Here is a 114,535-nt window from a genome sequence, read left to right as displayed (position 1 = left end):
AAGTGTCTTCGTTGAGGTGGCCCCAGCGGGTTTGCACCATCCCGATGTCGGGGCTGTCGAAATACGGGATGACGCGCCGCAGAAAATCCGGCGCGGGCAGAAAGTCGGCATCGAAAATGGCGATAAGCTCGCCGTCGGTTTCGGCCAGGCCGTGGGCCAGGGCCCCGGCCTTGTAGCCGTGGCGGGTGGGGCGGCGCACGTGGGTAATAGCCGTTCCGAGCGCCCGGTGGTGCGCCACGCGGGCGGCGGCCAGGGCCACGCTCTCATCGGTCGAGTCGTCGAGCACCTGAATGCGCAGGCGACCGGGCGGGTAGTCGAGGGCGGCGGCGGCCTCGATGAGGCGCGCAACCACATTCAGCTCGTTGTACACGGGGAGCTGCACCGTCACCAGCGGCCACGTGGCGGGCGCGGGCGGCGCGGGCACGGGGCGGGCCCGGCGCGCCAGCCGGGTAAGCTGCCACTGCGTGAGGCTAAAGCCAAGCATAAACACCAGGCACAGCAGGTAAACAACGACCAGCCCGGTTTCGAGAAAAAGCATTATTGAACAGGAAACGGAAATACCCGGCGGCTAGCGGCGGCCGACGACGTGCTTTTTGCTTCGCGGGAGCAGCCTGCGCTACAAAATTCGCAGCGAATCGGCGTGGATAAAGGCGGAGCCGGCCAGCCGGCCTGCCCGCGGGCCATTCTCCAGGTTGAGCACGCCGCGGGGGCAAGCCGTGGCGCAGAGGCCGCAACCCACGCAGGCCGCCCGCACAATGGGCGCGCCGCACTGGGCATACTGCTTCACGTCGATGCCCATCTCGCAGGCGTTGGAGCAGTTGCCGCACGAGATGCACTGCCCGCCGTTGGTGCTGATGCGAAAGCGCGAGAAGTGCTTCTGCAACAAACCCAGGTAAGCAGCCATGGGGCAGCCAAAGCGGCACCACACCCGCGAGCCCAGCAAGGGGTAAAACCCTACCCCGACCACGCCCGAAAACACGCTCCCAATCATGAAGCCGTAGAACTGCCCCAGCGGGCCCGTGACCACGCCCAGCGCCGGCACTGCCCCCGACGCCCCCAGCCACAGCAGCGCCGTGAGCAGCACAATCAGCCCCAGAATGGGGTAGATGAGGCGCACCTCCCAGCGCCAGGCCTGGCGGCTTTTGTCGGAGAGCTGGCGGTAGGCATCGCCGGCGGTTTCGGCCAGCCCACCGCAGCCGCACACCCAGGCGCAGTACCAGCGCTTACCCAGGAAGTAGGTCAGGACCGGCGTGGCTACGAAGGCCATCACCACGCCCCAGAAGACCATAAACACCCCTAGCCCACCGCCGTGCAGCAGCTGCGCTACCGTGCCGGGAAAAAGATAGTCGTACTTCAGCGGCCAGAAATAGGTGAAGTAGTACTCGGGCTGCTGCAGGGCCAGCAGCAGGCCCGGCAGCAGAAAGCTAAAGCCCAGTTGAAAGAACATCACCGAGGCCGTGCGCGCCAAGTGATAGCGCGAAAAGCGGTATTTCCACAGCGCCCGGCCGCCCAGCACCAGCACCGCCAGGGTGTAGAAGGTGCCGTAGAGAAACCACTGGTCGGCCACCCGGTGGCGCAGGCTCTGGCTGAAGGGGTCGAGGGCGCGGATAAGGTTGGTGAGCAGCCACGGAAACCAGTACAACACCACGTAGAAGCCGGTGAGGGCTAGCCCGCTAGCCCAGGCCACCGCGCCCCGGCTGGTACTGGCGCGCCGCCAGAGGTCGTGCGGGTGCCAGCCAGCCTCGGCGCGCCCAAACGCCAGCCACGCCCAGGCCAGCGCGCCGCCGCTGAGCAGGGCCAGAGCAATGCCCAGGCTCAGCTGCGCGCGGGCGGCATCGGCATCGGCCGCGGCGGCCAGCAGCGCCAGCAGGCCCAGGGCTACGGCCGCCAGAGCTGGTTTTTCGCCGGGCGGGGTAGCCGCCGCCGGCGGCGGCGCCAGGGCCAGCGAAGGAGCAGGAAAGTCTTGCATGAGTTGGTCTTATGAAAAAATAACTACCCTGGCCAGGCACCGAAAAGCCCCCGGCGGCGCGGGCGCCCCGCCAGCGGAATGGCCGGAAACTGCCGGGCAAACGCGCGCCGGATGGCCGGCTCGTGCTGGCGCGAAAACTCCGCGTCGAAATTGGCCGCGGCCAGCTGGGCCACGACGGTGCCGATGGGCGTCTGCTCGCCCAGCCAGCGCTCCCATACGGCCTGGCGCTGGCGCAGGCCCAGGGCGTTGACGCCCGTCACGGCGTGGTCGGAAAGTCGAAAATTGAGGCGCAGCAGGTGCCGGCCGCTGGGGTGCTGCCAGCAGAAGCTGGCGGTATCGGCCCCAGCCTGGGCGGGCACGCGGCCGTAGGTCTGGTATTCGAGGCTGAAAAACTTGGCCGAGTTGAACCACTGCCCGCGCCGGTAGGGCGTGGGCTGCCCGCACAGGGTGTGGGCCACGGTTTCGCCCTGCATCCGGCCGGTGTACCAGAGCTGCTCGACGGCCACCTCGCCGGGGGCCGGCTGGCGGTGCTGGGCGCAGTCGCCGGCCGCGTACACGCCGGGCACGCTGGCTTCGAGCAGCTCATTTACCAGAATGCCCCGGTCGGTGGCCAGGCCGGCGGCCTGGGCCAGCGCGAGATTAGGCGTTACGCCGGTGGCCAGGCCCACCCACCCGGCGGGCAGCTCCTGGCCGGTGGTCGTCAGCACGGCCCGCACCCGGCCCTGCGCGTCGCCCAGCACTTCGCGCAGCTCGGTGGCTAGCCTGAGGTCAATGCCGTGGCGGCGAATATGCGCCGTTAGCAGGGCCGCTTCTTCGGGGGGCAGCACCGACTGCCAGTAGCGCTGCTCGCGCACCAGCCACGTCACGCGGATGCCCCGCGAGTGCAGCATCTCGGCCAGCTCCACGCCAATCAGGCCCCCGCCCACCACCACGGCGTGGCCGATGCCCTGGGTAGCGCGGGCCATGCGCTCCAAGTCGGGCAGGCCGTAGAAGCCCTGCACGCCGCGCAGCTGCTGCCCCGGCCAGTCGGCCGTGCGCACCACCGAGCCGGTGGCCAGCAGCAGGCGGTCGTAGGCCAGCACCTGGCCCGTGGCCAGCTGCACGGTGCGGGCGGCGGTATCGACGCCGGTAGCCTCGGCGTGCACCAGCTCCAGGCGGTTTTCGGCCCAGAACCAGTCTTCGTAGGGCTTCACATCGGCGTAGCGTAAGTGACCCAGGTAGAGGTACATGAGGGCCGGGCGCGAATAGTGGTGCGCGCTCTCGGCCGAAACCAGCGTGATGCGGGCACTGGCATTCAGCCGCCGCGCCGTGCAGGCCGCCGTGACGCCCGTGATGCCGTTGCCAATGATAACGAGGTGCATAAGTCGCAAATGAACGCTAGAATACGGCGGCAATCAGTCCGGCCGGCCCGGCACCTACGTAACTGCCCCCGCCAACCGATTGCGGAACCCCGGTTGTTCTTTTGTGCCTGCCCTTTGCCCAGCTGCTTGTGTTGACTACCCACCCACGCATTGGCGTGCTTATTCCGGCCCACAACGAAGCGCTAGCCATTGGGCTGGTACTGCGTGAAATTCCGGCTGGCCTGGCTCAAGAAGTAGTGGTAGTTGATAATGCTTCGACCGACGCCACGGCCGCCGCGGCCCGCGCCGCCGGGGCCACGGTGGTAGCCGAGCCCCGCCCCGGCTACGGGCAGGCCTGCCTCACCGGGCTAGCTTACTACGCCGCCCAGCCGGCCGGCCGGGCCCCGGAAATCATCGTATTTCTCGACGGCGACCACTCCGATTTTCCCGAAGAGATGCCCGCCCTCCTCGCTCCCATTCTGCGCGGCGCGGCAGAGCTGGTAATTGGCTCACGGGCGCTGGGCCAGCGCGAGCGCAGGGCGTTGCTGCCGCAGCAGCGCGTGGGCAACTGGCTGGCCGCGCGGCTGCTGCGCCTGCGCTACGGCGGCTCCCACACCGACCTGGGACCGTTCCGGGCCATCCGGGCCGACGCGCTGGCCCGCCTGGGCATGGTTGACACAAACTACGGCTGGACGGTGGAGATGCAGGTTAAAGCCGCCCGCCTGGGCCTGCGCGTGGCAGAAGTGCCCGTGCGCTACCGCCGGCGCATCGGCGTGAGCAAGGTCTCGGGCACGGTGCGGGGCACGCTGGGCGCGGGCTACAAAATTTTGTGGACGATTTTTAAATACTGGTAATTTCAGCCCCTTGCCGTAGTGCCTACCTCGCCCACCCCAGCTAGTTACTGCCCCAGCCCCTGGCGGCGGGGCGGCCAGCTACTGGCCCTGCTGCTGGCGGGGGCCGCCTACTGGGCGCTGGCTTACGCCACCCCACGCCCGCACTTTGGGCAGCTGCTCGGGCTGTTTGCGGTGGCCGGCGCGGCCTACGCGTGGCTGCTGCACACGCGGCTGCCGCTGCGCTGGGGGCTGGGGGCCGCGCTGCTGTTTCGGCTGCTCTGGCTGCCGGCTACCCCCGCGCTAAGCGACGACTTCTACCGCTTTCGCTGGGATGGCCTGCTGGTTAGCCACGGCTATAATCCGTTTGCCGCAACGCCCCGCCAGCTCCTGCGCTCCCCGCCCCCCGACTCCGCCGCCCTGCCAATGGCCGAGCTGCGCCGCCTGCTGCCGCAGCTCAATTCGGCGGCCTACTTTTCGGTGTACCCGCCCGTGTGCCAGGCCCTGTACGGCGGGGCGGCAAGGGCTTTTCCTACTTCCCAAGCCGGGTTTCTGGTGGTGGTGCGCCTGGCGCTGCTGCTGGCCGATGCCGGCGCGGCGGCGCTGCTGCTGTGGCTGCTGCCGCGGGCCGGCTGGCCCGCCCGCCGCGCCCTGGCCTACCTGCTGCATCCACTGGTGATAGTAGAAGTAGCGGGCAACGTGCACATGGAGGGCGTGGTCGTGTGCTTTTTGCTGCTGGCGGGCGCGCTGCTGGCTCAGCGCCGACTGCGCCCGGCGGCGGGCGCGCTGGCCCTGGCCGTGGGCACCAAGCTATTGCCTCTGCTGGCGCTGCCCCTGCTGGCCCGGCACCTGGGCCGGCCTCAGCTCGGGCGCTTCGGGCTGGTGCTGGCGGGCAGCCTGCTAGTGCTATTTCTGCCGTTTTTGTCGGGGCAGCTGCCGGAGCATTTCGGCCAAAGCCTTGACCTTTATTTTCAGCGCTTTGAGTTCAATGCCAGCGTATTTTACGTGCTGCTGGCCCTGGGGAAGTGGCTCACGGGCTATGACCTGGTCGGCGGCCTGGGGCCGCTGCTGGGGCTAGGCGCGGCCGGCCTCACCTTGTGGCTGGCGCGGCGGGCCGGGCGGGCCGCCCTGGTAGTACTGCCGCACTGGCTGCTGCTCACGCTCAGCGGCTACTTTGCGCTGGCCACCACCGTGCATCCCTGGTACCTGGTGCCGTTGGTGGCGTTGAGCTGCTTTTCGCCGCTGCGCTACGCGCGCGGGTGGGCCGGGCTAGCGGTGCTCTCCTACGCAGCCTACCGCACCCCAGCCTACGCCGAAAGCGGCCTGCTGCTAGCCCTCGAATACGGCGGTGTGCTGGCCTGGGCAGCCGGCGAATACTACGTGGGGCGCGGGCAGCCCCCGCGCCGCATCGGCCCAGGGCCGGGGGCTAGCGCCCGCGCCAGGTAGCCAGGTCCTGGGCCGAGTCGACGTCCTGAAGGCTGGGCAGTTGGGCCACGCGCAGGCCCAGGCGGGCCGCATCGGCCAGGGTTTCGGGCAGCACGGTGGCCGTGCTCCAGGCTTTGTTGTCGAATAGCTCCTGGTGCAGCTGCCTCATGCCCAGCAAGTAGTAACCGCCGTCGTTGGCTGGCCCCACCACTACTTCGTGCCGTAGCAGCTGGTCGAAGGCCTGCCGCAGCAGCTCGGCGCTCAGGCCGGGGCAGTCGGTGCCAATAATGACTACCCGGCCAGCCCCCGCCCGAAAGGCTTCGCGAAACGCCTCCGCCATGCGCCCCCCGAGCGAGCTCACGGTGGGCTGCACGCGCCAGGGCAGGCCGGGCCATTCGGGCAGGCACTGGCGCGGGTCGGCGCGGGCCGGCGCCTCAGCCAGCCAGACCGTGGCCGGCACCCGGGCCGCCGCGACGGCGGCGGCGGTCAGGGCCAGCAGCTCGCGGTACACGGCCAGCGCTGTTTCCGCCCCGATGCCGGCCGCCAGCCGGGTTTTGACTCGTCCTAACGCTGGCTCGCGGGCAAAAATCAGCAGGTGCGGGGAAGCGGGAGCAGCAGGATTCATACGGCCTTCTCAACTTGAAAAATTCAAGGGACCAAGCTACGGCCAACTACTTAAACTTGGCCCGGCCGGGGCGCCCGCACCCCTAGCCGGCTGTACTTTATGCTATTGCACGAGCCCGGTCAGTTGGTGCTGCGCAACGCCTGGCCACGACCAGGATTCCAACTGATAACTGAATGACATGATGCTTTGCGGACAAAAAGCCACTGCCCCGGCATTTGCGAACCAAAACAGCCCCTGTACCCGGAGGAGTGACTTACTTACCCCTCGAGTTCAGCAGCAGAAAAAGGCCCCGCCGGAAAATCCGAGCGGGGCCCTTGCCTTGTTCTGGTCAATTCCTGGCCGCACGAGCCCCCGGTACGAAGGCGCGGAGTACTACCTGTTAGAAGCCGTACATCCCCCCCGAAACGGAAAGTTGCTCGCCCGTAATCCACGCGGCCTCATCGGAAGCCAGAAATACAACCGCTTTGGCAATATCGGCGGGCTGCCCCCGGCGACCAAGCGGGGTGTTGGCAATAAACATTTTTTCATACTCGCTGCCCGCCGTAACGCCCGCGCTCGCGGCCCCTTCAGTTTCCGTGGCACCCGGCAAAACAGAATTGATGCGCACGTTCTTGGCCCCCAGCTCTTTCGACAACGAAACCGTGATGGCATCCAAGGCCGCCTTCGTGGCCGAATACAACGAAACGCCCGCCATCGGCGATTTGCTGGCTCCCGAACTAATGTTGATGATAGTGCCGCCTTTCTCGCCAAACAGGCCCAGCGCGGCCCGAATAGTCAGGACGGGCCCCAACACGTTGACGTTGAAATGCTGATGAAACGCTGCTACCGATGCCTGGTCAATCGGTAGAAATTGCTGAAAGACCGCGTTGTTGACCAGAATATCCAGGGTGCCGAATGCCGCTTTGGTTTCGGCAAACAGCCGGCTGACATCGGCTTCGCTCGACACATCGGCCTGCACCGAAATAGCCGTGCCGCCGTTATCGGTGATGCCTTGCACTACGCGGTCCGCCCCTTCTTTGCTGGAGGCATAATTCACCACTACTTTGGCCCCTTCGGCGGCAAAATAGGTGGCAATTGCTGCGCCGATTCCTTTCGAGGCTCCAGTTACGATGGCTACTTTATTTTTGAGCTTGCTCATTTTCTAGTTCAGTTGAAATTGTGAGCTGCAAAGCTAGAATCACAAGGTTACTTTTGGTAACTTTGTAGGCAAAAGTAACAGTAACCACGAGGTAACCAAGTAACATTATGGAATGCATCCCCCAGCAGTTCACAGAAAATAAACGGACCATGCGGGCCGTCCAGGATTCCATGGACGTGCTGAACGGCAAGTGGAAAATCGTCATCATCTCCTCGATTTGCTGCTACAGCAAGCGGCGGTTTTCGGATATGCTGGCTGATATAGAGGGAATTTCCAATAAAATGCTGAGCAAGGAATTGAAAGAGCTGGAAATCAATCAGCTGGTCAAGCGCACGGTGCTGGACACCCAGCCCATAACAGTACAGTATGAGCTGACGGAGCACGGCAAAACGCTCAAGACCATCATTGATAACCTGACGGAGTGGGGCATCGCGCATCGCCAACAGATATTCGGAAACTAGCTTTTGGGGGCATTTATACCGCCACGTAACTTCCCCCCGGCCGACCCAGCCTCACGCGTAGCGCATGGAGGAACCGCCGTCGGCCAGCACCTCACTGCCCAGCATGAAAGAGGAATCGTCTGACGCTAAAAACACCGCGACCCGGCCCATCTCGCGGGGCTGCCCGATGCGCTTGAGCGGAATCGACTCGACGAAGCCGGCCTTGACCTGGGCGGCGACCTCGGCCGGCAGCCCAAATTTGCCGAACACCGGCGTGTCGGTAGAGCCAGGGCTGAGCACGTTGACGCGGATGTTGCGCTCGAGCAAATCCAGGGAAAACGAACGAGCGAAGGAGATAACGCCGGCCTTGGCCGCCGAGTAGGCCGCTAGCCCCGCCGACCCCTGGTGCGCCGAATTGGACGCCACCAGCACGATGGACGCGCCATCTTTGAGGTGCGGCAAGGCCTTCTGCACCGTGAAGAAGACGCTTTTCAGGTTCAGGTCCACCGCCCGCTGAAAGTCGTCTTCCGAGGAGCTAGCCACCGAGGCAGCCGTGCCCACGCCGATTGCCCCGCCCGCGCTCACGACCAGCGTGTCGAGCTTGCCAAACCGGTCGGCCACGGCCCGGAACACGCGCTCTAAATCTGCGAGCTGGGTCACGTCGCCCTGGAGAGCGATGAAATCGTCGCCCAATTCCTGAGCTGCGGCATCCAGCGTTTCCCGGTTGCGGCCGACGATGGCCCCTTTGGCCCCTTCTTTTTTAAATTCTTGGGCAATGCCGAAGCCAATGCCACTGTTGCCGCCGGTGATGACGGCTACCTTGCCTTGTAGTTTCATGGGGTAAAAATGAATGAGTGGGGCGGTGGATAACGCCCCCTCGGGTAAAGCGCCTGGCCTCAAGGCTAGGTTGCACGGACAATTAGCGAAGCCACAAGAGTGCTGAGATGAAATGCACCATTCCTAAGAAGCTGCTGGCCGTTTTATCATAGCGCGTGGCCAGCCGGCGAAACTGCTTGAGGCGACTAAAAAAGCGCTCGACTTTGTTGCGGTCGCGGTACAGATTTCGGTCAATCACGCGTTGGACGAGGCGGTTCTTTTTGCTGGGAATCACCGCTTGGGCACCGAGGGCGGCCACGCTGGCGAGTACGGCGTCCGTATCGTAGGCTTTGTCTGCCAGCACGTTGCTGGTACCCTCAGCGGCCGGCAGCAGTTCCGCTACGCGTCGACAATCGGCTTGCTGGCCGGGACCGAGCACCACGCGCAACGGGTTACCCAGCGCGTCGACGAGGGCGTGGATTTTGGTCGTCAGCCCGCCGCGGCTGCGGCCGAGGGCTTCGTCGCCGACGCGGCTTTTTTTCGGCTGCCCGCCGCCTGCGCGTGGGCCCGCACCACGGTCGAATCAAGCATCACCCAATCCAGGTCTGGTTCCTGCACGGCTTCGAACAAGCGTTGCCAAATGCCTTTTTGGGCCCAGCGCCGGCTGCGTTTGCGCAACGTGTCGTGTTTGCCAAAGCGGGCCGGCAGTGCACGCCAGGCGCAGCCGTGGCGCGCCACCCAGAACACGGCGTTGAGAAAGAGTCGGTTATCGACGCCTGTTCGGCCCACGTCGCCCGCTTTGCCCGATAAATGTGGGGCCAAAGCGGTCCAAGCACGGTCACTGATTTCATCCAGATTGCTCACGAACGCAAAGATAATTGTCCGTACAACCTAGCGCGGGATGCGAGAGTAAGCAGTGCGTATATTTACTTGCTTTTTGCAAGTGCAAAGGTAGACTATTAAACTTGCAAATTGCAAGTAAATTTATTTTCGCGTGATGAAATCGCCCAAACAGCGCTCGGCCTGCGCCCTAAGCTCTTCGCTCGACATTCTGGGCGACAAGTGGACCCTTCTGATTATGAGGGACTTGCTATTCATTGGCAAGTCTTCTTACGGGGAGTTTGCCCAATCCGAAGAAAAAATGGCTACCAACATTCTGGCCGACCGGCTAGCCTTGCTGGAGTGCCAGGGTATTGTGACCAAGGCCGTGGCGGCCGATAAAAAATCGAAGTTTATCTACCGCCTTACCGAGAAAGGGCTGGACCTGGCCCCGCTGCTGGGAGAATTTATTCTGTGGGGCCATAAGCACTGCGCCCACGTCGCTGATACGGCCTTGATGCTGGAATTGCGCCAGGACCAGGCCGGCACCATCCGCAAGTACCAAGAGTTGGCCCGTGCCGCTGCGCTGCCCGCGCCGCTATAAACCCGGCACTGCGTACGCTTCACCCGGCGCAAACTGGCTAGGTTTATTCACGGGCGCCGCTGGAATAGCCAGCTAGTCCACTTGGTGCGGAGAGAGGGTACGCCTACTGGTTCGACATGCTGCTGCCGCTGCGGGGCCGAGCCCGGATAACCAGGTTCAACGAGCGCCGCATCCGCACATTTTGCGCCTCTTGGAGCCGCTACGGGGTCAGCGGGTGGTACGGGCTACCGGCTTTTCGCCGGCTATCCGCTTGTTATCGCTCGCTGTCCCACTTCTCATACAGCTTCAAGGTCTGTTTATCAACCAAGCGCCGCCAACCAGAGCACTGCTCCGATTAGTTTAGAAAGGGACCAGCCGTTGCGGGTGAGCCCTAGCCACCCGCAACGGCTGGTCGAGGAGCAAGGCCATCAGCAGCTGCCCGGCGCCGACCAGGGCTAACAGGCTGGCAGCCTTCACGCGCTTAGGCGACTACGTGATACTCAACACGTGCCCCACGCCCAAGAGGCCGCCGACACAACCAGACCACGGCAAATTCTGCTTGCAACCATCTTACCCCAGCGCCAGGCGGGCCACGTTGTGGGCGGCAAAGCCGCAGGCCGATGTCATGCCTTTGCCCCCAATGCCGGTGATAAGGTGAATGCGCGGGTCGGGCGAATGCTGAAATATTTCCCCCGATTTAGACTGCGTATAATAACCGTTCCAGGTGCGCTGAATGCGCCAGTCGGGTAGGTCAAGTATGCGCCGGGCTTCGCCGAGCATCAGCTGATTAAGCTCGTCCGAATTATTGAAATCCAGGGTAGCCGCGTCGGCCAGGCTAGCGTATTCGTGCGTGTCGCCGATGATAATGGAGCCATCCAGCGCTTGCTTGAAAAGCAGGTGAATACCCCACTGCTGCAAGGCAGCCGGCACGGGCTCGGTTAGTAGCTGGGCAAACGAGGGGCAGTCGCGAAACGCGGGGTAGCGCCGGATGCTCAGGCCCGTAAGCACCGAGCCCGGTAGCTGCACCTGGGGCAGCGGGTAGGTGGCCAGCATCTGGAGCTTACAAAGTTGCAGGTCGCTCTGCGCGAAGATTTCTGGGAATAAAAACTGGCAGTCGCGGCCGGTGCACACAAGCACCTGGGCCGCCCGGTAGCGCTGGCCGCGCGCATCCACTACCTCGCAGCCGGCCGAGTTGGCCGTGACGGCCAGCACCGGCGTGGCCGGGCGGTAGTCGAGGTGCCAGCGCTCGGTGAGGTAGGCTAGCAGACGGTGAATCAGCAGGTCGGGCTCGGCCGTGACCTCCTGCTCAAACAGCAGGCCGCCCACGCAGTAGCTGGCCCGCACCGCCGGCAGGCGCTGTTGGCACTCGGCCGCCGTGAGCAGCCGCGACGGATACCCCAGGGCCGCGTAGCGGGCGTGCTTTTCGGCCAGTACCTGGAGTTCCAGCTCGGTCGAGGCCAGGTAGAGGGAGCCGTTGCGCCGGATGGAAATGTCGCACTCGGCCTGAATCTTCTGGTACGTTTCGAGGCTCACGCGGGCGTAGTCGAACCATTCGCCCTCGGCCATGCCGGAGGTAATAATCTGGCCAAAATTGCGCACGGTTGCCTCCACGGGGCGGGCGTCTTTCTCCAGCACCAGCACGTTCAGGCCGCGCTGCAGAGCAAAATAGGCGTGAAAAGCTCCCAGGGCCCCGGCCCCCACTACAATCAAGTCGAACGCGTTTTCCATGACGAACGCCGGCTGCTTGCCCCGGCCCGGCAAATCTACCCATTGTTGCCTAATAGGAAACTCGGCTCCTTGTTATTAGTTCATTATTTCTGTCCGCTCGGCGCCGGCTGCCTAATGCCTAGGCCGGCCCTGCCGGCTACTCGGCCTGGCGCAGCAGGTACACTTTGAAGAGCCGGACGCGCCCGGCCGTATCGTTGCGCACCGAGTGCGCCAGCAGGCCGTCGAAGTACAGCGTGTCGCCCTTCCCCAGCGTCACCTCCTCGTCCTTAAAGCCGTAGCGCACGGTGCCTTCCAGCACGTGCACCAGCTCCAAGGCATTGGTTGAAAGCGGCTTGCGATAGGTGTCGGGATTAATAATGACCTCGTTGACGCGCAGGGTATAGCTGGCCAGGTCCTGCGAGAGCAGGTAGTTATAAAGCAAACCTTTGGAGTCGTCGCGCTTTTCGGGGCGGCCCGCCTCAGCGCGCACCAGCAGGTAGGGCGCGGCCGCTTCGCCGTTGATGTTCTTGACCAGCGTCGAAACATCTACCTCCAGTGAGTTGGCGATTTCAACCAGCACCGACAGCGACGGAACCGTGCGAAAATTCTCGATTTTAGAGAGCAAGCCCGCCGAGAGGCCGCTGCGCTTGGCTAGCTCGCGCAGGCTCATCTTTTTTGCTTTGCGCATTTCCAGGATGCGGAGGCCGATTAAACTCAGCTTGTCGTGCTTCATGCGGGCAAGTTGGGGACGAAAAACGTAACGTAAAGTTGAGGTATCTGCTGAACGAACTAGGGAAGGCGGCTTCTATTTTTGTTGCATATTAGTTAACACTATAAGTTCCTTACTCATGCTCCCTTTGCAACTCCTGGTATTCGACATGGCCGGCACCACCGTGCGCGACCAGCACGAGGTAGAAGCCTGCTTTGCCCAGGCCGCCGCCGCCACGGGCCTGCGGGCCTCCGCGGCACGCATTCTGGCCGTGCAGGGCCAGGCCAAGCGCTTCGTCTTTGACCTACTCTGGCGAGAGCAGCTGGGGCCTGGCGCCCCCGAAACCGAGCTAATTGCCCAGGTAGACCACTCGTACCGGGTGTTTCGAGCTATTCTGGAAAGCCACTACCGCACGGCCGACGTGCTGCCCACCGAGGGCTGCCTCGACTTGTTTACTTTTCTCAAAAGCCAGGGTATCCGCATTGCCCTCACTACGGGCTTTTACCGCGAGGTGACCGACCTGATTTTGCGCCGGCTGGGCTGGCACGTAGGTCTCGATGCGCAGCGCCGGGGCAGCAACCAGTCACTTATTGACTTCTCCATTGCTAGCGACGAAGTAGCCGAGGGCCGCCCCGCCCCGCTCATGATTCACCAGGCCATGCAAATCTTAGGAATCACCGACCCGCGGCGAGTCTGGAATATTGGCGATACGCCCTCAGACCTGGAATCGGGCCGGCGCGCGGGCTGCGCCCGCAGCCTGGGCCTCACCAACGGCACCCACTCGGCGCAGCAACTGGCGGCCTACCCCAATGACGGTCTGTTTTCGTCGCTCACCGAGTTCCACCGACAACTGCAAGCCGAGCTGGTGCCGGCCTAGTCGGTGCCGCCGGGCGGGGGCGGGCCGGCGGGCATTAGCCAAGTGTTGACGGTGTTGTGGGCGCCTTCGAGCACGATTTTGTAAAACGCAGCGGGGTAGGCCGCCCGGCTCAGGGCCAAGCGCTGCCGGGCTAGCGGCAAAGTGCCCAGCAGCTCGTAGTCATCCGTACCGCCGGTTTTGAAGTTGTTAGTTTTAGTGGCCCACACCTTTACGTTTTCCGGCTGGCTGGCCAGGGCCGTCCACGTTATGCGCAGGCTGTCGCTGGCCGCGGCTACGTGCGGTGCGACCAGCGATACGGGCCCGATGAGCGGCACTCCGTCCAGCTCGCGCTGGGTGGCAGGGGGTAGGGGCAACTGCATAAAGCTAGCGATAGTGGGCAGCACGTCCACTATCGCTACCGGCGCGCGACGGGCGTAGGTATTCACGTTTTTATCGTTGAGGACCAGCCAGGTAGTGCGCTCGCGGTCTGACTGGCCGCCGTGGTTGCGGCCGGTCTGGGCATCGCGGCCGTGGTCGGTGGTGAGCACCAGCAGCCAGTCTTCAGGCTGGGTTTTCATGCGCTCGCGCAGCGTGGCCCAGATGCGGCCTACCTGGGCATCGACGTAGCCCACGGCGCGCCGCTGCTCCTCGCTGTCGCCGTGGCGGTGGCCCATGTCATCGGTATGCTCCAAGTAAATCCACGACAGGTCAGGGCCATGTTCGCGCAGGCAGGCAGCGGCTTCGGCCACTACCTTGTCATCGATGGCGTGGGTGTAGAGGCTTTGCTTATCGTGCGGAAACGCGACGGTATCCAGCTCGTAGCCATCGGCCTGGTAGTCAAAGCGCAAATTACCGGCGGCCGGCAATCCCTCGCCCACGAGCTTAGTACGGTTGTCGCGCCAGGTCGAAAAGATGGCGATTTTGCTGGCGGGCCGGGCGTCTTTGAGTAGACGAAAAATGGTGGGGTAGTGATAGTTAGGGGCCTTAATGGCGTTGTCCCACACGTTGTGCTTGTAGCCCCAGGTACCGGTGAGCAGGTCGTTGTAGCCGGGCGCCGAGATGGTGGGCGTCTGGGTATAGGTGCCTTTCGCGCCGCCCACGTGGGCGCGCAGGTAGGTGCCGCTTGCTATCAGCTTTTTGATGGTCGGGGTATTGGCTTTTTCCAGCACGTCGGCCGGAATGCCATCGGCAATGATAAACACCACCTTGCGGGCCCGGCCCGGCGGCTGGGCCAGGGTCAGGTGCCACCCTAGCAGGCTGAGCAGCAAGAATATTTGGTTTTTCATGGGGGGGGGGGTAGGGCGGGTTACTTGGTCTTCTTTTGCTGGCGGTAGTGAGCTTCGCGGGCCTCATCCTCGTCGTCCATTTCGGGGCCTTTTTCCACCTTGCGCCAGTCGATGGCTTTGCCGTAGCGGCGCATGGCCACCTGCGGGTCGAAAATGCGCACATCGCTCTTTTCCAGCGAGTAGGGCCGGAAATCGGGCTGGCTGGTAAAGAAGTCCTGCAGGAGCGTACCCGTGGCGTCGTACTGGTTCACGTAGGGCACGTTGAGGAGGTTGTAAATCGTCTTCAGCACGGCGCCGAAGTTGGCGTGGGTGTGGCTCACGTAGCCTTTTTTGACGTAGGGCCCGGCCAGCAGGAGCAGCGAGCGGTGGGCATCGACGTGGTCGACGCCGCCCTGCGGGTCATCCTCGGTCACGATGACGAGCATGTTTTTCCAGTAGGGCGTGCGCGACAAAAAGTGCAGCATCCGGCCCAGGGCCAGGTCGTTATCGGCCATGAACGACTGCGGGTACGGGTAGCCGTCGGCGGGGCGCACCCCGGCGCCGTGGTCGTTGGGCAGCTGCACGGTCACGAGCGCGGGCATCTTGGCCTGCCCCGTGAGCCACTTTTTGGTGAACTCGCGCTCGAACTGCATGGCCCGGAACTGGTCGGGAATGTTGGTATTGAAGCCCGCGTAATCGTGGCTGGTGCGCGTGTACAGCGCCTGCTGCATGGGCACCATCACCAGGTGGCCCGAGCCGGTGGCCGTGTCGCGCCAGGCCTCGCGGTTGTGAGCCGTTTCGTTGCCCTGCCCGAAGTTATAGAAGGGTACGTGCCGCCGCGCCAACGCCTCCCACAGGCCGCCGATTTCGGCGTAGTCCTCGGGGTCCATGCTGCCCGTCGAGCCGGGAAAGCGCCGGCCGGGGGCGGGTGAGAAGATTTTGGCCGTTTTACTCACGTTGGAATTAGCCTCGACCCATTCGTTGGGAATCACGCCCAGCATCCAGTGGTGGCCATGGATGGAAGCGTCGGAATCGCAGTAGTAGTTATCCGAAAACGCGAACTGCCGGGCCACCCGGCGGTGATTGGGCGCCACCCGCAGGTGCGGAAACTGGCCGCGCTGCCCGGCGGGCAGGGTGTACTCGCAGTTGACCCCTAACCGGGCCAGGGCACTGTCGCCCCGGGCTTCGCGCAGCTGGCCCAGCACCTCGTCGTAAGTGCGATTTTCCTTGGTAATGTAGACGATGTACTTAATCGGGGTAGGCGTGCGGCCGGGCAGGGCCGGCAGCGGGTTGGGGGCAGTTTTGGCCTTGGATGAGGTAGGGGTGGCTAGCGGCGTGGCCACGAAGGTGTTAGCCAGCACCTGCCTCGTATAAGTAGCCAGCTGCGCGGCGTCGGGCACCGGCACTTTCTGGAAGCTACCGAGCTGAATATCGCCGATGTAGGTGCCCTGGGGCGGCGCCACGAAACCCGCCCCGCCGTTGGGACCCGCACCCAGGCCTCGGCACGAAGTGATGTAGAGCGTCCGTTCATCAGCCGCGAGGCGCACCCGCGCCGGGCCCCAGCCGGTCGGAATCAGCCCCCGCGTGGTGCGGCTGGCCACGTCTACCACGGCCACGGCATTGAAGCCCAGCAGGGCCACGTAAAGCGTTTTTTCGTCGGCGCTCAGCGTCAGGCCGAAGGGCAGCAGGCCCCGGTAGTGGTCCAGGCGCGGGTCTACTCTAATCGGAATGTCGCCCAGCAGCTTATGGTGTTGGTAGTCAATGACCGTGATGTTGTCGTTGGTGGCATTGGTGACGTAGGCGTACTGGCGGCCCACGGCCAGCGAGTTGGGGCTAGCCCCGCCTACCACCTCGGCATCCTCCATCATCTCGCCCAGCAAGTGGCCGGTTTTGAATTTATCAACCACCTTATTGGTGGCTAAATCCACGGCAAAGACGCTCATGGCGTCGGGCGCATTGGGGCTGCCCAGGCCCGGAATCGGCCGGCCTTCCACCGTGGTGCCGTTGATGGATTCGGGCGTGTTATTGCCGTAGGGATGCCGCGTAATCATCAACGAATCGGCATTTTTAGGCGTTGCCCCTGGGATGAGGGGGTAGGCGTACATGCCCACGTTGGCCACCAGGGCCGTGCGGTGGTCGGGGCTCAGCGCCAGGCCGAAGGGCTGCCGGCCCACCGGAATGCTGGCCGTCACCTGGCGGGTAGTCAGGTCGAGGCGCACTAGGCGAAAGTTGCCCCGGTCGAGCACCAGCAGCTCGTGGCCGGCCTCGTTTAGCACTAGGTCCGAGGTAAAGCTATCGACGAAGGTCTGCCCGCTTACCGGCCCGTTCAAGGAGATGGAATCGAGGCGCTGCATCCGCTCCAGGTCGTAGACGATAACCGCGCCGTTGTCGCCGCCGCTTAGGTATACCCGCTTGGAGTCGGCCGCAAAGGCGACGCCCAGAAACGAGCCTTTCGAAAGCGGTGATTTGAGCTGCTTGTCGTAGCTCGGCACGCGCACCGCCGCCAGGCTAGCCAGGTCGAGGCGCGTGAATACGCCGTTGTGCAGCGTCACGGCCGTCTTGCCGTCGGGGCTCAGGGCCAAGCCCATCGGGTCGTGGGTAATGCGTACTAGTTGCCCGGCCGGCGTCACGTAGCGCCCACTGGGCAGCACCGAGCGGCCCTTTTCGTCGATTTTACAAAACTCCTGCGTGCCGGGCACTTGCAGCAGCATGGCCGCCCCGGCCGGAGTACCGGGGCGGGCCGGGGCCTTAGTTTGGGCCCCGGCCCGCAGGCTAAGCCCGAGCATGACCAAAAGAAATAAACAGAAGTGACGGGGCATGAGCGTGGCTAAAAAAACCAGCCACCACGGAGTACGCGGTGGCCGGGTGAAAGAGTAGTAGTGTGTAGTAGTGCCTGGCCGGCGGCGGCTGGCCACCCCTAGCCGCCGGCCGGCCAGGGCTTATTTCAGCACGTACATCACGCCGTTGATGTCGTCGTTGCCGCCGTACTGGCTAGCCAGCGCGGCCTGGTAGTTGGCCGTGTTGGCCGTGCGCTCCGAGGTGGGGTATTTGAAGCGCAGCGCGATGCGGCCACCGTTGCCGGTGCCGGGGCCGGTGGTAAAGTTCGGCACGCCGGTGCGGCGGTAGTTGTAGTACGCCTCCAGGCCCGAGTGGCGGAACAACGCCAAGTATTTCTGCTGCAAAATCTGGGTCAGACCGGTGCTGCCGCCGGCATATTTCACGCCGGGCTGCGCGTAGTACGTGGCGTAATTTACGGGGATGTTGTAGGTGTCGTAGTTCGAGCTGGCTGTCACGTCCGTGGAGCCGGGGCGGTAGAAATACGCCGTGTACGTGCCGCTGGTGGGCAGGCCGTAGAAGGCCATCGAGGCCTGAATCCCGGCCGTGTAGTACGTTTCGGCGCTGGCACCCGTTAGCCAGCCGCGGTTGATGCCCTCGGCGATGTTGAAGGCCAACTCGGGGTAGCCAATCTGAATGGTGGGCTCGCCGGTGAGGGTCGAGAAGTAGCGCTTGCGGTTCAGAAAGGAATACTGCTGCAGGCCGGCATTCACGTACATTACGCCCAGGTCGAGGCCGGGGTCGGCGCCCACGAAGGAGGCGAAGTCGGTCGGGCTCTGCTTCTTGTTATCAACCAAGTCGCGGGCCGGCTCACTGGTGGCAAACACGCGCGGGTCCTGCAGGCTGGTGAGCAGCCCCACGTAAGTGGCCGACATATTTTTGCGCGAGCCGTCCTGGCCGAAGTTGCGGCTGTTGTTGGGGTAGAAGTTGTTGGTGGCCGCCACGTAGGTATACTGCATGTTGTCGGCGCTGCTGGTCATGAGCGGGTACTTGGTGGGATTGCCCACGATGCTGGCAAACTGCCCGGCGATGTTCAGGTCCGCATCACCGTTTTTCTTGCTCAAATTCAGCAGCAGGCGCACGCGCAGGGTGTTCACCACCTTTTGCCACTTGCGCAGGTCGCCGCCAAAGTAGATATCGCCGCTAAGCGTGGTGGTGCCGCCGGCAATGAGGGTCGTCAGGTCGGCGTTGGCGCTTTCCAGCCACTTGAACGCCTGCACAAACACCGCCTTCTGCGGGTCGTAGGCCGGCGTGAGGGCAGCGAGCCCCTGCAAAGCCTGGCTCTGCGGAATGTCGCCCATTTCCAGGCTCATGCGGGTGTAGAGGTAGGCCCGGAAGAAGTTGCCCAGCGCCTCGTAAGGGTTCACGGCGGGCGAGCCGGCGGCCAGCGCCTGCTGCTCCATCAGGCCCACATTTTTGAGGGTGGTGTAGTACACGGTGCCGCTGCCAAAGTCGTAGCGGTTGTTGCCGTAGTAGTCGTAGTTGTTGAGGTAGTACTGGTCCCAGGCCTCGTACTGGCCGTTGGGCGCTTCGTAGGCGTCATTGAGAATGCCGGTGAAGAGCAGGGCGGCCGGTACATTATTGGGCTTGTTCTCGTTGAGGGTCAACTCGTCGAGCGTCTTATTGCAGCTGGTGGTGGCCAAGGCTAGCCCGATGAGCAGCCCGCCGGTTTTGACGATATTTTTCATGCTAAAAAGCGGCTGGGCGGTTAGAAGGTAGCGTTCAGGTTCAGGCCGTAGCTGCGCACGGTGGGCGACTGCAGGCCCGTCACGCTGACGGCGGAGTTGTACTGGTCCAGGTCCACGTCCTTGAAGCGCTTGTCGCCGTAGAAGTAGAGCAGGTTGCGCCCAATCAGCGATACCGATACCCGCTGAATAAAGGAGTTGGCAAGCAGCGTGCGGGGCAGGTCGTAAGTGATGGTGACTTCGCGCAGCTTGGCATATGTCTTACTCATCAGGTTAGATTCCTGGATGCCGTAGTATTTACTTGCATAGTCCTGCACGAACGCCACCTGCGTGTTGGGCGCGTACTGCAAGGCCTCCGGGTTTAGAATGGCGCCCGTCTGCGAGTCGTAGTTAATCTTGCCGCCGTTGGAGATTACTACCCCCTCACCTACATAGGAGCCTTTGTAGCCGGTCACGCCGTAGTTCTGCCAGTCCTTGTAGCGGGCATCGCCCAGGGCCCCTTCGGCCGTGAGGGCGTTGCGGCCGCCGCGCATGGTTTTGTTGAACATGTAGTCGGTAGTCACGCCGCCCACCGCACCGTCAAACTGAAAGCCCAGGCTCACGGTCTTGTAATGGAACTTGTTGTAGATGCTCCACTGGTAGTCGTTGTTGAGGTTGCCCAGGTACTGCGGCACGGGGTTGGCGAGGGGCTTGCCGGCCGCGTCGTTGACAATTTGCCCGGCGGCGTTGCGCACGAAGGCCGTGCCGTAGAACTTATCGGTGCGGTCGCCTACACGGAAAAAAGTCCGATAAAACTCCTGGTCAGGCGGTAGTTCTTTATAAATCTCCTTAAACGTTGACCAATTCACTAATATATCCCATCCGAAGCCGTTAGCATTCTGCACCGGCGTGCCCGTGAGACTCAGCTCGTAGCCCGTTTTCTTGGTTTTCAGCGCATTAATATACTCTATAGTGTAACCTGTGGCAGCTGATAGAGGATTGCGTAGAATTTGTGGTCCATCAATGTACTGAAAAGCAGTAGCACTCAGGCCTAGCCGGTTTTGCAGAAATTTGATGTCGAGCCCTTCCTCATAATTGACGCGAGTACTAGTTTTTAAATTGGCTGCGAACAAGTTATTTGTCCCATAGCCTGCCGTCTGGTTGTTGTAGGGCTTGCTTGTAGAATAAAATGATTGCAGCGAATAACTAGGTCCGTTATAGGGAGAAGCGTAGGTATTACCGTAACCGAGAGGATTATAAAATAGAGGGTCCGAATCAGGGCTGTTAGCCAAAGTGCTGCCCCCGAAGGCGGTGATGGAGTTGAACGGTGCAGGCCCGATGGTGGGCGACGTGGCGTCGGTGCGAATGTTGGCGTACGAGCCGCGCAGCTTCAGGAAAGAAATAGCGCGCGGTAGCGTCACGTAATCAGATACCACCGTGGCCAGCGACAGGCTAGGGTAGTAGTAAGTGGTCGGCGTCTGGAAGGCCGACGAGCGGTCAATGCGGCCCGTGGTAGAAAGGGTCGCGAAGCGGCCCAGCGAGGCATCGAGCGAGTAGTAGGCGCTCAGCACCCGCATCTGCGAGTTGAAGCTCGTGCTCTGCACCGGGTTTTGCGAGTTGCTGAAGGCGTACACTTCCGGCACGTTCAGGTAGTCGGTCGAGGTCCAGTTCGAGTTGTAGGTGAAGTTGCGCACGTTGCCGCCCACTAGGCCGCTCAGGTTCAGAAATTTCTGCGCTCCAATATCATAGTTGAAGTTCAGGAAGCCTTCCGCGTTGTTGTCGAACAGGTTGCGGCGGTCTTCGCGGTAGTCGCCCTGGTTGCCCTCGCGGCCGTAGGGGTGCGCCGAGAACGGCATTTTCTCAGTACGCAGCAGGTTGTAGGTGCTGATTTGGGTGCGCAGGGTGGCATTCAGATGCTCGTCAATCTTGAAGTTGCCGGTGAGGTAGCCGTAGGTGTCGTTCTTGTAGTGGCCGCGGGTCCACTTCTCCACCATCAGCCAGGGGTTGTGGTAGCGCTGGTACTCGGCAAATACCGACTGCGTACCCACCTTGCCCGGCTGCCAGATACCCCGGATGTCGGGCGCGTTCACGTCCCAGTCGGCCCCGGTCCACACCACTGAGCTGTAAATTAGGCTGTTGGGCCCGTAGTCCACGTCCGGAAAGTTGTCCGTGAACTGGCGGTTGAAGTTCAGGTTCGCCTCAATCTTAAAGCGCGGGCTCGGGTTGAACGAGCCGTACATGTTGAAGTTGACGATGTTGACGCCGTTGTTCGGGATGTAGCTGTTCTGCTTCTGCTGCGACACCGAGAAGCGCGTGGTGTAGTTGTCGCCGTTGGCGCTGAGCGAGACGTTGTTGTTCGTCTGGAAGCCCGTGCGCAGGAAATGCTGGAGGTTGTTGGCGCCGCGCGCCACCCAGGGCGTACCCTGGCGCACGCCGTTCACCACCGGCGAGTCGTACTGCGGAATGAGCTGGCCGTTGAAGTACGGCCCCCACACGTCGTAGTCACCGTCTACGCCGCCGGGCGCGCCGCCCTTGCCATCCACGAAGGTGTAGAAGGTATTTTCGCCCGGCCCGTACGAGTCCTGCACGCGCGGAAATGCCAGAAAACCCGACTGAATCACGTTGCTGCTGTTGAGCTCCACCGTGAAGCCCTTCTTGTTCTTATTTCCCTTTTTGGTGGTGATGAGAATGGCGCCGAACTGCGCCCGGTTGCCGTAGAGGGCGGCGGCGGCCGGCCCCTTCAGTACGGTATAGGTTTCGATGTCATCGGGGCTGATGTTCCAGGTATCGGTGTCGATGGGAAAGCCGTCGACCACGTAGAGCGACACCGTATTGCCGCGCAGCGACACGTTAGGCGCGCGCAGCAGCTCGGCCGAGGGGCCGACCGAGAGGCCCGCCACCTTGCCCACGAGGCCGGTGATGGGGTTGGGGTCGCGGGCCCGCACCAAGTCCTCGCCGTTTACCTGCTGCACCGCGTAGCCGATTTTGCGGGTTTCCTTGCTCACGCCCAAGGCCGTCACGACTACTTCATCGAGCGACTTGAGGTCGGTGTGCAGGGCTACCGTCAGCGCGCGCTGCTCGCCCACCGGCACGTCCTGCGTGGTCGAGCCAATCATGCGGAATTCGAGTACCTCGCCCGGTTTGGCCTCGATGGTAAAGCGGCCGTCGCTGCCGGTAGTAGTGCCTCGGGTGGTGCCTTTTACCAGCACCGTCACGCCGGGCAGGGGCTGCTTGGCGTCGTCCGTCACCACCCCACCCAGCAGCGCACTTTGGGCCAGGCTTAGCCGGGGCGCCAGCCCCAGCAGTGCCAGCACGGCCAACTGTTTGTAACTGTTTTTCATAATTTAAAAAGAAGGGGAAGGAGAGAAAGATTAAAAGGCCGGGGCTAGGCAGGCAGCGGCTCCTGGCTCAGCAAGTGCCGCAGGGCCAGCGCTTTTAGGTGGGTGAGGCTACCCACGGGCCGCTGCGCCTCCTTGGCCTGCTCGTCCCACTGCCGCAGCTGCAGTATCTGGTCGCTGTCGGGGTCCTGCTCAAAAGCTGCCGCTTCGGCCGCGCTCATCACGCCGCCCTGAAAAATGAGCGTGGCCTGGCTAGCTTCCGAGAGTTGCTGCCGGTAGCTGGGGTACTTATAGGTGAGGTAGCGCTTGGCCTGCACGTGGCTTTCAACCAGCCGGGCCACCCGCTCCGAAAAGCCCCGCTCCCGCAAGTATTCAGCCCCCAGTTTTTCATGATTGATAGCCCCGAAGCCATCCATCGAGGGCAGCTCGGTATCTACTGCGCACAGGTGGCCGAGGTCGTGAAAAAAGGCCGCCAGCACTACCTCGTCGTCGGCGCCCGCCGCTTCGGCCAGCGCGGCGGCCTGCCACATATGTTCCAGCTGCGACACCGGCTCGCCGATGTAGTCGGCGTGGCCCCGGCTTTGGTAGAGGGCGAAAATTTCCGCCACAACTGCCTGCTGGTTTTTAACTGATAATGCCATTTTCAAAGGATTTAAAAAAGACAAGGCCGAGCCAGCTGCTGGCCACGCCATGAAAGGTGGCAAGGGCTAGCATTGTGCTAAAACCTGTCTTCGGGCAGTGCTGGCCAGCGTGCGGACATCCCCAGGCGTGGGCAACAGCCGCTGGGCGAGGTCGAAGAAGGATAGACGAACGGCTGATAACCAACCAGGGGCTTGGAAATAGTCCTACTTTATGTTGACAAAGTTCCGGGCTGGCTGGCACACAGCAAGCCCCGCTGATTCATCAAATTGTTACCTAATCGCTACCTAATTTTTCATATGAGTAAACAGCCCGCTACTAGCCTTACTCCTCGGCCGGCACCCCGGCCGCAAATGCCGGCCGGCGCTCCTGGGTGCGGTAAAAAACCAGCGCTGCCCCGGCCGTGGCCCCGGCTAGCCCGGCCAGCGCCCAAAAGGCGTGGCCCCACCCCTGGCGCTGGGCCAGCACCCCGGTAAGCCACAGAGCGCCCGTGCCCCCCACGTAGCCCACGGCATCGACGAAGCCCGAGGCCGTGGCGGCGCCCTGCTGCCCGCCAAAATCGAGCGACATGGCCCCGGCCAGGAAAGAATACGGCCCCAGCAGCAGCAGCCCCACCAGCGAGATGAGCAGCAAAGGCCCCAGGCTACCCGTGGCGGGCCGGGTCATGGCCAGCAGCACGGGCACCAGTCCCAGGCAGGCGGCCACAATGAGCGGCCCGCGCTGCCCCCGCAGCCAGGCATCGGACAGGTAGCCCGCCCCCAGAATGGATACCATCCCGAATACCGAGTAGAGGGCACTATACTGCGAGGCGGCGCTCTCCGACAGGTGAGCGGCCTCCACCAGGTAGGTGGGCACCCAGAAGCTGAATGCCTCGCGCAGCGCCGTGAGGCCAAACGAGAGCACCAGCATCAATAAAAAAGCCGGGCTGCGGAAGTAGGGCCGCAGCAGGCTGCCCAGCGAAGCAGGCGGGCCGGCCACCGCCTCGGGGCTGGCAAACAGGCTGACCGGGCTGGCCGCCGGCACCGGCAGTCCTACCTCGGCCGGACTGCCGCGCAGGCTCAGCCAGTTGGCCAGCGCTACGCCGGCCAGCAGGGCCGCCGCCGTCATAAATAAGCCCCGCCAGCCCACGCCCAGCGCCAGCAGGTGCCCCAGCACCAGCTTGGCCGCAATATCGCCCACCAGGTAGCTCAAACTCAGCAGCCCCATGATGCGACCGTAGGCGCGGTACGAAAACCAGTTGGCCGTCGTCTTCACTAGCCCGGCCCAGCCCATCGACTGCACCAGTCGGTTGGCGGCCCACGCGGCAAAAAACACCCCGGCCCCCTGGCCCAGGCCGAAGACTACGGTGGCGGCCACCGCCCCCACCATGCCCAGCAGAAAAGCCTTCTTCCCCCCCAGAAAGTCGCCCAGTACGCCGTTAACCACCTTGCCCGCCGCGTAAAACAGCACGCCCACGGAGGCAATCTGCCCCAGCACTTCCTTGTTCAGGCCCCGGCTCCCAAACTCGCGGATGAGCAGCGGAGCGACCACAGCCAGGTTGGAGCGGCACAGGTAATACGCGCTGTAGCCCACAAATAAGCTGGCCGCCGTGCGCAGTTGCCAGCGTTGCAAGGTGGTCCGGGGCTGGGTAGCGAGCATGTTTAAAGCAGTAAGGAGTCATTCCCGAGCCAGTGCTATTCGACTGCTGGTCACAACCGGTACTGGCCGGCCAGCGCTTGTTGCGCTAGGGTTAATGAGCTACAAAGGTGCCCGCCGGATAAAAAGCCAGTATTGCGGCTAGGTTACTTATTTGTTGACAAAGGTGAATACTTTGTTTAATTACAGGCAACAAAATCCTGCGGTAACCACCGTTGCAATAAGGGCCTTTGGGGGTGTAAATAATTGCCACCGCCAATCAAGAGCGGCTGGGAAGCCGGCCACCGCCGGAACAGAAGTCGCCGTTTCGATTACTAGGGTGATGGCCATAGTTGGGCCGATGCCGAGCGCCAGTCCTGTCAAGCTATACCGCTCGTGGGAGAGGGCAGCTATTGCATCTTCCTGCCGCAGTTGCGCAGGCGCAGCCGTGCAGTGCGTGTGCCGTAGCTTCTTGACTTTCACCCAATTACGGTCCGGCCAGAAGTAGCGCACTAGGCGTCAATAGCGCAGCCTCCCCAGCTAGCCAGGCTTGTAATCGCGGTCGCCGCCAGCCCAGCCAGCAGCGGCGCTTTGTTTTTTCTTTTCGCAAAACAGCTTTCCATTTTGAAAAAATATCAATTCATTCGGCTTGGTACTGAGCAGTAATTTTTTGTTTATAATTTTGATAATAAGGCGTTTACAAAAATAATTTTTCTCCTTCACCGAATCGGCACTGGTCTTGGCAATAGGTAGGCATCCCTCACCTACTAGCCCCTACCGACATGGCCATTCTGGATAACCTGGCGAAAGCCGCCAAAGACTTTTTCGTCGAGCCCGACGGCGAAGCCCCGGCCGGCGCGGCCCCGGCGCCCGCCGTGCCGGTAGCCCCGGCCCAGCCGCTGGCTAGCCTGCCGCCCGGCGTGAGCCAGCCCGAGCAGCGCCACCTCGACCACATTGCCCAGCTGCTGGCCGGCGACGGCCGCGACTTCGGCGCCTTCACCAAGATGGTGAAGAGCCTGGCGGCCAGCGGCCTCAGCGGCCCGCTGCTCTACCAAACGGCCTTCAACGCCTTCGCGGCCGTGACCGGCACCGACCTGGCTAGCCTGCTCACCTCGGCCGACGACCTGACCCGGAAGCTGACCGACGACCGGGCCAAGGTGCAGGCCCGCCACCGCGAGAAAATGGGCGAGGCCGTGCCGCTACAAGGCCCACCCGGCGCGCTGGCCCAGCTCCGCGAGCAGGAGGCCCGGCTGCAGCAGGCCGTGGCTAGCCTCACCCAGCAGCTCACCGACAAGAGCCAACAGCTCAGCGACACCCAGCAGCAGCTGCAGCAGGAAAGCACCAAAACTCAGGCCGCGCTAGCCTCCTACGAGCTGGCCCACGCGGCGGCCATGGCCGAGCTGCAAGCCCATCAGCAAGCTACCAAGTCCTTCTTAATCAAGTAACCAACAACCCTTTCTGAGACATGAAAACCTTGCTTTCTCCCGAACTCAACTCCACCCTGCCCAAGTGGCAGCAGCCCGAAAAAGTAGCCGGCTGGGTGGTGCTGGGCGGTGCCGTGGGTGCCGGCGTGTACTACTGGGGCAAAATCGTGCCCTACCTCGTTGACATTGTGTTCAATAGCGTGAAGCTGGGCATCGGGCTGGGGACGCTGTTCGTGCTCTTTTTGCTGATGACTAATAAGCGCATTCAGGCCGGGCTGTGGTACGCCGGGCAGCGCATTCTGCGCACGGCGGCGGGCATTTTCGTAAACACCGACCCCATCGGCATCATGGAGGATTATATCTCGAACACCGAGAAGGAAGCCCGCCAGATGGAAGGCGAAATCGGCCACATCGAGGGTGCCCACGAGTTGGTGAAGCGCAAGCTCGCCGCCAACGACACCCAGATGAAGGAATACCTGGCCCTGGCCGACTCGGCCACCCGCCAGGGCGAGAAAGACGCCGCCGAAGCCTACGCCAGCCGCGCCGCCCAGATTCTGGACTACAACCAGCGCCTGCAGCCGATGGCGACGACGACAGCCAACGTGAGCGTGGTGATGCGCCAGATTCTCAAAGCCGCCCTACGCCAGATTGACGGCAGCAAGTTCAAAGTCGGCCTGCTGAAAGACGAGTATGAGCTCGTGAAACGCACCAGCTCGGGCATGCGCGCCGCCATGAACATCCTGCGCGGCGACCCCGACAAGAAGTACTTCTTCGACCTCGCCACCGACCGCGTGGCCCAGGATATGGCCCAACAACTCGGCCAAATCAAGCAGGCCATGCGCTACTCGCAGGAGTTCGTGAAGGAGATGGACATCCAGAACGGCGTGATGAGCGAGAAAGGCCAGCGCCTGCTCGACCGCTACCAGAAGGGCGATTTCAACGCCTTGCTAACCAACGATAAAACCCCGGTTGCTACGTCGGTAGCCGCCACTAAAAAACGCTCCGATGATGCCTATTCTAGCCTGCTTGATTAGTGGCTGCCTGGCGCTGCTGCTGATTGTGGTGTTGCTGTAAGCACCCCTGATACGATGATACGATGGCGCGGGGCCCTGCCCCGTGCCGACTATCCGCGGGCCTCTGGCCCGCACACTAGGGCCCGCTGACGGAGCAAAGTCCCGCAACGGTAGCCCACGCCGCCGGCCAGAGGCCGGCAAATAACCGACACGGGGCAGAGCCCCGCGCCATCATTCCTACTAACTCAACTTCCCAATGACAACTCGTGGTAAAATTGTACTCGGTGCCCTCATTTTCGCACTCCTGTACTTTGGCATCAACAAGCTGATTGCCAGCAATAAATTCTTTCAAAAGGCCGATACGCAATCGGTGCTGCTCAGCTCGATTGAGCTGCCGGCGGCCCCTAGCGGCAGCCGCGCCAACCTGGTGGTGCCGCTAGCCCCGCTGCCCGGCACCGCCCCCGCCGAAAACGGCACGCCCGTGGTATGGGAAGTAATGGCCTGGAACTCGCAGATGGCCGGCATGCTCGCTAATGGCGGTCCGCGCACCACCATGGGCTCGGCCCTGGCCGCCAATAAGGTTGATATGCAGATTACCCGCCAGGACGACGTAGCGAAAATGCAGGCCGACCTGGTGAAAAACGCCCTCGACCTGCAAAGCAACCCTAGCACACCGGGCCTGATTGTCAGCATTATGGGCGATGGCCTGCCAGCTTTCTCGGCCGTGCAAAGGCAGCTCGAAAAAGCCGGCACCAGCCTGCAAATCATCCCCTACTCAGTAGGTAAATCCTTCGGCGAAGACAAGCTGATGGGTCCCAAGGAATGGCTCGACAACCCCAAGGCGGCCCTGGGTAAAACGGTGGCCTGCTACCTGCGCGACGGCGACCACAACATTGCCCTGAAGTGGTGCGCCGACAATGGCCTGAAAGTGAATCCCGACGAAACCACCTACGACCCCGAAGCCGTGAACTTCATGGCCGCCAGCGACTTCCTGGTGGCCGCCGAGAAGTACATCACCGGCAAGCCCGAAAGCCGCACCAAAGTGGTGAGTGGCCACAGCACCGGCGTGCAAGTAGACGTGGTGGCCGACGCCGTAGCTACCTGGACGCCCGGCGACGTGAACATCGCCAAGCAGAAAGGCGGCCTCGTTAACATCGTCAGCACCAAGGACTACAGCAACCAGATGCCCAACATCATGGTGACGACCAAGCGGTGGTACGATGCCCACCAGCCCGCCGTGCTGAGTTTGATGACCGCCTTCGCCGTGGCCGGCGACCAGGTGAAAAGCCACCCCGAAGCCCTGAGCCGCGCCGCCGACATCTCGGCCCAGGTCTACGGCGACCAGGACAAGCCCGGCGCCTACTGGCTGAAGTACTACAAGGGCACCAGCGAGGCCGACCGCACCGGCCAAGTGGTGGAGCTAGGCGGCAGCAAGGCCTTCAACTTCAACGACAACCTGACCTTATTCGGCCTCGACAACGGCGGCACCAACATCTACGCCGCCGTGTACAAGACCTTTGGCGACGTGCAGAGTAAGCTCTACCCCAAGGAACTGCCCAGCTACGTGCCGCTGGCCAACATGCTCGACCTGAGTTTGCTGCGCAAGCTGCAAGCCCAGTACAAAGGCAAGAACCTGGCCCCGGCCGAAACCCAATCTTTTGCGGCCGACGATGAAATCCGCCGCAGCGTGAGCAAGCGCGCCTGGAACATCGAGTTCAACACTGGTCAGAGCACGTTTACCCCCGCCGCCCAGCGCGAGTTGAGCCAGCTCTTCGACGACCTCGTGGTGGCCGGCCGCCTCAAAGTGGCCGTGCACGGCTACACCGACAACACCGGCAACCCGGATAAGAACCAGCAGCTTAGCCAGGCCCGCGCCGAGGCCGTGGCCCACTGGCTCGAAGCCAAAAGCGCCAGCGCCTTCCCCAAGGCCGCGTGCAGGTGTACGCCCACGGCGCCGCCGACCCGGTAGCCTCCAACGCCACCGAGGCCGGCAAGGCCGCCAACCGCCGCGTGGAAGTGGTACTGGGCAACTAAGCGCTTGGTTTCAAAAGGATAAAACAGAACGTCATGCTGAACGCAGTGAAGCATCTTGGTCGCTTCACCCGTGCCTGCCCACCGATGCGGTAGAGATGCTTCGACAAGCTCAGCAGGACGTTCAAATTTTTCAATTTCGATACTCACCATGAGCCCCCTTTTCACTCCCAATGCCCACCCGCGCCGCGCCACCCTGGCCGCGCTCGTGGCCGGCCAGGTGCTGGCGTTGCTGGCGCTGTGGCTCTTCTTTCCACTCCGAATTTTCCCAAGCCTGGGCGATGTTTTCCGCGCTTTTCGCGACTTGCTCACTACGCAGGGCCTGCTGCCCGAGCTGTGGGCCAGCCTACTTACCGCCTTCCAGGCGCTGGGCATCGCTACCGTTTTGGCGCTATTTATTTCCTACCTCACGGCGCTACCGTTTTTCCGGCCGCTAGCCTTTGCGGCCAGCAAGCTGCGCTACCTCACCCTCACCGGGCTCACGTTTTTTATGGCGCTGCTGCTCAGCTCGGGGCACCAGGTGAAGCTCTCGGTGCTGGTGTTTGGGGCCACGGTGTACCTGGTGACGGGCATGACGCGCGTCATCGGCAGCACCACGCAGGAGGAGCTGGACCACGCTCGCACCCTGGGCCTGGGTGAGTGGGGTAGCTTTTGGCAAGTGGTGGTGCGCGGCAAGCTGGCCGATATGCTCGAAGTAGTGCGCCAGAATTTCGCCATCATCTGGACCTTGATAACGCTCGTGGAAACTCTTTACCAAAGCGAAGGCGGCATCGGCCTGCTGCTCTACAAGCAAAACCGCTACCTGCACCTCGATGGCGTGGTAGCTATTCAGCTGGTTATTCTGGTCGTGGGCGTGGCCCAGGACTATGGGTTTGAGGCTTTAAGGAAGACGTTTTTTCCTTATGCAGGGCTGGGGGCGGCTGGTTAGGCTAGCCGTTCTACCGAGGCGCCTCACGAAACCCCTTTGGGGCCGGCCCCCTCTCCAAAAAAGAGAGGGGGAGCCTCACGATGACTCAGGCGCATTAATCAACTCAGTAATTAAATCTAAAACTGCCTGACGCACAACGCGCGCCGCCGTGGCTCTCCCTCTCCTTTTCGGAGAAGGGGCCGGGAGGTGAGACGCCACGCGGAGGGCGAAACCTGAAAACCATGACCGCCCTCCCCCACTCCTACAAAGACCCGCTGCTGACGCTGCAAGACGTTTCGATGCGCTTCGGCAGCGAGGTGATTCTGCGCGACCTCAACGTGCAGGTGCTCGACGTAATCCGCCCTGGCCTGAGCCAGGGGCAGGTGGTGGGCATCTACGGGCGCTCGGGCATCGGCAAGTCGGTGCTGTGCCGGCTGCTGGCGGGGCTAGCCACCCCCAGCACCGGCACCGTGCGCGTGGGCGAAGCCCAGCAGCCCGTGCAGCCCGGCGCCGTGGGCTACGTGCAGCAGCGCTACCCGCTGTTCAACCACCTCACGCTGCTCGACAACCTGCTGCTGGCCGCCCGCCGCAAGCACGCCCCCGCCGAGGCCCAGGCCCGCACCACCGACTACCTCGCCCGCTTCGGGCTCACGGCCCACGCCCGCAAATACCCGGCGCACCTCTCGGGCGGGCAGCGCCAGCGGGCGGCCATCGCGCAGCAGCTCCTGTGCTCCGACCACCTCATTCTGCTCGATGAGCCGTTTTCGGGCCTCGACGTGGCGATGATTGACGAGGTGAAGAAGATTATCGTGGAAGTAACGACGATGGACGAGCTAAATACCGTGCTCATTGTGAGCCACGACATTGCCACCACCACCGCGCTGGCCGACCGCCTCTGGCTGCTAGCCCCCGAGCGCGACCCCAGCACCGGCCAGTTGCTGCCCGGCGCCACCATCAGCCCCCGCCACCAGTACAACTTGGCCCAGCTCGGCCTGGCCTGGCACCCCGACGTGGAGGCCGAGCCCGAGTTTGCCCAGTTTGTGGAGGGCATCAAGACCGAGATACGGGGCAGCTAGGCCAGCAGCCGCGCCTGCTGCGCCACGCTGATGAGCCCCGGCGCATTCTTGAGCGTGGCCAGGGCTAGCTCGCGGGCGGCGCGCTGCCACTCTTTGGGGCTGATGTCGCGGGCTTCGTCGCGCAGTAGGTCGGCCAGCCCTTGGAGGGCATGGGCCAGGGCCCGGTGGCGCGGATGCTCGGCTTGCAGCGCGGCGTAGGCGGCATCCCAGTGCGCCCGCACCTTTTTGCGCCGGGTGCGAAACACCGATTCCTGGATGGGCGGGGCTTGCAGGGTGTCGAGCAGGACCACCAGCGGCAGCAGCCGCGCCGCCGACTCCACCACGGCCCCGTCGAGGCGCTGCCGCCGCTGGCGCACGGCCGCCCTGAACCGCTGGGTGCGCGGCAGCTCGCCCGCGCGGCTAGCCCCCGCTAGCTTCTGAAAACCTACTTGCATAGTCCTGGCATTGAGAGTGACAAGGTAGGGGCAATTGGCCGGTGGGACAAATCAGCGTCGAGCGCGACCATAACACTGGACAGCACCTGTCCAGTGTTATGCTATCATCAGCCCCCGCCAGTAGTAAAACTTGGCCTAACACGGCTTGGTCCAGCATCCTGACGTGAAAGACGAGCCGGAGTTTGCCTAGTTTGTGCAAAGTATTGAAGGTGAAATTCGGGAGAGTTAGGCACAGCAGTTACTGTATTCAGACAAGCTCAGTCGGAAAGTATGTATCATTGCTTACACGTTATAATTTGCCTCACGCAATGAAACTGCAAGAAGAATCTTACCGCTGGTCAATCAAACATCTTTTTAAAGAAAGCGATACCGATTTATTTCCTAAGCCTTTCGAGCTGAATGTTGTGAAGGACTGTGAGGAAGAAATCTTAAAATTTTGCATCAACCTTGACATAACAAATTATAAGTGGAAAGCTGCTCGCAGATTCATTGTACCAAAAGACAATACCTCTTATAGAGTCGCAACTCAACTCGATATTTTTGACAGCATTTTACTTGGCGCTATAGTTTATGAATTTGGAAAACTCATAGAAAACAATAGAATACCTGAAACTAGCGACACCGTTTTTAGCTATAGATTCAACCCTACAGAAGAAGGGACGTTATATGGCAATAAAAAAGCTTGGAACAAATTCTGGAGCAGTTGCAGAGTCAAAGCTGAGAACTATGAGTACGTAGTAATGTGCGACATAGCTGATTTTTACAATCAAATTTATCATCACACAATAGAGAATCAGCTACTAGTTTGTGGATTCGATAAGCCTTTAATAAAAGTACTAAAGAACCTAATCACATCTATTACACAGCGCAATTCAAGAGGAATACCAGTTGGGCCACATGCATTTCATATTTTTGCTGAAATGTCACTTACTCCAATTGACAAGAGCTTATCTCTTAAAAACATTCCTTTTAAGAGATACGTCGATGATATTGTTTTATTTTGTCGCAGCGAAAAAGAAGCGCGAATACGTATCAACCAAATTGCAGAGATTTTGGATAAACAACAGCGCCTAATACTCCAAAACCATAAGACAATAATTTTCAACAAAGAATCATTTATAGCAAAGTGCAGCGCTATGCTAACAGAGGAAGCTGGTGCTCAAACTGAAAAGGAGCTTATTGACATTATCAATAGCTATGCAGAAGGCGACGCTTACACAAAAATCAGAATTACAGACATCAGTAATCCCGACCTATTAAGACTTCCCAAAGGAGATATTGTAAGTTTATTAGACTCTTACCTGAGACCAGAAAAACCTAACTATGAAAAAATCAGGTGGCTATATAGACGTCTATCGCAAATTGGTCTAGGACACGCTGTTGATTTCTCTATTCAAAATTTCGAAAAGTTAATTCCTGCACTAAACGACGTATGTCTATATATAAGTTCATGCGCCGATAATTATAACTCAAACTGGCAATCAGTTGCAGAGGTAGTATTAACTTTAATGCAAGACGAAATAATTACTTCTAATGAATTTTATAAAATATCCTTATTAAGCTTATTTGTTTACAATCCAAATTTGAATCATTTTTCAAATTTAATTGAAATGTATTCAAACTCAAGTAGCTCAGTCAAGAGAGAGATTTTATTAGCTAGCTTAAATTACGATTCGAGTTCTTGGATTACGGAACTCAAAGAGCAATTCGGCATGGCTGACGACTGGACAAAAAGAGCTTACCTTATAGCTGCTACAAAAATGCCTGAAGACGAAAAAGAATTCTTTTTTAAGGGTGTTAAAATCAACCTAACGCCTAATGATATCATAGAACATACAATATTAAAGTGGAATTCTATTTAACAACGTAAACTCATTGAATATAGTTATCAAAACTCAAATTATAAATTACACTAAATGCCCACCGGAACCCTGCTCCTCATCGACGACGAAGCGCGCTTGCGCCAGCTGCTGGCCCAGGTGCTGGAGCTGGAAGGCTACACCGTGCTGCAAGCCCCCGATGCCTACCGGGGCCTCGCGCTGCTGGCCGAGCACGCCGCCGAGGTGCTGGTGGTGCTCTCCGACGTGAAGCTGCCCGACGGCCACGGCGTGGAGCTGCTACCGCGCTACCGGGCCGCCGCGCCGCTGGCCGAGGTGGTGCTGCTCACGGCCTTCGGCACCATCCCCGACGGGGTGCAGGCCATGAAGCTCGGCGCCTTCGACTACCTCACCAAGGGCGATTTTGAGCAGCAGCTGGTGGTGGTGGTGGAGCGCGCCGCCGAAAAGGCCCGCCTCCAGCGCCGCGTGGCCGAGCTGGAAAAGCGCGTGGGCCAGCGCCACCGCTTCGAGAGCATGATTGGCGAGGCACCGGCCCTGCGCCGCGCCCAGCACCTGGCCCGGCAGGTGGCCCCCACCGATAGCACCGTGCTGCTCGAAGGCCCCACCGGCGCGGGCAAGGAGCTGTTTGCCCAGGCCCTGCACGAGGCTAGCGGGCGCAAGAGCAAGCCCTTCGTGGCCGTTAATTGCAGCGCCTTCCCGAAAGACTTACTTGAAAGCGAGTTATTTGGCTACAAGAAAGGGGCTTTTACCGGAGCGCTGACCGATAAGAAGGGCCTGCTGGAAGAAGCCACGGGCGGCACGCTGTTTCTGGACGAAATCGGGGAGCTGGAGCTGAACGTGCAGGCCAAGTTCCTGCGGGTGCTGGAGATGCAGCAGTTCACCAAGCTCGGCGACACCAAGCCCACAAGCGTAAACATCAGGCTGGTGGCCGCCACCAACCGCAACCTCAAGCAGGAGGCCGCCGAGGGGCGCTTCCGGCCCGACTTGTACTACCGGCTCTCGGTGTTTACCATTCTGGTGCCCTCGCTCAGGGAGCGGGCTAGCGACGTGCCGGTGCTGGCCGGGTTTTTCCTGCAGCACTTCGCCGCCCGGCTGGCCAAGCGCCTGCCCGGCCTGGCCCCCGATGCCGTGGCCGCGCTGCAAGCCTACGCCTGGCCCGGCAATGTGCGCGAGCTGAAAAACGTGCTCGAGCGCGCTGCCATTCTGGCCCCGGCCGGCGAGCCGCTAGCCCTCGACTACCTGCCCGAAGAGTTTCAGGGCAGCGCCCGCCCGGTTTTTTCGACCGAGGATGAAAGCCTGCGGGCCCTGGAAGCCAAGCACATCCGGCGGTTGATGGGCGACTTGCGGGGCAGCAAGCCCGAGGTAGCCAGGAAACTCGGCATCGGGCTGACCACTCTGTACCGGAAATTGCAGGAATACGGGCTGGAGGAGTAGGCGCTGGCTTTCTAGTGGCGGGCAATACTGTTCCATCACTATCCGTCATGCCAAGCTTGCGAAGCCTGGTAGATGGAAAAATATTTGCTAATCCATGAAAATTCTGGCACTTTTCACCCTGCTTCTCACTGGCAGCACTGCGGCCTTCGCCCAAGCCCAGAAGCTCATTGTGCTGGGCGTGGCGCAGGATGCGGGCTACCCGCAAATCGGCGCAACCCAAGAATTTGCGGCCGTGGAGCTGGGTCAGCGGCAGCGGCAAAACGTGGTTTCGCTAGGGGTAGTGGACGAGCAGGCGGGGCAAAAATTTCTCTTCGAGGCCACGCCCGACATGCCGGCGCAGCTCTTTGTGCTCAATGAATTTTGGCCCACGCCGGGCACGCTGCCCACGGGTATCTTCCTCACGCACGGGCACATCGGGCATTATACCGGCCTGATGTACCTGGGGCGCGAGGCGAGCGGCGCTGGCGCGGTGCCCGTGTACGCACTGCCGCGCATGGCCAATTTCTTGACTACCAACGCGCCGTGGAGCCAGCTCGTGGCGCTGAAAAACATGGCGTTGCGGCCACTGGCGGCGGGCCAGCCGGCTAGCCTCAATGCGAGGCTGCGCGTGACGCCCTTCCTGGTGCCGCACCGCGATGAATTTACCGAAACCGTGGGCTTTGAGATTCAGGGCGCGCGCAAAAAAGCCGTCTTCATTCCCGATATCGACAAGTGGAGCAAGTGGTCGCAGAGCTTGCCCGACGTGGTGCAGCACGCCGACTACGTGCTGCTCGACGCCACCTTTTACCGCAATGGCGAGATTGCGCGCGACATGGCCGAGGTGCCGCATCCGTTTGTGGAAGAGACCATTAAGCTGCTGCAAGCCTTACCCCCTGCCGAGCGCGCCAAGGTGTATTTCATTCACTTCAACCACACCAATCCGCTGCTGAACCCAGCGAGCCCGAGCGCGCCGCGGTGCTGCGCCAGGGTTTCCGGGTGGCCGAAGAAGGCTTGGTGCTGGGCCTGTGAGGCCGCCGCGCCAGGCTAGCCACGCCAGGCGTAATTACTTTGCCACCCGCGCTATTCATGCCGCGCTATGTCGTTAAAAACCCAAATTCGCCTGGGCGTCTTCATTATGCTGGGGCTGCTGCTGAGCCTGGGCAGCTACGTACTCGTCACCATTCACCGGCTCGAAACGGAAGCGCCCAGCGTGCAGCAAACCAACGCGCTGGCGGCCCAGCGGGCAGTGTATTTGTTTTTGCTAATCAGCACCCTGCTCGGCATTGTGCTGATGGTGCGGCTGCCGCGGCTCGTCACGCGCCCGCTCACGCGCCTCACCGCCGACGTGGAGCGCGTGGCCGCGCCCGGCCCCGTCACGCGCGTGGCCGTGACCCGCAACAACGAGGTGGGCCACGTGGCGGCGGCCGTGAACCGCGTGCTGCGCCAGGCCGAAGATGAGCGCCGCGCCACTCTGGCCGAGCTCATTACCCAGCGCAACCGCACCGACAGCCTCGTGCGCGGGCTCGATGAGGGCCTGCTGCTCATTGACCAGCACGGCCTTATCGTGCTGGCCAACCCCGTGGCCTGCCTGCTGCTGGGCCAGCCCGCCAAGGCCCTGCTCGACCAGCCGGCCGCCGAGGTGGCTCGCCACAACGAGATGCTGCGCGAGTGGCTGCGCACCCTCGACGCACCCGCGGCTAGCCCTACCCCTACCGACCAAAGCGAGGCTAGCCGGCCGGCCGGGCCCGTGTTTATGGTGCGGCCCCACGGCGAAAATTTACACTACCAACTCACGGTGAGCGAGGTGACGGAGCTGAACGAGGAATTGCAAAAGGCGGTGCCGGCCGGCCACGTCTTTTGCCTGCGCGACGTATCGGCGTTTAAAAACCTCGACCAGGTGAAATCAGAGTTTCTGGCCACGATTTCGCACGAGCTGAAAACGCCGCTGGCCAGCATCAACCTCAGCCTGATGCTGTTGCAGGATGAGCGCCTCACCGCCGAGCGGCGCCAGGAAATTGCGGGCGGCATCCGGAGCGAAACCCAGCGGCTGCTGGGGATGGTGGGCCAGCTCATCGAGATTTCGCGCCTCGACGCGGGCAAGGAAATTCGCCTTAACCTGGCGCCGGTGCCGCTGCCCGAGGTGGTGCGCTACGCCACCGACATTGTGCGCGCCCAGCTCACCGACAAAGACTTGCGCCTGGCCGTGCACCTGGCCGAGCCGCTGCCCTGCGCCCAGGCCGACGTGGAGAAAACGACTTGGGTGCTCATCAATTTGCTTTCCAACGCCATTCGCTACTCGCCGCACGGCGCGGCGCTCACCATCAGGGTGGTGCCCTGGGGCGAAATGGTGCAGCTGAGCGTGGAAGACCAGGGGCCAGGTATTGCGAAGGAGTATCACCAGCGCATTTTTCAGCGCTTTGGCGGGGTGCTGGGGCCGGCCGGGCAGCAGCGCGGCAGCTCGGGGCTGGGGCTGAGTATTTCCAGGGAATTCATCACGGCGCAGGGCGGGCAGCTGTGGGTCGAAAGCCAGCCGGGCGCGGGCAGCTGCTTCACGTTTACGCTGCCGGCGGCGGGGTAAGCGGAACCAGGAATTAACAATGAAGCACCGACTGGCCGCTCGGCTACTTTTTACTACTGCCCTCTTCATTAGCCATTCCTACCTCGCATTGGCACTGCATGAGCCAGGCCGTGAGTGGACCTTCTTCGGAGAAAAAAGCCACTCGGTTGGGACCATCGCTAGGGGAGCCATCTGGCCTAGCAAACTGGGCGTGAGTAGGTAGCCCAGGCACACGGGGCTGTCGAGGCGCTGGGCGGCGCGGGTCAGAAACTCGGCCGTGACCCAGCGACGGTCGGCCTCATCGGGCGCATTACGACTGCGCAAATCAATTTTCCAACAGGTGCAGTTCACCTCCCGCGCCAGGCGCAGAATGGCGTAGTAGCCCTGCCGCAGCTCGGCCCCTGACACCGGCCGGTGCCAGCGCGCCACCAGGTAGTGCACATCGGGGCGGTAGCGCAGCTCGAGAAAGTCAGCTTCAGCATGCAAAAGGGAGGAGGTGGGCACGGCAGTCATGGCAACGGGGGTAAGACTACTTGCGAGAGGTGAATTGGACGGCGAAGGTTGCCCGGGGTTTAGTTAATAGGGTACTTTGTTCGGCCGGTGGCGCGGCTTTCTAGACCAGCAGGGCGTTTTCTTCGAATGATGATGGCACCAAACTAGCTACCCAAACTGTAGCCTGCATGAGGGGCTTCGCATGTGCGCCAGCCCCGCTTACTTTGCCCGCATGATTCGTCGCTTTTTGCCCCTGCTATTCGTTTTCTCCGGTATTCTGCCACCGGCGCTGGCCCAAACCAAAACTAAAATCAAGACTACCACTACCGCCCCGGCCGCGTACGCCGATGCCGCCCGCTACCCGCTCAGCCAGTATCCTTTTTATCAGGGCCCTGACTTGGGGCTGACTTTCGACCGGGAGGGCCAGGGCACGCTGCGCGTGTGGGCCCCCACCGCCGAGGCGCTGCGCCTGCGCCTCTACGCGGCCGGGGCGGGCGGCGCGGCCACCGCCACGCACGCGCTAGCCCGCAGCACTAGCGGCACCTGGACCCTAACGCTGCCGGCCGGCACCGCTGGTTTTTACACCGTGCAGGCCACCATCGGCGGCAAGGCGCTGGCCGAAGTAGCCGACCCCTACGCCCGGGCCGTGGGTGTAAACGGCCACCGCGGCGCCTGGCTCGACCCCGCCACCGCTAGCCCCGCCGGCTGGGTTGAAGACCTGCGCCCAAGCCCGGCGCGCCCACCGACATTGTGATTGGCGAAGTGAGCGTGCGCGACCTCTCGGCCGACCCGCAGTCGGGCATTAAGAACAAGCGGAAATACCTGGGCCTGACCGAGCCGGGCACCACCGGGCCGGGCGGCGTCCGCACCGGCCTCAGCCACTTGCAAGAGCTGGGTATAACGCACGTGCACCTGCTGCCCGTCAACGACTTCGCGGCCATTGATGAGAGCGTGCCGGCTAGCCCCGCGCGCTACAGCTGGGGCTACGACCCGCTGAATTATTTCGTGCCCGAAGGCTCCTACGCTACCTCGGCCCTCGACCCGGCGGCGCGCATCCGCGAATTTAAGCAAGTGGTGCAAAGCCTGCACAACCACCAGCTGCGCGTGGTGGCCGACGTGGTGTTCAACCACGTGGCCGACGCCGGCACCAGCGCCTTCGAGCAGCTCGTGCCCGGCTACTACTTCCGCCACGACGCCGACGGCAAGCTCTCCAACGCCACCGCCTGCGGCAACGAGGTGGCTTCGGAGCGCCCGATGGTGCGCAAGCTCATCGTGGATGCCGTGAGCCACTGGGCCCGCGAGTACCACGTCGATGGCTTCCGCTTCGACCTCATGGGCGTGCTCGACCTCGAAACCATGCGCGCCGTGCGGGTGGCCCTCGACCAGCAGGACCACAGCATCTTTATCTATGGCGAGGGCTGGGCCGCCGGGGCTAGCCCCCTGGCCGAAAACCTGCGCGCCGTGAAGGCCAGCGTGCGGCGCCTCGACCGCATCGCGGCCTTCGGCGACGAGCTGCGCGACGGCGTGAAGGGTCACTACGCGCACCAGGCCGAGGCCGGCTTCGTGGGCGGCCAGCCGGGGCTGGAAGAGAGCGTAAAGTTTGGCATCGTGGCCGCTACGCAGCACCCGCAGCTAGACTACGCCAAGGTCAATTATAGCAAGGCGCCCTGGGCTAGCCAGCCGGGCCAGGCCATCAGCTACGTGGCCTGCCACGACGACCGCGTGCTCTGGGACAAGCTTACCGTGGCCAACCCTACGGCTACTGAGCAGGAGCTTATTCAGATGGATGCGCTGTGCAATACCATCGTGTTCACCTCGCAGGGTGTGCCGTTTCTGCCCATCGGCGACGAGTTTTTGCGCACCAAAAAAGGCTCTTCTAATTCCTACAACCTGCCCGACAGCATCAACCAGCTCGACTGGGGCCGCAAGGCGCAGTACCGGGCCGTTTTCGCGTTCTACCGCCAACTGCTGGCCCTGCGCAAGGCCCACCCTGCCTTCCGCCTGCCTAGCCAGGAATCGATTGCGCAGCACCTGGAGTTTCTGCCCGGCTTGCCGGCCGGCACCGTGGGCTACCAGCTGAAAAACCACGCGGGCGGCGACGCCTGGCAGACTATCACGGTGCTCTTCAACGGCCTGCGCCAACCAGCTACCGTGCCCGTGCCGGCCGGCCGCTACAAGGTGGTGCTACGCGGGCTGGAAATCAACCAAAGCGGCCTGGGCGAGCCACTGGCAGCTGGCGCGGCCGGCGTGCCGCTAGCCCCTACCTCAGCGCTGATATTGGTGCAGTAGCGGGTAAAAGGTAGATTTACCATTAACAAGAACGTCCTGCGGAGCTTGCCGAAGCAGCTCTCCCGCGCCGCTAGGGTGTCGTTCGGTAGTGCTGCTTCGGCAAGCTCCGCAGGACGTTCTTACTTTATTTTATAACCTACTTGACTGCTACTGCTCCGGCTGAATTTGCCGGGTCATCCTGCGAGCGTATCCAGGCCACAATATTTTTGATTTCTGTTTCTGACAACTGCGGAAAGGCGGGCATCTGCTGCTTGCCGTTGTCCTCAAACAGCTTTACGGCATACTCGTCGCCACTGGCAATGACCTTGCTTGAATTGTGCACCCACGAAACTATCCACGAAACAGGCCGCCGCTTATCAATTCCAGCCAGCGCCGGGCCCACTACTTTGTCATTGACGGCGTGGCATTGGGCGCAATTGTTTTTAAATAACCCATCACCGGCCGCAATCGCAGCGGCTTCTTCGGCCGAGGCGGGCACGTAGGCCGTGGCTACCACCGGGGCTCCGGTTATCTCCTCTGACATAGGCCGTTCAGTGGCTACCTCTCCCCCACCCGTACCCACTAGCCCTGCCACATTCAAGGCCAAAAAACCTATCAGCAAAACGATGAGGCCCATTCCGAGGGAAAGGGCGAAGGCGGCATAGTTGGTACGCATGGCCAGAAAGGTAAAAGTGAGCAGTGAAGACAATTAAAAACCGGCAGCCAAGCCTTTTGCTTAGCTGCCGGCTCACATTTTTCGGCTTTTTCTGGCAAAGGGGCTAGCCCTATTTGGCCGTTGTTTTCTTGATGAAATCGACCTCGTCCTGGCGGTAGGGCGTGCCATCGGGGCGAAATACTTCGTGGAACCACTCGCCCGGCTCCGAGCCATCGGCCAGGGGCGTATCCCAGGCGTATTTGGTGTTGGTTTTGCCGGCTACCAGGCCCCAGTTGATGGCGGCCACGTTGTACTTCTTGAGCAAGGGCAAAATATTGACAAAGCGCGAGTTGCGGGGCCGGGCCATGTACTCGGTGCAGATGAGCGGCCGGCCGTGGGTTTTGAGCAGCTCAATGACGCGCTGGTGGGCGGCCACCTCGTCGTAGTCGTGGTAGGTAATCACGTCGGAATGCGTGGCCTGGAAAGTGTTGAGGGTCGTGAAGTCCCAGTTCCAGAGGCCCGCGCTCAGGGGCTGGTCGGGGCGCACGGCCTCGGCCCAGGCAAAGACATTGCGCAGCAGCGGCAGCGAGGCCATTCCCTTGCTGCTATTACCCGGCTCATTATATAAGTCCCAGAGCACGATGCGCTTATCGTGGGCAAAGCTGGTGAGCACGTCGGTGACGTAGGGCCGCAGCTGCCCGAAGGTAGCCGAGTCGCGCGAGGCGGGGTCGCCAGGGTCTTGCTCCCAGCCCGAGTTGTGAATACCGGTTTTGGGCACGGGCTGGGTGCCCACTTTGGGGTCCTTGTTCCAGCAGTCATCAAAGAACACGAAGATGGTGCCGATGTGGTGTTTGTCGGCAATGGCCAGGTAGTCGTTTAGGCGCTTCTTAAATCCGGCCTGGTCTTCATTCCAGGCCAGGCTGTGCAGGAACACGCGCATGGTGTTGAAGCCAATACCCTCGGCCCAACCCAGCTCTTTGTCAATTGTTTGCGGGTCGAAAGTGGCGGCCTGCCACATTTCTAGCTGGTTGATGGCGGTGCTGGGGATGAAGTTGGCGCCCGTCATCCAGGGCTGGGTTTTGTACCAGGCATTGGCTTTGTCGGCCGACCAGCGGCGGTCCTGGCCAGTGGCTAGGGTGGCCGCGCCGCCCTTCGCTTTGGTCTTGACTTTTTGGGCCTGGGCCGCCGGCGCGCCGAGCAGCGCCAAGCCCAGTAGGAGCAGCAAAATTTTCTTCATGCGGAAGAGTGGGAAAGAGAAAGAGAGAAATGAAAGTAGCGCGCCGAGATGGCCCAACCGGGCGCGGCGCGGCCATAATCGCTGAAATACGTCCAGAATACTATCCTTGGCCGCCGCCGCGTCGCTGGTGGGGCGCCGGGCATGGGCGTAGGGCGCCGGGTACTGCTGCCGTAACGACGCCTCGCAGGCGTGCTCATCGCCCGCCAGCGTATCTTCCCACAGCGCATCATCGGGCATCGACATTAGGCAAGTAGCGGGGCAGGAAGGGTTAAGCATAAGGTTTTCGGAGTTGCTTTGCGCCAGGTTGCGGCCGGGCCGGGTAAACTTACGGCAAACTGCCGCGCTCCCCTTCACAAACCGGGCCGCCTACCCTGCCCGCCCCGGCTGGTTTGCCAGCGGCGAAACTATAGTTGCAAACGCCTCACGCTGCGGCTGAAAATTTGCTTATTTTTTTCTCTCCCATGCCCACCCGCCGCCACTTCGTTTCCGGCTCTCTGGCGGGGCTAGCCCTGCTTGCCATGCGCCCCACTGCCTTTGCCGCCGCCCGCACCTACACCAACCCGGTGCTGGCCCGCAACTTTCCCGACCCCTTTGTGCTGCGGCACGGCGGGCACTACTATGCCTTCGGAACCACCGGCCGGGGCCGCACGCCCGATGGCCGGGTTTTTACGCTCCTGCAATCGGATAATCTGGTGGACTGGCGGCCGCTGGGCGGGGCGCTCACGCCCCCGGCGGGCAGCGAGGAGTTTGACTTCTGGGCACCCGAAGTAGTTGAGCACCAAGGCACGTTTTATATGTACTACTCGCGGGGCGGCGGGGCTATCGGGGCCACGGTGGGGCACCAGCTAAAGGTGGCCACCAGCCCGCGGCCCGAAGGGCCTTATACCGAAGTGGCTAGCCTGCCGGTGGCCGACAGCCAGTTTACCATCGATGCCCACGCCTTTCAGGACACCGACGGGCAGTGGTACTTGTTCTACGCCCGCGACTTTACCGACACCACCGATGGCTACTACCCCGGTACCGGACTGGTGGTGGACCGCCTCGCCAGCATGACGCAGCTGGCCGGCGAGCCGCGCACGGTGCTGCGCGCCCGCCACAAGTGGACGCTCTTCGAGGCCAACCGCACCATGCCGCTCTACGGAGGCCGCACTTTTGCCGAGTGGCACACGCTGGAAGGGCCGTTTGTGCGGCGCCACGCGGGCAAGTACTACTGCTTTTTCAGCGGGGCTAATTTTCTGACTGACCGCTACGGCGTCGATTACTGCGCGGCCGACCACATACTGGGTCCCTACGTCGACTCAGGCTCCGATGCCGGGGCCAGAGTATTGCACTCGGTGCCCGGCCACGTGCGCGGCCCCGGCCACCACAGCCACGTGCTGAGCCCCGACGGCCGCACCGAGTACCTGGTATACCACGCCTGGAACGCGGCCATGACCGAGCGCCAGCTCTGCCTCGATAAGCTGGCCTGGACGGCCCAGGGTCCGCGCTGCTTGGGGCCGACCTACACGCCGCAGCCGCTGCCGGGCTAGGGGCACTACCGCACTTGCCGGCCCTTCCAGCGGTAGCCCTGCGCGCGCTGGCCGGCTAGCCCCACGGCCAGCGCATAGGGCGCGTAGAGCAGCTGCAAAGGCAGCAGCCAGGCTAGCCAGCGGCGGCGGCGCAGCAGCCCCAGCACCGGCCACAGCAGCCAGGTATCGGCCCCGAGCTTGAGGGCCCAGGCGGCGGCCACCGTGAGCCACAGAGCAGGCCAGACTAAAGCCAGGGCTAGCCCCAGCGCCAGGCTCACATTGGCCCCGAGCACGAGCAGGGCCAGCTGGCGCGGGGCGGCCGGGCGGTAGTGCGGCCATTTGCTGGCCCAGCGCACGCGCTGCCGCAGCAGGGCACGCAGCGTGGCCGGCGCGGGCGTATCGACCACGGCCCCGGACTGGGCCAGGAAGCGCACGCCGGCCGGGTAGCGCTGGTGGATTTTATGCAGCAAAAATTCGTCGTCGCCGCTGGCTAGCCCGGCGTTGTCGGCGTAGCCACCTACTTCGTGAAACGTGGCGCGGCGAAAAGCCAGGTTGGCGCCGTTGCACATAGTGGGCCGGCCGCGGGCTAGGCAGGCGCCCCCCACGCCCACCAGCCCGGCAAATTCCAGCCCCAGCACGCCATCAAACCACGCGCCACCCGGCGTGAGGCGCACCGGCCCGCTGACGAAGTGCAGGCCGAACTGCGCCTGCAGCAAGCCGGCATAGGCGGCCAGCCAGCCGGGCGCGGGGCGGCAGTCGGCATCGGTGCACACCACCCACGAAGCGCGGGCCTGCGCCTCGGCGGCGGCTAGGGCGGCTTTTTTGCCGGAGGCGCCGGGCGGCAGGCTGATAAGGCGCAGGCTGAATGGCAGCTGCCGGGCAGCTGCCTGCACCAGCGCCGCCGTGCCGTCGGCCGAGTGGTCGTCGGCCACGAGCACTTCAAAAAAGTGCGGCGCCAGCGTTTGCTGACGCAGGGCAGCCAGCAAACGCGGCAAGGCGGCGGCTTCGTCGCGGGCAGCGATGAGCACGGAGAATCGTAGCTCTTTGGCAGGCACCTCACTCCCTGGCTCCCTTTCCACAAAAGAGGGGGAAGTAGCTTCTGGGTCTAGTCTAGAAGCTACTGCTCCCTCTTTTGTGGAGAGGGAGCCAGGGGGTGAAGTATCTCCGGGCGCAAATCCGCCCCGCAGCCACGCCCACACGGCGGCATACAGCGCCGGCCCGGCCAGCAGCAAAGCACCCAGGGCAATCAGCATGGCTAGCGGGACTTGCGTTCGCGCAGCACCCGCAGGCCGGGCAGCAGCAGCAGCCCCAGGGCGCTGGGCAGCGCAATGTTGATGACCCACAAACTCAGGCTGGCGCTCAGCACGGGCAGCGCGGGCTGGCCCAGCAGCCCAAACAGGTGCGTGGCCGAAAGCTCACGCACGCCCACATCGGCCAGCGCATTGAGCGAGGGCACCAGCGATTTAAACAAAAATGTGCCCGCCACCGCCGCCACCGCCGGCCCCAGCGCCCCGCGTACCCCATACGCATGCAGCAGCAGCAAAAACTGCCCGCAAAACACCGCGTAGCGCAGCCCCGAAATGCCCAGCACCGCGTGCAGCTCGGCGGCCGAGTAGGTAGGCATCACGGCTAGGTAGCGGCGAAAGCGCCGCAGCGGCTTCACCAGGGCTAGCACCGCCAGCAGCAGCCGCGAGCGGTAGAGCGGCAGCAGCGTCAGCGCGCCCGTCAGCATGCCCGCCACCAGCACGCCCGCCTGCGCCGCCGGGTAGCCGCCCAGGTAGAATTTCAGCAGGAAATACAGCAGCCCCGCCCCGCCCGCCAGCACCGTGGCCACCAGCTGCGCATAGCGCCCTAAAAATACCGCCCCCACGGCCTCCAGCCGGCGCCGGGCGTGCAGCTCCAGGATGCGGGCGGCGTAGTCGCCCACCCGGTTGGGGGTGGCAAAGCCCAGCGTGAGGCCCAGCAGCACCGCCCGCAGGCTGCGCCCGAAGGAGTGGCCGGGCTCCAGGTGCCGGGCCAGCCGCTGCCACTTCCAGGCTTCGAGGCCCCAGTTGAGGGGCACCAGGGCCAGCGCGGCCAGCACCGGGCCGCGCCCCGCGCCCGTGAGCGTGCTGGCCACCAGCCGCCGCCAGGCCGCCGCCGTGTCGGGCGCGGCAAACACCGAGTGGTAGAGCAAACCCAGCGTGAGCAGGCTTACCCCGATTTTGGCCAGCAGCACCCAGCGCGGGCCCCGGCGCGGCGCGGACGGGGGCAAAGGGGCGTAACTTTGAGCTAGATGGCCGTTTCCCGCACTTTGCCCCCCTCCCCCCCCGCCCAGCGGTTGCCCCCGGCCGAGAAGGTCATTATGGGCATCGACCCCGGCACCCAGATTATGGGCTACGCCGTTATTGAGGTGCGCGGCCAGCACGTGCGGGTGCTGCAATACGACGTTATCAATATGAAGGCGCTGGGGTCGAATCACGCCGTAAAGCTAAAGCGGATTTTCACCCGCATGCTGGAGCTGATTGATGAGTTCCTGCCCGACGAGCTAGCCATCGAGGCGCCGTTCTACGGCGTTAATGTGCAGAGTATGCTCAAGCTGGGCCGGGCGCAGGGCGTGGCCATCGCGGCCTGCCTCTCGCGCGACATTCCGTTTGTGGAGTACGCGCCCACCAAGGTCAAGCAGGCCGTCACGGGCTCGGGCTCGGCCGATAAGGAGCAGGTGGCCCGCATGCTGCGCCAAACCCTGGAGCTGCCGCCTATCGAGGAAGCACCCAAATTTCTGGACGCCACCGATGCCCTGGCCGTGGCCTTGTGCCACCACTACCAGCAGGGCAACAACGTGAAAGCCGGCACTAAAAGCTGGGGTAAGTTTCTGGAAGACAACCCCGGCCGGGCGCTGGCGGCCACCGGCACCGCGCGCAAGCCAGCCAGCCGCGCCAAGTAGCGCGCCCACCGCTCAGCGGGTAAAACGCAGCATTGGCTTACAAAATAACCGTATTCGCAGAATCTCGTACAAGCCTCTCCCCGTCCGCTGTACATTTGTACAGGTCAAGTTTTTCCTCCTTGTGTACAACTCGGCCGGCATCTGTTTCTTACTCATTCCCGCCCTGCTATGCAAGCTTTTTCTACCTTCCCCGCACTTCGTTATTGCACCGCTGCTTTTTTAGTAGTGTTGCTGGCTGGCGCCGCCGCCGCCGCCCCAGCTACCGATACACATCCGGCAACCAAGCGCCAGCCTGTGGCCGCCGGCAAAAGTAAACCCACCGCCCCGGCTGCCCCTGCACCAGCCAGTAAGCCGCTGGTTGCGCCCGCTGTGGCCCCGGCAGTGCTGCCGGCAGCCGAGCAGCCCAGTGCGCCGGCAGCCCCCAAACCGTGCAGCTCAAAGGCATTGTGCTAGCTCCCGACGGCCGGCCCTGCGCCGGAGCTAGCGTGTACCCCGCCGGCGCGCCGCGCCAGCTCGTCGTCACCGATGCCCAGGGAGCATTCACGCTACCCGTGCCCGCCGGGGCTGCTATTTCGCTACGCGTTGAATATTTTGGGGAAGGCAGCAGCCGGGTGGAGGTGCCCGCGCCCGGCACTACTCCCTTGCGCATCACGCTCGGCAAGTAGGCTCCTGTTCTTCTTTAGTATCGCAAGGCTTCTTTCCGGCATGGAAAGAAGCCTTTTTCATTCCTGGCTAGCCGGCCGGCAGCACTTATTCGGCCAGTAAACAGGACCATTCGCATAGTTCTTAGTACTTCCTTAAGTCGCACTGCTACTTTTGATTAACCGCACTACTAGTCTCCCCTAGCCCCTAGCTATTTCAACACGTTACCCACTTTTTATGTTAGGTCTCCGCTCTTCTATTGCTGCTTCGATTGCCCTACTGCTCCTGTTGGGCGGGCCGGCACAGGCGGCGCGCACCTTGCCCACTGCGGGCAAAAATACCCGGCCGCAAGCCCGCCGCAGGGCCATTCGCCCCGCCGCCAAGGCACCCGCCCACCAGCCGGCCGGCCGGCCCCAGTCGGCTCCAGCCCCAGTGAGCCCGCGCGCTGGGGCCAGCGCGCCGCCCGAAACGCGCCTGCTTTACCTGGCGGGCCTCGTGCTGGGGGCCGACGGCCAGCCTTGCCCCGGAGTTTGTGTTTTTCCCACTACCAATGTGCGCCAGATTGCCGTAACCGATGCGCACGGCGCTTTTCTACTGCAAGTGCCGGCCCATACGGCCTTAAGCCTACAGGCCGAGTATGTGGGGCTAGGCAGCACCCGGATTGCCCTCGACGGTGAAACGGCGCAGCCAGTACACATTACTCTGGGGCGTTAAGTGATTCAGCTGCTACGCTTTTCACCCAGCGAAAGCCTCTTCCGTGCGGTGGAAGAGGCTTTTAATGCGTAAATAGCTGGGCCATTGACTACCCTAAGCTACTGCTACTGCTACCACTATCATCTGCTTACTGCTAGTTAGATTCCACGTTTTTATTTATGTCTGCACCTTCTGCCCCGGTTGGCCCGACCGACGATGCTGCGCTCGCTGAATTACGGGCGCTGGCTAGCTTGTCCGCGCAAAATCCTAATCCGATTGTCCGACTTGATGCGCGTGGCCGGCAGCTCTACGCCAACCCCGCCGCCCTGGCTCTGCGCCAGGGCCTGAGCCGGGCCGAGCAAGTGCGGGTGCGGCAGCAGCTACGGGCCGCCGTGCGCCAGGGCACAGATGCTTTGGCGCCGGTAATTCAGGTGGGCCAACGCTATTTCCTGCTGCAAAAGGCTACCATTGTACCGCCCGAGGGCAGCGTGACGCTCTACCTGGCCGAAACCACGGGCCGGGTGCAGGCCGAGCGCCAGCTGGCCGACCAGCAGACTCTGCTGGGCGAAATTCTGGACGCGACGCCGAGCCTCATTTTCGTGCGCGATGCCCAGCAGCAGATGGTATTTGAAAACCGCGCCACCACCCAGCTGCGGCAGCGCATGGGCTACCTCAACCCGGCCGCGGCCCAGCCGCCCACGCCCCGCCAGGCCGCCGAGTGGAGCGAGTATATGAACACCGATGCGCAGGTGCTGGCCACCGGCGAGCAGTCTACCCGGGAAACGACGACCACGCTGGCCTCGGGTGAGGTGCGCTATTTCTGCACCATTAAGCGCCTGTTGGTGCGGCCCGACGGCACCCGGCAGGTGCTGGTGCTCAGCAGCGATATCACCGACGAAAAGCTGGCTTCTGATGCCCTGGCGCAGCGCGAAAAGCAGTACCGCGACCTGATGATGCACTCGCAGGCACTCATTTGTACGCACGATTTGCAGGGCAACCTGCTCACGGCTAACCCGGCCGCCGCCGAGCTGCTGGGCCACCCGCTGGAAACGCTCCCGGGTATCAATCTCTGCGACCTGGTAGCACCGGCCCAGCGCCACGGGGTGGCGGGCTACCTCCGGGGCTTTGCCACCACCGACAGCCAACGCGGCACGATGGCCCTGCCCGGCGGGCGCTACCTGCTCTACGACAACCACTTGGTGCACGAAGAGGGCCAGCCGGCCTACGTCATTGGCTACGGGCAGGACATTACCGAGCGCGTGCTGGCCGAGCAGGCCCTGCGCCGCGCCAAAACCGCCGCCGAAGCCGCCGTGCAGGCCCGCGAAAATTTCCTGGCCAACATCAGCCACGAAATTCGCACCCCTCTCAACGGGGTGCTGGGGATGGCTAGCCAGCTCGGCAAAACCACCCTCGACGCCCGCCAGCAGGAGTTTGTGCGCACCATCCGGCACGCGGGGCAGCACCTGCTGCACGTCATCAACGACGTGCTCGACATGGCCAAAATCAGCTCGGGCAAAATGGAGTTTGAGGCCGTCGCCTTCAATCTCTGCGACTCGATGAGCGAAGCCCTGCGCCCGCTCGTGAGCCAGGCCAAAGAAAAGGGCATTAACTTTGCCGGCACGCCGCTGCGCACCACCTGCGCCTACCCCTGGGTACTCAGCGACCCCCACCGCCTCAACCAGATTCTTATCAATCTGGTAGCCAACGCCCTTAAGTTTACCGAGCCGGGCGGGCGGGTGGTGGTCATCGGCGAGCAGCTCGCCGAAACAGCCACCACGCTCACCGTGCGCTTTAGCGTGGAGGACACTGGCATCGGCATTGCCTATGATAAGCAAGGCCTTATTTTTGAAGGCTTTACCCAGGCATATTCCGATACCACGCGCCGTTTTGGCGGCACCGGCCTGGGCCTCAGCATCTCGCGGGTACTGGTCGAGCAGCTGGGGGGCCAGCTCATGCTCAGCAGTGAGCTGGGTAAAGGCAGCACGTTTGCCTTTGTGCTCACGCTGCCCAAGGCCGCCGCGCCCGCGCCGGCCCAGCCCGCCCTCGATGCCTACGACACTGGCGCGCTGCGCGGCCGCCGCCTGCTGGTGGTCGAAGACAACGAAATAAACCGCACCGTGGCGCGCCTGCTGTTCGAGGGCTGGGGCGCCGTGGTGGAGGAGGCCGAAGATGGCTGGGCCGGCGTGCAGCGCGTGCGCGACGCCCCCCAGCTCTACGACGTGGTGCTGATGGATATTCAGCTACCCGGCCTCAACGGCCTCGATGCCACGGCGGCCATTCGGGCGCTGCCCGACCCGGCGCGGGCCAACCTGCCCATCGTGGCCCTCACGGCCAATGCCTTCCGGGCCGACCGCGACCGCTACCTGGCCGCCGGTATGAATGCCACCCTAGCCAAGCCGTTTGAGGAAGAAGACGTGTACCGCACCCTGGTGCAGCAATTGCCCGCCCCCGCCCCGGCGCAAGCCTACGACCTGAGCAAGCTGCGCACCCTGGCGCGGGGCCGCGAAGAGTTTGTGGTGAAAATCATCCACTCTTTTCTGCGCAATATTCCCGACAGCCTGGCCCAGCTGCGCACCGCCGCCGCCGCCGGCCGCTGGGACGATGCCGCCAAAATCACGCACCACATCAAGCCCAGCCTTGAATCGGTGGGCGTGCCCGGCGTGGCCAATGCCGTGCTGCAGCTCGAAGCCGCCGCCGACCTGCTCCATCTGCCCGCCGCCGCCGCCCACCTGGCTAGCCAGGTGCAGCGCGCCCTGGCCGCCCTGCCGCAGGAACTGCCTCTGAAGGAACAAGGTAGCATGGAGGAATAACGAATTACACAAGCGATAATTCTCGATTCCTCGTTCTACCTTACCTCACAAGCTGCGTAGGTGGCGGGTAAACTCATCCTGGTACGACTTGCCTACCGGCACCTCGTAGGGGCCCAGCTTGAGCATGTTGTCTTCGATGGCCTCGATGCGGCGCATATTTACGATGTAGGAGCGGTGCACCCGCACGAAGTGGGCGAAGGGCAGCCGCTCAATCAGGGCCTTGAGGGTGAGGTATACGATGTGCTTTTGGGCAGTGGTTACTATCACCGAATACGTCGAAAGAGCCTCAATGTAGAGCACCTCGTCGAAGTTGATTTTAATAGTCTTGGTGCCCACTTTCACGAACAGGTCGGCGGCCGGCTCAGGGATTTTGGCCGCGGGGAGCACGGCCGGCCGCTGGGCCTGCACCTTGCCGATGGCCTGGCTGAACCGTGCAAACTCCACTGGTTTTACTAGATAATCAACCACTTGCAGCTCAAAAGCCGCCACGGCGAAGTCGCGGTGCGTAGTCACCAGCACAATGGCCGGCGCGGGCCGGGGCAGCAGCTTGGCTAGCTCGAGGCCCGTGAGGGTGGGCATCTCCACATCGAGCAGGATGAGGTCGCAGCGGCCGCCGCCCCGGAAAAACGCCAGCGCTTCGAGCCCGCCCGGCAACGAGGCCACCAGCTTCAGCTCGGGCGTCAGGTCTACGAGGTGCTCGAGCGTGAGCCGGTTGATTTCATTATCGTCAACAATGATGCAGTTGAGACAGGCAGTAGTAGGCATCGTGTGGAAAAAGCAGAGTACGTAGCGCACTACACCAGAGCCTGGCTCCAGTGCATACCACTGCAAGCTACTAGCGCCCGAGCTTGTAAGTAGCCAATCCTCACGAAAATAGCACGTAGAATCAGCCTCCTGGCTAGCCACAAAGTCCAGCTTAACTCATTTTTTTATACTCATAAATCATCCCCGATACCGTTTATACTGTTATCAATCAGCTCATTACCAAACAACCAACCTTATCAGCTGGTGCCTGCTGGCCGCTATAGCTGCACGTCGCCGCGCAAAAACGTGACGGCGTAGCCACCAATGTCCACGCGGTCGCCGCGCAGGCGGCACCACAGCTCACCGCCGCGCGCCGACTCCTGGCGGGCAAACAGGTCGGTTTTACCCAGCTTCTCGGCCCAGAACGGGATGAGCGTGCTGTGCGCCGAGCCGGTAACGGGGTCTTCGGGCACGCCCACTTCGGGGGCAAAAAAGCGCGACACAAAATCGACGCCGCCCGTGCCCGGCGCCGTGGCAATGAGGCCGATGTAGCCTAGGTCGATGAGCGCGGCGAAGTCGGGCTTGAGGGCCAGCACCTCGTCGGCGTGGGCAAACTCGACCACCAAATCGCGCGAGGCCAGCACGGCCAGCGGCGTGGCCGCGCCGGGGCCGAGCGAGCGCAGCAGCACCTCGGGGTGCTCGGCCAGGGCCAGCGGGCGCGGCGGGCGGCTCGGAAAGTCGAGCACCAGCTTGCCATCGGCCTCGCGGCGCACTTTCAGCAGGCCGCTTTTGCTGTGGAAAGTGATTTCGGGCTTGGTATAGCCGCGCTCGTTCCAGAGCACGTGGGCGCTGGCCAGGGTGGCGTGGCCACAGAGGTCAATCTCGAAAGTGGGCGTGAACCAGCGCAAGTGAAAATCGGCCGCCTGGCCGTGCAGCGGCACGAAAAAGGCCGTTTCGGCCAGGTTATTTTCGGCGGCTATCTGCTGCATGGTGGCATCGGGCAGCCACTCGTCGAGCGGGCACACGGCGGCCGGGTTGCCGGTGAAAGGCCGGCGGGCAAAGGCATCAACCTGGTAAATCGGGATGGTCATGGCGAAAGAGAAGTGAGCTGCAAAGATGCACCGCGCTGCCAGGCTAGCCCGTTTACAGATACGACAGCCACCAGTACGAGTGCCGCTGCTTGTAGCCCTGGTACCAGCGGCAGGGCCAGTACATGATGGCCACCACGCACACCCACACCACATACAGGCGCGGCAGGCTGGGGTGATAAGCGGACGGCCAGTCTTTTACGGCGGCAAACGACAGGTTGATGGCGTGCCCAAAAGCCAAGCGCGTCCACGCATACGCCCCGCCGCTAATCAGCATAAAATGCAGCACAAAGTAAAAGAGCGGCACCCGCCCATACGTGCTCAGCCAACTGCTGAGGCGGCTAGGCAGGCGGCCGGCCACCGCCAGCAGCACCAGCGCCCCGCCGAGCGTGAGACCCAGAAACAGCAGCGACGGCGGGTATTTGGTGACGTTCAGAAACGAGAGCAGCGTGTAGCCGGCCCCGCGCGGCTGCACGCTCCACGGCGAGGGGTCGCCGTACCAATTGGTGGCGCGCAGGCCCGCAAAAAACAGCAGCGCGGCCCCGCCCGCCAGGCCTAGCCAGCGCGTGCGCCGGGCCGGCGCAGCCCAAAACCAGGGCCCGGCCACGTAGCCGGCGGCCATCACGGCCGCCCAGGGCAGGATGGTGTAGGCCGCCAAAACCGGCACGGGGTGCAGCGCCACTAAAAACGGACTATCGTAGAGCAAGGCCCCGCCCAGGTGGCGGGTATCTACGGGCTGAATGGTGGGCAGCAGGTGCTGCCCAAAAAGGAAGACCAGTGCCAGGCTAGCCAGCAGCCAGCGCGGCAGCCAAATGGCACCCGCCAGCAGCACCATGCTCCAGCCCAGCACCCAGATTACTTCGAGCACCAGCAGCGGATAGCCCCACTGCAGCAAAAAATTAATTACCACCAGCTCCAGCATGACCAGCCACAGCCCGCGCGTGAGCAAAAACCGGCTGACCGCGCTCCGGCTAGGCTGCTTTTGCTGGTATAAAAAAATACTGACGCCCGCCAGAAACACGAACGTGGGCGCACAAAAATGGGTAACCCAGCGCGTCAGAAACAGCGCCGCCGGGGCCTGGGCTACGTCTTCGGGCCGCACCGGCGTGGCGCACCAAAACTCCCGAATGTGGTCGATGGCCATGAGTATCATGGCCAGGCCGCGCACCACATCGATGGCCAGCACGCGGGGGCGGGCCGCGGCCTCGCTAGGGGCCGCCGGGCCGGGCAATGGCAAAGTAGCAGGTTGGCTCATAGAGCGAAGCGCCTGATTGGCACTGCCAAAGTACGGGGTAATCGCGCGCCCTGCTCTACTAGCCAGAAATCAAAAAAAGGCCCCGCTAGCGTGCTAGCGGGGCCTTTTACTAACTGAGGCGGCTTAAAGCTACACCAGCGATACTTTAACGGCGTTCGGGCCTTTTTTGCCCTGGGCGATTTCAAACTGCACTTTGTCGTTCTCGCGAATCTCGTTCACGAGGTCGGTTACGTGGACGAATACGTCCTCGCCGGTGCTGTCTACTTTGATGAAGCCGAAGCCTTTGGTTTCGTTGAAGAATTTTACGGTTCCTGTCTGCATGATGCTAGGGAAAAAATGGGGTGATAAAGCAAGCAGCAGCGAACCTGTGTGATTAATGTAGCGAACTACCCTAACGGTACTGAAACGTGGCGATTTGCCTTTTGTGCCGTAAAGGTACGTTGAATTTGCTGCGCGGGACCAGTTGCGCGTTACTTAAGGCCGCTGATGGTGGTGCTTTAGCGGCCGGGGGCGGTTTTGCGTATACGATGATGGCCGGGTACATGGTAGTAGTCCGGTTTATTTTCGCTTGCCTTACTCTTATGGAAATGAACTTCATCCGGCGCGGCACCGGTAAGCCGCTGCTGCTAGTACACGGCATTGGCGGCAGCTGGCGCTCGTGGCAAACTATTCTGGACGGGCTAGCTCAGGAGCGCGAGGTAATTGCCGTGGACCTGCCCGGCTTTGGCGACACGCCGCCGCTGCGTGGGCCGGTAACCATTGGTACCCTAGCCGACGCGCTCACCGAGTTTTTGCGTCGGCACGACCTGCTGGGCATCGACGCGGCAGGCAGCTCGATGGGCGCGCGCCTGGTGCTGGAGCTGGCCCGGCGCGGCGGCGTGCTGGGGGCGGTAGTGTCGCTCGACCCGGGCGGCTTCTGGCAGGGCTGGGAGATTCCGGTTTTCTACCACAGCGTGGACCTATCAACCAGGCTGGTGCGCGCCTTGCAGCCCGCCATGCCCTTGCTTACTGGCAATGCGGTGACGCGCACGCTGCTGTTTGCGCAGTTTTCGGCCCACCCGTGGCAGATTCCGGCCCGCGCGGCGCTGGATGAGATGCGCAGCTTTGCCCACGCGCCCTCCTTTGATGAGCTGCTCTATAACCTGGCCTATGGCGAGGTGCAGCAGGGTGCGCCCAAGGGCTCGATACCAGGCTCGCTGGTTATTGGCTGGGGGCGGCAGGATAAGGTATGCGTGCCCAGCCAGGCGCCGCGGGCCCTGGCGAAATTTCCCGACGCCCGCCTCTATTGGTTCGACCACTGCGGCCACTTCCCGCAGTGGGACCAGCCCGCCGAAGCTACTCGCCTTATTCTGGCAGCCACCAGCGGCCAGCCCTTCCAGGATAGCGTAGTGGCCCGGCACGCACCGGAGCAGCCAAAAGTGCCGCAGGCGGCCCTGGTGGCCGGCGTGGCCGCGCTGGTAGCCGCCGGCGCCTGGCTCTGGCTGCGAAAGCGACAGGCGCGGGGCTAGCCCCACGCCGCACAACTTTTACTGGGGCGACGGCATTTGGCAATCTACTGTCGCCCCGTTCATTTTTATTATGGCTCCCGATTATCAACCCGTTGCCTGCAGCTTTTACGATGAGCTGGAAGCCCTGGCCACCCGCAAGAAGCAAGTGTATTTGCAGTACTTCAACGACTTGCGCCAGCTCTGCCAGGGCCCGGCCACCTTCAAAACCTTCTTCGTGCGCGACCACGTCGAGTTTGCCCAGCTAGCCTCGGGCGAGGAAGTGCGCCTCGACCACATCATCCGCATCGATGATACACCCGCGCCGGGCTTTATTGAGTATCCGGATTTTCGGTGCGGGTGCTAGTGGTAAGGATTTACTCGTTATCTGTAATAGAATGGCCTAGGTTGCACGGACAATTAGCGAAGCCACAAGAGTGCTGAGATGAAATGCACCATTCCTAAGAAGCTGCTGGCCGTTTTATCATAGCGCGTGGCCAGCCGGCGAAACTGCTTGAGGCGACTAAAAAAGCGCTCGACTTTGTTGCGGTCGCGGTACAGATTTCGGTCAATCACGCGTTGGACGAGGCGGTTCTTTTTGCTGGGAATCACCGCTTGGGCACCGAGGGCGGCCACGCTGGCGAGTACGGCGTCCGTATCGTAGGCTTTGTCTGCCAGCACGTTGCTGGTACCCTCAGCGGCCGGCAGCAGTTCCGCTACGCGTCGACAATCGGCTTGCTGGCCGGGACCGAGCACCACGCGCAACGGGTTACCCAGCGCGTCGACGAGGGCGTGGATTTTGGTCGTCAGCCCGCCGCGGCTGCGGCCGAGGGCTTCGTCGCCGACGCGGCTTTTTTTCGGCTGCCCGCCGCCTGCGCGTGGGCCCGCACCACGGTCGAATCAAGCATCACCCAATCCAGGTCTGGTTCCTGCACGGCTTCGAACAAGCGTTGCCAAATGCCTTTTTGGGCCCAGCGCCGGCTGCGTTTGCGCAACGTGTCGTGTTTGCCAAAGCGGGCCGGCAGTGCACGCCAGGCGCAGCCGTGGCGCGCCACCCAGAACACGGCGTTGAGAAAGAGTCGGTTATCGACGCCTGTTCGGCCCACGTCGCCCGCTTTGCCCGATAAATGTGGGGCCAAAGCGGTCCAAGCACGGTCACTGATTTCATCCAGATTGCTCACGAACGCAAAGATAATTGTCCGTACAACCTAGCCGAATTAAAAACGCCCGTAGAATATCATAAGTAGCCATATCGGCTTCAACCGCTTCCAGTTGGTCGGTACACATAAAGCAGCAATGAAAGTATATATTCAGGATACTTATTAATTCATTGGCTTCGTTGTAAAAAGCAAGGGCATCGCGATAGATAGGGGTGCACATAGCATACCACTCCTGTTTAGTGGATATTTGCAACTCATAGGATAATTGCTGTGCTTCAACCGAGCCAGCAGCTAGCCGTGCTACGGCGGTAGCCGTTGAATGCACAGGTCCCAGCCCTTTTGTCAGCGTTAAGGAAGGCCGCTTCAATTCATCTATCTGCCTTTGAATAGCAGCTCGCCGCATATAGCGAGCTGTTACAAGCTCCTGCTGAAGTTGCTTTTTCAAGGCTATCAACTTCGGGCCTCGCTGAAACGAATAGGTAACTAAATAACTAAACTGCTGCTGCGCCCAAAAATCACTGAGTAACATTAACTATTAAGCTAAGTGTAGAGCGAAGCTATACGCCTACGTCCAGTACTGCACCGGCGCGTGCGGAAAGCGCCGCTGCCATTCGCTATAAAACCAGGCTTTCAATTCCTTCATCGTGGGCAGGTCATAAACGTACTTGAGGCCGCCGAACTTGTTGCGCTTCACAGCGCGGGTGCTTTCATCGAGGTCGAGGCTCGTGTTGGGGTACCAACCAAGCAGCACTTCCTTCGAGCCGGGCGTGAAGCGGTGGGTGATAAACTCCACGGTGAGGTCGCAGTCGAAATCGAGGGCCGCTTGCAGGCGGTCGAGCAGCGCGCCGTAGTGCTGCTGCCAGTCGGGCAGGGGCATAATGGGCGCCAGCACCACGCCTATTGGGTAGCCACCGCCCCCTTGGGCCACCGGCAGCGCCAGCCGCCGCAGCGCCTGAATGCGGGCCTCGATGCTGGCCGTGCCGCCTTCGAGCTGCCGGACCAGGGGCTCGGCATTGAGCGAGGCGCGGGCGCGGGTGTGGCCGTGGTGCGGCAGGCCCAGCAGGCTTTCCACGTGGTCGTACTTGCTCACGAAGCGCAGGCGGCCACCCTCACGGCTAGCGAAGTAGCGCACGGCTTCGGCCAGCGCGCCGGTGAGGTGCTCGATGCCCAGCACGTCGGTGTAGCAGCTAGCCTCGAAGCTCACGGGGCGGCCGGCGCGCTCGTAGGCCTGCGTGTTGGCGAGCAGCTTGGGCAGGTTGGCGAAGGCGCGCACCACGGGCGGGCCGCTGAGGCTGCCGGCCAGGTAGCAGTACTGGCAGTGCGCCGGGCAGCCTTCGGCCAAGTTGAGCTGGTAGTCGGCCGAGGGCGGCGTGGGCTGGAGGCGCAGTGCGCCGGCCGGCGCGTTTACCACGGCCAGGGTAGTTTTGGCGGTGCGGTAGGTGGCGCGCTCGTCGGCGCCGCGCAGGCCGGTAAGGCGGTTGCTTTTCAGCCGCTCAATGGGCAAGTTCAGGGCCTGGGCACGGGCCAGAATCTGCTGGCCATAGGCTTCCTGCAAGGCATCGGGCGTGAACAGCACGCGCTGCGGCAGCCACAGCTTGGCACCGTGGGTGCGCGGCGCAGCGGCCTCCGGGAGGGCTAGCGGCCGGGCTATTTCGGGCGCATTGAGAACGGGCAAAAAGAGGTTGGTCTGCATTACGTACCCAACAAGCCTGGCTGCGTAATAAGTCGATTTGAGTTGGTTTTTAAGGCCGGTTAGCAGCTTTTTTTACCTGGCTCGTTAGCGTCCTGCACCAGTTTATCCCTCCTCTTTCAGTGTCCAACTTCTCCCCTGCCCCACTCATTCTTACGCTCACCCTCGACGAGGCTAGCCAGGCCTTTTTCGATGCCCAGCGCAAAAAGTATTTTCCGCCCAAAATCAACTACCTCAACGCCCACCTCACGCTGTTTCATGCCCTGCCGGGCAGCGAGGAAACGGCTATTTGCGCCTACCTAGCCGAAGCAGCGGCTAGCCAGCCGGCGCCGCTGCCGCTAGCCGTAACGGGCCTGAAGTTTATGGGCCGGGGCGTGCTGTATACCCTCGAAAATCCTGAGTTGCCGGCCCTGCACCGGCGCCTGCAGCAACGGTGGCAGCCGTGGCTTTCGGCCCAGGACCAGCAGGGCCTGCGCCCCCACATTACGGTGCAAAATAAGGTGGAGCCCGCCGTAGCGCGAACCCTTCTAGCCGAGCTAAGCGCTGGCTTTCGGCCCTTCACCGCGCAGGGTACGGGGCTGGCACTGTGGGCCTACCGGGGTGGCCCCTGGGAGCGGCGGCAGGTATTCTCGTTTGGCTCAGCTCAGCAGCTACACTAGCACCATTTCAGTACTGGCGGCCAGGAACTCGCTGAGCAGCGGCTGCGTGGCGGTGCCCAGGCCCGCGAGTACGAGCTGAGGCGGGGTGAGGTAGCCAGGTAGCTGCCGCCAATCGGCAGCGGTGGGCGGGGGTGCGAAGCTCATGTACCACTCTTTATACTCACGCTGGGGCACCCGGCCGTCGGCCAGCTTTTCGAGGCAGCCGTGGCGGGGGTCGGCCGCGATGCGGGCAAAAAGGCGCCGCACGGCCGCCGGGCAGCCTTCCAGCACCTGTATGAAGCGGCCGCCGCTGTACATAAGCACGCCCGTGATGCCGGCCTGCTCGTTGAAACCCCGCGCCTGCTTTAGCAGTTGCAACAAGTCCGCCTCCCTAAAATCGGCAATGGCCGTACTGATGTAGACGATACTGTAACAACCCCCTGGTTCACTTTTCATCCTTGCTCAACGCCCCGGCGCAATTCCTGGCTTTAGTAAAGGTTCTGCTGGTCATTTTTCTTTATAGCCGCTAGCGCGCAGCAACTTGCTGCGGCAAATTTACCGTAGCCCGCGCTATTTCCCTGCTTTTTATGGATTTAAAAACTTCTTCTACCAAGCCGCTGACTGCTGATATTGTGCTCATTGGCGCGGGCATCATGAGTGCCACGCTCGGTGTATTGCTTAAAGAGCTTGACCCTAGCCTTACCCTGGCCGTGTACGAGCGCCTCGACGCGGTGGCCGCCGAAAGCTCCGACGCCTGGAACAACGCCGGCACCGGCCACTCGGCTTTTTGTGAGCTCAACTACACGCCCCAGCGCCCCGATGGCAGCGTTGATATCGCCAAGGCCGATAAAATTGCCGAGCAGTTTGAGCTGAGCAAGCAGCTGTGGGCCAGCCTGGTAGAAGAAAGCAAGCTGCCTGACCCGCACTATTTTATCCATAGCATTCCGCACATCAGCTTCGTGTGGGGCGAGGCCAATGTGGAGTACCTACGCCGGCGCTACGAAGCCCTGCTGGGCTCGCCGCTGTTTGCGGGCATGGAGTTCAGCACCGACCCGGCCGAAATTGCCGGCTGGGCGCCGCTGGTGATGGCCGGGCGCGACCCTAGCCAGCCCGTGGCGGCCACGCGCATGGCCATCGGCACCGACGTTAATTTTGGCGCCCTCACCCGCGCCTTGTTTGACAACCTGCGCCAGCAGCCGGGCGTCAGCTTCGAGCTAGGGCAGGAAATCGAGGATTTGCGCCGCAAGGAGGGCGGGCTCTGGCGCGTTAAAATCCGGGACCGGGCTACCGGCAAAAGCCGCAAGGTGTACACGCGCTTCGTGTTTATCGGGGCGGGCGGCGGCTCGCTCACGCTGCTCGAAAAGTCGGGCATTCCCGAGGCCAACGGCTTTGGCGGCTTCCCGGTGAGCGGGCAGTGGCTGAAATGCACGCAGCCCGAGGTCATTGCCCGGCACGATGCCAAGGTATATGGCAAGGCCGCCGTGGGCTCGCCGCCCATGTCGGTGCCCCACCTCGACACCCGTCAGATAAACGGCCACCAGGAGCTGCTGTTTGGCCCCTATGCCGGCTTCAGCACCAAGTTTCTGAAAAAAGGCTCGTACACCGACCTGTTTCGCTCAATTGAACTGGGTAACATCCGGCCGCTGCTTTATGCCGGGGCGCGTAATATTCCGCTCACCAAATACCTCATCGGGCAGGTGCTCCAAACGCCCGAGCAGCGCATCGCGGCCCTGCGCGAGTATTACCCCGAGGCCCGGCCCGAAGACTGGCAGCTCGAAGCAGCCGGCCAGCGCGTGCAGGTCATCAAAAAAGACAAAAAGCAAGGCGGCGTGCTGGAGTTTGGCACCGAGGTCGTGACGGCCGCCGACGGCTCCATCGCGGCGCTGCTGGGGGCCTCGCCGGGGGCGAGCACGGCCGTTAGCATTATGCTCGATTTAGTGCAGCGCTGCTTTCCTGAGCACGCCGCCTCGCCCGAGTGGCAGGCCACATTTCGCCGGCTGGTGCCGTCTTTTGGTCAGCATTTGGCTGATAATCCAGCGCTTACGCAGCAGGTGCGGGCCCACTCGGCGCAGGTGCTCAAGCTGAACTGACGATTAATACTTAGAGAACGTCCTGCTGAGCCCCGCGAAGCATCTCGCTCGCGCCGCTGGCCGCTAGGGTCACTTATTTAGCGGCGCGGGAGGGATGCTTCCGCAAGCGGACGCCAGATGAGCAGGCCGTTCTTTTATTAGCCGCTACTTATTCCTATTAACCTATGACTTGCCTGCTGCTCATCGATTTTCAACTCGATTTCCTGCCCGGCGGGGCGCTAGCCGTGGCTGAAGGGGATGCCATTTTGCCGCTGCTCAACGGCTTGCAGCCGCGCTTCGACCTGGTGGTGGCAACGCAGGACTGGCACCCGGCCGGGCACCGCAGCTTTGCCAGCACCCACCCCGGCCACGACCTTTTCAGCGAAATAGCGTGGCAGGGCCTGCCCCAGCGCCTGTGGCCCGACCACTGCGTGCAGGGCTCGCCCGGCGCCCAGCTGCACCCCGGCCTGAGCCTCGACCGCGTGGAAGCCATCTTCCGCAAAGGCACTGACCCTGAGCTGGATAGCTACAGCGCCTTTTTTGACAACGGCCACCGCCGCGCCACCGGCCTGAGTGCCTACCTGCGGGCGCGTGGCATCACGCAGGTATTCGTGGCGGGACTAGCCAGCGATTACTGCGTGTATTTTTCGGCCAAGGACGCGCGCAGCGAAGGCTTTGAGGTAGCGGTGATTGAAGACGCTAGCCGCGGGATTTCAGCCGGAAGTATCGCCGCCGCCAAGGCCGACCTGCTGGCGCAGGGCGTGCGCTTTGTGCAGGCTAGCGAGGTGCTAGTTTAAGTAGGGATAAGGAAAGAAAAAAAGCGCCCTGCTCATCTGGCGTCCGCTTGTCGAAGCGGTAGAGATGCTTCGACAAGCGGACGCCAGATGAGCAGGGCGTTCTTTATTTATTATACATTAATCTCTCACGGATTAATTGTGACGATGCTGCCGTCGGGGGTACGCTTAAGCTCGGTCACTTTCACATTGCGCAGCCAGGTCTTGTTACTGAGTTCGGTGTCGTGGTAGAAAATGTACCACTTGCCCTTAAACTCGACGATGGAGTGGTGAGTGGTCCAGCCCTGCACGGGGTTCATAATAACCCCTTTGTAGGTAAAGGGGCCGGTGGGCGAGTCGCTCACGGCGTACACCAGCAGGTGGGTGTCGCCGGTCGAGTACGAGAAATAATACTTGCCCTGGTACTTGTGCAGCCAGCCGCCCTCGAAGAAGCGCCGCTTGGTATCGCTGGCCAGCAGGGGCTTACCGGCTTCATCCACGATTTTAATTTCTTTGACCGGGCCGGCAAAGTGCTTCATGTCGGCGCTGAGCTGGGCCACGCGCGGGCCGATGGCGGGCTCGTTGCCATCGGGCTTTTTCTCGGGGGCGTTGGCGTCGTAAGTACCGGTTTTCCAGCGCTGAAGCTGGCCGCCCCAGAGGCCACCAAAGTACATGTAGGCCTTGCCGTCGGTATCCGTAAACACGGCCGGGTCAATGCTATAGCTGCCCGCGATGGGCGCCGGGTCGGCCTTGAACGGACCGGTGGGCGACGGGCTGGTGGCCACGCCCATGCGAAACACGTCCTGCTTGTCCTTCACCGGAAAGTACAGGTAGTAGGTGCCGTTCTTAAACGCCGCGTCGGGCGCCCACAGCTGGCGGCCGGCCCAGGGGATATTCTTGATATCCAAGGCTATGCCGTGGTCGGTGACCTTGCCGCCCACGCTATCCATCGACAGGATGTGGTAGTCGCGCATGGCGAAGTGGTCGCCCTTGTCATTTTCCGGAATACCCGCCTCAATGTCGTGCGAGGGGTAGATGTAAATCTTGCCGTTGAAGACGTGCGCCGACGGGTCGGCGGTGTAAATGCTGCTAATGAGCGGCTTGGCCAGGTACTTGGGCTTGGTGCCGGCCGAGTCAGTAGCAGTGGTGGCCGGGGTGCCGGCGGCGGGCGGGCTGGTGGTTTGGGTGGGCTGGCTTTGGCAGGCGGCCAGGGCGAGCGGGGCGGCCAGCAGCAGGGCCGGCCGGCAAGCGGCAAGGGTGCGGAGCATGAAACAGAGGTAGTTAAATCGGTGGGACCGCAAGCTAGCGCGCAGTTTTTTGCGTCAGCTATCGGTTTCGTTTGGATAGGCTGGGCTGGCCACCTGGCCCGCACCTACCCCGCCGGCTACCTTTGCGACGTGGAAAAACCCGCTCCTACCTTCAGCCCCGCCACCCCGGCCGACGCGCCGGCCCTGGCTACGCTCATCAACCGCGCCTACCGCAGCGAGGCTAGCCAGGCCGGCTGGACCACCGAAGGCCACCTGCTCGAAGGCCCGCGCATCGACGTAGAAACGCTGCTGGAAATGCTGGCCGCCCCGGCCGCTGTGCTACTCAAGACTGAGCTTAATGGCCAGCCAGCCGGCTGCGTATACCTCGAAAATCAGGGCAACTATCTTTACCTGAGCATGCTGGCCGTAGCGCCCGAGGCGCAGGCACACGGCCTGGGCAGGCAATTGCTGGGAGCCGCCGAGGCCCATGCCCGCCAGGCTGGTTGCCGCGCCATTAAGATGAGTGTGCTGGCGCTCCGCTCCGAGCTGCTGGCCTGGTACGAGCGCCAGGGCTACCAGCGCACCGGCGCCAGCGAGCCCTTTCCGGACACTATTCGCTTCGGCCGGCCGCGCCAGCCCCTCACCCTGCTCACACTGGAGAAAGCGCTTTAACTCAACGAGTAATTCAGTAGTGGTCAATACCTAAACGTCATTACCTACTACTGAATTACCCATTACTACTTAGCTCAGCTGCTGCACCAGGGCTAGCAGTTCGTGCTGGGTAGCCTGGGTGCGGTCGTGGGCGTACCAGGCGTGCAGCTCGCGGATGAAGTCGTCGTGGGCCATGCCCTCGGCTTTGAGCTTGAGTATCAAGGCCTGGGCTTCGGCGGGGCGCGGGCCCCAGTGCGTTACTTCGGCCAGGGTATCGGCGCGCAGCACCACCAGTTTGGGAATGGAGCGGCTGCCGTTGGTGAGGTAGCGGTCGGAGAGGTCAAGATTTTCGTCGCGCAGCACGTAGGCGGGGCGCAGGTGGCCCCGGCTGGCCTGCGCCACGGCTTCCATTACGGGCACGGTTTGGGCGGCGTCGCCGCACCAGCCTTCGGTGATTATCAGCCAGATGTAGCTGCCTTGCAGGCTAGCCACGGCGGCAGCCAATTCGGGCAGCAGCTTCACCGTTTTGTCGAGGCGGCTCATGCGCTGCTCGTTGAGCTTGGCGTAGGCGAGCAAGTCTTCCGACTGTTGGGGGCCGGTGGTTTTACCCTGCGCCAGCAGGTCATCAATTAGCTGGCGATAAGCGTGATAGGTGTAGGCAGCAGCGAGGCGCTCGGCACTGATAACCGGCGCGGAAGAAGTAGTAGGCATAAGGAGCAGTACGAGAATGAGCCTACAACAGCCGAGCGCCCCAAATGGCTACGGCGCCGCTAGCTTTGCCGCATGCTCAACCGATGCTTTTCCGCGCTGCTGCTGGGTGGGCTGGCTGCCTGCCAGTCGGCTAGCCTGCCTACTACCTCCGCTCCGGCGGCCGTGCCCAGCGCCATCTCGATGCCGCCGGCCACCTCGGCCCCCACCCCGGAGGCCGCCCGCGCGGCGGTAGCCCAGTACCTGCAAGGCCAGCCCAGTGCGGCCCTGTACGTGCTCGACTCGGCTAGCGTACTCAATGCCGATGCGCACTGGCAGGTGCTGGTGCCCCGCACCGACTGGGCCCGGCGCATGCCTCATAAGGCAGCGTTTGAAGTAGACAAAGCTACCGGCCAGGTTGTTAGCCGCCCGGTGAAGTAGCAGGCAGCTTTGGCTGCACCGTGGCTTAGACCCGCCACTAAAAAACGCCCGACCAAGCTGGCTGGGCGTTTTTTAGTGGCGGGCTTGGCTGTTATTTCACCACTTCCAGCCAGCCCTTGATGCGGTGGCCGTCGGGATACGTGAGCAGGTAGTAGTAAACGCCGGCGGGGTTGCCAGTGGCGTCCCAGTCGTTGTGGTACACCGCCGATTCGTACACCCGCTGGCCCCAGCGCGAAAACAACTGAAGCTGCGGCGCGCAGCTCGGCGGCAGCCGGAAATACTGGTTTTGCTGGTCGCCATTGGGCGTAATAATGTTCGGGATGACCTGGTTCTGCAGGTCGAGGGCGGCTAGCGGCGCGGTAGTTGCGCACTGCGCATTGAGGTAGCGCAGGCTCACCGTGGGCTGGTAGTGGCCGGCCTGCTGGTAGGTGTGCTGCACCACGGCGCCCGTGGCGGTGGGGCTGCCATCGCCAAAATCCCACTGGGTAGCGGCGTTGCCGCCCGCATCGGTAAAGCGCACGCTGAGCGGCACTTGCCGGTCTTCGGGGCACGCCACCGGCGCCCAGGCGGGCTGGAAGGCCGGCTGCACGGCCACGGCCACGCGGCGCGTGGCCGTGGCCGTGCAGCCGGCGCTCGCCACCGTATAAGTCAGCACGGCCGCCCCCGCAAAGCCTGCCGGCGGCGTAAAGAAGAAGCCGCTGGTGGCGGTGCCGCTCACGCCGGGGCCAACCCAGGTGCCGCCCGCTGGCTTAGCCCCGCGCAGCCGGAATGCCGCCGTGGTGCCGGGGCACAGCGTGGTATCGGCCGGCACGGCCGCCACCAGCGTAGCGGATACCGTGACCGTCATGGTGCGCTGGGTGGCGCAGGTGGTGCCGCTGCCCACCACGTAGGTGAGCGTGAAGGTGCCCACGCCCGCCTGGCTAGGGGAAAAGAAATAATCGGTCCCGGTGCTATTGACGCCATAGCCGTACCAGTAGCCGCCGGCCGGGCTAGCCACCAGCGGGTAGCGCGTGGTAGTGGCCACGCACAGCGGCGAGGGCAGCGCCGTGAGCACGGGCGGCGCGGCGCCCACCACCGTGATGCGGCGCACACTCGTGGCGGCGCACGACTTATCGGCTGCCGTCTGGGTGTAGGTGAGGCTGACCACGCCCGGCGGCACGCTGGCCGGGTCGAAGAAGAAGCCCCCCGCCAGGGTGCCCGTCACGCCTGGCCCCGACCACACGCCGCCAGCGGGCGTGCCCACCAAGCCGATGGGCGAGGCATTAATACACAGCGTTTGGGGGGCGCCGGCCGTGGCCCGCACTACCTCTACCCGGCGTTTTAGCTGCACCGTGCAGCCCACGGAGTAAGTGTACGTGAGGTCGGCGACCCCGCTCACTTTGTTGGGGTCAAAATACTGGCTGCTGCCGCTGGTCATCACGCCCGGTCCGCTAAACGTGCCGCCCGTCGGCGAGCCCACCAGCGGCGTAGTGGGCAGCGGGGCGCCATCGGCCGCGCAGTAGGCCGAGGGCAGCACCGTCGCAATAGTGACCGAAGCCGCCGCCACGGCCGTCACCTGGCGGGTGGCCGTGCTGCTGCACAGCCCGGTAGCCACCGTGTAGGTGAGCTGGTAGGTGCCCAGGCTAGGCGGCGTAAAGACATAGCCCGTGGCCACCGAGCCACTCACGCCGGGGCCCGCCCACACCCCGCCGCTCGGGGTGCCTTCCAGGGGCGAGGCATTATTGGCGCACACCGTTTGGGGCGGGCCTACGTCGGCCACGTCGGGCCGGAAGTTGAGCACGAAGGCCGCGTTGTTGCAGTTGTTGCTCGTGCCGCTGGTGGCCGAATAGTAGTTGGCGCCCGGCGGAATGGGAAAGCTGGCGCTGGCCCCGCAGGTGCATACGGCCTGGTACACCACCCCGCGCGGGTCGAAGCGCGAGGTGCCGCCATCGACGTGCTCGCCCCAGCTGGGGGTATCGTAGTAGCCGCCAAAGTAGGTGGCGTAGCCCAGGTTGGTGAGGCCGGCCCCAAACTGCGCCAGGTAGAAGTCCGACCCGTCGGTTGTCGATTGCACGGCGTAGGGCGTGATGGGCAGGCCCTTGGTGCTACTGCCATTGTTGGCACTCAGGTAGTTGGCGCTAGGGTAGCCGTAGAGCTGATTGGCGCCGCCGCCCCAGCCGCACACAAACACCCGGTCGCAGTGGTCCACCAGAAAAGCGGTGGGCGAAATATCTACCGTGGTACGTCCGCTGCCAAATACCGTGGCCAGCTGGGTAGTACTCAGGTTAGCGTCGAGCTTATGAATGAACTGGCGGCCGCCCGGCGTAGTATACAGGCCCGGCGTAACGGGGTACGTGCCCAGCGTTTGGCCGAGCACGTACACCCCGCCATCGGTGCCGAGCTGCACAAAATACGCTTGGTCGTAGGCGCTGGTACCCAAGTAAGTAGTGCGCATAATGCTGCTGCCATTGGCCGCGATGCGCGCCACGTAGCCATCCACGTTGCCGGCCAGGGTGGTCTTGAGGGCGCCGGCGGTGGCGGGCAGGTCGGGGCTGAGCGTGCCGCCCGCCACGTACACGTCGCCCGAAGCGGGTTCGATTTGCAGCGAGTAGGCCCCATCCGAAGCACTGCCGCCCAGGTAGCCACCCCACAGCAGGGCCGACAAGTCGCTGGTGAGCTTGCACACCACGCCATCGGAGGTGCCACCCCGGTAGCTGCGCTGAAAGCTGGCCGGGGTGCCGGCGGGCAGAAAGTCAGCGGAGCTCGTGCACGAGGCAATATACACGTTATCAGCCGCGTCCACCACAATATCACCCCGAAACGAGTCGCCAAAATTGTGCACCAGCTGCGTCGCGTTCGAATACATCTGCAAGGGCAGCAGGCCGTCGTTGCCGGTGCCGCCCAGGTAGGTACTGCCCTTGAGGGCCGCCCCCGAGGCCGCAAGGCGAAATACCACAATGTCGGCGCCCCTATTCAGAAACGGGTCGCCGGTAGAGCCGCCCCTGAACATGCTCTGCACGGCCGGGGCCGTAATCGGAAAGTCATTGGAGCCCGTCGAGCCCAGCACCAGCAGCTCCCCCTGGCTGTTTACCACCATGCTGTGCGGGTATTCGGCGGCGGTGCCGCCCACGTAGGTGGCCCAGGCGCGGGCGGCGGGGCCCGACTTGGTCACGTCGTACTTGATGAGCCCCATGTCGATGTTGCCCTTAAAGTTGGTTTGGAACGCGCCGGGACTCACCGGGTAGCCCTGGCCAAACACGATGCCGCCCGAGTAGAGGTTGCCCTGGGCGTCGTAGGTGGCGGTGCAGCCCCAGTTGGTGTAGGTCGAGCCGGTGTAGGTGGCAAAGACCAGCGTGGGGTCGATGGTGAGCGGCCGGGCCGGGTCGTAGCGGCCCAGCTCGAAGCGCACCGTGCCATCGTCGTCGAGCCGGTAGCGGCAGGCCACGGGCTGGCGGCCGCCTCCGGCATCGAGCTGCCAGGCCTGCGGCGCCAGCTCACGCACCACGCCCACGGTGGTGGCTATCTGCAAGTTGCCCACGGCATCGAGCGTTACCGGGGCGCCGGCGTGGCGCAGGCCAATGGCGGCCGGGCTAGCCCCCGGTGCCACGGTAAAGTCGTATTCGAGGTGCTCCTGCTCATTTTCGTAGAAGCGCGCCGCCACGCCGGGCCACAGCTCGGCATAGCGCAGCTCGTGGTAGCTGCGCACGTCGGTGGCCCAGCGGGCCGGGTCGTTGCCCCGCAAATAGTTGCGGTGCTCGGCCGTGGGGCTGGTAGCCAGCAGGTGCGTGGCCGGCGAGGCACCGGCAAAGCGCAGGTCGAAGGCGTGGCCCCGAATGGCGTAGTCGGCCGTGGGCAGCGAGGCGGCCGAACCGGTGGGGTGGCCCGAGGCGCGGGCCAGCGCCCCATCTTCGAGCAGGGCTAGCCGCAGGCCATCGCGCTCGGCAAAGAGCTGCCCGCCGCCCACCAGGGCGGCCGTGTAGCGCACCGGCGCCGGCAGCTGGCCTTTGTTTTCGATAAACTCCAGGTCGGGCGGCGCGGCGGGGTGGGCCGGCGGCCGGGCGGCCCCCGCCTGCACCAGCAAGCAGAATAGCAGGGTAAAGAGTGTTTTCATCTATTTTTTGCAGAAAAGGCGCAGAATCACTCTCAAATATACCTCCATCCTAAGCCTTCGCTCGCTATGCTTTTTTTCAAGCCATTTTTTGGTAGGTCGGCTAGCCCCCGGCGGGCATTTTTGCGTATGCCGGAGCTACTTCTTTTTCCTCACTATTGGCCTTCTGTTTATGGACCAGGTTGCTGCTGGCGTGCACCAGCTGCGCATCAAGCGCTTTGTGAATGTGTATTTTGTCGAAACCGGCACCCCCGGCGAGTGGGTACTCATCGACACTGGCCTGCCCGGCTCGGAAAAAGAGATTATCGCGGCGGCCGATACACTCTTCTATCCCGGCACCCACCCCGAAGCCATTATTCTCACCCACGGCCACCTCGACCACCTGGGCTCGGCCAAGGAGCTGGCCGAGCACTGGAAAGTACCCGTCATCGCGCACCCGCTGGAGCTGCCCTACCTCACGGGCAAGGCGCTGTACCCGCCGCGCGACCCTACCGTGGGCGGCTCGCTGGCCTTTATGAGCCGGTTTTTTCCGACCCAATTACCTAATTTAGAAGACGTGGCCGAAGCCCTGCCGCTCGACGATGAGCACCCGCCGCACCTGGTGCAGTGGCGCTGGCTGCACGTGCCGGGCCACGCGCCGGGCCAAATCGCCTTCTTCCGCGAGGCCGACCGCACGCTCATCGGGGCCGATGCGTTTGCTACCACCGACCACGAGTCGGTGCCGGCTGTGCTGCTGGGCATTCCGAAAATCAGCGTGGCCGGCGCGCCCTTCAACTACGACTGGGACAAGTGCTTTCAGTCGGTGCAGCTGCTAGCCGGCCTGGAGCCTCTGGCCATTGGCTGCGGCCACGGCCCGGTGATGACCGGCCCCGCCGCCACCGCCGGCCTGCGCCACCTGGCCGACAACTACCACCTGCCCAAACAGGGCCGCTACCTGCACGAGCCGGCCCGCACCGACGCCAGCGGCGTCGAGCACCTGCCGCCGCCCGCCGAGGACAAGCTACCCAGGCAGGCAGCCGCCATTGGCGTGAGCCTGCTGCTAGCCGGCGCGGCCTGGCTGCTGGTGGGTGGACGCCGTAAGCAGCCTAAGCTAAGCAAAAAATACCAGCCAGGCAACGCTACACGCTACCCAGCCTAGCCCCCGGCGCTATTTTTGACAGCGGGGCTAGCGGGCCGGCGGAGACTCCGCTGGCCCGCTAGCCCCGTTTTTGTCGTTTGCCTCACCTGCTTTTTATGACTCGCTACCTGCTGGCGGCCACGCTGCTGGCGGCCCCCGCCCCTGGCCCACCGGCCGCTTTTTACACTACCTACACCTACACGGGCTATACCGTGTATGACCTCACCACCGGCGAGCCGCCAACCCAGGTGCCGGGCGTGGGCGGCACGCTGGCCCTGCGCGCCGACGGCACCTACGACAAGCGCCTGAGTTTGCTGCTGGGCGACAGCGGCCCGCGCTTCTTCACCCAGCACGGCCGCTTCACCACCAAGGGCGACAGCATCGTATTTCGCTTCACCGACCTCAAGGGCTCGGATGTGCAGCGCGGCACCTACCGCTACGATGCCCGCACGCGCCGCCTCAGCATCACCATCCTGGGCTACCCTACCGGCAACAAGGGCGTGTATGAGCTGGTGGCTACCGCGCCGCTGGCGCCCGCTGGGCCGGGCAAACCACGCGGGCACTAGCGCCGCCGGCAGGCGTAGCGGGGCCGCTACGAAAACCTATTCAGCTCATCGAACGTGCGCTCGCGCGTGTCGTCCAGCTCATTCTGCAATTCCCGGTCGCGCCGAGCATTTGCGCCGGTGTAGGCATAGGTAGTCACCTTGAGCACCCCGCGCGCCCGAAAATAATAGCCCAAATACATAATCGGGGCCAGGAAGATGCCAGCCGCCAGGTGCGCGCCGCCCAGCGCCGCCAGGCCCACCAGCACCAGCCACACCCCGGCCAGGCCAGCCAGGATTTTGCCAAAGGTGGTGCGCGCGAAAATGCGGGGTCGCTCGGCCACCAGGCCGCTGGCCACTGGCGCAGCTGCCGCATCCGGCGCGGCCGCCACGGGCCGGGCCTGCTCCAGGCGGGTCACCAGGGCCTCGGTCCAGTCGTCCAGGGTCAGGAGGCCGGCGGCAGGCTTGCGCATTCGCTTACCGAAACGCCGCCGGCCCCCACCGTGTAGTTGCAGTTCCAGTATCTGATAGTAGGCCTCCCGGGGCCGCAGGTAATTGGCAATCCGGCTCAGTGGAATATCCTCGACCGGGGCGCCGGGCGCCGGAGGCAGCACGCGCAGGCACTCGGGCGTGAGCACCAGCTGCACCGCCTGGTAGCCGCGCCGCCAGGCCCAGTAGCCCGTGGCCAGCAGGCCCAGCGCCAGCAGCAAGCCCAGCGCGCTAGCCCCCGCAAATACGCTCAGTAAGCCAATGACCAGGCCGGCCGTAAGGGCCAGCACCATGAGCCAGATGTGGCCGATGCGCACGGCAAAGGCTTCGGTGGTAGGGCTAGCAGACGCAGCCGAGGCAAAGGGAGAAGAAGCAAAGTCATTCATAGCCGTGAATAAAAAAGAAGCGAAAGGGTGGTTGAAAGAGCGAAAACCAAGTATTTTCTTTTAATTTATACTCTCTATATAAAGTACATTACTGAAGCAAAAGCGCGCTACCTGGCTGGTTCTGGCCTCGGTTTCGACGGGAAAGGCTACGCCGAAGGCCGCGTTGGCCTGGCTGTAGGCCGCGTTGGCGGCGCGCCGGTTGCCGGCTTTCTCCAGGGCGGCGGGTTTTTGCAGCAGCGCGGCGCCGGCTTGGGTGTGGGCCGGGCCGGGCGCGGCGGCCAGCTAGCAGCAGAGACAGGGAAAGCTTTTGCATAGTTGGGGCGTTTTTTAAGGGGTAGGCCGCGGCGGCGCAGGGCGCTGGGTGGTGTCAGTAGCTCGGGGAAGCTTTCCTGCTGCCGCTGGGCTTCCATTTCGCGCCGATGGTCCTGGCCCGCGTTATAGAAGCCCCAGCTCAGCAAGCCGATGCCCGCTGTTGCGAAGCCCGCCGCCACCAGGGCCAGCAACGCCAGGGTGCGGAACAGCCGAAAAATCCAGTGCGGCGGCGGCTTGGGCGAGGTTGGCATAAGGAAAGGAGGGTGGGCACAGGCTAGCCACCCTTATTGGCGCGCGTAGGCCATGCCGTTGAAAATGAAGCGCGTCACTTGGCCCGCGCGGCTACTCACGGGGTAGGCGAAGTCGCGGGTAGCATGGCCCTGGGCATCGATAAGCGTCAGGTACCAGCCGCTCAGGTGCCAGTAGCCGGCCGGGGCCGAGCTGCGCCTGGCCGCGGCGGTGGCCCCGGCATCCAGGCAGCCGCCCACGTAGGTGCTGTCGGCCCGGATGGTAAGCGCCCGGTATACTACCTGCCGGTACGTTTCCAGCGCGTAGCTAGAGTCGTTGCCCACAAAGGCACCCACCAGCTGGCTGGGGCTGCTAAACGGCCCCGCGGCCGAAACCAGGCGGTGCGGCCCCCAGCTGAAGCCATCGGGGCGCAGGCTCATGTCGCCGGTTTTAACATCGAAGTAGTTGGGGGGCTGATAAGCCAGTCGATGCTGAGCGTGTTGCCCGCTACGCGGTAGCTACCACGGCGCTGGGAGGTAGTATCCAGCGCGGCCTTGCTCAGGCCCCAGGGGTTTTTGTAGGCTACGCCCGTGGGGCTGAAATAGTAGCGCGCCGTGGTGCCCGGCTTCGTCGTCACCAAAAACAGCCCCACCGGCTTGCCGCCCGCCAGGTGGCCCGCCACCGTCGGGTTATCGCCGCCCCACGAGCAGGCCCCCAGGCTCAGGACCAGCCCCCAAACCCAGCCGGCACGCAGAACCGACCGGTTTCGCAGAAAAGTAGTTCTCATGGCGCTTCGTTAAGGTGAGGATGCATTTCGGAAAAACTCCGGCCGCGAGCTACTGACGCTGGTAGGCCATGCCGTTGTAGTTGAAAAGCGTCACCTGGCTGCCGGTGCCCACCGGGTAGGCAATGCCGCGGGTGGTGCGGCCCTGGGCATCGGTCAGGGTGAGGTACCAGCCGCTGAGGCTCCAGTGGCCCGCTTGCTGCGACGTGCCCCCGGTTTCGGCCACGCTACCGGCCGTAGCCGTGGTCACGGTGGCTACGCCGCTGCCCTGGTAGGTACCGTCGGCCCGAAAAGTGAGCGTGCTCGACACCACGGCCTGCCCCACGGCCGTGGCAAACGTGGAGGTGCCGCCCTCGAAGGTGCCCACTAGCTGGCTAGGGCTCTGGAAGGGCCCCACAGCCGAGAAGATGCTACCCAGGCTCCAGCTGAAACCGTTGGTCAGTGAGTTCATCGCGGCTGTTTCCGCCTTGCGGTCGCCGGGCCAGGCAATGCTGAGCGTCTTACCCGACACCGAGTAGGGGCCCTTCGACCTGGCGGGTGTGGCGGCCAGCGCGGCTACGCTCAGGCCGGGCGGATTTTCGTAGGCAACACCATCAGGACCAAAGTAATACGTCATGGTAATAAAGTGCCCCAAGACCGTTTTTGTCCCAAAAAACAGCCCCACCGGCTTGCCGCCCACCAAGCGCCCCGCCACCGGGGCCGGGCCGGCCGGAGGCGCCGCCACCGGGGCGGCCGGGCGCGCCGCCCCCACCGCCGGCCGCAGCGCCGCTAGGCCCGCGACCCTGCCGCTCACCGCTGCTTTACCAGCCAGCGCGGCCTTCATGCCATCCGAGTCGTCTACGCTCGTGTAGGCGGCGTAGGCTTGCTGGTAGGCGGCGGCCGCGCCAGCGCGGTCGCCGGCAGCAAGCTTCATTTTGGCTTGCTGCATGAGGGTAGCGCCGGGCGGGCCGCTGTAGGCGAGCTGGGCGTGGGCAGCCGGGCTAGCCAGCAGCGCCGCTAGCAGCAGGCCCGCGCGCTGCAACGGAGAGAGGCGAAGTAGCTTAAGCATAGAAAAACAAAATGAAAATGTTTAAGCTCAGCGATAAAGCGAGCCGGCAGCAACAATCACTTATCTCACAAGCGCTTATAGGCCATACTACCGTAGTAGAAGCGGGTGAGCTGTCCGGTTTTATCGTCGGTTTCGATGGGGTAGGCCACGCCGCGGATGGTCTGGCCCTGGGCGCTGGTGAGGGTGAGCAGCCAGCCATTGAGGCTCCAGCGGCCGGTGCAGGTGCCGCTCGCCCCGGCGTGGGCCGTGCCGTCGGCATCGGTGCCGGTGCTGATGGAACTAGTACCGGTGCGGGTGTAGGTGCCGTCGGGCCGGAAGGCGAGGCCGCTCACCACGGCCGTGCTGCCGCCGCCCAGGCTCACCGAGTTGCCGCCCTCAAAGCTGCCCACCAGCTGCTGGGCACTGGCGAAGGGCCGCACGGCCAGAAACAGCCCCATGCTCCAGCCAAAGGTGCTGGCTTGGGGCTCCACGGCGCTGTCCTCGGTCTGGCCGCTGGCCCAGCGTACGGTTAGCTTGCTGCCGGCCTGGGTGTAGCTGCCGCGCTGGCCGGCCGGCAGCGAGGCCAGCGACGACGCCGAGAAACCCGTCGGATTTACAAATACCTGCCCGCCGGGCGTGAAGTAGTACGTCGCCTTTTCGAGCGAGTGCAGCGCCATGAGGTAGCGACTCATAAAAAACAGCCCCACTGGCCGCCCGCCCGCCACCGAGCCGGCTAGCGGCTGGGTAGCGTCGCCGGCCGGGCCCGCCGCCGGGGCCACGGGCCGCACGGGGGCCGCTACCCCGGCGCGGGCGGGGGCAACGGCCCGCACCGGGACCGCCGGGGCGGGCGCGGGCGGGGCCCCGGCCGACTTTAGCAGCTGGTCGGCCAGGCGCTCATCCAGCGCGGCGAGCTCGCCCAGGGCTTTTTGCTGGCCGTTGAGGTCGCCGGCCTTGGCGAAGGCGCGGCTAGCCTGGTTGTAAGCCGTCTGGGCGGCCTCAAACTGGTTGGCGCGGTCCAGCGCCTCCGCTTTTTGCAGCAGCGCCGCGCCGCTTTGGGCCCGGGCCGGGAGCACTAATAAGGCGAGCACCGCGCCCGCGAGTAAAGACAGCTTTTTCATGCGCAACTACTTATGTTAAAGCAGCTAAAATCAATAGCCATTCTCTTCTATGTCGCGCTCGGTAGCCAGGTCCGCCAGCACGGCCAGCAGCACGCCCCCGGTACTGCGGGCCAAGCGCTGCGCGCGCGGCGGTGGTGTGTGGGTAACGGCAGGACCAGTACCGGGAACAGGGCTAGCCGCGTGGGCAAAATCAGCGGTTGACGTTTTCATAAAAAAGGGGGTTAAGGGGAAATTGGCACTACTCCACCAGGGGTGTTTGCGCCGCATTGCGCCGCATTGCGCCGCTGGCTAGTCCGTCGCGGACTGGCTTTGTGGGGGCTGCTCCTGGGCGGGGCCGGCTAGCTGCCGGCTGCCCGGTAGGTGGTACTGTTGAAGCGAAACCGGTTCAGCTTGTCCGTTTTGTCGTCCTGGTCGAGGGGGAAGGCCAGGGCCCGAATGGTGCCCTGCGCATCGGTCAGGGTCAGAAACCACCCATCGAGGCTCCAGTGCCCGGCCTGCTGGCTGCTGGCCGAGCCGTCGGCCACGGTGCCGGGGGCAGCGCCAGGGTCGGCCCCGGTGCTGGGGCGCGAGTCGAGGTGGATGGCGGCGTAGTTGTCGCGCGTGAACGTGCCATCGGGCTGAAAGACGAGGGTGCGATAAACCGCGGTGCTATTGGCGTCCACAGTCACGGCATCGTTGTGCCCCTCGAAGGTGCCCACCAGCTGCTTGGCATCCGCAAACGGACCAATGCCCACGAACGAGCCGTTCCATTCGAAGCCGGTAGGGTCCGATTTGTAGGGGTGAGTTTCGGGGGCGCCCTGGTCCCACTTCACCGTCATTTCCGCGCCGTTTACCTCAAATGCGCCGCGCGACTGCGGGCCGACGGCGGCCAGGCCGGCGTCGGTAAAGTCGGTGGGGTCGGCGTACACCCGCCCATCGGGCGTGAAGTAGTAGAGCCCCTGCCGGTTAAACACGTTCATGAAAAAGAACAGGCCCTCGGGCTTCCCCCGGCCAGGCGGCCGGGCAGCGGGCTCCCCGGCGCGCTACTTGCCCCCGAAGAGCAGGCCAGCAACCCAAGTAGCAACGCCAAGCAGCCCAGCGCCCGCCAGCGAGCGGCGGTAATCAGGAAGGAACACATGCGGCAAGAGGAAATGAGAAATGTTGAAAACCACTTGTTTAAGGTCAGGAACGCGGCTATCCGAGCACAGGCGGCAAACGGGTAGTGAGGCTCCGTACCAGCTGGCCAGGTTCCGCTTATCGCGCTGCACCGGGCTAGCTTTTGGTAAGGCAATCGGGGCTAGCCAGGCACTTTGCAGACGCAGGAGCGGGTTTTCTCACGGCTGGGGGCGGGCGGCTGAGTCTGGCAGTTGGGGAGCGGCAGCGCGGAACGAGTCCTGCTGCTGTTTTTCGGCTTGCACCTGGCGGAAGTGCTCTTCAGTAGCGATGGCCGTGTTGTTCCAGGCCCAGGCCCAGAGATACCCGGCCACGAATACAAGCAGGCAAAATCCCACGAGCACAACGGCCAATGTTTTGAGAACCGCAATTATCTGCCTAGGCATAAGACATTTAGGTATAAGAAGTATTGCGGCCCGCCGACTCACCTCCCCAGCCGGAGAGTTTCTCTACTGCCGCTCGTAAGCGATGCCGTTGAAGTTGAAAAGCGTCACCTGGCTGCCGGTGCCCACGGGATAGGCAATGTCGCGGACCTTATGGCCCTGCGCATCGGTGAGGGTGAGGTACCAGCCGTCGAGCTGCCAACGGCCGGCCTGCTGCGACGTGCCCCCGGTTTCGGCCACGCTACCGGCCGTAGCCGTGGTCGCGGTGGCTACGCCGCTGCCCTGGTAGGTACCATCGGGCTTGAAAGTGAGCGCCTTAGATACCGTAGACTGGCCCACGGCCGAAGCGTAGGTACTGGTGCCGCCCTCGAAGGTGCCCACCAGCTGGCTAGGGCTTGTGAAAGGCCCCACGGCCGAGAAGATGCTGCCCCCGCTCCAGCCAAACCCACCGCCGAGTGGCAGCATCTCGGCGCTTTCGGGCTGAGTATAGCCGGTCCAGGCAATGGCGAGCGTTTTGCCCGTTACCGAGTAGCGCCCCTTTGATTTTTCGGGCGTGGCAGCCAGCTCGGCAGGGCTCAGGCCCACCTGGTTTTCGTAGGCAATGCCAGCCGGGCTGAAATAGTACGACAGGGTGCGAAAATTGCCCAGCACCGACTTCGTCACGAAGAACAGGCCCACTGGCTTGCCGCCTACCAGGTGGCCGGCCACCGGCGCGCCGTCGGCGGCAGTAGCCGCGCTGCCTTCGCCGCACCCGGCTAGCACCAGCAACAGGCCCAGCAGCAACACCCACGCGCACCCAAACAGCGTGCAGAAAATTGATTTCAGGGTTTTAGTAGCCATGAGCTTAGGTACTAAAATGGGCTAGCGCACTACCAGAGCCCCTTTGCCGCTGGTGCTCACGCGGCGCTGCCCGGCGGCCAGCGTGCCGTAGTTGCTGCCGAAGCTGAAACCGGGCGTGTTATTGCTCAAGCCCGTGAGGTTGCCCCCACCCGACGCCACCAGGTTGCCCCCACCCGAGGCCACCAGATTGCCCCCGCCCGACGCCACCAGGTTGCCGCCGCCCGAAGCCACCAGGTTGCCCCCGCCCGACGCCACCAGGTTGCCCCCAGCATCGAGCACCGACACGGCAAAAATCTGGTTGCCCTGGGCCACGGCCATCACCGTGTTGCTGCCGAGCGGGGCCACGCCCACGCGCAAGCCGCTCTGCTGCACCTGCTTGATGTAGCCCATCAGCTCGTCGCGGCTGCCCCAGGTGCCGTTGTTGTAGAGATGAATGTTGCACTCGCCCGCTTCGCCCTGGCCCACGGGCTGGCGGTTGTAGAGCTGCTGGTAAAGCTGCCCAATCCACGGGTCGCGGCACTGAGCAGCCGCGCTGAGCGCACCTGGCAGGCAAAGAGTGAGCACGAGCAGCCAGGTACGAAAAGTAGACGTAGGCATAAAAAAGGGTTGGAAGGTGAAAAGAAGAGCACGCATCGGCCGGCAGGCGCCGGGCGACTTGCTGAACCAAAGTAATTTACCCCCTAGCCGGCCCAGGTAAAAAGTATAGTAACCCCACCAAAAAGTCGATGAAGCGCTGCCTGCGTCGGCGAAGGTGCCGGGCGGGGTTGGGGAAGCGCCACGCGAACCCTACCTTGCGCGCGCAAGTAAGGCTTGCTGCTTGCCAGCCAGTTGGTTGGCTGAGGCTAGCCACTCGTTTTACTGCGCCGTGCTTATGCCGCTACCTCTACCCAGCTCAAGTAATCCGCTGCGCTGCGCCGTGCTCGACGACGACCCCCTGAGCTGCGACCTGGTAGCTGGCTACGTGGGCCGGGTGCCGGCGCTGGCACTCGTCGGCTCGTTTACCGAGCCGGTAGCAGCCTTTGAGTACCTAAGCCGCGCGCCTATCGACCTCTTAGTCACTGACATCGAGCTGCCCGGCCTTAGTGGCCTGGAGCTGGTGCGGGGCCTGCGCCAGCCGCCGCTGGTGGTATTCCTGACCTCGCACCCTGAGTACGCACTGCCTACGTATGAGCTCGACGCGGTCGATTTTCTGATGAAGCCACTGGCCTTTCCGCGCTTTTTGCGGGCCGTGGATAAGGCCCAGCGGCTGCACGCTGGCCCGGCGGCCGGTAGCCCGCCGCCGGCCGACGACACCTTCTTTATTCGTACCGAGCAGCAGTTTCTGCGGCTGCGCTGCGCCGAGGTGGCCTATGCCGAAGCCATGCGCGACTTCGTGAAAGTATACCTCACCAGCGGGGCCGTGCACATTACATTGGTCAATCTCAAGCACTTCGAAGAGCAGGTGCCGACCGGCTGCTTCCTGCGCACGCACCGCTCATTTCTGGTAAATAAGGCGCACATCACGGCCGTTGCGGCCGATGAGGTGCGGCTAGGCCCCGCGCTCACGGTGCCGCTGGGCCAGAGCTTTCGCGAGGAAGTGCTGGCCCAGGTGGTGCAGCAGCGCCTGATAAGCCGCCACCCGGCGGGTAGCAAGTAGCGCAGCCGCGCAGGCTGCGTGCCCCAGCTGGCCCGGGGCACTGGCCGGTAAGTAGCCTACACGGCGCGCCGCCAGTAGGCCGCTGGCCTCGCACACATTACTAACCGGCTTTAGCCGCGACGGCCGGGCCGGGGCTTTGCTCGCGTAGCTGCGGGCTAGCCGGGGCTTCGGTGGCGGGCAGCAATAAATAGAAGGTAGTGCCCTGGCCTGGCCCGGGGCTAGCCACCTCCAGCTCGCCGTGGCTGCGGCGCACGTAGTCGCGGCTGAGTACCAGGCCCAGGCCGGCGCCGGGCGCACCTTGGGCGGCGCGGCGGGGCAAGCCCTCGGCAGCCAGGAGCTGGCGGGGCGTGGACGTGGGCAGGCCCAGGCCGGTATCGGCCACGGCGAGCTGCCAGGTGCCGGGACGATACTCGGCATCTACGGTTATCTGGCCACCTTGGGGCGTGAATTTGAGGGCGTTGCTGAGCAGGTTGCGCAGCACGAGGCGCACGGCGGCGGGGTCGGCCTGCACCCACTCGTCGCCGCCGAGGGTGGTGCGCAACGTGAGGCCGGCTGCCTCGGCAGTGGGGGCCAGCAGGCTGGCCGCGTCCTCGACGGCAGCGGCCAGCGACAGCGCTTCGGCGCGGGCCGGGCTAGCCCCGCGCAGCTGCATGGCCGCCCAACCCAGCAGGTTTTCGAGCAGCACGAGCGTTTGGTCGAGGGTTTGGGTGAGGTGGCGCGTGTACTGGCGCAGGCGCTCGGGCGGCAGCGGCGGGCCGCTCAGCAGCTCTACAAAGGTGTGCAGCGAGTGCAAGGGGGCCCGCAAATCGTGGCCGATAATGGAGAACAGCCGGTCTTTGGTAGCGTTCAGCTCCGTGAGCTCGGCGCGCTGCTTTTCTACCAGCTGGTTGCGGCGGCGCAGCTGCCAGGCTAGCCAGCCCAAGGCCAGCGCGCCCAGCGCCGCCGCCGTGAGGCCGGCGGCCAAGCCCCATAACTGGCGCTGGCGCAGGCGCAGGGTTTCGGCCTGGGCCGTGCTGGTGCGGGCCAGCGCCTGCCGCCGCTCGCGCTCCTGGCTCAGCTGAAAATCGCCCTGCAAGCGGCCAATCTGCTCGGCCTTGGCCTGGCTGAACAGCGAGTCGCGGGCGGCCTGGGCCTGCTCGGTGTAGGCTAGGGCCTGGCGGTAGTCGCCGCCGGCTTTGGCCAGGCTAGCCAGGCGGGCGGCGGCGCTTTGCACGTCGGCCACGTCGTGGATGCGGCTGGCCAGGGCCAGGGCCTCGCGGGCGGCGGTGGCCGCTGGGGCGGGCTGGCCGCTTTGCTGGTAGGTTTGGGCCAGGCCGTTGAGCACGTCGGCGGCGGCGTTGTTATCATCGGCGGCGCGCAGCAGAGCCAGGGCGCGGGTGTAGGCCCGGATGGCTTCGGGCCGGCGGCCGGCATCACGCAGAAAGTGGGCGTAGCTGCCCAGCACCTGGCCCACATCGGCAGGCTCGTGCAGCGCCTCGAAGCCGGCCAGCGACTTCCGGAAATACGCCTCCGTATCGGGGTGGTGCAGGTGGGTCATGGCGGTGGCCATGTTCTGGTATACGATGGGGCGCACGCGCTGGTCGGGCACCGAGTCGAGGCGGGGCAGCAGCTGGTGGTAGGTGCGCAGGGCCAGGGCGTATTCTTCCTGCTTGAGGTACACGTTGCCGATGTTGCCCAGCGAGTTGACTTCCGTTTGGGCATCGTGGTGCTGGCGGGCCAGCCGCAGTGCCTCAAACAGCGCCGCCAGCGCCCGCGGGTAGTCGCCCCGGTTCACATAAATACTCCCCAAACCATTGAGCGCCTGCGCCGTGCGGGCCCAGTCGCCGTTCTTCGCAAAAAACTGCCGCGCCGCCTGCACCGAAGCCAGCGCGCAGGCATAGTCGTCCTGGGCGTTGCAGAGGCGCGCCCGGTTGAGCAGCGCCGTGCCCAGCCCGCGCTGCGCGCCCGGCCGCTGCCCCAGCGCCACGGCCGAGTCGAGCACCACCCGCGCGGCCGGAAATTTCCCCTCGTTCTGGTAGCTCAGGCCCAGGCCGGTGAGCGCCCGCACCTGGCCGCTGGCAAATCGCAGCCGCTCGCTCAGGTGCTGGGCCTGGCGCAGGGCAGCGCGGGCCTCGGCATACTGGCCCAGCCGGGCCAGCGCAAATCCCAGCTCGTTGAGGGTTTGGGCGCGGCCGGTATCGGCGGGCGCGGCGGCGGCGCGGCGGCGCAGGCTGTCGGCTTGGGCCTGCGGGTTGGGCGGGCCGCCGGCCTGCGCGTTTTGCCCCCAAAGCACTCCTAAAAAAGCCAGAATAAGCGCCAGGCGCGACCGGGTAATGAGTTGAATCATAGCGGCTAGGGTTAGGTGCGCAAGGTAGCCGAAATTTTCAGTTTTTGGCTAGCCCTCTGCCCAGGCCAAAGGCCTAGATTGCTGCCCCCGCGCCGGCCTTGCTAACTTGCGCCCGCATTCGGGCCGCCCCTCCCACCCCGCCGCCCCAATTGCTCATTGCTCACTGTTAATTGATAATTGAAAAGATGGGACGCGCATTTGAATTCCGGAAAGGCCGCAAAATGAAGCGCTGGGACCGGATGTCGAAAGACTTTACCCGCATCGGCAAGGAAATCGTGATGGCCGTGAAAGAAGGTGGCCCCAACCCTGACTCTAACGCCCGCCTGCGTACCGCCATTCAGAATGGCAAGGGGGTGAACATACCCAAAGACCGCGTGGATGCCGCCATCAAGCGCGCCAGCGGCAAGGACGAGAAAGATTACCAGGAGGTGGTGTACGAGGGCTACGGCCCCCACGGCGTGGCCATCGTGGTCGAAACGGCCACCGACAACCCCACCCGCACGGTTTCAAACGTGCGCCTCTACTTCAACCGCAACAACGGCGCGCTGGGCACGGCCGGCAGCTCCGACTACACCTTCACCCGCAAGGGCGTGTTTAAGCTGGCCGCCGAGGGGCTGGACCGCGACGAGCTGGAACTGGAGCTCATCGACGCCGGCGCCGAAGACGTGTACGAAACCACCGAGGAAGACGAGCACGGCGCCGAACACCAGTACATGGTTATCGAAACGGCCTTCACCGACTTCGGCCAGATGCAGAAAGCCTTGGATACCAAAGGTGTGAACATCGTGAGTGCCACCTTGCAGCGCGTGCCCAACACCACGGTGGCGCTCAACGACGAGCAGGCCGAAGAGGTTGAAAAGCTCATCGACAAGCTAGAGGAAGACGAGGACGTGCAGGCCGTGTACCACACGATGGGCTAGCCGGCGCTGCCGTTCGCCTTCCTTCGGCTGCTCCTGGCAGCGCAAGGCACTGCCCGCCCGTCGCGCTGCCAGAAGCTTTCTGCGGCGCTTGCTTCGCCAGCTGCAAGCACCACCGAGGAATGAGTTCGGGAGCCAACGCCGCCAGCCCGGCCCGGTTGGCGGCGTTAGCTACGTAAGGGGCCGAGGTGCCAAGTGGCAGCCCCTACGCCCGCTTGCCGCCCGCTGCAAGTGCAACTATACCAGCCCGGCGGCGGCCCCTACTTTGCCGCCTGCTTAGGCCCGCGCCCGGCTGCTGAAGCTAACCCATTTTGAATTCTACGTGACAGCCAGCCGCTTAGCATTCCTGCTACCTTATCTTTTTGCCAGGTTGCCAAGAGGCTGGGCGTTTCTGCTGGTGCTGGCCAGCGGGCTGCGCGCCGTGGCGCAACCCGCCGCTGGTGTTGAGGTAGTGCGCGTGGGGGCGGTGCCCGACCAGCACTATTCCTGGGACCGCATCCGCACCGATACCACCCTGGCCTTTGCCCCGGCCGACTCGCTGCACCCCGCCCAAAGCCGACGCTACTGGCTGCGGCTGGCCCTGCGCAACCCTAGCCACTATACCCAGGCCACCGAGCTCACGGTGCTGCCCAACCTCGATAATACGCTTTTTTACATCGACGAAGACGCCCGCGCCTGGCGCCGCCGGCGCGCGGGCGTGGCCGTGCCTACCGACAGCCAGCGGGTAAGGGGTAGCCTGCCGCTCTGGCTGCCGGGCCATCGCACCAGCACCGTGTATGTGTTGGTTGACCTGCGCCAGCGGGCTAGCCTGCCCGCCGCCGTGCACCTGCGCGTGCTGCTGAAACCCCTAGCCGAGGTGAAGCAAGCCGACGCTTTTTTTAGCACGGCCTGGGCCGTGTCGCTGGCCGTGCTGGGGCTGCTGCTGCTCACTAACGTGCCCACCTACCTGCGCTACCGCGACCGGCCCACGCTGTTCTACATCTGCACGCAGTTGGGGGGGTGCTATACGTCACGGCCTACCGCAACTATTTTCGGATGCTATGGCCGACGCCCATCTTCAGCCAGCTGCTGCTGCCCACCGGCTACGCCTTTGGCTATACCCTCAACAACGTGCTGATGCACCTGAGCGTGGCAATAATGCTGCTAGGCTTGGTGCAAATGACCCGCGCTTACCTCGCCACCAACACCCGGCTGCCGCGCCTCGACACCGCGCTGCGCTACGCGCTAGGGGGCTATATCGCCTTTGCGGGGGTGGTAGCGCTGGTCAACGTGAGCGGCTTTTTGCTCAACTATTACACGCTGCGCCTTGACAATGCGCTGGTATTCGGGGTGATTGGGCTGCTGCTGGCGACCACCGTAGTCGCCTACCGGCGGCGGCTGCCGCTAGCCCGCACCTACTTGCTGGCCAATGTGTTGCCGCTACTTTGTTTCATTCTGGTGGCTGCCTACCACGTGGTGGTGGGCTTTGGCAACGACAGCGTGCAGGTGCTGCCCGACCTGGCCATTGTATCACACGCGCTGTTCTTTTCGGCTGCCATCAGCGTGCGCCTCCAGATGGCGCAGCGCGCCCTGCTGGTTACCGAGCGCGAGGCCGCCAGCCTGGCCCTCGACATTGAGCGGCAGGAGCTGCGCAACCGCGAGATAGTGCTCAAAAACAAGCACATCCAAACCGCGCTGCGGGAAATGCAGCGCCGCCAGCAGGCCCAGGACGCGCACACCCAGCAACTCAGTGCCGACCACCAGCAGCAGCAGACCGCCAACCACGACTTGCAGCAGCAGCTCGAAGCCAACCAGCGCGAGCTAGCCTCGACCACGCTCTACGTGCAGCAAAAAAATGCCCTGCTGGCCGAGCTCAAGCAGCAGATTCAGGAGCTTAATGTGCAGCGGCCCGGCCAGCGGCAGGAGCTAGCGGGGGTGCAGTCGCTGCTGCAATCCAGCCTTTACCTTGATGAAGATTGGGGGCGCTTCAAGCTGCACTTCGAGCAGGTACACCCGCGTTTTTTTGAGGAATTGCACGCCAAATACCCGGCCCTGACCAGCCACGAGCAGCGCCTCTACAGCTATTTCCATATCAACCTTTCGACCAAGGAAATCGCGGCCCTGCTCAACATTGACCCGGCCAGCGTACGCCGCGCCAAAACCCGGCTCTTCAAGAAGATTGCCGCCGCCGATGAGGCCGCCGGCCGTCGCTCGCTAGGGGGTGCGGCCCCCGGACCACAGGCCGAAGCCTAGCGGCCCGGCACTAGTGGGCTGACCAACGCTGAAAAATAACGAATTGTGTATCAAGGCGTCCGGCGGGTTGTCTACACTTTGTCTACGCCCTATTCTTAGGAAAAAGGCCCTGGCTAAGCGGAGTTTTGACCGCTCAAACGGGCTACCCCTCCCCTCCTTGTCCGAGCTATGACCAGCCAGGCCGTAGTCCCGAGCCTCCGGGTTCGCGGCGGCCCGCCGCGGCTCCGGAGGGTAAGCTCCCAGCTTCGGCGTGCCGCACAGGGGGCCAGGCCGCTCCGCCATCGCGCTTCGCCTTTTCGCCTTTTTATGCAAAAACGTTACTTATTCGCGGCCTTGCCAGTCCTGCTGCTCGGCGCCTCGCTCACGGCCCACGCTCAGACGGGCAGCGTGGGCATCGGCACCGCCGCCCCCGATGCCTCGGCCGCGCTCGACATCGTGAGCACTAGCAAAGGACTGCTGCTGCCGCGCGTGGCCACCGCCTCGGCCATTGCCCGCCCCGCCCCCGGGCTGCTAGTGTACCAGACCGGCAGCCCGGCCGGCTTCTACTACAACGCCGGCACGGCCGCGGCCCCCAGCTGGCAACAGCTGGCCAGGGCCGGCAGCGGCGACAACTTGGGCAACCACACGGCCACCACCAACATCGGCCTCAACGGCAACTACCTAAGCAACGCCCCCGGCAACGCCAACGGCCTGCGCATCGACAACACCGGCAATGCCAAGCTGAGTGGCAGCTTGGGTATCGGCACCACGGCCTCCAGCTACCCACTCACGGTGCAGGCCGACGCGAGCAACCGGGTGCTAGGCGTGAACTCCGCCACCGGCCTCGACAAGTACAACTTCAGCCTGAGCGGCGGGGGCCTGAACCTAAGCGAAAGCAACGTAGCCGGGGGCCGCCTCTTTGTGCAGGACAGCACTGGCAACGTAGGCATCGGCACCACCACGCCCAGCAATAAGCTCGACGTGAACGGCAGCGCTTTTGTGAGAGGCGGCGCCTTCGTGACCGGCAACATATTTATGTCTGGCAGTTCTAGCATTGGCGGCAGCGTGTACATTGCGGGGCTGACCGGACTAGCCAACCAGTTGACCGTAGTGGGCCGTGGCCCGGCTGCGCAGCTGGCGTTGAGCAACCCCACCGGCGGCAGCGGCAGCACGGTCGCCCTCGACTTCCAGACCAACCCTGGGGCCAACGACCCCAGCGGGGCCAGCCTGCGGGCCATCAGCGATGGCAACTCCAGCGCCTCACTCTCCTTCCTCACCAAGCAGCCCGGCGCGCCGACCAATGCCCTGGCCGAGCGCCTGCGTATTACTTCCAACGGCAACGTGGGCATTGGCCTGGGCACCAGCAACCCCGCTACCCGCCTCGACGTGGCCAGCGCCGACGTTACCCAGCTTACCGTCACTTCTACCAGCACTGACCCTACCGGCGTGATTTCCCTCAACGTACCGGCCAACAATACCACCTGTGCCGGTTGCTCCGAGTTCATTACCTTCAACGTGGCTGGCCACGCCAACTACATCGGCAACATCAGCGCCGACCTCAACAACCTCACCGTGAGCTACAACACGACTTCGGACCGGCGCCTGAAAGAGCATATCCGCCCCACCCACTACGGGCTGGCCGACCTGCTCCGCATTGAGGTGAAGGACTACAACTTCATCGGCACATCCCCGGCCAACCACACCACCGGCTTTCTGGCCCAGGACCTGTTCGGCATCTATCCCGAGGCCGTGAAACAGGGCGACGCGGGAGCCACCGTCACCAGCGCCTGGGCCGTGGACTATGGCAAACTAACGCCCCTGCTGGTTCAGGCCATACAGGAGCAGCAGGCCCAGATTGAGGCCCTCAAGCAGCAAAACATTGCCCTGCAGGTGCAAACCGCTGCCGCCAACGCCCAGGCGACTACCGCCGAAGCAAAAGCCGCCCAGGCCACGGCCACCCTCGAAACCTTCGAGGCCCGGCTGCGGCGCCTGGAGGCCGCTACCAGCGGCCAGGCCCGGCGCTAGGGTCAACTACAAATTAAGCAGCTGGTTATCAAGGTGTAATTTCAGCTGTCTACACTTTGTCTACGCCCCGTTTTTAGAAAAAGCACCCTTGCCAGGGGAGGTTTGCCGGCCTAAGCCGAGGAGCCACCATCCGTGCGCTGCCCAACGAAACCAACCCAGCCGCAGCCCCGCCCGCCGGGGCTGGCAGCAGCCCGGCGCCAGAGGAAAGCCCTCGGCGCCGGCGCTGCTGCACGAGCGGCTAGCCCCTGCTTCTTTTCCCACTTTTTACCTGAATATCCATTTTCGTTTTCTATGCTAAAACGCTACCTTCTGCCAGCCCTGCTAATGGCCGCCCCCTGGCTGGCCAAGGCCCAAACCACGCCTAGCGGCGGCGTGGGCATCGGCACCAACGCGCCCGACGCCTCGGCCGCCCTCGATATCACGAGTACGGGCAAGGGCCTGCTGCCGCCGCGCCTGACCCAGGCCCAGCGCGATGCCATCGCCAGCCCGGCCACCGGCCTGACGATTTACAACACGACCACCAATGCCCTGAACGTGTGGAACGGCACGAGTTGGAGCGAGGCCTTGAGCACCACCCAGCAGCCCTCGCCGAGTCTGCCCATCACCTTTAGCTATACCGGCGGGGTGCAGACCTACACCGTACCCGCCAATGTGTTTAGCCTGACCGTGGACGCGGCCGGCGCGCAAGGGGCCGTAAATGGGGGCCTGGGCGGGCGGGTGCAGGCTACCCTCAGCGTGACGCCGGGCGAAGTGCTCCAGCTATATGTGGGCGGCGCCGGCGCCGAGGCCACTTATTACGGGAGCGCCGGCGGGGGCTACAACGGCGGGGGCAACGGCGCGCTGAGCGGCGGCAGCAACGGCGGCGGCGGCGGCGGCACCGACATCCGGCGCGGCGGCACGGCCCTCACCAACCGCATTGTGGTGGCCGGGGGCGGGGGCGGCACCGCCAGCGCCCCCGGCGGGGCCGGCGGCGGCCTCACGGGGAGCCCGGGCGGGGGCAGCATGCCCGGCCAGGGGGGCACCCAGAGCACCGGCGGGGCTAGCGGCAACGGCGGCGGGGGCTCAGTGAGTGGCTCCTTCTTCCAGGGCGGCAGCTCCTACAGCGGCGGCGGCGGCGGGTGGTACGGCGGCGGCGGTGGCGCCGCCAATGGCGCAAACGGCGGCGGCGGCGGCGGCAGCTCCTACGTGACGGCCAGCGGCAGCAGCAACATCACCCTAACGAGCGGCTACCAGACCGGCAACGGGGTTATCGTGCTCACGCCTGGCCCGCAATACGCGGCGCCCGCGCTCAGCGGCGCCAACTTCGTGAACGTGCCGGGCGACAACCTGGGCAACCACACCGCAACGCAAAACCTGAACCTGGCTACCTACCAGCTGGTAGGCAATGGCGGTAGCGCTGGCCTGAGCATCGGCAACAGCGGCAGCGTAGGCATCGGGACCACCGCGCCTACCCAAACACTGGATGTGAACGGCAGCCTGCGCGTACGGGGCCTGAGCGGCACCGGCAACCGCCAACCCGTGGTGCAGCCCGACGGTACGCTGGGCATCAGCGCACCGGTATACACGACGACCCCGAACCCCGGTGCGCCCGCGGGCACGGCCGGCAGCGTGGCTACGGGCGCCTACCCAGTAAGCGTGGCCGTGAACGGCACAAAGGCTTACGTGGTAAACCAGGGGAGCTACAGCCTGCAGGTATTTGACGTGAGCACGCCCGCCACGCCTACTTTGCTCGGCCAGACGACCCTAAGCGGCCAGCCCTACTGCGTGGCCGTGAGTGGTACGACCGCTTACGTGACTGCCAACAACAACGGCACCTACATCCTACAGCTATTTGATGTCTCTACTCCTAGCGCCCCAAAGCTGCTGGGCACCGCAAACACAGACAACATCCCCGGAAGCGTGGCCGTGAACGGCACGAAGGCCTATGTGGTAAACCAGAGCAGCTACAGCCTGCAGGTGTTTGACGTGAGCACACCTACCGCCCCGGCCCTGCTCGGCCAGGCCACTACGGCTAGCTACCCCACCTCGGTGGCCGTCAGCGGCACGAAAGCCTATATAGTGGCCGGCACCACCTTGCAGGTATTTGATGTGAGCACGCCCACCTCTCCGGCCCTGCTCGGCCAAGTAAATACGGGCAGCTACCCCTCCGCGGTGGCCGTCAGCGGCACCACCGTTTACACGGTGAGCATCGATAATAAACTGCAGGTATTTGATGTGAGCACGCCCACCGCCCCGGCCCTGCTCAGCACCACCGCCACCGGCAACCGGGCCGTGAGCGTGGCCGTGAGCGGTACCACGGCCTACGTAGTGAACAATACTAGCAACACCTTGCAAACGTTTAGCGTGGCTACCCCTTAGTGCCCCTACCCCGCTCGGCACCGTGGCCACGGGTCAAAGCCCCTACAGCGTGGCCGTGAGCGGCACCACGGCCTGCGTAGTCAACTTCAGCAGCAACACCTTGCAGACGTTTGACCTATCGGCTGGCCGGGTGGTGGCCGTGAACCCGGACGGCTCGTTTGCCTCAGTGGCTTCACCCACGCTGAGCGTGAACGGACAAAACCTGAGCATTAGCGGGGGCAACACCGTGGCGCTGCCCATCCCTAGTCTCACGGGCGACATTACGAGTACCGGCACCACCACTACCTACAACAACGTGGTGCCCGCCAGCAAAGGCGGCGCGGGCGCCCTTAGCGGTATTTTGAAGGCAAATGGCAGCGGCACCGTGAGCCAGGCCGTGGCCGGCACCGACTACCTGACTCCCACTGGCAGCGCGGCGGGCCTGACCAACTTCCCGACCCTGAACCAGAGCACGACCGGCAACGCGGCCACGGCCACCCTAGCCAGCACCGTGACCACCAACGCCAACCTGACCGGGGCCATCACCAGCACCGGCAACACGACCAGCTACGCCACCGTGGTACCCGCCAGCAAAGGCGGCGCGGGCACCGTGAGCGGCCTGCTCAAGGCCGATGGCAGCGGCAACGTAGCCGCCGCCGTGGCCGGCACCGACTACCTGACCCCGGCCGCGGCCGGCACGGGCTTCATTCAGAATGGCACCACCCAGCAGGCTACCAGCAATTTCAACGTGAGCGGGGCGGGCACGGTAGGCGGGCTGCTCACGGCGGGCGGTGCCACCATCAACGGGGCCACTACCGTAACCGGGCCGGCGGCCATTAATACCAGCGGCACGGCCAGCACGCGCATCGGCAACGGCACCGGGGGCGTTATTCTGCCGGGCCTGAGCACGGCGGGCTTGGTCACGAACTCGGCCAGCGGGCAGCTGGGCACCACCGCCGCCGCCAGCCTGGGCACCAGCTTCATCCTCAACCAGACCAGCCAGCAGAGCGGGGCCAACTTCAACGTGAGCGGGGCGGGCACCGTGGGCGGGGCCCTCACGGCGGGCACGGCGGCCATTACGGGCAATGCCACGGTGGGCGGCACCAGTACCACCACTGGCAACGCCTACGTGAACGGCTCGCTGGGCGTAGCCCTCAACGGCCAGGACCGGCCATTCATTACGCGGGGCTACGACGCGTTTGCCTCGGGCAACTACCAGGGCGCCGGCCGCTGGGGCCTGTTCATGGAGCCTAGCCGCCTCACCTTTGGCATCCCGGCTATTGCGGACCGTCATTTTCAGTGGGTGAGCTACAACGATAACTCCACCGTGGCCAGCACGCTTATGTTTCTGAGCCAGATTGGTAACCTGGGTATCGGTACCGCCAGCCCGGCCGGGGGTCTGCACGTGGTCAGCGGCAACGGCGGGCCCGGCACGGGCGTCGGCACGGCCGGGGCCGTGCTCAGCGGCGCCCCCGGCCAGCCGCCCTACCTCGAGCTGCGCGGCAGCGGCACGGGCACCAGCACCACCACGCCCTACCTCGACTTTGCCGAAGCTAGCGACCAGGACTACACCACTCGCCTCATCAGCCTGGGCGGAGTGCTAAATGTGAATGGCAACGGCACCAACGGCGTGCTGCTGCAAGTAAATGGCGGGCTGCGAGCCATCAGCTACGCCAATATCTCCGACGCCCGCTTCAAGACCAATGTGCGCCCGCTAGCCGGTGCCCTCGCCAGTGTGCTGGCCCTGCGCGGCGTGCGCTACGAGTGGAATACCCTGGGTATCAAGCAAGGTGGCACGGCCGGGGCGCCCCAGGTGGGCGTGCTGGCCCAGGAAGTAGAAAAAATTTACCCCGAGCTGGTGAGCACTGACAAGGATGGCTACAAAGCCGTGAATTATGCCCAGCTAACGCCCGTGCTCATCGAAGCCCTCAAGGAGCAGCAAGCGCAAATCGAGGCCCTTAAAGCCAAGGCCACCGCGGCTGAAGCCAAAGCCGACGCGGCCGACGCCAAAGCTGCCCAAGCTACGGCTACGCTCGATACCTTCGAGGCCCGGCTGCGGCGCCTCGAAGCGGCCACCGAGGTCCACGCCCAACGCTAAGGATAAGCTAGCCCCCGCCCCGCCCGGTGGGGGCTAGCCGCCCTTCTGCCTCACCTGCTTTTTTACGTTTTATTATGAAACTACCGCTTACCCTAGTGCTAGCCCTGCCCGCGCTGGCGGCCACCGCCCAAACCCTGACCAACGACGGGGCCACGCTCACCGTGACGAGCGGGGCCACGCTCTACGTGGCCGGCACCGTGCAAAACAACGCCACCGGCACCCTCAGCAACGCGGGCACCGTGCAGCTCACCGGCGACCTCACCAACGCCGGCACCCTGGCTAGCCCCGGCACGCTGCTCTTCAGCGGCGCCCAGGACCAGACCTTCACCTCCGGCGCGGCCAGCGTGAGCAGCCTCACGCTGGCCAACACCGGCGCCACGGGCGCCAATCGGCTCTTGCTCAGCCAGGACCTGGCGGTGAGTTCGCTACTCACCCTCACGCAGGGGCTGGTGCGCACGCAGGTGGCCGGCGGCACGCTGCGCACCCTGAGCCTGCCCGATGGGGCTAGCGTGGTGGGCGAGCAGGCGGGCCGCTACGTGCAAGGCCGCCTGCAAGTAGCGCGCGCCAGCGTAAGCGGTAGCACCGGCTCAGTGGACTTTACCAACGGCCTGGTGCTCAACCCCAACGGCCAGGACCTGGGCGCCGTGACCGTGACGCGCACGGCCGGCTTGCAGCAAGCCGGCGTGAGCTACGGCACGAACATCAACGGCACGAACATCAACGGCACGAACAAAGGCATCGACCGCGTGTGGCAGGTAACCAGCGGGCAGCCGGTTACTGCCGCCACGCCCGCCTCGGTTACCGTGAGCTGGGTCAGCGACGATGACAACGGCTTCAACCCTGCTACGCCCGCCCAGCTCTGGCGCGCCGACCAGGCCAGCGGGCCCTGGGCCACGCAGGGCGCGGCGGCCAGCGCCAGCGCCCGCTCGTTCACGGCCAATGTGACGCAGCTCGGCACGCTCACCGTCAGCAACACCAGCCAGCCGCTACCCATTACGCTGGTTAGCTTCACCGCCCAGGCCCAGGGCCCCGACGGGCTGCTGCTGTGGTCTACAGCTTCGGAGCTGCGCAACGACCACTTTGTGGTGGAAAGCAGCCTCGATGGCGTCACATTTCAGGCGCTGGGGCAGGTAGCGGGCCACGGCACCACCACCCTGCCTCACAGCTACCAGCTGCTCGACCGCAACCTGGCCCGCTACGCGGCCAGTGTGGTGTACTACCGCCTGCGGCAGGTAGACCAGGACGGCACCGCCAGCTACTCGCCCGTGCGCACCGTGGCCGTGCCGGTAGTGGCGGGCCTGGCTCTGTTTCCGAATCCAACTCGCGCCGCCGCTACCCTCACCGGGGCCGCGCCGGGCGCGCCAGTGCAGGTGTACGATGCGCTGGGCCGCCTTGTGCTGGCGGCCACCGCCGATGCGGCCGGCACTGCCGCCTTGCAGCTGCCAGCCTGGCTAGCCACGGGCGTCTACCTGGTGCGCACGGGGGCCAGCGCGCTGCGCCTGAGCGTGACCGACTAGCGTGCGCGAAGTGCCGGCCGGGCTAGCCCACCAGCTATACAGCGAAAGCACCGGGCCACTCGGTTTGCTGGTAGTTTCGCCCCCGCACCCGCACGGCTGCCGGGTGCTGGCACCGCCGGCCGCGCAACTTCCGTAGCCCCGCCCGCGCCTATAACGCGCCGCTAGCCTTGCCCGGCTGGCGGCGTTTGTCGTTTCTTGCGATTCCTTATGAAAATTCTCCTTCTCCTCCCCAGCCTGCTGCCCTTCGCGGCCCTCGCCCAAACCTCGGCCCCCCTACCGCCCGTTGACCCCAACATTCAGCGCTGGGTGAATGAAGTATCGGCCAAAAACCTCGAAACCGACGTGCGCAAGCTCGTCAGCTACGGCACGCGCCATACCCTGAGCGACACCAAGGACAAGAAGCGCGGCATTGGCGCGGCTCGCCAGTATGTGTTCGACGAGTTCAAAAAATACAGCAAGGCCGGCGGCGGGCGCATGGTAGTTGAGATGGACACCTTCACCTACAACCCCGACGGCAAGCGCGTCGATAAGAAAACGTTGATGGCCAACGTGCTGGCCACCATCCCCGGTACCGACCCGAGCGACACGCGGGTGTATTTGATGAGCGGCCACATCGACTCGCGCGTCACCGATGTGATGAACCGCACCGCCGATGCGCCCGGCGCCAACGACGACGCCAGCGGCGTAGCCGCCGTAATGGAAGTGGCCAGGGTGCTGGCTGGCCAGAAATTTCCCTGCACCATCAAGCTGGTGGCCGTGCAGGGCGAAGAGCAAGGCCTGCTGGGCGCCGACCACCTGGCCAAGCGCGCCAAGAAAGAAGGCTGGAATCTGGTGGCGATGCTCAACAACGACATCGTGGGCAACTCGCACGGCTACGACCCCGAAATCACCGATTCGCTGCACCTGCGCGTGTTCAGCGAGGGCGTGCCGGCCACCGAAACGCCCGACCAGGCTAAGGCCCGCCGCCAGCTCAGCTCGGAGAACGACGCCCCCAGCCGCCAGCTTGCCCGCTACGCCCAAACCGCCGCCCGCCAGTACGTGAATGCCGGCGGCTACGGCGTGCTGCTGGAGTATCGGCCCGACCGCTTTTTGCGCGGCGGCGACCACACGCCCTTCAACCAGCAGGGCTACGCAGCCGTGCGCTTCACCGAAACCAACGAGAACTTCAACCACCAGCACCAGGACCTGCGCACCGAGGGCGGCATCGAGTACGGCGACAAGCCCGAGTTTATGGATTTCCGCTACCTGCGCCGCACCACCCAGGTCAACCTGGCCACCCTGGCCAGCCTGGCGCTGGCCCCCGCCGCCCCGCAAAAAGTGGAAGTGCTCACCGCCAAGCTCACCAATCGCACCGAACTGCGCTGGCTAGCCCCGCAGGGCGGCCCCGCCCCCGCCGGCTACATCGTGCTGGCCCGCGAAACCAGCGCCCCGCAGTGGCAGCAGCGCTTCCCGGTGAGCACCACCGCCGCCGACCTGGCCGTGAGCAAGGACAATTATATCTTCGGCGTGGTGAGCATGGATGCGCAAGGGCACGAGAGTACGGCCGTGCTGCCGGTGGTGGGGCGGTAGACAAGCAGGCAAAAAGTCTGATATTTAGCGCACAATAAGCTGATAATGTGCTTTAAAAACACAAGCAATACTGACCATCGGCGTCCCTTGAATTAAGAATAGCCGTTGCCTTCCACTGAGGCAACGGCTATTTTTATGGTGTACTCACTTCGCACCCTTCATGAGACTTTTGATACTCTTTTTCTCCTTACTTGCAGTAGCCACCTTATCAGCGTGTGGGCTGGTGTCTTTACCTGATATGACCACTGTCGAGGGGACTGTGGTTAACAAGTATACAGGTAAACCTGTGGGAGGCGTCCCGATTTCGATAATTCATAGCGGTCAATTTTTACTCGGCGGTCCTTATGAAGATTCTATTACAACGGTCACTTCAGATAAAGATGGAAAGTACGCTTTATCATTCAAACATTCTGCCAACAAGACTTACCTAGCGGGCACGATGTATAGCAAAGATTATTACGATTTGCTGTACCTATCTAATGCCTATTCCGGAATGGGTGCCAAGATTAATCTTGGCACCCATAACATTGTAAATTTCGATGTTACTGATTATAAACCAGTAACTATCAACGTAAAATCAAGCAAAAGTGGAAAAACAGACATTGCTTTTTCATTTGTTAACACAGACGGCAATTATTTTGGACACGGCTTTTTCTACGACACAATAAAGTCTCATCAAAACTTTTCCTTTAAGCAAGTAATTAATGTTTTACCAAATAAAAAATACTCTTTTGAAAAATTAACTGCCAATCGAGTAGTACAAGGATACAATGTTACATTTAAAGATTATGACCGCAAAACATTTGTAAGAGAAGTACTTTATAATGACACAACTACTATCAATTTTTATTGAGTAGCATTCTTTTCTCACTGGCGCGGGTGTGAGACATTACACCCCGCAGCCTTGCCGCTGGCGCGGCAGCGGAGGTGCAACATCCACCTTATAGGCAGACACGAATTATGGCTGCGCCTAAACTCGCGCCAGTGGTTAAGGGTATAGTTGGCTATGGCTGCTCAATCTAACCTTCAACGTTTCCTCGATGCGCAGGCCCGCGACTACGCGCCGGCCTTGGCCGAAATCAAAGCCGGCCGCAAGCGCAGCCACTGGATGTGGTACATTTTCCCGCAAATTCAGGGGCTAGGGTACAGCAGCACGGCGCAACACTACGCCATTGCGGACGCGGCCGAAGCGGCAGCTTATCTGGCCCACCCCACCTTGGGGCCGCGGCTGGTCGAGATTGCGCAGGCGCTGCTGGGGCTGCCGGGCAACAATGCCACCGCCATCATGGGCACGCCCGACGACCTGAAGCTGGGCTCCTCTATGACGCTCTTTGCGCAGGTGCCGGGGGCTAGCCCGGTGTTTCAGCAGGTGCTGGATAAGTTTTTTGGCGGCGCGCCCGACGTCAGAACATTGCAGTTGTTGCGCTAAGACTCGGCGTCTTCCCTTACTTCAACCCGAACGTCATGCTGAGCCCCGTGAAGCATCTCTCCTGCGCCTCAAAGGGTCGTGCGGGAGAGATGCTTCGCGGGGCTCAGCATGACGTTCTTTATGGGCACCAGACTACTTCTTCGCCACTTCGCCGATGAGCTGCATATTGAGGCGGGTGTACTCTTCTTTGGAAACCTCGTTTTTGTCAGCGGCCAGCGCGTCGAGCGATTTGCGGGCGGCGGCGCCGGCTTCGGCGTTTTTGCCCTGCTTTTGCAGCAGCCTAGCTTTCCAGTAGTAGCCATAGAAGGCCGAGGCGGGCGTGGTTTTGATGTATTCGTCGAGCCAGCCGATGGCGGGCGTCAGGTCGGGCTGATTGGAGTTGTAGTAGTACTGCGCGGCCGTGACGTAGGGCTTTTTATCGCCCTTCATCGCCTCTTGAATTTGGGTCAGCACTATCGGGTCGGGGTTGGCGGTGAGGGGCACACTCACCTGCGTGCGCTCCCAAGCGAGGGTGAGGTCGGCGGCGGCGGGTTGCAGGTTTTCGAGGCTGAGGCGCAGGCTTTCTTGCGGGCTAGCCAGCTTGGTGGCTTTGGCCTGCACGCGCAGCACGTCGAGGCTTGATTTATACTCGTAGGCGCCCCACTGGGCGGTGTCGCGGTTGAGGATAATGGTCCAGTCGGCCTTGCCGGGGATGGTAAGCAGCGCGTAGGTGCCCGCTTTCACGGCTTGGCCGGCTAGCTTTACTTCTTCGCCAAAGCGGATTTTGGTGACCGTATTGGCCCCCGTGCGCCACACCTCGCCGTAGGGCACCAGCCCGCCGAAGGCCGTGCGGCCTTTTAGCGAGGGCCGCGAATAATTCAGCTCAATGAAGGAAGTTGAGAACGCCTCGCGGGTTTTGGAAGCGGGGCTGGGCTGCGGCACGGTAAGCTTTACCTGGGCGTGGGCGGCGGGGGCCAGCAGGGCGGCCAGGGCCGCGGCGGCGAAAAAGGAAGCAGTTTTCATGGCCCCAAAGGTAGCGGCGCGCCGGCCGTAGTGCGGGCGAACAACTGCATCATTCTGACGTTCTTAGTAGTGGCGCTTCCTTGCAGGCACCACCCTACGTCTATTTCCTGCCCGCCCATGAAAATCCTGCTCACCGGGGCCACCGGCTACATTGGCCAACGCCTGCTGCCCGTGCTGGCGGCGGCCGGGCACGAGGTAACGTGCCTGGTGCGCGATGCCCGCCGCTTTGCCCTGCCCGACACGCTGCCCCCCAGCCAGCACGCCCAGGTGCAGGTGGTGCAGGGCGACCTGCTGCAACCAGAGTCGCTGGCTAGCCTGCCCACCGACTTCGACGCGGCCTATTACCTGGTGCACTCGATGAGCGGCGACGGCAGCGAGAATTTCTTTCAGCTGGAGCAAGCCTCGGCCCAGCACTTTACCGAGTACCTCGACCGCACCACGGCGCGGCAGGTTATCTACCTTTCGGGCATTGCCAACGACCACGACCTGAGCGTGCACCTGCGCTCGCGCCGGGCCGTGGAAGACGTGCTGGGCCAGAGCCGCGGGGCGCAGCTCACGGTGCTGCGGGCCAGCATTATCATCGGTTCGGGCTCGGCGTCGTTCGAGATTATCCGCGACTTGGTGGAGAAGCTGCCCGTGATGGTGACGCCGCGCTGGCTCAACTCGCGCTGCCAGCCGCTCGGGGTGCGCGACGTGATGTTTTACCTCACGGCCGTGCTCGACAACCCCGCCTGCCTGGGCCAGCGCTTCGACGTGGGCGGGCCCGATGTGCTCACCTACCGCGAGATGCTGCTGGGGCTAGCCGCCGAGCGCGGCTACCGCCGCTGGATACTCACGGTGCCCGTGCTCACGCCGCGGCTGTCGTCGTGGTGGCTGTATCTGGTCACGAGCACGTCGTTTTCGCTCGCCCAAAGCCTGGTCGAAAGCCTTAAGAATGACACCGTGGTGGACCCTAGCCGCAGCATTGCGCAGGTGGTGCCGCACACTTGCATGAGCTACCGCGAGGCGCTGGCCCTGGCGTTCCGGCGCATCGAGCAAAACGAGGTGGTGAGCAGCTGGAGCGATGCCATGAGCAGCGGCACCCTGCGCCAAGACTATATGAATGCCATCCAGATTCCGCGCCACGGCATGTTCTTCGACCGGCAGCTGCGCCCCTTTAACCGGCCGGTGGCCGAGGTGCTGGAAAACATCTGGCGCATCGGCGGCGACCGCGGCTGGTACAAAACCGACTGGCTCTGGCGCATCCGGGGGCTGATGGACAAGCTGGTGGGCGGCGTGGGCCTGCGCCGGGGTAGGCGCTCGCCCAACCACCTGCGCGCCGGCGACCCGCTCGACTTCTGGCGCGTGCTGGTGGCCGACCGCGCCGCCCGGCGCCTGCTGCTGTATGCCGAGATGAAGCTACCCGGCGAGGCCTGGCTGCAATTTCGCATCCTCGACAACCCCGACGGCAGCCACTCGCTGGAGCAGCTGGCCGCCTACCGCCCGCAGGGTTTGCTGGGGCGCCTGTATTGGTATTCAGTGCTGCCCTTCCACGGCATCATTTTCAAGGGGATGGTCAAGAACCTGATTAGCTACGGGCAGTAGCCAGCGCAGCGCTCGCTTGGTCAAAAGGCGCGCCCCTAGAATTTGGCGGCCAGCGTGCAGTAAAAGCTGCGCCCCAGGCCCGGGATAATCCCCGGCCCCGGATATTCGTCGGTGCGGCGGGTGAAGTAGCGGGCGTCGGTCAGATTATTGACACCAGCTTTCAAGTCAAGATTTTGCAGGCAGTGATAAGTGCCCGAAATATCCCACACTGCGTAGGCGGGCACCAAGCCCTGCAGCGGGTTTTCGTTGTCGGGAGCCGCTAGGTTATTGGCTTCCCCAAACGAGCTGCTGGTGTAGCTGTACTGGCCCGTCAGGCTCAGTTGCCCATAGCCGTAGGTGAGGCCCACGCGCTCAATTACTTTGGGGGCGTATTCTACGCGCTTGCCCGCAAACTCGCCACTCACATAGCGCGCATCGACGTAGGCCAGTGAGTTGAAGGCGCTGAGGCGATGCCGGCTAGGGGCGGCCAGCAGCTTCAGGGGGCTGATTTCGAGGTAGCTCTCCACGCCCTTGTGCTCCGAGTCGGCCACGTTGGTGCGCAGCGAGTAGTTGCTGCCGGTCACGGGGTCCACCAGGGCTAGGGTGCCGATACGGCGGTTGTAGCGCAGGTAAAACGCGCCGACGTCGAAGTTCAGCCACTCGCCCACCGCGCCGCGATAGCCCAGGTCGGCGTTGTAGCCGTTACTGTCTTTTAGGTTGGGGTCGATTTTCGACGTAACGCCGAAGGGCAGCAAAGCCGAGTAGTCGATGGGTCGGTAGGCCTGCGACACGTTGCCGTAGAACGCCGTGCCGGTTGTGGCCTGAAACTGGGCGCCGGCTCCAACCAGCAGCAAGCTGCGGTTACGCGACTCTCTAGTAGTCAGCAGCGTGCCGTCCTGCTCTTTGTAGCCCTGCGCCTTCGAGTTGATAAACTCGTAGCGCACCCCCGGCGTGAGCGAAAACCGGCTGCTGAGCCGGATAACGGTTTCGGCAAAGGGCGCCACGTTTTGGGTGCGAAACGCAAAATCGTACTCGTAGCCGCCGCCGTACAGGTTCAAATCCAAATCGGCCGCCGTCGAGCCCGGTCCGCCGCCCTGCCGGTGCATGTAGCCCGCAAAGTAGCGCACGCCCACGGCCAGCGTATTGTCGAGGCCCAGCAGGCGGTAGTCGGTGCGCAGGCGCAGCTCATTGGTGAGGCTGCGGAAGGTTTCGTTTTCGACCTCGCGGGGCACAAACTGGCCGGTGGCGCGGTCCACAGTGTCGGGGGCGGCGGCCCCGCCATCCTCGTTGCGCCACACCAGGGCGCGGCGGCTCAGGTTGCCAGCCGTTTTCAGGGTCAGCAGCGTGCGGTCGCTCAGGCGATAGTCGGCCGTCAGGGTCAGCACGTTCCAGGGGCTTTGCAGCCAGTTGCGAGCGCGGGTGCTTTGGCGCGGGTTAGCGTTAAAAAGCGAGTCGGTGAGCCCGCCCGGCATCTGAATCTTATTGCGCAGCAGCGAGTATTCCAGGCACAGCTTCAGCTTGTCGGTGGCCTGGTAGCTCAGGCCAGCGTAGGCCGTGGCCTGGCTTAGGCCCGAGTTGGGCCGCCAGCCTTCCTGCCGTCGGTACTGTCCATAGGCGTAGTAGTTGAGCTTGCCCACCTGCCCGCCCACGCTCGTAAACGAGTTGAACAGCCCGAACGAGCCGCCCGTTTGGCGCAGGGCCAGCTCAAACGGCTTGTCTTTGGCACCCTGGCGCATCACGTAGTTCACCACTCCGCCAAACTGCGGGCCAAATTGCAGCGAGGCTGCGCCGCGCGTCACTTCCACGCGCTCCACGGCCTCCATTGCGGGCAGGTAGTAGGTTTCGGGGTAGCCGTAGAGGTCGGCCGTAATGTTGTAGCCGTTCTGGCGCACGTTCATTTCTACGCTTTGCACCGGGTTCAGCCCGCGCAAGCCGATGCCGTTGGCCGGAAAGCCCGCGCCCTCAGTTTCGGAGAAATTCATGCCCGGAATACGGCCCAGAATCTGGCGCGGGTTATTCAGCGCCGTGTTGGCGTCGAGCGAGTCCAGCACCAGCACCTCCGTTTTCTTGCCGGCATAAATTATGGCACCCCCTACTTCGCCCAGATTGCCAAGGCCGTTTTTCGACTTCAGACCCAGCACCCTTACCTCATCGAGCGCCTTGGGAGCCGGCGTGGGCACGACCTGAGCCAATGCCTTAAGCTGAAGGCTGAGTAGTGCAGCAAGCAGCGTAGCGCGATTTGCCATGAAAACCATTATTTATAACTGTTCTAAACAATGGCAAAGGTAGGGACGAGCGTCAGGTTTTCTGAATTTTATCTGGAGAAATTCCAAATAAAATCCGGTACTTATTAGCAAGGACCTCAGGCAACCGGCAACCGTGAGCAGGCATCTGACCACTCAAATAGGCTAGCCATTTTTCAGGGTCCTCTCCGTAACGTTTGCCCCAAACCACGGTACTAGGTCTGGCTAGCCGCAAAATTCTCGGTGTGCGGGCAGCGCGCTAAAAAAATATTTTCCTTAAAAGAGGCCTCCTAACCCCAAAATGCAGGTAACAGAAAATTTAACACAACCAGTACTATGCGAAACAAAGTACTTGTCGTAAGTTTGTTCTACCAAAAGCCTAGTACCCTATCACTACCCACTTCCTGGTCGCGCCTAGCTGCGGCCACCCGCGGGTAGCCCCTAGCCGCCAACCGGGCGGCTGGTTCGCGCCGGATGCTTCTGCCGGCCGCTTCTCCCGACTAGCCCACTAGTCAGCCCACTCTCTTTCGCCTCCGTGCACCTGCACCGGGCCCAGCTTTTTCTCTCCCACCGGAGCCGCGGCCGGCCGGGAACGGAATCGCCATGCCCACGCCGAACCCTTTTCTTCTTCTTCGCGCCATGAACTTCTCGCTGACAATCAATTCGTTCTTCTTCCTAGCCACGCTAGGCCTGCCGCTGAGCCTAGCCGCCCAAAGGGCCCCGGCGGCCAGCCGCGCCACCGTCAGCGGCACCGCCGTGGATGGCGGCGCCAAGGCCGAGCCGCTGCCCTTCGCTACGGTGCTGCTGCGCCACGCCGAGGCCGGCGATACCAGCCTGGTAGCCAGCGGCCAAACGGCCCTCGACGGCACCTTTGCCCTGCCGCAGGTGCTGGCCGGCGCCTACCGCCTGCGGGTGCTGGCCATGGGCTACCAGAGCCTGGCCCAGGCCGTGCGGGTGGCGCCCGGCCAGCCCAGCGTGGCGCTGGGGCTGCTAAAGCTGCGGTCGGCTAGCCAGCAGCTGGGCGAGGTGACGGTAACCGGCCAGAAAGCCGTGGTGCAGCAGGAGCTGGGCAAGACGGTCATCAACGTGGAGAAGGACCTGAGCAGCGTGGGCGGCACGGCCGTGAACGTGCTCGAAAACGTGCCCGCCGTGGCCGTAGATGCCACCGGCACGGTGAGTTTGCGCGGCTCCAGCAACCTGACCATCCTCATCGACGGCAAGCCGGCCGGCACCAGCAACGGTGGCCCCGGCCCGCGCCTCGACCAGATTCCGGCCTCGCAGATTGCGCAGGTGGAGGTGATGACCAACCCCTCGGCCAAGTACGATGCCAGCGGGGCGGGCGTCATCAACATCATTACGAAGAAGGATAAGAAAGAGGGCTGGAACGGCCAGGCCGCCCTGGTAGTCGGCAATGGTGCTAAATATTCGCCCAGCCTGAGTTTGAGCCGCCACGTGGGCAAGGCCACCTGGAACCTGGGCTACGACGGCCGCGACCAGCTTTACCGCACCCGCTCGAATAGCCAGCAGACGGCCCTGCTCACCGATGGCGCCACCACCAGCAGCCTCTACACCACCCAAGACGGCACCGGCACCCAGCACAACCGCAACCACAGCCTGAACCTGGGCCTGAACTATGACCTGACCAAAGAGCAAAGCCTGAGCCTGAGCGTGCAGCCCCACTGGGAGCACCAGAGCGAGCTTGACAACCAGACCCTGACCCAGCAAACGGTGGGCTCGCCCACCGTGACCACGCAGTACGGCCAGCAGATTGCCGATGTGAAGGTGACCGTGCTGGAGTCGTCGGCCGACTACCGCCACACCTGGGAGGCCCACAAAGGCCGCGAGCTGACCGCCAATGCCGGCATGGTAAAAATCGACGCCAACATCCCGGTGAGCCAGCTGCTGACCGGTGGCACGGCCCCGGCCGGCTTCAAGCAGCAGCAGCAGGTAAATGCCCAGATTTACTTCGGGCAGGTAGACTACACGCTGCCCAGCGCCGATGGCAAGGGCAAGCTGGAAGTGGGCCTGAAAAACCAGGTGCTGCGCAACACCGGCCGCACGGCCATGCTCAAGCCGACTTCGACTGACCCGAGCGCCGAGTTTCAGCTTGACCCCACCAATTCGTTTGCCTACAATTTCACGCAGGTGATGCCGGCGGCCTACGCCACCTACCAGCGCACGCTAGCCCACGGCTGGAGCGCCCAGGGCGGCCTGCGCAGCGAAGGCACGTTTATCAACGGCGGCGTGGCTAGCGGCACAGCTTCGGTCAACCGGCAGTACGTCAGCCTTTTCCCCTCGGCCACGGTGGCCCGCGAGCTGGGCAAGGAGTCCGGCCAGAGCCGCCTGCAATTCAGCTACGCCCGGCGCCTCAACCGGCCCGACTTTATGCAGCAGCTGCCCATTCAGCTCTACCAAGACCCGCGCAACTACCGCCAGGGCAACGCCGGCCTGCTCCCCGAGTTCAGCCACAACCTCGAAGTGGGCCACCAGCTGAACCTGGCCAACGGCGCCAGCATCACGAACACGGTCTTCGCCCGCTTCACCCAGAATGCCATCCAGCGCATCCGCACCATCGACAGCGTCGCCACCCGCGAGAACAACGTGGGCGTAGTAACCCGCGAAACCTACGCCAACGTGGGCACTACTAACAGCTTCGGCCTCGAAACCACCTGGGCCCAGCCCCTGGCCAAGTGGTGGCGCGTATCGGCCACCGGCTCGGTGTACTACGCCCAGATTGCCGCCAACGCCCTCAACACCGCCAACCGCGCCGCCCTGGCCGGCACCGCCCGGCTAGCCAACAACTTCACGCCCCGCAAGGGCCTCGATGTGCAGCTCACGGGCAGCATCCGCTCCACGGTGCTCACGGCCCAGGGCCGGCAGCTGGCCACCGGCGGCCTCGACCTGGCCCTGCGCCAGCGCCTGTTCAGCGAGCGCGCCGCCCTCACGCTGCGGGTGTCGGACCTGCTCAACACCCAGGTGCGCCGCACCGAAATCGCCACCCCCGAGCTGCAAACCGCGCTCTACAACAAGTTTGAGACTCGCGTGGCCTGGCTAGGCTTCACCTGGTACATCGGCGCCACCAAGGCCAAGCCCGACCGCATCGACGCGGCCCCGAGCAGCGGCGGCGGCTTCGGCGGCTAGGGTCTTCACTTCATCCTCAATCGGGAATACTTGCTACTGAGCCTCCAATACGGGGCTCACCGGCTCGCTGCTGCCTCATTTTTCTCTTTCCAACATCCGCCATTTTTCTTTCTGAGTCATGAAAATCACCGCCCTTTTGCTCGCCTCCGCGCTGCTGCTGCCCGCTGCCGGCGCCTTTGCCCAATCCGTTGCTTTCGCCGCGCCCGAGGCCGATTTGCACGAACTGATAGGCTGCTATCCCGCCGCCAAGGCCAGCGCCCCGGCCGGGGCACCGTCACTTACTTCGGGGTAGAAACCTCGTACAACACCCAGCACGCGCAGTTTGCCCGGCTGCGGCAGGTATTCGAGGCTAGCCGGCCCACCGTGGTGCTGTTTGAGAAGCCCGACCTGGGCATCGATAGCAGCGAAGCGATTACCATCACCCGGCTGGGCGAGTCGGGCTACGTGCGCTACCTGGCCCAGCAGCACGGCGCCAAAGCCGAGCGCCTCGACGACCCGGTGGCCGAGTACGAATACCTGCGCACCCGCACCGACGCCACCCAGCTCAAGCTCTACTACCTGCTGCGCACCTGCCAGCAGTTTCGCCAGCACACTGGCGCCTCGAAAGCGCTGACGGTGAAGGCCATGCAGCAGCTCATTGCCAACAGCGCCTTCTTCCTGCCCGGCACCGAGCGCGTCATTCAGAATATGGCCGAGCTCACGGCCGCCTACCGCCAGCACTGCCCCAGCGGCGGCCAGTGGTGGCAGCAATCCCCAAGCACCCAGCCCGCCGCCTTTATGCAGCACCTCGATGAGGACCTGCGCGCCTTCCGCGCCCAGCGCCTGGCCCAGCAGGTAGCCGCGCACACCCAGGCCGGCGAGCGCGTGCTGGTGGTGCTGGCCCCCAGCCACCTGCCCGCCCCGGCCACCTACGCCGTGCGCGGGCCGGCCAGCCGCTAGCCCCGGCGCCGTGGGTGCCACCCGCCCCGGCCCTCCCGCTTGAAACGCAGCATCTGGCTGCTGCCCGCTGCCTGGCGCGAAGACTTATAGGGCAGTGGGTGGCGGCTGGGTGTTGCGTTTTTGGCTGGTAAAAAGCCCGCGTATTGTTCGGCCGGTATTTGTAATGTACTTGCGGCCTGGTCGATATACTCGTCGTTCTTGCCCCTCTTTTCCTTGCTATGATGCACCGCCCTACCCTAGCCCTGGCTTCGCTGCTGAGTCTCGGCTACCTGGCCGCCCCGGCCCAAACCCTCAATACTATTAAGCTCGACAGCCTGCTCGATGGGCTGGCTAGCCACAACAAGCTGATGGGCAGCCTCGCCCTCTCGCACGACGGCCAGGTGGTGTATAGCCACGCCTTCGGCGCCGCGCAGCTCGCGCCGCTGGTGGCCGCCACCCCGGCCACGCACTACCGCATCGGCTCCATTAGCAAGGTGTTCACGGGAGTGCTCATTTTTCAGCTGATTGAGGAGAAAAAGCTGACGCTGGACACCAAGCTAGCCACCTTTTTTCCGCAGGTACCCAATGCCGACCGCATCACCATCGACCAGCTGCTGAGCCACCGCAGCGGCATCCACAATTTCACCGATGACCCGGCCTACATCAGCTACATGACCCGGCCCCAGACCCAGGCCGAACTGCTGGCCATTATGGCGCAGCCCAAGCCCGATTTTGAGCCCGGCGCGAAGTATGCCTACAGCAACTCCAACTTTGTGCTGCTGGGCTACATCGTGGAGAAACTGACCAAAATACCCTACGCCCAGGCCCTGCAAAAGCATATTCTGACCAAAGCCGGCCTCAAAAACACTTATTACGGCGGCAAGATTGACCCCCAAAAGCAGCAAGCCTTGTCTTACGGACCAAGCGGCAGCGGCTGGAAACTGAGCCCCGAAACCGACATGAGCATCCCGGCCGGCGCGGGCGCGCTGGTTTCGACGCCCACCGACCTCGACCACTTTCTGGAGGCGCTGTTTGGCGGCAAACTGCTTTCTGCCAGCAGCCTGGTAGCCATGCAGAACATCCGCGACGGCTACGGCCGGGCCCTGATGCAGGTCCCGTTTGGCGCGAAGAAGGGCTACGGGCACACCGGGGGCATCGACGCGTTTCGCTCGGCCGCGTTTTATTTCCCGGGCGATAAGCTGGCGGTGGCGCTGTGCACTAACGGCGGCTCGTACTCGCCCAATGAAGTGCTCATCGGCGCGCTCAGCCTCTACTTTGGCCAGCCCTACAAGCTGCCAGATTTCACGCCCAGCACTTATGCCCTCACCCCCGCCGACCTCGACCGCTACGCCGGCACCTACGCTAGCCCCACTATGCCGCTCAAAATCATGGTGAGCCGCGACGGCGCTACGCTGCGGGCGCAGGCCACCGGCCAGAACGCATTTCCGCTGGAGCCGGTGAGCGCGGGCATCTTCAAGTTTGACCCGGCCGGCATCCGCATGGAGTTTGACCCGGCCAAGCCTGCGTTCACGCTCCGGCAGGGCGGCGGCACGTTTTTATTTACGAAGGAGTAGGCCAGCGGCTAGCGCCGAAAACTGATGCCCAGAAAGTATTCTCTATCCACGGAGTGCGTGATGGGCAGGTGGGTGCCAAAGTCGAGCTGCACGTTGTCGCTGATGTCAATTTGCGGCCCCAGGTTGATGGAGCTGCGCCAGGTGCTTTGCCGGGTGTCCCAGTAGCCCACCAGCTCCACGAAGGCCTGGATTACTTTCGTAAACTGGTAGTCGGTTGTGAGGGTAGGCGTGAGCTGGTAGAAATGCTGGTTAACCTCAGGGTCGTAGTAAAAATTGCTGGCTACCTGCCCGCCCACGCTCCATTTTTGGGTGCACTGAAACACGCCGGTGAGGGTGAGGCCGGGCTCGTAGCCGCCATCACCTACTGCGCCGCCGGTGGGCAGCTGCACGTAGCCCACCAGGCCCAGCGCGCCCCGGCTGTCGTCGTCGCCGAGCAGCGTGTGCTTGAGGCGCAGCGTCACGTCGCCCACGCCCCGGATGAGCTGGTTCTGGTTGAACGGCACCTGCCCCACCTGGCTATCGTCGAAGTTGTGCGAGTAGGTAAACATATCGAGTGCCACCTGAAAATCGGTGCGGTCGGTGAGGCCGATTTTAGCCAGAAAATGGTTCACGTACCAGTCGTGGCCGTGGGTATCGCCCTCCCGGCGCGTGAGCAGGCGCAGCACGTCGGTTTCGTACTGAAAATGCCCCGCATCGACCGAATACGGGCTTTCGGTGATGCCAGGGCGGTCGGGCACCATGGGCCGCATGAGGCGGCGGGGCGTGGGGTTGAAGATATTGTACTGCTCCTTATGGCGCAGGGTATCGTTGAGCAGCTTGGTATTTTGGGCGGCGGCCGGGCCGGCCAGGCCTAGCACCAGCAGCAGGCAGGTATAAAAAGGACGCATTGGAAATGACTGAGGTAAGCGGCACCCCGCATACGTAGCGCTGGCGCGGCCGGCTGCCCCTCCACGACACCTAGCGTGCTGCGCGAGTTTTTCGCTGGCTAGCCCCGCCAACAACAAGGCCAGTCAACGAAGCATTGACTGGCCTTGTTAGCGGAAGACAAGCCGAGCAACAGCGTCTATTTCCGGCTTTTTCGGGGCGCCGCCGCTGCGCTGGCGGCGGCCGGGTCGACGAGCTGGCCGTTGCGCAGCAGCACCTTGCCATCTACCTCCACGGTAGCATTGGCGATGGGGAAGCCATAGCCGCCCGGCATCGTGTTCTGGCCGCCCAGCAGGCCGTTGTTGCCCGTTCGCACATACACCATGCCGGCCGCCGTGGTGGGGCTGAAGGCCTTGTCAGCCTGCGCCTTCATAAGTGGGTTCAGCCCGATAGAGAAATTGCTGATTTGCATTGCCGACGGGCCGTAGGGGGCTAGCTGCTGCTGAAAAGCATCGGCGCCGGCGTCGGCCCGCACGTTGGTGAGCTGGCCGCCTTGCAGGTCGGCCTTGAAGCCGGTCAGTGGCTTGCCATCCGTGATGTAGTCGTTGGCGATGGCCAGGCGGCCCGTGGCCGACGTTTCCTGGCAAGTGCCATAGACGCGCCCGCCGGGCAGGGCCGCCGTGCGGTCATACACGCGCGGGGACTGCTGGTCGGCGGCCGATACCACGCCATCGTCCGTAAATACGGGCCGCCCGCCGAGGCTAAGGGTCAGGTCGGTGCCGGCCGGCGAAGTAATGTGCATTTTATGGCCCGTGGCCAGCACCTGCTTCAGGCGCTCGGCCTGCCCGGCAATGGCCGTGTAGTCGGCCCCGATGCTGCTCCACATCATCTGCTCGTAGCCAGGGTAGTCGAGCTGATGCGCCGCCGCAAAGCTTTTACTCGGGTAGCTCACAAATACGCCCCGTATCTTGCTGGCGTCTAGCTTATTGTTAATTCCGGATGCGGTGGCCACCTGGGCAAACTTGGCCTGGCGGGCCGGGCTCACGCCCGCCATTACTGCGCGGCTGTCTTCATACGCCGGCAGGGTAATGAGCACGTCCGACTGCAGAAGCCAATTATTGGATTTATCGGCCTGAATAGCCGTTTCGGGCGTGTCCATCAGCTCGGCGTGCGCTGCCTTGTCAGTAGTAAGCAGCATGTTGGCCTGCCCGCCGGCGCGGGCTACTTCCACGGCCACGGCTTCCATGAGCGGCAGCGTGTACTGGCCCCCCGTAATCACCACTACGTCGCCCGGCTTCACGCCCGCCGACGTAGTGACAATCTGCGTGGCAATCTGCTCGTAGTTCTGCCCGAAAGCCGGCTTGGTTAACGAAAGCAGGCCTAGCCCACAACTCATTAGCAAACAAATTGTTGTCATGCTGGTGTGGGGGTTAGGTGAAAAATCAGCGTTGGGTAAAAAGGTCGACCAGCCCGAATGCCGGGCCTGAGGCAACAAAGCAGCAAGTGACCAGCGGGCGCTAGGCAAAGCCAGCGAAGCAGCGTGACCGAGCTTGCGTGATAATCCTGGCGACTAACGTGTCGCTTCAGCAGCCGTGCGCCTCACTGAGGCGCATCGTGGCGTCGTTGCGAAGGCAAATAACGGGGCGGCTCCAATGCCAGGCGAGCGTAGAAATACGCGTTCTTCAAACCCGGTACTTCTACTTATCTGACTCATTTTCAACGCGTATTCGACACCCCCACTGGCCAGAGCCGCCCAGCCGCCCACCGCCCATGCCTACCCTAGCCGGGCAGCCCTGGCCAGCGGGCGGGCTAGCCGGTTGCCGGGGCCCAAACCTACCTTTGCGCCGTAATGGAAAAACCCAGCATTCCGCAAGGCACCCGCGATTTTGGCCCGGCCCAGGTGGCCCGCCGCCAGCACATTTTCAACGTCATCCGGCGCACATTCGAGACGTTTGGCTACGCCCCGCTCGAAACGCCGACCCTCGAAAACCTGTCGGTGCTCACCGGCAAGTACGGCGACGAAGGCGACCAACTGCTATTTAAAGTCTTGAACTCCGGCAACTTCCTGGTGAAGGAGCGCCGGGGCGAAATCACGCCCCTCGTGACGGCCGAAGACCTCGAAGCCGGCCATAAAGCCGTGCTGCCCAAAATCGCCGAAAAGGGCCTGCGCTACGACCTCACCGTGCCCTTTGCCCGCTACGTGGCCATGAACCGCGGCACGCTCACTTTCCCCTTCAAGCGCTACCAGATGCAACCCGTGTGGCGCGCCGACCGCCCGCAGCGCGGCCGCTACCGCGAGTTTTACCAGTGCGACGCCGACGTGGTGGGCACCGACTCGCTGCTCTGCGAGGCCGAGATTGTGCTGATGATGGCGCAGGTGCTCAACGGGTTAGGCCTCGATGATTTTACCATCAAAATCAACCACCGGGGCGTGCTGCGCAATATTTACCAGGCGCTGGGGGGCGAGGGCAAAGAAACCGACTTATTCGTGGCCATCGATAAGCTCGACAAAATCGGGCGCGATGGCGTGAGCAAGGAACTGCTGGAAAAAGGCTTTTCGGCGCCCACCATCGACACGCTGTTTGCCTTGCTGGGAGTCGAGGGCGACTACGCCGAAAAGCTGGAGCGCCTCATGGTGGGTTTCGTGACGGCCGGCGTGGAGCCCGATGGCCTGCGCCCCACCGCCGACAGCGAAGACGACGACGATGCCGCCTTCTACCGGGGCCTCAACGAGCTGGCCGAGGTGCGCGACCTGCTGCAAGCCAGTGGCTTCCGGCAGTTCGACCGCCTGGAGTTTGACCCCACCCTAGCCCGGGGCCTGAGCTACTACACGGGCTGCATTTTCGAGGTAAAAATCAACAACGTGGCGATGGGCAGCGTGAGCGGCGGCGGTCGCTACGACAACCTCACCGGCTCGTTTGGCCTGCCGGGCGTGAGCGGCGTGGGCTTCTCGTTTGGCGTGGACCGCCTCTACGACTGCCTCGAAACACTGAACCTCTTTACCGAAACCGGCGAAACGCCCACCCGCGTGCTGCTCACCCACTTCTCGGCCGAAGCGGGCCGGGCGGCCCTGCCGCTGCTGGCCGAGCTGCGCGCCGCCGGCATCCCGGCCGAGCTCTACCCCGATGCGGGCAAGCTGCCAAAGCAGTTCAAGTACGCCGATGCCAAGGGCATTCCGCTGGTGCTGGTGCTGGGCCCCGAGGAGCTAGCGGCGGGCGTGGCGAAGATTAAAATCATGAAAACCGGCGAGGAAAAAACGCTGGCGCTGAGCGAAGTAGTGGCTAACCTGACGGTGTAAACTGCCGCAGGCCCTGCGAAATGGACTCGGGACCGGAAATCACCGTAAAAAGATAGGGCTAGCTAACTATTGCGCTGTTGCGGCAATAGCTGGCTAGCCCTATCTTTAGCGCTAAGTATTTCGGGGCTAGCCCTCTGTCCTTTTCCCACCTCAGTTATGAAAAACTACCTCGCCAGCCTGCTCCTGCTGGCCCCCGGCCTGGCCCTGGCCCAAACGCCCGCGCCCGCCGCTTACCCCTACGTGCTGAAAGGGCAGCTTGGCCGCTTCAACGCCCCAGCCAAGGTGTACTTGGTCGACGGGATGACGCCCATCGACTCGGCCACGCTGCGGCGGGGGCGATTTGAGCTGAAGGGCAGCACGCCCTATCCGCACTCGGCCACGCTGGTGCTGGAGCGCCAGGGCCGGCTGCAATCGGGCATGCGCGAAATGAAGATGGGTGGTAAGATGCGCAAGTATTATTTCGAGTCGCCCGACCGCCTCCGCCTGTTCCTGGAGCCGGAGGTGGTGGTAGTAATGAGCGCTGATTCTGTGCACAAAGCCCGCGTAGCTGGCGCACCGCTCAATGCTGACTGGCAGCGCCTGGATGAGTATACGAAACCTATCAGCGCGAAAATGAAAACGGTTAAGTCGCAGGAGCAATTTAATGCCATAGGCAAGGAATTTGCGCAAGCTTATTACGCTTTCATCAAAGCTCATCCTACGTCCTGGGTTAGCTTGGAGGCGTTGCAATATGCCTCGCAGATGGGCGGGCCGCCCCAGTACGCCGACGTGGCGCCGCTCTACGCCGCCCTCACGCCGGCCCAGCAGGCTAGCCCGCCCGGCAAATTTTACGGGGAGATGCTGGCGGGCCTTAAAAATTCGGCTTTGGGGACGTCGGCGCCGGCCTTCACCCAATCAACGCCCGAGGGCAAGCCGGTATCGCTGGCCGACTACCGGGGCAAGTACGTGCTAATCGATTTCTGGGCGAGCTGGTGCACCCCCTGCCGCGCCGAAAATCCCAACGTGCTCAAGGCCTACGAGGCGTTTAAAGGGCGTAATTTTGAAGTGTTGGGCGTGTCGCTGGATGACGAAAGAACCCGCGCCGCGTGGGTAAAAGCCATTGCCGACGACCACATGCCCTGGACGCAGGTGTCGGACCTGCGTGGTGGTGACAATGCCGTGGCTCAGCAGTACGGCGTGAAGTCTATTCCGCAGAATTTTCTCATTGACCCCAGCGGCAAAATCGTGGCCAGCAACCTGCGCGGCGAAGAACTACTAACCACGCTGGCCCGGCTTCTGAAGTAGCAGCGCCAGGTAACCCATAAAACGTAGCGCTACTACTCATTCCCCGGCCCAGGCAGTCATTGCCTGCGCCGGGGATTATTGCGTAAGGCCGAGCACCAGGCCGCCGCAGGGACGACCTTTGCGGCCCCGCGTTGTTATTTCGCCGCCATGCCCCACCTTTCCCCTACGCAGCCGCTCACCTTGGCTAGCCTGGCCGCCTTGCTCCGCAGCCCTGAGGCCGTGCGCCTCAGCCCCGAAGCCGAGCAGCGCATCAGTGCCGGCCACAGCTATTTGCGGCAGCGCCTTGAGCCGGCGGCTAGCCCCGATGCCGTCAGCAACCACGATTTTTTTGCCCGCCTGCCCGATACCGGCCTGCCACCCGCCGAGCAGGCGCAGTGGCAGGCCAATTTGCTGATGTCGCACGCGGCGGGCACCTGCCCCGAGGTGCCCACGGCACTGGTGCGCCGCATGCTGCTGCTCAAGGCCCACAGCCTCAGTCAGGGGCGCAACGGCGTGGCGCTGCCCACCGTGCGCCGTCTGCTCGACTTTTATAACCGCGACGTGTGGCCGGTGGTGTATGAACAAGGCTCGCTGGGAGCCTACGGCGACCAAGCCCCGCTAGCCCACCTGTGCCTGCCGCTGCTGGGCCTGGGCGAGGTCAATTACCAGGGCTACCGCCTGGCCGCCGCCGACGTGCTGGGCCTCTTCGGCTGGGAGGCGCTGCCGCTGCAAGCCCAGGAAGGCCTGGCGCTGCTGGGCGGCAACCAGTTTATGCTGGCCTACACCACCGAGGCGCTGGAGCGGGCCAGTGGCCTGCTCCGCGCCGCCGATGTCATTGCGGCCCTGTCGGGCGACGTGTTTGGTGCCTCGGCCGAGCCGCTGCACGAGGCCCTGCACCGGGTGCGGATGCACGCGGGCCCCATAACGGTGGCAGCCCGGCTGCGCCAGGTGCAGCACGGCTCGGAGCTGCCCGCGCAGAGCTGGGCACAGGCCGTGCGACCCGAGCACGACCCGCAGGCGTTCCGGTGCGTGCCGCAGGTGCACGGGGCTAGCCGCGACGCGCTGGCCTACGTGAGCCAGGTGGTCGAAACCGAATGCAATGCCGTGACGGGCCAGGCGCTGATTTTTCCGGAAGAAAACCTGCTGCTGCACGGCGGCAGCCTGCCCGGCCAGCCCCTACCCCTGGTGCTCGACCACCTGGCGATGGCCGTGGCGGGGCTGGGCAGCCTCTCGGAGCGGCGCACGGCGCACCTGGTGGCCGGCCAGCGCCAGCTGCCGCCTTACCTTGCCGCCGACCCGGCCCTCAATTTCGGCCTGCTCTCGCTGCCGCACTCGGCGGCCAGCCTCGTGAGCCAGAACAAGCAGCTCTGCTCGCCGTCGTCGGTCACGGAAAGCGGGCAGGGCGAGCACGGCCCGCTCAGCACCGGCGCCACGGCCGCCGCCGAAGCCCGCCGCGTAGTCGAAAACGTGGAGCAAATTTTGGGCATCGAGCTGCTGGCCGCCGCCCAGGCCCTCGACTTTCGGCGGCCCGCCCGCAGCAGCTCGGCCCTGGAAACCGTGGTGGCCGCCTTCCGCGAGGTGGTTACCTTCGTGCCGCACGACCGCGTACTGGCCCCCGACCTGCACCGGGCCGCCCGCTTCGTGCGCGAGTACGATTGGGCCTGATAACGTCGTTGCCGTGGGTATGAAACCGTTTTTTCTTGCGGCGCTGCTGGGCTGGCTGCTTTTGCCGGGGCTAGCCGGGCGCGCGGCGGCGCAGTGCACCATCAATACGCCACCCTGCGCCACGCCGTTTGTGGCCATCGACGTGGCTACCGGCCAGGAAGTGCAAGCTTTTTGCGTGGGCCGGGCGGTGCGCTTCGACCTGGGCTGCGGCCGCTCGGTGGCACCTAGCCTGTTGTACTACAATGCTCTGACTGGTACTAATACCACGCCTCCCAGCTGTGATTTTACCCCCGGTAAGCTGGCCAATAATACGTTTACGCCCACGGCGGCCGGGGCCGTTACCATTTCGGAGCTGGCCAACCCGAGCGTGGCGGGCGGCACCGGCACCGTGTACGTGCGCAATTTTCAAGTGTATGGCACGCCCGCGCCCAAAATCACGGTGCAAGCCTGCGCCCGCAACTCGGCTAGCCTAACCATTACGACCAGCGGCTACGACAGCTACTTCGCGCAGGTCGATAATGGTCCCCAAATCGGACCACTCACGCCGGGCACAGTCAGCTTGCCGGCGGCGGCCGGCAGCACCATCACCGTGACGGGCCGCTACACGACGAACACCCTGTGCAGCGGCCAAGCCTCGGCCGTAGTGCCCACGCTGGTGGCACAGCAGCCTCGCATACCTACGCTTACCGTGCGCGGGCCGCTTATTGGCCCCATCGATTTTACATTCAGCGGCCTGCGCTTTAGCAATACCACCACTGAGCTGATAAACGACCTGCAGGTGGCTGACCCGGCTACCCCTACGCGGTTTCGGTCGGTTGTAGCTTTTAGTGCTCCTACCACTTACTCGCAAAGTGGGCCCCAAGGCTTGTATCGGCTGGCTAATTACGACCCTTGCGGTCTCGACTCGACCTTCTCGGAGCCCGTGCCCGCCATCAACCTTACGGGCGCTTCGGCCAATAACGCAAACACCGTGACGTGGCTGGCCTTCGGCCCCGTGGCGAGCTATGTGCTCCTGCGCAACGGCACCCCCCTAGCCACGCTGCCAGCCGGCACCAGCCGCTACGTCGATGCCGCCGTGACCTGCGGCGCCCCCTACACCTACCGCCTGCAAGCCACCACCGTGGGCGGCAGCACAGCGCTCTCCAACGAAGTAACCGTGCAAACCACTTCGACGCTAGCCCCGCCCGCGCCGTTACTCAATGCCAGCTTCGACCTGCAAAACCACCTCACCCTCACGGCCACGCAGGCCAGCGGGGCGGCCCTGCCAGCGGGCGGGCAGTTGCGCTATAACCGCCAGGGCGGGCCGGGCGCGCTCGACTTTGCGGCCGTGCCCACCGCCACCGACACCCTGCGCGACCCGGCCCCCCTGGCCGCGCTGCTGGCCGCCCCGCCCTGCTACACCGTGCGCCTGCAAGATGTGTGCGGTAATACCTCGGCCGCTAGCCCGGCTACCTGCCCGGTGCTGCTGGCCGTGGCCGCCGCCGACCCCGAAGGCCTCACGGCCCGGCTGAGCTGGTCGGCTTTTCAGGGGCCGGGTAGCCCGGCGGCGGGCGTGCGCTACCGCGTGCTCACCCTGGCGCCCGATGGCACGGTGCTGGCTACCTCGGCTGCCACCACGGGCCTCACCTACCTCGATGCCAACCCGCCCACCGACCGCCAGGTGCTGCGCTACCGCGTCGAGGCGAGTGGCAGCGGGCTGCCGGCCGGCACGGTCAGCTACTCTAACGTGGCTAGCCTGGCGCGGCAGCCGCGCCTGGTGGTGCCCAACGCCTTCACGCCCAACGGCGATGGCCTGAACGACGTGCTGGAGCTGAAAGGCCGCTACCTAAGCGGCTTTACTTTCGTAGTAGTGGACCGCAACGGGCAGGAGGTTTTTCGGGCCACCGACCGCGGCCAGACCTGGGACGGCACCATCCGAGGCCACGCCCCGGTAAACGGGGCCTACGTGTGGCGCTTCGCCCAGCGCGACGAAACCGGCCAGGACTTTAGCCAGACCGGCACGGTCACGATT

General features: G+C 63.6%; 95 protein-coding genes and 3 pseudogenes (2 of these 98 running past the window's edge). 50 read left to right on the top strand and 48 right to left on the bottom strand.

Annotated features, from left to right (window positions below; all coding sequences use genetic code 11):
- From GKZ68_RS03390 to GKZ68_RS03380, 3 genes are all read right to left on the bottom strand, one after another.
- Positions 1-538, bottom strand: the beginning of a protein-coding gene (locus tag GKZ68_RS03390) for a cellulose synthase family protein (protein ID WP_173110727.1). The gene continues 923 nt to the left of window position 1, outside the view; only the first 538 of its 1,461 coding nucleotides appear in the window; the start codon lies at positions 536-538; its stop codon lies off the left edge, out of view.
- Positions 539-616: 78 nt separating this feature from the next.
- Positions 617-1,969 carry a 4Fe-4S dicluster domain-containing protein gene (locus GKZ68_RS03385; RefSeq protein ID WP_173110725.1) on the bottom strand — a complete coding sequence of 451 codons (1,353 nt, stop codon included), beginning with the start codon at positions 1,967-1,969 and terminating at the stop codon, positions 617-619.
- Between the two features lie 23 nt (positions 1,970-1,992).
- Entirely contained in the window at positions 1,993-3,330 is a 1,338-nt protein-coding gene (locus GKZ68_RS03380) for an NAD(P)/FAD-dependent oxidoreductase (protein WP_173110723.1), read from the bottom strand.
- A 128-nt stretch (positions 3,331-3,458) separates the two neighbouring features.
- On the opposite strand from GKZ68_RS03380, the gene GKZ68_RS03375 reads away from it, so the two are divergent.
- Both GKZ68_RS03375 and GKZ68_RS03370 read left to right on the top strand, forming a co-directional pair.
- A complete protein-coding gene (locus GKZ68_RS03375) occupies positions 3,459-4,163 on the top strand; it encodes a glycosyltransferase family 2 protein (RefSeq protein ID WP_173110721.1) in 705 nt (234 codons plus the stop codon).
- Positions 4,164-4,181: 18 nt separating this feature from the next.
- Positions 4,182-5,585 (top strand): hypothetical protein, encoded by a 1,404-nt coding sequence (locus GKZ68_RS03370; RefSeq protein ID WP_173110719.1) that lies wholly within the window; start codon positions 4,182-4,184, stop codon positions 5,583-5,585.
- On the opposite strand, the gene GKZ68_RS03365 is transcribed toward GKZ68_RS03370, so the two are convergent.
- Together GKZ68_RS03365 and GKZ68_RS03360 are read right to left on the bottom strand one after the other, a co-directional pair.
- The gene (locus tag GKZ68_RS03365) at positions 5,566-6,189 is read right to left on the bottom strand and encodes a TIGR04282 family arsenosugar biosynthesis glycosyltransferase (RefSeq protein WP_173110717.1); all 624 of its coding nucleotides are present in this window, start codon (positions 6,187-6,189) and stop codon (positions 5,566-5,568) included. The two genes, GKZ68_RS03370 and GKZ68_RS03365, sit on opposite strands and share 20 nt — an antisense overlap.
- A gap of 379 nt (positions 6,190-6,568) precedes the next feature.
- Positions 6,569-7,327 (bottom strand): SDR family NAD(P)-dependent oxidoreductase, encoded by a 759-nt coding sequence (locus GKZ68_RS03360; protein ID WP_173110716.1) that lies wholly within the window; start codon positions 7,325-7,327, stop codon positions 6,569-6,571.
- A 170-nt stretch (positions 7,328-7,497) separates the two neighbouring features.
- On the opposite strand from GKZ68_RS03360, the gene GKZ68_RS03355 reads away from it, so the two are divergent.
- The gene (locus tag GKZ68_RS03355; RefSeq protein ID WP_254244142.1) at positions 7,498-7,788 is read left to right on the top strand and encodes a helix-turn-helix domain-containing protein; all 291 of its coding nucleotides are present in this window, start codon (positions 7,498-7,500) and stop codon (positions 7,786-7,788) included.
- A gap of 51 nt (positions 7,789-7,839) precedes the next feature.
- Here the strand turns inward: GKZ68_RS03355 and GKZ68_RS03350 are convergent, their stop codons facing one another.
- Both GKZ68_RS03350 and GKZ68_RS03345 read right to left on the bottom strand, forming a co-directional pair.
- Positions 7,840-8,604, bottom strand: a complete 765-nt coding sequence (locus GKZ68_RS03350; protein WP_173110712.1) for an SDR family oxidoreductase — start codon at positions 8,602-8,604, stop codon at positions 7,840-7,842.
- 82 nt (positions 8,605-8,686) lie between these two features.
- Positions 8,687-9,372, bottom strand: a pseudogene (locus tag GKZ68_RS03345) (IS5 family transposase).
- Positions 9,373-9,580: 208 nt separating this feature from the next.
- On the opposite strand from GKZ68_RS03345, the gene GKZ68_RS03340 reads away from it, so the two are divergent.
- A complete protein-coding gene (locus GKZ68_RS03340) occupies positions 9,581-10,006 on the top strand; it encodes a helix-turn-helix domain-containing protein (RefSeq protein ID WP_173110710.1) in 426 nt (141 codons plus the stop codon).
- Between the two features lie 549 nt (positions 10,007-10,555).
- Here the strand turns inward: GKZ68_RS03340 and GKZ68_RS03335 are convergent.
- Together GKZ68_RS03335 and GKZ68_RS03330 are read right to left on the bottom strand one after the other, a co-directional pair.
- Positions 10,556-11,713: a TIGR03364 family FAD-dependent oxidoreductase gene (locus tag GKZ68_RS03335; protein ID WP_173110708.1), complete on the bottom strand. Its 1,158-nt coding sequence runs from the start codon at positions 11,711-11,713 to the stop codon at positions 10,556-10,558.
- Between the two features lie 136 nt (positions 11,714-11,849).
- A complete protein-coding gene (locus GKZ68_RS03330) occupies positions 11,850-12,425 on the bottom strand; it encodes a helix-turn-helix domain-containing protein (protein ID WP_173110706.1) in 576 nt (191 codons plus the stop codon).
- Between the two features lie 115 nt (positions 12,426-12,540).
- On the opposite strand from GKZ68_RS03330, the gene GKZ68_RS03325 reads away from it, so the two are divergent.
- Positions 12,541-13,278, top strand: coding sequence for an HAD family hydrolase (locus tag GKZ68_RS03325; RefSeq protein ID WP_173110704.1), 738 nt, complete (start codon positions 12,541-12,543; stop codon positions 13,276-13,278).
- On the opposite strand, the gene GKZ68_RS03320 is transcribed toward GKZ68_RS03325, so the two are convergent.
- The 6 genes from GKZ68_RS03320 to GKZ68_RS03295 all read right to left on the bottom strand — a co-directional run bounded on the left by GKZ68_RS03320 (position 13,275) and on the right by GKZ68_RS03295 (position 24,636).
- A complete protein-coding gene (locus GKZ68_RS03320; RefSeq protein ID WP_173110702.1) occupies positions 13,275-14,543 on the bottom strand; it encodes an alkaline phosphatase family protein in 1,269 nt (422 codons plus the stop codon). The two genes, GKZ68_RS03325 and GKZ68_RS03320, sit on opposite strands and share 4 nt — an antisense overlap.
- A 20-nt stretch (positions 14,544-14,563) precedes the next feature.
- A complete protein-coding gene (locus GKZ68_RS03315) occupies positions 14,564-17,308 on the bottom strand; it encodes a phosphoesterase (protein WP_254244141.1) in 2,745 nt (914 codons plus the stop codon).
- A 153-nt stretch (positions 17,309-17,461) separates the two neighbouring features.
- Positions 17,462-19,045 (bottom strand): SusD/RagB family nutrient-binding outer membrane lipoprotein, encoded by a 1,584-nt coding sequence (locus GKZ68_RS03310; RefSeq protein ID WP_173110698.1) that lies wholly within the window; start codon positions 19,043-19,045, stop codon positions 17,462-17,464.
- A 20-nt stretch (positions 19,046-19,065) separates the two neighbouring features.
- A complete protein-coding gene (locus GKZ68_RS03305) occupies positions 19,066-22,362 on the bottom strand; it encodes a carboxypeptidase-like regulatory domain-containing protein (RefSeq protein WP_173110696.1) in 3,297 nt (1,098 codons plus the stop codon).
- Between the two features lie 44 nt (positions 22,363-22,406).
- Positions 22,407-23,000: a phosphonate degradation HD-domain oxygenase gene (locus tag GKZ68_RS03300; RefSeq protein ID WP_173110694.1), complete on the bottom strand. Its 594-nt coding sequence runs from the start codon at positions 22,998-23,000 to the stop codon at positions 22,407-22,409.
- Positions 23,001-23,322: 322 nt separating this feature from the next.
- On the bottom strand, positions 23,323-24,636 hold the full coding sequence (locus GKZ68_RS03295) for an MFS transporter (RefSeq protein ID WP_173110692.1): 1,314 nt from the start codon (positions 24,634-24,636) through the stop codon (positions 23,323-23,325).
- Between the two features lie 758 nt (positions 24,637-25,394).
- Here GKZ68_RS03295 and GKZ68_RS03290 point away from each other — a divergent pair.
- From GKZ68_RS03290 to GKZ68_RS03270, 5 genes are all read left to right on the top strand, one after another.
- Positions 25,395-26,057, top strand: coding sequence for a hypothetical protein (locus GKZ68_RS03290; RefSeq protein ID WP_173110691.1), 663 nt, complete (start codon positions 25,395-25,397; stop codon positions 26,055-26,057).
- Positions 26,058-26,077: 20 nt separating this feature from the next.
- Positions 26,078-27,070, top strand: a complete 993-nt coding sequence (locus GKZ68_RS03285) for a hypothetical protein (protein ID WP_173110689.1) — start codon at positions 26,078-26,080, stop codon at positions 27,068-27,070.
- 235 nt (positions 27,071-27,305) lie between these two features.
- A complete protein-coding gene (locus tag GKZ68_RS03280; RefSeq protein ID WP_173110687.1) occupies positions 27,306-29,018 on the top strand; it encodes an OmpA family protein in 1,713 nt (570 codons plus the stop codon).
- Positions 29,019-29,231: 213 nt separating this feature from the next.
- Complete coding sequence (locus GKZ68_RS03275) at positions 29,232-30,008, top strand: ABC transporter permease (RefSeq protein WP_173110685.1); 777 nt, start codon at positions 29,232-29,234, stop codon at positions 30,006-30,008.
- Positions 30,009-30,229: 221 nt separating this feature from the next.
- A complete protein-coding gene (locus GKZ68_RS03270) occupies positions 30,230-31,063 on the top strand; it encodes an ATP-binding cassette domain-containing protein (RefSeq protein WP_173110683.1) in 834 nt (277 codons plus the stop codon).
- Here GKZ68_RS03270 and GKZ68_RS03265 read toward each other — a convergent pair.
- On the bottom strand, positions 31,060-31,497 hold the full coding sequence (locus tag GKZ68_RS03265; protein WP_173110681.1) for a hypothetical protein: 438 nt from the start codon (positions 31,495-31,497) through the stop codon (positions 31,060-31,062). The two genes, GKZ68_RS03270 and GKZ68_RS03265, sit on opposite strands and share 4 nt — an antisense overlap.
- Positions 31,498-31,805: 308 nt before the next feature.
- Here GKZ68_RS03265 and GKZ68_RS03260 point away from each other — a divergent pair, with 308 nt between their 5' ends.
- From GKZ68_RS03260 to GKZ68_RS03245, 4 genes are all read left to right on the top strand, one after another.
- Complete coding sequence (locus GKZ68_RS03260) at positions 31,806-33,359, top strand: RNA-directed DNA polymerase (protein ID WP_173110679.1); 1,554 nt, start codon at positions 31,806-31,808, stop codon at positions 33,357-33,359.
- A 54-nt stretch (positions 33,360-33,413) separates the two neighbouring features.
- The gene (locus GKZ68_RS03255) at positions 33,414-34,769 is read left to right on the top strand and encodes a sigma-54 dependent transcriptional regulator (RefSeq protein WP_173110677.1); all 1,356 of its coding nucleotides are present in this window, start codon (positions 33,414-33,416) and stop codon (positions 34,767-34,769) included.
- Positions 34,770-34,863: 94 nt separating this feature from the next.
- Positions 34,864-35,796, top strand: coding sequence for an MBL fold metallo-hydrolase (locus GKZ68_RS03250; RefSeq protein ID WP_254244140.1), 933 nt, complete (start codon positions 34,864-34,866; stop codon positions 35,794-35,796).
- A 48-nt stretch (positions 35,797-35,844) separates the two neighbouring features.
- Positions 35,845-37,326 carry an ATP-binding protein gene (locus tag GKZ68_RS03245; RefSeq protein WP_173110675.1) on the top strand — a complete coding sequence of 494 codons (1,482 nt, stop codon included), beginning with the start codon at positions 35,845-35,847 and terminating at the stop codon, positions 37,324-37,326.
- Between the two features lie 78 nt (positions 37,327-37,404).
- On the opposite strand, the gene GKZ68_RS03240 is transcribed toward GKZ68_RS03245, so the two are convergent.
- Positions 37,405-37,818 carry a hypothetical protein gene (locus GKZ68_RS03240; RefSeq protein ID WP_173110673.1) on the bottom strand — a complete coding sequence of 138 codons (414 nt, stop codon included), beginning with the start codon at positions 37,816-37,818 and terminating at the stop codon, positions 37,405-37,407.
- 211 nt (positions 37,819-38,029) lie between these two features.
- Between GKZ68_RS03240 and GKZ68_RS03235 the strand changes: the two genes are divergently transcribed.
- Positions 38,030-38,551, top strand: a complete 522-nt coding sequence (locus GKZ68_RS03235; protein WP_173110671.1) for a hypothetical protein — start codon at positions 38,030-38,032, stop codon at positions 38,549-38,551.
- A complete protein-coding gene (gene pulA, locus GKZ68_RS03230; RefSeq protein ID WP_173110669.1) occupies positions 38,548-40,086 on the top strand; it encodes a type I pullulanase in 1,539 nt (512 codons plus the stop codon). The genes GKZ68_RS03235 and pulA overlap by 4 nt, the downstream gene beginning before the upstream one ends.
- Before the next feature lie 136 nt (positions 40,087-40,222).
- Here pulA and GKZ68_RS03225 read toward each other — a convergent pair whose 3' ends face one another.
- Together GKZ68_RS03225 and GKZ68_RS03220 are read right to left on the bottom strand one after the other, a co-directional pair.
- The gene (locus tag GKZ68_RS03225) at positions 40,223-40,741 is read right to left on the bottom strand and encodes a c-type cytochrome (RefSeq protein WP_173110667.1); all 519 of its coding nucleotides are present in this window, start codon (positions 40,739-40,741) and stop codon (positions 40,223-40,225) included.
- A 109-nt stretch (positions 40,742-40,850) separates the two neighbouring features.
- A complete protein-coding gene (locus tag GKZ68_RS03220; protein ID WP_254244139.1) occupies positions 40,851-42,233 on the bottom strand; it encodes a 1,4-beta-xylanase in 1,383 nt (460 codons plus the stop codon).
- A 185-nt stretch (positions 42,234-42,418) separates the two neighbouring features.
- Between GKZ68_RS03220 and GKZ68_RS03215 the strand changes: the two genes are divergently transcribed.
- Positions 42,419-43,486: a glycoside hydrolase family 43 protein gene (locus GKZ68_RS03215; RefSeq protein ID WP_217275301.1), complete on the top strand. Its 1,068-nt coding sequence runs from the start codon at positions 42,419-42,421 to the stop codon at positions 43,484-43,486.
- Positions 43,487-43,491: 5 nt separating this feature from the next.
- Here the strand turns inward: GKZ68_RS03215 and GKZ68_RS03210 are convergent, their stop codons facing one another.
- Together GKZ68_RS03210 and GKZ68_RS03205 are read right to left on the bottom strand one after the other, a co-directional pair.
- Complete coding sequence (locus tag GKZ68_RS03210; RefSeq protein ID WP_173110665.1) at positions 43,492-44,493, bottom strand: glycosyltransferase; 1,002 nt, start codon at positions 44,491-44,493, stop codon at positions 43,492-43,494.
- Positions 44,494-44,720: 227 nt separating this feature from the next.
- Positions 44,721-45,719, bottom strand: a complete 999-nt coding sequence (locus tag GKZ68_RS03205; protein WP_173110663.1) for a lysylphosphatidylglycerol synthase transmembrane domain-containing protein — start codon at positions 45,717-45,719, stop codon at positions 44,721-44,723.
- Between the two features lie 90 nt (positions 45,720-45,809).
- Here GKZ68_RS03205 and ruvC point away from each other — a divergent pair, with 90 nt between their 5' ends.
- The 4 genes from ruvC (at position 45,810) to GKZ68_RS03185 (ending at position 50,536) form a co-directional block, all read left to right on the top strand.
- Complete coding sequence (gene ruvC / locus GKZ68_RS03200) at positions 45,810-46,391, top strand: crossover junction endodeoxyribonuclease RuvC (protein WP_302052014.1); 582 nt, start codon at positions 45,810-45,812, stop codon at positions 46,389-46,391.
- A 428-nt stretch (positions 46,392-46,819) separates the two neighbouring features.
- On the top strand, positions 46,820-47,056 hold the full coding sequence (locus GKZ68_RS03195) for a carboxypeptidase-like regulatory domain-containing protein (RefSeq protein ID WP_173110659.1): 237 nt from the start codon (positions 46,820-46,822) through the stop codon (positions 47,054-47,056).
- Positions 47,057-47,270: 214 nt separating this feature from the next.
- On the top strand, positions 47,271-47,747 hold the full coding sequence (locus GKZ68_RS03190; protein ID WP_173110658.1) for a hypothetical protein: 477 nt from the start codon (positions 47,271-47,273) through the stop codon (positions 47,745-47,747).
- A 158-nt stretch (positions 47,748-47,905) separates the two neighbouring features.
- Complete coding sequence (locus tag GKZ68_RS03185) at positions 47,906-50,536, top strand: ATP-binding protein (protein WP_173110656.1); 2,631 nt, start codon at positions 47,906-47,908, stop codon at positions 50,534-50,536.
- Positions 50,537-50,581: 45 nt separating this feature from the next.
- On the opposite strand, the gene GKZ68_RS03180 is transcribed toward GKZ68_RS03185, so the two are convergent.
- From GKZ68_RS03180 to GKZ68_RS03165, 4 genes are all read right to left on the bottom strand, one after another.
- A complete protein-coding gene (locus tag GKZ68_RS03180) occupies positions 50,582-51,301 on the bottom strand; it encodes a LytTR family DNA-binding domain-containing protein (RefSeq protein WP_173110654.1) in 720 nt (239 codons plus the stop codon).
- 257 nt (positions 51,302-51,558) lie between these two features.
- Complete coding sequence (locus GKZ68_RS03175; protein ID WP_173110652.1) at positions 51,559-52,371, bottom strand: PhzF family phenazine biosynthesis protein; 813 nt, start codon at positions 52,369-52,371, stop codon at positions 51,559-51,561.
- Between the two features lie 52 nt (positions 52,372-52,423).
- On the bottom strand, positions 52,424-53,623 hold the full coding sequence (locus GKZ68_RS03170) for a DUF1624 domain-containing protein (RefSeq protein ID WP_173110650.1): 1,200 nt from the start codon (positions 53,621-53,623) through the stop codon (positions 52,424-52,426).
- 129 nt (positions 53,624-53,752) lie between these two features.
- The gene (locus tag GKZ68_RS03165) at positions 53,753-53,944 is read right to left on the bottom strand and encodes a cold-shock protein (protein ID WP_151087837.1); all 192 of its coding nucleotides are present in this window, start codon (positions 53,942-53,944) and stop codon (positions 53,753-53,755) included.
- Between the two features lie 260 nt (positions 53,945-54,204).
- On the opposite strand from GKZ68_RS03165, the gene GKZ68_RS03160 reads away from it, so the two are divergent.
- Both GKZ68_RS03160 and GKZ68_RS03155 read left to right on the top strand, forming a co-directional pair.
- Entirely contained in the window at positions 54,205-55,131 is a 927-nt protein-coding gene (locus GKZ68_RS03160) for an alpha/beta fold hydrolase (protein WP_173110648.1), read from the top strand.
- 70 nt (positions 55,132-55,201) lie between these two features.
- Positions 55,202-55,474 carry a hypothetical protein gene (locus GKZ68_RS03155; protein WP_173110646.1) on the top strand — a complete coding sequence of 91 codons (273 nt, stop codon included), beginning with the start codon at positions 55,202-55,204 and terminating at the stop codon, positions 55,472-55,474.
- Positions 55,475-55,527: 53 nt separating this feature from the next.
- Here the strand turns inward: GKZ68_RS03155 and GKZ68_RS03150 are convergent.
- The 3 genes and pseudogenes from GKZ68_RS03150 to GKZ68_RS03140 all read right to left on the bottom strand — a co-directional run bounded on the left by GKZ68_RS03150 (position 55,528) and on the right by GKZ68_RS03140 (position 57,960).
- Positions 55,528-56,213, bottom strand: a pseudogene (locus tag GKZ68_RS03150) (IS5 family transposase).
- A gap of 58 nt (positions 56,214-56,271) precedes the next feature.
- Positions 56,272-56,796, bottom strand: a complete 525-nt coding sequence (locus GKZ68_RS03145; protein WP_173110644.1) for a hypothetical protein — start codon at positions 56,794-56,796, stop codon at positions 56,272-56,274.
- Between the two features lie 36 nt (positions 56,797-56,832).
- Positions 56,833-57,960, bottom strand: coding sequence for a spore photoproduct lyase family protein (locus tag GKZ68_RS03140; RefSeq protein ID WP_254244138.1), 1,128 nt, complete (start codon positions 57,958-57,960; stop codon positions 56,833-56,835).
- 119 nt (positions 57,961-58,079) lie between these two features.
- On the opposite strand from GKZ68_RS03140, the gene GKZ68_RS03135 reads away from it, so the two are divergent.
- A complete protein-coding gene (locus tag GKZ68_RS03135; RefSeq protein WP_173110642.1) occupies positions 58,080-58,616 on the top strand; it encodes a 2'-5' RNA ligase family protein in 537 nt (178 codons plus the stop codon).
- Here GKZ68_RS03135 and GKZ68_RS03130 read toward each other — a convergent pair.
- Positions 58,608-59,051, bottom strand: coding sequence for a BLUF domain-containing protein (locus tag GKZ68_RS03130; protein ID WP_173110640.1), 444 nt, complete (start codon positions 59,049-59,051; stop codon positions 58,608-58,610). The two genes, GKZ68_RS03135 and GKZ68_RS03130, sit on opposite strands and share 9 nt — an antisense overlap.
- A gap of 113 nt (positions 59,052-59,164) precedes the next feature.
- Between GKZ68_RS03130 and GKZ68_RS03125 the strand changes: the two are divergent.
- Together GKZ68_RS03125 and pncA are read left to right on the top strand one after the other, a co-directional pair.
- Positions 59,165-60,685: pseudogene (locus GKZ68_RS03125) on the top strand (malate:quinone oxidoreductase); the annotation flags it as partial.
- A 164-nt stretch (positions 60,686-60,849) separates the two neighbouring features.
- Positions 60,850-61,461, top strand: a complete 612-nt coding sequence (gene pncA, locus GKZ68_RS03120) for a bifunctional nicotinamidase/pyrazinamidase (RefSeq protein ID WP_173110637.1) — start codon at positions 60,850-60,852, stop codon at positions 61,459-61,461.
- Between the two features lie 125 nt (positions 61,462-61,586).
- Here the strand turns inward: pncA and GKZ68_RS03115 are convergent, their stop codons facing one another.
- Positions 61,587-62,705: a glycoside hydrolase family 43 protein gene (locus GKZ68_RS03115; protein ID WP_173110635.1), complete on the bottom strand. Its 1,119-nt coding sequence runs from the start codon at positions 62,703-62,705 to the stop codon at positions 61,587-61,589.
- 129 nt (positions 62,706-62,834) lie between these two features.
- Between GKZ68_RS03115 and GKZ68_RS03110 the strand changes: the two genes are divergently transcribed.
- On the top strand, positions 62,835-63,356 hold the full coding sequence (locus GKZ68_RS03110) for a GNAT family N-acetyltransferase (protein ID WP_173110633.1): 522 nt from the start codon (positions 62,835-62,837) through the stop codon (positions 63,354-63,356).
- Positions 63,357-63,425: 69 nt separating this feature from the next.
- Here the strand turns inward: GKZ68_RS03110 and GKZ68_RS03105 are convergent, their stop codons facing one another.
- Positions 63,426-64,046 carry a thioredoxin family protein gene (locus tag GKZ68_RS03105; RefSeq protein WP_173110631.1) on the bottom strand — a complete coding sequence of 207 codons (621 nt, stop codon included), beginning with the start codon at positions 64,044-64,046 and terminating at the stop codon, positions 63,426-63,428.
- Between the two features lie 72 nt (positions 64,047-64,118).
- On the opposite strand from GKZ68_RS03105, the gene GKZ68_RS03100 reads away from it, so the two are divergent.
- Positions 64,119-64,463 carry a hypothetical protein gene (locus tag GKZ68_RS03100; protein ID WP_173110629.1) on the top strand — a complete coding sequence of 115 codons (345 nt, stop codon included), beginning with the start codon at positions 64,119-64,121 and terminating at the stop codon, positions 64,461-64,463.
- Positions 64,464-64,554: 91 nt separating this feature from the next.
- Here GKZ68_RS03100 and GKZ68_RS03095 read toward each other — a convergent pair whose 3' ends face one another.
- Positions 64,555-68,553, bottom strand: coding sequence for a gliding motility-associated C-terminal domain-containing protein (locus GKZ68_RS03095; protein WP_173110628.1), 3,999 nt, complete (start codon positions 68,551-68,553; stop codon positions 64,555-64,557).
- A 169-nt stretch (positions 68,554-68,722) separates the two neighbouring features.
- On the opposite strand from GKZ68_RS03095, the gene GKZ68_RS03090 reads away from it, so the two are divergent.
- Together GKZ68_RS03090 and GKZ68_RS03085 are read left to right on the top strand one after the other, a co-directional pair.
- Positions 68,723-69,688, top strand: a complete 966-nt coding sequence (locus tag GKZ68_RS03090) for an MBL fold metallo-hydrolase (protein WP_173110626.1) — start codon at positions 68,723-68,725, stop codon at positions 69,686-69,688.
- A 95-nt stretch (positions 69,689-69,783) separates the two neighbouring features.
- Positions 69,784-70,233, top strand: coding sequence for a hypothetical protein (locus GKZ68_RS03085; protein WP_173110624.1), 450 nt, complete (start codon positions 69,784-69,786; stop codon positions 70,231-70,233).
- A gap of 26 nt (positions 70,234-70,259) precedes the next feature.
- Here the strand turns inward: GKZ68_RS03085 and GKZ68_RS03080 are convergent, their stop codons facing one another.
- The 11 genes from GKZ68_RS03080 to GKZ68_RS03030 form a co-directional block, all read right to left on the bottom strand.
- Entirely contained in the window at positions 70,260-71,084 is an 825-nt protein-coding gene (locus GKZ68_RS03080) for a hypothetical protein (RefSeq protein ID WP_173110622.1), read from the bottom strand.
- 146 nt (positions 71,085-71,230) lie between these two features.
- Positions 71,231-71,647, bottom strand: coding sequence for a hypothetical protein (locus GKZ68_RS03075; protein WP_173110620.1), 417 nt, complete (start codon positions 71,645-71,647; stop codon positions 71,231-71,233).
- 33 nt (positions 71,648-71,680) lie between these two features.
- Entirely contained in the window at positions 71,681-72,064 is a 384-nt protein-coding gene (locus GKZ68_RS03070; RefSeq protein ID WP_173110619.1) for a hypothetical protein, read from the bottom strand.
- A complete protein-coding gene (locus GKZ68_RS03065; RefSeq protein ID WP_173110617.1) occupies positions 72,061-72,411 on the bottom strand; it encodes a hypothetical protein in 351 nt (116 codons plus the stop codon). Before GKZ68_RS03065 ends, GKZ68_RS03070 begins: the two co-directional genes overlap by 4 nt.
- Before the next feature lie 49 nt (positions 72,412-72,460).
- A complete protein-coding gene (locus tag GKZ68_RS03060) occupies positions 72,461-73,456 on the bottom strand; it encodes a hypothetical protein (protein WP_173110615.1) in 996 nt (331 codons plus the stop codon).
- Between the two features lie 65 nt (positions 73,457-73,521).
- Positions 73,522-74,553: a hypothetical protein gene (locus tag GKZ68_RS22355; RefSeq protein ID WP_173110613.1), complete on the bottom strand. Its 1,032-nt coding sequence runs from the start codon at positions 74,551-74,553 to the stop codon at positions 73,522-73,524.
- A gap of 30 nt (positions 74,554-74,583) precedes the next feature.
- A complete protein-coding gene (locus GKZ68_RS03050; RefSeq protein WP_173110611.1) occupies positions 74,584-74,763 on the bottom strand; it encodes a hypothetical protein in 180 nt (59 codons plus the stop codon).
- A gap of 128 nt (positions 74,764-74,891) precedes the next feature.
- Entirely contained in the window at positions 74,892-75,512 is a 621-nt protein-coding gene (locus GKZ68_RS03045; protein WP_173110609.1) for a hypothetical protein, read from the bottom strand.
- 354 nt (positions 75,513-75,866) lie between these two features.
- Entirely contained in the window at positions 75,867-76,049 is a 183-nt protein-coding gene (locus tag GKZ68_RS03040) for a hypothetical protein (protein ID WP_173110608.1), read from the bottom strand.
- A gap of 105 nt (positions 76,050-76,154) precedes the next feature.
- Positions 76,155-76,928 (bottom strand): hypothetical protein, encoded by a 774-nt coding sequence (locus GKZ68_RS03035; protein WP_173110606.1) that lies wholly within the window; start codon positions 76,926-76,928, stop codon positions 76,155-76,157.
- 21 nt (positions 76,929-76,949) lie between these two features.
- Positions 76,950-77,525 (bottom strand): hypothetical protein, encoded by a 576-nt coding sequence (locus GKZ68_RS03030; protein ID WP_173110604.1) that lies wholly within the window; start codon positions 77,523-77,525, stop codon positions 76,950-76,952.
- 274 nt (positions 77,526-77,799) lie between these two features.
- On the opposite strand from GKZ68_RS03030, the gene GKZ68_RS03025 reads away from it, so the two are divergent.
- Positions 77,800-78,564, top strand: coding sequence for a LytTR family DNA-binding domain-containing protein (locus tag GKZ68_RS03025; RefSeq protein WP_173110602.1), 765 nt, complete (start codon positions 77,800-77,802; stop codon positions 78,562-78,564).
- A gap of 100 nt (positions 78,565-78,664) precedes the next feature.
- Here the strand turns inward: GKZ68_RS03025 and GKZ68_RS03020 are convergent, their stop codons facing one another.
- Positions 78,665-80,890: a tetratricopeptide repeat protein gene (locus GKZ68_RS03020; RefSeq protein ID WP_173110601.1), complete on the bottom strand. Its 2,226-nt coding sequence runs from the start codon at positions 80,888-80,890 to the stop codon at positions 78,665-78,667.
- 185 nt (positions 80,891-81,075) lie between these two features.
- Between GKZ68_RS03020 and GKZ68_RS03015 the strand changes: the two genes are divergently transcribed.
- The 10 genes from GKZ68_RS03015 to GKZ68_RS02970 all read left to right on the top strand — a co-directional run bounded on the left by GKZ68_RS03015 (position 81,076) and on the right by GKZ68_RS02970 (position 94,993).
- Positions 81,076-81,810 carry a YebC/PmpR family DNA-binding transcriptional regulator gene (locus GKZ68_RS03015; RefSeq protein WP_173110599.1) on the top strand — a complete coding sequence of 245 codons (735 nt, stop codon included), beginning with the start codon at positions 81,076-81,078 and terminating at the stop codon, positions 81,808-81,810.
- A gap of 367 nt (positions 81,811-82,177) precedes the next feature.
- Positions 82,178-82,924 (top strand): 7TM-DISM domain-containing protein, encoded by a 747-nt coding sequence (locus tag GKZ68_RS03010; protein ID WP_173110597.1) that lies wholly within the window; start codon positions 82,178-82,180, stop codon positions 82,922-82,924.
- On the top strand, positions 82,843-84,039 hold the full coding sequence (locus GKZ68_RS03005) for a 7TM-DISM domain-containing protein (protein WP_173110595.1): 1,197 nt from the start codon (positions 82,843-82,845) through the stop codon (positions 84,037-84,039). Before GKZ68_RS03010 ends, GKZ68_RS03005 begins: the two co-directional genes overlap by 82 nt.
- Before the next feature lie 306 nt (positions 84,040-84,345).
- The gene (locus GKZ68_RS03000) at positions 84,346-86,043 is read left to right on the top strand and encodes a tail fiber domain-containing protein (protein WP_173110593.1); all 1,698 of its coding nucleotides are present in this window, start codon (positions 84,346-84,348) and stop codon (positions 86,041-86,043) included.
- Between the two features lie 291 nt (positions 86,044-86,334).
- Complete coding sequence (locus GKZ68_RS02995) at positions 86,335-88,401, top strand: glycine-rich protein (RefSeq protein ID WP_173110591.1); 2,067 nt, start codon at positions 86,335-86,337, stop codon at positions 88,399-88,401.
- 22 nt (positions 88,402-88,423) lie between these two features.
- Entirely contained in the window at positions 88,424-90,478 is a 2,055-nt protein-coding gene (locus tag GKZ68_RS02990; RefSeq protein WP_173110589.1) for a tail fiber domain-containing protein, read from the top strand.
- A 74-nt stretch (positions 90,479-90,552) separates the two neighbouring features.
- Positions 90,553-91,995: a T9SS type A sorting domain-containing protein gene (locus GKZ68_RS02985; RefSeq protein WP_173110587.1), complete on the top strand. Its 1,443-nt coding sequence runs from the start codon at positions 90,553-90,555 to the stop codon at positions 91,993-91,995.
- A 207-nt stretch (positions 91,996-92,202) separates the two neighbouring features.
- On the top strand, positions 92,203-93,564 hold the full coding sequence (locus GKZ68_RS02980) for a M20/M25/M40 family metallo-hydrolase (protein ID WP_173110585.1): 1,362 nt from the start codon (positions 92,203-92,205) through the stop codon (positions 93,562-93,564).
- A 169-nt stretch (positions 93,565-93,733) separates the two neighbouring features.
- Positions 93,734-94,417 carry a hypothetical protein gene (locus GKZ68_RS02975; protein ID WP_173110583.1) on the top strand — a complete coding sequence of 228 codons (684 nt, stop codon included), beginning with the start codon at positions 93,734-93,736 and terminating at the stop codon, positions 94,415-94,417.
- 153 nt (positions 94,418-94,570) lie between these two features.
- Entirely contained in the window at positions 94,571-94,993 is a 423-nt protein-coding gene (locus GKZ68_RS02970; protein WP_173110581.1) for a DUF1810 domain-containing protein, read from the top strand.
- 132 nt (positions 94,994-95,125) lie between these two features.
- Here GKZ68_RS02970 and GKZ68_RS02965 read toward each other — a convergent pair whose 3' ends face one another.
- On the bottom strand, positions 95,126-95,995 hold the full coding sequence (locus GKZ68_RS02965) for a DUF2911 domain-containing protein (RefSeq protein WP_173110579.1): 870 nt from the start codon (positions 95,993-95,995) through the stop codon (positions 95,126-95,128).
- A 117-nt stretch (positions 95,996-96,112) separates the two neighbouring features.
- On the opposite strand from GKZ68_RS02965, the gene GKZ68_RS02960 reads away from it, so the two are divergent.
- Positions 96,113-97,579, top strand: coding sequence for an SDR family oxidoreductase (locus GKZ68_RS02960; protein ID WP_173110577.1), 1,467 nt, complete (start codon positions 96,113-96,115; stop codon positions 97,577-97,579).
- 35 nt (positions 97,580-97,614) lie between these two features.
- Here the strand turns inward: GKZ68_RS02960 and GKZ68_RS02955 are convergent, their stop codons facing one another.
- On the bottom strand, positions 97,615-99,804 hold the full coding sequence (locus GKZ68_RS02955; protein WP_173110575.1) for a TonB-dependent receptor: 2,190 nt from the start codon (positions 99,802-99,804) through the stop codon (positions 97,615-97,617).
- Between the two features lie 636 nt (positions 99,805-100,440).
- Between GKZ68_RS02955 and GKZ68_RS02950 the strand changes: the two genes are divergently transcribed.
- From GKZ68_RS02950 to GKZ68_RS02935, 4 genes are all read left to right on the top strand, one after another.
- Positions 100,441-102,942, top strand: coding sequence for an outer membrane beta-barrel protein (locus GKZ68_RS02950; protein ID WP_173110573.1), 2,502 nt, complete (start codon positions 100,441-100,443; stop codon positions 102,940-102,942).
- A 118-nt stretch (positions 102,943-103,060) separates the two neighbouring features.
- Positions 103,061-103,234 (top strand): hypothetical protein, encoded by a 174-nt coding sequence (locus tag GKZ68_RS02945; RefSeq protein ID WP_173110572.1) that lies wholly within the window; start codon positions 103,061-103,063, stop codon positions 103,232-103,234.
- Between the two features lie 71 nt (positions 103,235-103,305).
- Positions 103,306-103,881 carry a hypothetical protein gene (locus tag GKZ68_RS02940; RefSeq protein ID WP_173110570.1) on the top strand — a complete coding sequence of 192 codons (576 nt, stop codon included), beginning with the start codon at positions 103,306-103,308 and terminating at the stop codon, positions 103,879-103,881.
- Between the two features lie 218 nt (positions 103,882-104,099).
- The gene (locus tag GKZ68_RS02935; protein WP_173110568.1) at positions 104,100-105,434 is read left to right on the top strand and encodes a serine hydrolase; all 1,335 of its coding nucleotides are present in this window, start codon (positions 104,100-104,102) and stop codon (positions 105,432-105,434) included.
- 8 nt (positions 105,435-105,442) lie between these two features.
- On the opposite strand, the gene GKZ68_RS02930 is transcribed toward GKZ68_RS02935, so the two are convergent.
- The gene (locus GKZ68_RS02930; RefSeq protein WP_173110566.1) at positions 105,443-106,321 is read right to left on the bottom strand and encodes a transporter; all 879 of its coding nucleotides are present in this window, start codon (positions 106,319-106,321) and stop codon (positions 105,443-105,445) included.
- A 176-nt stretch (positions 106,322-106,497) separates the two neighbouring features.
- Positions 106,498-107,715, bottom strand: a complete 1,218-nt coding sequence (locus tag GKZ68_RS02925; protein WP_173110564.1) for an aminopeptidase — start codon at positions 107,713-107,715, stop codon at positions 106,498-106,500.
- Between the two features lie 432 nt (positions 107,716-108,147).
- Here GKZ68_RS02925 and hisS point away from each other — a divergent pair, with 432 nt between their 5' ends.
- The 4 genes from hisS to GKZ68_RS02905 form a co-directional block, all read left to right on the top strand.
- Positions 108,148-109,596, top strand: coding sequence for a histidine--tRNA ligase (hisS, locus tag GKZ68_RS02920; RefSeq protein ID WP_173110562.1), 1,449 nt, complete (start codon positions 108,148-108,150; stop codon positions 109,594-109,596).
- 156 nt (positions 109,597-109,752) lie between these two features.
- Positions 109,753-110,880, top strand: a complete 1,128-nt coding sequence (locus tag GKZ68_RS02915) for a TlpA disulfide reductase family protein (RefSeq protein ID WP_173110560.1) — start codon at positions 109,753-109,755, stop codon at positions 110,878-110,880.
- A gap of 147 nt (positions 110,881-111,027) precedes the next feature.
- Positions 111,028-112,524 (top strand): histidine ammonia-lyase, encoded by a 1,497-nt coding sequence (gene hutH, locus GKZ68_RS02910; protein WP_173110558.1) that lies wholly within the window; start codon positions 111,028-111,030, stop codon positions 112,522-112,524.
- A 19-nt stretch (positions 112,525-112,543) separates the two neighbouring features.
- Positions 112,544-114,535, top strand: partial view of a gliding motility-associated C-terminal domain-containing protein gene (locus GKZ68_RS02905; protein WP_173110556.1) — the 5' portion only. The gene runs 9 nt beyond the window's last position; 1,992 of the gene's 2,001 nt are visible here — the first part of the coding sequence; its start codon is at positions 112,544-112,546; the stop codon falls past the right edge of the window.

The sequence above is a fragment of the Hymenobacter sp. BRD128 genome (assembly GCF_013256625.1).
GTDB lineage: Bacteria > Bacteroidota > Bacteroidia > Cytophagales > Hymenobacteraceae > Hymenobacter.
This window is presented reverse-complemented; position numbering and strand designations above follow the sequence as displayed.

Excerpts from the sequence above, each read along its gene's own strand:
- GKZ68_RS02980 (WP_173110585.1), top strand. The coding sequence starts at position 92,203 with ATGAAAATTCTCCTTCTCCTCCCCAGCCTGCTGCCCTTCGCGGCCCTC.
- GKZ68_RS03170 (WP_173110650.1), bottom strand. The coding sequence starts at position 53,623 with ATGAGCCAACCTGCTACTTTGCCATTGCCCGGCCCGGCGGCCCCTAGC.
- GKZ68_RS02930 (WP_173110566.1), bottom strand. The coding sequence starts at position 106,321 with ATGCGTCCTTTTTATACCTGCCTGCTGCTGGTGCTAGGCCTGGCCGGC.
- GKZ68_RS03275 (WP_173110685.1), top strand. The coding sequence starts at position 29,232 with ATGAGCCCCCTTTTCACTCCCAATGCCCACCCGCGCCGCGCCACCCTG.
- GKZ68_RS03070 (WP_173110619.1), bottom strand. The coding sequence starts at position 72,064 with ATGAGCCTGCGCCCCGATGGCTTCAGCTGGGGGCCGCACCGCCTGGTT.
- GKZ68_RS03290 (WP_173110691.1), top strand. The coding sequence starts at position 25,395 with ATGGCCATTCTGGATAACCTGGCGAAAGCCGCCAAAGACTTTTTCGTC.
- GKZ68_RS03180 (WP_173110654.1), bottom strand. The coding sequence starts at position 51,301 with ATGCCTACTACTGCCTGTCTCAACTGCATCATTGTTGACGATAATGAA.
- GKZ68_RS03245 (WP_173110675.1), top strand. The coding sequence starts at position 35,845 with ATGTCGTTAAAAACCCAAATTCGCCTGGGCGTCTTCATTATGCTGGGG.
- GKZ68_RS03185 (WP_173110656.1), top strand. The coding sequence starts at position 47,906 with ATGTCTGCACCTTCTGCCCCGGTTGGCCCGACCGACGATGCTGCGCTC.
- GKZ68_RS03020 (WP_173110601.1), bottom strand. The coding sequence starts at position 80,890 with ATGATTCAACTCATTACCCGGTCGCGCCTGGCGCTTATTCTGGCTTTT.
- GKZ68_RS03035 (WP_173110606.1), bottom strand. The coding sequence starts at position 76,928 with ATGGCTACTAAAACCCTGAAATCAATTTTCTGCACGCTGTTTGGGTGC.
- GKZ68_RS03100 (WP_173110629.1), top strand. The coding sequence starts at position 64,119 with ATGCTCAACCGATGCTTTTCCGCGCTGCTGCTGGGTGGGCTGGCTGCC.
- GKZ68_RS03340 (WP_173110710.1), top strand. The coding sequence starts at position 9,581 with ATGAAATCGCCCAAACAGCGCTCGGCCTGCGCCCTAAGCTCTTCGCTC.
- GKZ68_RS03365 (WP_173110717.1), bottom strand. The coding sequence starts at position 6,189 with ATGAATCCTGCTGCTCCCGCTTCCCCGCACCTGCTGATTTTTGCCCGC.
- GKZ68_RS03320 (WP_173110702.1), bottom strand. The coding sequence starts at position 14,543 with ATGAAAAACCAAATATTCTTGCTGCTCAGCCTGCTAGGGTGGCACCTG.
- GKZ68_RS03075 (WP_173110620.1), bottom strand. The coding sequence starts at position 71,647 with ATGCCAACCTCGCCCAAGCCGCCGCCGCACTGGATTTTTCGGCTGTTC.
- GKZ68_RS03380 (WP_173110723.1), bottom strand. The coding sequence starts at position 3,330 with ATGCACCTCGTTATCATTGGCAACGGCATCACGGGCGTCACGGCGGCC.
- GKZ68_RS02925 (WP_173110564.1), bottom strand. The coding sequence starts at position 107,715 with ATGACAACAATTTGTTTGCTAATGAGTTGTGGGCTAGGCCTGCTTTCG.
- GKZ68_RS03130 (WP_173110640.1), bottom strand. The coding sequence starts at position 59,051 with ATGAAAAGTGAACCAGGGGGTTGTTACAGTATCGTCTACATCAGTACG.
- GKZ68_RS03190 (WP_173110658.1), top strand. The coding sequence starts at position 47,271 with ATGTTAGGTCTCCGCTCTTCTATTGCTGCTTCGATTGCCCTACTGCTC.
- GKZ68_RS02985 (WP_173110587.1), top strand. The coding sequence starts at position 90,553 with ATGAAACTACCGCTTACCCTAGTGCTAGCCCTGCCCGCGCTGGCGGCC.
- GKZ68_RS03145 (WP_173110644.1), bottom strand. The coding sequence starts at position 56,796 with ATGTTACTCAGTGATTTTTGGGCGCAGCAGCAGTTTAGTTATTTAGTT.
- GKZ68_RS03250 (WP_254244140.1), top strand. The coding sequence starts at position 34,864 with ATGAAAATTCTGGCACTTTTCACCCTGCTTCTCACTGGCAGCACTGCG.
- GKZ68_RS03355 (WP_254244142.1), top strand. The coding sequence starts at position 7,498 with ATGGACGTGCTGAACGGCAAGTGGAAAATCGTCATCATCTCCTCGATT.
- GKZ68_RS03025 (WP_173110602.1), top strand. The coding sequence starts at position 77,800 with ATGCCGCTACCTCTACCCAGCTCAAGTAATCCGCTGCGCTGCGCCGTG.
- GKZ68_RS03335 (WP_173110708.1), bottom strand. The coding sequence starts at position 11,713 with ATGGAAAACGCGTTCGACTTGATTGTAGTGGGGGCCGGGGCCCTGGGA.
- ruvC (WP_302052014.1), top strand. The coding sequence starts at position 45,810 with ATGGGCATCGACCCCGGCACCCAGATTATGGGCTACGCCGTTATTGAG.
- pncA (WP_173110637.1), top strand. The coding sequence starts at position 60,850 with ATGACTTGCCTGCTGCTCATCGATTTTCAACTCGATTTCCTGCCCGGC.
- hutH (WP_173110558.1), top strand. The coding sequence starts at position 111,028 with ATGCCCCACCTTTCCCCTACGCAGCCGCTCACCTTGGCTAGCCTGGCC.
- GKZ68_RS03235 (WP_173110671.1), top strand. The coding sequence starts at position 38,030 with ATGATTCGTCGCTTTTTGCCCCTGCTATTCGTTTTCTCCGGTATTCTG.
- GKZ68_RS02955 (WP_173110575.1), bottom strand. The coding sequence starts at position 99,804 with ATGGCAAATCGCGCTACGCTGCTTGCTGCACTACTCAGCCTTCAGCTT.
- GKZ68_RS03280 (WP_173110687.1), top strand. The coding sequence starts at position 27,306 with ATGACAACTCGTGGTAAAATTGTACTCGGTGCCCTCATTTTCGCACTC.
- GKZ68_RS03270 (WP_173110683.1), top strand. The coding sequence starts at position 30,230 with ATGACCGCCCTCCCCCACTCCTACAAAGACCCGCTGCTGACGCTGCAA.
- GKZ68_RS03060 (WP_173110615.1), bottom strand. The coding sequence starts at position 73,456 with ATGCTTAAGCTACTTCGCCTCTCTCCGTTGCAGCGCGCGGGCCTGCTG.
- GKZ68_RS03015 (WP_173110599.1), top strand. The coding sequence starts at position 81,076 with ATGGGACGCGCATTTGAATTCCGGAAAGGCCGCAAAATGAAGCGCTGG.
- GKZ68_RS03325 (WP_173110704.1), top strand. The coding sequence starts at position 12,541 with ATGCTCCCTTTGCAACTCCTGGTATTCGACATGGCCGGCACCACCGTG.
- GKZ68_RS03030 (WP_173110604.1), bottom strand. The coding sequence starts at position 77,525 with ATGCCTACGTCTACTTTTCGTACCTGGCTGCTCGTGCTCACTCTTTGC.
- GKZ68_RS03360 (WP_173110716.1), bottom strand. The coding sequence starts at position 7,327 with ATGAGCAAGCTCAAAAATAAAGTAGCCATCGTAACTGGAGCCTCGAAA.
- GKZ68_RS03295 (WP_173110692.1), bottom strand. The coding sequence starts at position 24,636 with ATGCTCGCTACCCAGCCCCGGACCACCTTGCAACGCTGGCAACTGCGC.
- GKZ68_RS03140 (WP_254244138.1), bottom strand. The coding sequence starts at position 57,960 with ATGCAGACCAACCTCTTTTTGCCCGTTCTCAATGCGCCCGAAATAGCC.
- GKZ68_RS03260 (WP_173110679.1), top strand. The coding sequence starts at position 31,806 with ATGAAACTGCAAGAAGAATCTTACCGCTGGTCAATCAAACATCTTTTT.
- GKZ68_RS03315 (WP_254244141.1), bottom strand. The coding sequence starts at position 17,308 with ATGCTCGGGCTTAGCCTGCGGGCCGGGGCCCAAACTAAGGCCCCGGCC.
- GKZ68_RS03305 (WP_173110696.1), bottom strand. The coding sequence starts at position 22,362 with ATGAAAAACAGTTACAAACAGTTGGCCGTGCTGGCACTGCTGGGGCTG.
- GKZ68_RS03085 (WP_173110624.1), top strand. The coding sequence starts at position 69,784 with ATGACTCGCTACCTGCTGGCGGCCACGCTGCTGGCGGCCCCCGCCCCT.
- GKZ68_RS03095 (WP_173110628.1), bottom strand. The coding sequence starts at position 68,553 with ATGAAAACACTCTTTACCCTGCTATTCTGCTTGCTGGTGCAGGCGGGG.
- GKZ68_RS03005 (WP_173110595.1), top strand. The coding sequence starts at position 82,843 with ATGCTATGGCCGACGCCCATCTTCAGCCAGCTGCTGCTGCCCACCGGC.
- GKZ68_RS03350 (WP_173110712.1), bottom strand. The coding sequence starts at position 8,604 with ATGAAACTACAAGGCAAGGTAGCCGTCATCACCGGCGGCAACAGTGGC.
- GKZ68_RS03115 (WP_173110635.1), bottom strand. The coding sequence starts at position 62,705 with ATGCTCCGCACCCTTGCCGCTTGCCGGCCGGCCCTGCTGCTGGCCGCC.
- GKZ68_RS03225 (WP_173110667.1), bottom strand. The coding sequence starts at position 40,741 with ATGCGTACCAACTATGCCGCCTTCGCCCTTTCCCTCGGAATGGGCCTC.
- hisS (WP_173110562.1), top strand. The coding sequence starts at position 108,148 with ATGGAAAAACCCAGCATTCCGCAAGGCACCCGCGATTTTGGCCCGGCC.
- GKZ68_RS02945 (WP_173110572.1), top strand. The coding sequence starts at position 103,061 with ATGAAAATCACCGCCCTTTTGCTCGCCTCCGCGCTGCTGCTGCCCGCT.
- GKZ68_RS03215 (WP_217275301.1), top strand. The coding sequence starts at position 42,419 with ATGCCCACCCGCCGCCACTTCGTTTCCGGCTCTCTGGCGGGGCTAGCC.
- GKZ68_RS03105 (WP_173110631.1), bottom strand. The coding sequence starts at position 64,046 with ATGCCTACTACTTCTTCCGCGCCGGTTATCAGTGCCGAGCGCCTCGCT.
- GKZ68_RS03220 (WP_254244139.1), bottom strand. The coding sequence starts at position 42,233 with ATGCTTAACCCTTCCTGCCCCGCTACTTGCCTAATGTCGATGCCCGAT.
- GKZ68_RS03165 (WP_151087837.1), bottom strand. The coding sequence starts at position 53,944 with ATGCAGACAGGAACCGTAAAATTCTTCAACGAAACCAAAGGCTTCGGC.
- GKZ68_RS02995 (WP_173110591.1), top strand. The coding sequence starts at position 86,335 with ATGCTAAAACGCTACCTTCTGCCAGCCCTGCTAATGGCCGCCCCCTGG.
- GKZ68_RS02950 (WP_173110573.1), top strand. The coding sequence starts at position 100,441 with ATGAACTTCTCGCTGACAATCAATTCGTTCTTCTTCCTAGCCACGCTA.
- GKZ68_RS03285 (WP_173110689.1), top strand. The coding sequence starts at position 26,078 with ATGAAAACCTTGCTTTCTCCCGAACTCAACTCCACCCTGCCCAAGTGG.
- GKZ68_RS03000 (WP_173110593.1), top strand. The coding sequence starts at position 84,346 with ATGCAAAAACGTTACTTATTCGCGGCCTTGCCAGTCCTGCTGCTCGGC.
- GKZ68_RS03330 (WP_173110706.1), bottom strand. The coding sequence starts at position 12,425 with ATGAAGCACGACAAGCTGAGTTTAATCGGCCTCCGCATCCTGGAAATG.
- GKZ68_RS03155 (WP_173110646.1), top strand. The coding sequence starts at position 55,202 with ATGGCTCCCGATTATCAACCCGTTGCCTGCAGCTTTTACGATGAGCTG.
- GKZ68_RS03175 (WP_173110652.1), bottom strand. The coding sequence starts at position 52,371 with ATGACCATCCCGATTTACCAGGTTGATGCCTTTGCCCGCCGGCCTTTC.
- GKZ68_RS03090 (WP_173110626.1), top strand. The coding sequence starts at position 68,723 with ATGGACCAGGTTGCTGCTGGCGTGCACCAGCTGCGCATCAAGCGCTTT.
- GKZ68_RS03300 (WP_173110694.1), bottom strand. The coding sequence starts at position 23,000 with ATGGCATTATCAGTTAAAAACCAGCAGGCAGTTGTGGCGGAAATTTTC.
- GKZ68_RS03065 (WP_173110617.1), bottom strand. The coding sequence starts at position 72,411 with ATGAGAACTACTTTTCTGCGAAACCGGTCGGTTCTGCGTGCCGGCTGG.
- GKZ68_RS02965 (WP_173110579.1), bottom strand. The coding sequence starts at position 95,995 with ATGAAAACTGCTTCCTTTTTCGCCGCCGCGGCCCTGGCCGCCCTGCTG.
- GKZ68_RS02970 (WP_173110581.1), top strand. The coding sequence starts at position 94,571 with ATGGCTGCTCAATCTAACCTTCAACGTTTCCTCGATGCGCAGGCCCGC.
- GKZ68_RS22355 (WP_173110613.1), bottom strand. The coding sequence starts at position 74,553 with ATGAAAAAGCTGTCTTTACTCGCGGGCGCGGTGCTCGCCTTATTAGTG.
- GKZ68_RS03160 (WP_173110648.1), top strand. The coding sequence starts at position 54,205 with ATGGAAATGAACTTCATCCGGCGCGGCACCGGTAAGCCGCTGCTGCTA.
- GKZ68_RS03080 (WP_173110622.1), bottom strand. The coding sequence starts at position 71,084 with ATGAATGACTTTGCTTCTTCTCCCTTTGCCTCGGCTGCGTCTGCTAGC.
- GKZ68_RS03265 (WP_173110681.1), bottom strand. The coding sequence starts at position 31,497 with ATGCAAGTAGGTTTTCAGAAGCTAGCGGGGGCTAGCCGCGCGGGCGAG.
- GKZ68_RS03045 (WP_173110609.1), bottom strand. The coding sequence starts at position 75,512 with ATGAACGTGTTTAACCGGCAGGGGCTCTACTACTTCACGCCCGATGGG.
- GKZ68_RS03385 (WP_173110725.1), bottom strand. The coding sequence starts at position 1,969 with ATGCAAGACTTTCCTGCTCCTTCGCTGGCCCTGGCGCCGCCGCCGGCG.
- GKZ68_RS03310 (WP_173110698.1), bottom strand. The coding sequence starts at position 19,045 with ATGAAAAATATCGTCAAAACCGGCGGGCTGCTCATCGGGCTAGCCTTG.
- GKZ68_RS02915 (WP_173110560.1), top strand. The coding sequence starts at position 109,753 with ATGAAAAACTACCTCGCCAGCCTGCTCCTGCTGGCCCCCGGCCTGGCC.
- GKZ68_RS03255 (WP_173110677.1), top strand. The coding sequence starts at position 33,414 with ATGCCCACCGGAACCCTGCTCCTCATCGACGACGAAGCGCGCTTGCGC.
- GKZ68_RS03240 (WP_173110673.1), bottom strand. The coding sequence starts at position 37,818 with ATGACTGCCGTGCCCACCTCCTCCCTTTTGCATGCTGAAGCTGACTTT.
- GKZ68_RS02960 (WP_173110577.1), top strand. The coding sequence starts at position 96,113 with ATGAAAATCCTGCTCACCGGGGCCACCGGCTACATTGGCCAACGCCTG.
- GKZ68_RS03050 (WP_173110611.1), bottom strand. The coding sequence starts at position 74,763 with ATGAAAACGTCAACCGCTGATTTTGCCCACGCGGCTAGCCCTGTTCCC.
- GKZ68_RS02935 (WP_173110568.1), top strand. The coding sequence starts at position 104,100 with ATGATGCACCGCCCTACCCTAGCCCTGGCTTCGCTGCTGAGTCTCGGC.